The 115,343-nt window shown below is 60.6% G+C and carries 96 protein-coding genes and 2 pseudogenes (2 of these 98 running past the window's edge); 43 read left to right on the top strand and 55 right to left on the bottom strand.

Going from position 1 to position 115,343, the window contains the following annotated elements; all coding sequences use genetic code 11:
* Both chrA and GO988_RS08710 read right to left on the bottom strand, forming a co-directional pair.
* Window positions 1–1,088, bottom strand: partial view of a chromate efflux transporter gene (gene chrA / locus GO988_RS08715; RefSeq protein WP_394351220.1) — the 5' portion only. 202 nt of this gene lie to the left of the window's left edge; only the first 1,088 of its 1,290 coding nucleotides appear in the window; the start codon lies at window positions 1,086–1,088; its stop codon lies off the left edge, out of view.
* 263 nt (window positions 1,089–1,351) lie between these two features.
* A complete protein-coding gene (locus GO988_RS08710; RefSeq protein WP_157564262.1) occupies window positions 1,352–2,329 on the bottom strand; it encodes an isopenicillin N synthase family dioxygenase in 978 nt (325 codons plus the stop codon).
* 207 nt (window positions 2,330–2,536) lie between these two features.
* On the opposite strand from GO988_RS08710, the gene GO988_RS08705 reads away from it, so the two are divergent.
* Window positions 2,537–3,400 (top strand): hypothetical protein, encoded by an 864-nt coding sequence (locus GO988_RS08705; RefSeq protein WP_232341449.1) that lies wholly within the window; start codon window positions 2,537–2,539, stop codon window positions 3,398–3,400.
* Between the two features lie 124 nt (window positions 3,401–3,524).
* Here GO988_RS08705 and GO988_RS08700 read toward each other — a convergent pair whose 3' ends face one another.
* The 3 genes from GO988_RS08700 to GO988_RS24380 all read right to left on the bottom strand — a co-directional run bounded on the left by GO988_RS08700 (window position 3,525) and on the right by GO988_RS24380 (window position 6,570).
* Window positions 3,525–4,910, bottom strand: coding sequence for an FAD-dependent oxidoreductase (locus tag GO988_RS08700; protein WP_157564260.1), 1,386 nt, complete (start codon window positions 4,908–4,910; stop codon window positions 3,525–3,527).
* A gap of 46 nt (window positions 4,911–4,956) precedes the next feature.
* Window positions 4,957–5,439 (bottom strand): GAF domain-containing protein, encoded by a 483-nt coding sequence (locus GO988_RS08695; RefSeq protein WP_157564258.1) that lies wholly within the window; start codon window positions 5,437–5,439, stop codon window positions 4,957–4,959.
* 78 nt (window positions 5,440–5,517) lie between these two features.
* On the bottom strand, window positions 5,518–6,570 hold the full coding sequence (locus GO988_RS24380; protein WP_198172587.1) for a mechanosensitive ion channel family protein: 1,053 nt from the start codon (window positions 6,568–6,570) through the stop codon (window positions 5,518–5,520).
* 427 nt (window positions 6,571–6,997) lie between these two features.
* On the opposite strand from GO988_RS24380, the gene GO988_RS08685 reads away from it, so the two are divergent.
* Window positions 6,998–7,321 carry an ArsR/SmtB family transcription factor gene (locus GO988_RS08685; RefSeq protein WP_157564254.1) on the top strand — a complete coding sequence of 108 codons (324 nt, stop codon included), beginning with the start codon at window positions 6,998–7,000 and terminating at the stop codon, window positions 7,319–7,321.
* Between the two features lie 153 nt (window positions 7,322–7,474).
* On the opposite strand, the gene hemA is transcribed toward GO988_RS08685, so the two are convergent.
* Entirely contained in the window at window positions 7,475–8,758 is a 1,284-nt protein-coding gene (gene hemA / locus GO988_RS08680) for a glutamyl-tRNA reductase (RefSeq protein ID WP_157564252.1), read from the bottom strand.
* Between the two features lie 172 nt (window positions 8,759–8,930).
* Between hemA and GO988_RS08675 the strand changes: the two genes are divergently transcribed.
* Window positions 8,931–10,139, top strand: a complete 1,209-nt coding sequence (locus GO988_RS08675; RefSeq protein ID WP_157564251.1) for an ATP-binding protein — start codon at window positions 8,931–8,933, stop codon at window positions 10,137–10,139.
* An 85-nt stretch (window positions 10,140–10,224) separates the two neighbouring features.
* Here GO988_RS08675 and rfbA read toward each other — a convergent pair whose 3' ends face one another.
* The 10 genes from rfbA to GO988_RS08625 form a co-directional block, all read right to left on the bottom strand.
* On the bottom strand, window positions 10,225–11,103 hold the full coding sequence (rfbA, locus tag GO988_RS08670) for a glucose-1-phosphate thymidylyltransferase RfbA (RefSeq protein WP_157564249.1): 879 nt from the start codon (window positions 11,101–11,103) through the stop codon (window positions 10,225–10,227).
* Between the two features lie 31 nt (window positions 11,104–11,134).
* Window positions 11,135–12,142: an SDR family oxidoreductase gene (locus GO988_RS08665; protein ID WP_157564247.1), complete on the bottom strand. Its 1,008-nt coding sequence runs from the start codon at window positions 12,140–12,142 to the stop codon at window positions 11,135–11,137.
* A gap of 90 nt (window positions 12,143–12,232) precedes the next feature.
* Window positions 12,233–13,288 carry a dTDP-glucose 4,6-dehydratase gene (rfbB, locus tag GO988_RS08660; RefSeq protein WP_157564245.1) on the bottom strand — a complete coding sequence of 352 codons (1,056 nt, stop codon included), beginning with the start codon at window positions 13,286–13,288 and terminating at the stop codon, window positions 12,233–12,235.
* A gap of 113 nt (window positions 13,289–13,401) precedes the next feature.
* Complete coding sequence (galE, locus tag GO988_RS08655; RefSeq protein ID WP_157564243.1) at window positions 13,402–14,421, bottom strand: UDP-glucose 4-epimerase GalE; 1,020 nt, start codon at window positions 14,419–14,421, stop codon at window positions 13,402–13,404.
* Window positions 14,422–14,520: 99 nt separating this feature from the next.
* A complete protein-coding gene (locus GO988_RS08650; protein ID WP_317164826.1) occupies window positions 14,521–15,819 on the bottom strand; it encodes a nucleotide sugar dehydrogenase in 1,299 nt (432 codons plus the stop codon).
* Window positions 15,820–15,873: 54 nt separating this feature from the next.
* Window positions 15,874–16,473 (bottom strand): acyltransferase, encoded by a 600-nt coding sequence (locus GO988_RS08645; RefSeq protein WP_317164825.1) that lies wholly within the window; start codon window positions 16,471–16,473, stop codon window positions 15,874–15,876.
* 311 nt (window positions 16,474–16,784) lie between these two features.
* Window positions 16,785–18,326, bottom strand: a complete 1,542-nt coding sequence (locus GO988_RS08640) for a DUF2079 domain-containing protein (protein WP_157564241.1) — start codon at window positions 18,324–18,326, stop codon at window positions 16,785–16,787.
* A 62-nt stretch (window positions 18,327–18,388) separates the two neighbouring features.
* Window positions 18,389–19,762, bottom strand: coding sequence for a hypothetical protein (locus tag GO988_RS08635; RefSeq protein ID WP_157564240.1), 1,374 nt, complete (start codon window positions 19,760–19,762; stop codon window positions 18,389–18,391).
* A 406-nt stretch (window positions 19,763–20,168) separates the two neighbouring features.
* Window positions 20,169–21,128 carry a glycosyltransferase family 2 protein gene (locus GO988_RS08630; protein WP_317164824.1) on the bottom strand — a complete coding sequence of 320 codons (960 nt, stop codon included), beginning with the start codon at window positions 21,126–21,128 and terminating at the stop codon, window positions 20,169–20,171.
* Window positions 21,129–21,167: 39 nt separating this feature from the next.
* The gene (locus tag GO988_RS08625; protein ID WP_157564235.1) at window positions 21,168–21,923 is read right to left on the bottom strand and encodes a class I SAM-dependent methyltransferase; all 756 of its coding nucleotides are present in this window, start codon (window positions 21,921–21,923) and stop codon (window positions 21,168–21,170) included.
* 108 nt (window positions 21,924–22,031) lie between these two features.
* Here GO988_RS08625 and GO988_RS08620 point away from each other — a divergent pair, with 108 nt between their 5' ends.
* The 4 genes from GO988_RS08620 to GO988_RS08605 all read left to right on the top strand — a co-directional run bounded on the left by GO988_RS08620 (window position 22,032) and on the right by GO988_RS08605 (window position 26,570).
* Entirely contained in the window at window positions 22,032–23,636 is a 1,605-nt protein-coding gene (locus GO988_RS08620; RefSeq protein WP_157564233.1) for a glycosyltransferase family protein, read from the top strand.
* 15 nt (window positions 23,637–23,651) lie between these two features.
* Window positions 23,652–24,254, top strand: a complete 603-nt coding sequence (locus tag GO988_RS08615) for a hypothetical protein (protein ID WP_157564230.1) — start codon at window positions 23,652–23,654, stop codon at window positions 24,252–24,254.
* A 112-nt stretch (window positions 24,255–24,366) separates the two neighbouring features.
* Window positions 24,367–24,942, top strand: coding sequence for a hypothetical protein (locus tag GO988_RS08610; protein WP_157564229.1), 576 nt, complete (start codon window positions 24,367–24,369; stop codon window positions 24,940–24,942).
* 56 nt (window positions 24,943–24,998) lie between these two features.
* Entirely contained in the window at window positions 24,999–26,570 is a 1,572-nt protein-coding gene (locus GO988_RS08605) for a glycosyltransferase family 39 protein (protein WP_157564227.1), read from the top strand.
* A gap of 27 nt (window positions 26,571–26,597) precedes the next feature.
* On the opposite strand, the gene GO988_RS08600 is transcribed toward GO988_RS08605, so the two are convergent.
* From GO988_RS08600 to GO988_RS08590, 3 genes are all read right to left on the bottom strand, one after another.
* Window positions 26,598–27,323, bottom strand: a complete 726-nt coding sequence (locus tag GO988_RS08600; protein ID WP_157564225.1) for a glycosyltransferase family 2 protein — start codon at window positions 27,321–27,323, stop codon at window positions 26,598–26,600.
* Window positions 27,324–27,430: 107 nt separating this feature from the next.
* Window positions 27,431–28,216, bottom strand: a complete 786-nt coding sequence (locus GO988_RS08595; RefSeq protein WP_157564223.1) for an SDR family oxidoreductase — start codon at window positions 28,214–28,216, stop codon at window positions 27,431–27,433.
* A gap of 99 nt (window positions 28,217–28,315) precedes the next feature.
* On the bottom strand, window positions 28,316–30,115 hold the full coding sequence (locus GO988_RS08590) for a hypothetical protein (RefSeq protein WP_157564221.1): 1,800 nt from the start codon (window positions 30,113–30,115) through the stop codon (window positions 28,316–28,318).
* A gap of 151 nt (window positions 30,116–30,266) precedes the next feature.
* Between GO988_RS08590 and GO988_RS08585 the strand changes: the two genes are divergently transcribed.
* Window positions 30,267–30,806 (top strand): 3-hydroxyanthranilate 3,4-dioxygenase, encoded by a 540-nt coding sequence (locus GO988_RS08585; protein ID WP_157564219.1) that lies wholly within the window; start codon window positions 30,267–30,269, stop codon window positions 30,804–30,806.
* 201 nt (window positions 30,807–31,007) lie between these two features.
* Here GO988_RS08585 and GO988_RS08580 read toward each other — a convergent pair whose 3' ends face one another.
* Both GO988_RS08580 and GO988_RS08575 read right to left on the bottom strand, forming a co-directional pair.
* Complete coding sequence (locus GO988_RS08580; RefSeq protein WP_157564217.1) at window positions 31,008–32,840, bottom strand: FG-GAP-like repeat-containing protein; 1,833 nt, start codon at window positions 32,838–32,840, stop codon at window positions 31,008–31,010.
* Window positions 32,841–33,142: 302 nt separating this feature from the next.
* On the bottom strand, window positions 33,143–33,862 hold the full coding sequence (locus GO988_RS08575) for an HAD family hydrolase (RefSeq protein ID WP_157564215.1): 720 nt from the start codon (window positions 33,860–33,862) through the stop codon (window positions 33,143–33,145).
* 78 nt (window positions 33,863–33,940) lie between these two features.
* Between GO988_RS08575 and pafA the strand changes: the two genes are divergently transcribed.
* The 3 genes from pafA (at window position 33,941) to GO988_RS08560 (ending at window position 37,383) form a co-directional block, all read left to right on the top strand.
* Window positions 33,941–35,641: an alkaline phosphatase PafA gene (gene pafA / locus GO988_RS08570; protein ID WP_157564213.1), complete on the top strand. Its 1,701-nt coding sequence runs from the start codon at window positions 33,941–33,943 to the stop codon at window positions 35,639–35,641.
* 85 nt (window positions 35,642–35,726) lie between these two features.
* Window positions 35,727–36,275, top strand: coding sequence for an inorganic diphosphatase (locus tag GO988_RS08565; RefSeq protein ID WP_317164823.1), 549 nt, complete (start codon window positions 35,727–35,729; stop codon window positions 36,273–36,275).
* A 208-nt stretch (window positions 36,276–36,483) separates the two neighbouring features.
* The gene (locus GO988_RS08560) at window positions 36,484–37,383 is read left to right on the top strand and encodes a UbiA prenyltransferase family protein (protein ID WP_157564211.1); all 900 of its coding nucleotides are present in this window, start codon (window positions 36,484–36,486) and stop codon (window positions 37,381–37,383) included.
* A 38-nt stretch (window positions 37,384–37,421) separates the two neighbouring features.
* Here the strand turns inward: GO988_RS08560 and GO988_RS08555 are convergent, their stop codons facing one another.
* From GO988_RS08555 to GO988_RS08545, 3 genes are all read right to left on the bottom strand, one after another.
* A complete protein-coding gene (locus tag GO988_RS08555) occupies window positions 37,422–38,123 on the bottom strand; it encodes a hypothetical protein (RefSeq protein WP_157564209.1) in 702 nt (233 codons plus the stop codon).
* Entirely contained in the window at window positions 38,123–39,412 is a 1,290-nt protein-coding gene (locus GO988_RS08550; protein WP_198172585.1) for an LVIVD repeat-containing protein, read from the bottom strand. The genes GO988_RS08555 and GO988_RS08550 overlap by 1 nt, the downstream gene beginning before the upstream one ends.
* 125 nt (window positions 39,413–39,537) lie before the next feature.
* Window positions 39,538–41,055, bottom strand: a complete 1,518-nt coding sequence (locus GO988_RS08545; RefSeq protein WP_157564205.1) for an NAD(P)H-hydrate dehydratase — start codon at window positions 41,053–41,055, stop codon at window positions 39,538–39,540.
* A 159-nt stretch (window positions 41,056–41,214) separates the two neighbouring features.
* On the opposite strand from GO988_RS08545, the gene msrB reads away from it, so the two are divergent.
* Together msrB and sdaAA are read left to right on the top strand one after the other, a co-directional pair.
* Window positions 41,215–41,676 carry a peptide-methionine (R)-S-oxide reductase MsrB gene (gene msrB, locus GO988_RS08540; protein WP_157564203.1) on the top strand — a complete coding sequence of 154 codons (462 nt, stop codon included), beginning with the start codon at window positions 41,215–41,217 and terminating at the stop codon, window positions 41,674–41,676.
* Between the two features lie 198 nt (window positions 41,677–41,874).
* The gene (sdaAA, locus tag GO988_RS08535) at window positions 41,875–42,771 is read left to right on the top strand and encodes an L-serine ammonia-lyase, iron-sulfur-dependent, subunit alpha (RefSeq protein WP_157564201.1); all 897 of its coding nucleotides are present in this window, start codon (window positions 41,875–41,877) and stop codon (window positions 42,769–42,771) included.
* An 81-nt stretch (window positions 42,772–42,852) separates the two neighbouring features.
* On the opposite strand, the gene GO988_RS08530 is transcribed toward sdaAA, so the two are convergent.
* From GO988_RS08530 to ispF, 5 genes are all read right to left on the bottom strand, one after another.
* Window positions 42,853–47,220 (bottom strand): beta strand repeat-containing protein, encoded by a 4,368-nt coding sequence (locus GO988_RS08530; protein ID WP_232341480.1) that lies wholly within the window; start codon window positions 47,218–47,220, stop codon window positions 42,853–42,855.
* 284 nt (window positions 47,221–47,504) lie between these two features.
* The gene (locus tag GO988_RS08525; RefSeq protein ID WP_157564196.1) at window positions 47,505–48,563 is read right to left on the bottom strand and encodes a hypothetical protein; all 1,059 of its coding nucleotides are present in this window, start codon (window positions 48,561–48,563) and stop codon (window positions 47,505–47,507) included.
* A gap of 26 nt (window positions 48,564–48,589) precedes the next feature.
* Window positions 48,590–49,966: a LutB/LldF family L-lactate oxidation iron-sulfur protein gene (locus GO988_RS08520; RefSeq protein WP_157564194.1), complete on the bottom strand. Its 1,377-nt coding sequence runs from the start codon at window positions 49,964–49,966 to the stop codon at window positions 48,590–48,592.
* A gap of 104 nt (window positions 49,967–50,070) precedes the next feature.
* Window positions 50,071–51,771: a M28 family peptidase gene (locus GO988_RS08515; RefSeq protein WP_157564192.1), complete on the bottom strand. Its 1,701-nt coding sequence runs from the start codon at window positions 51,769–51,771 to the stop codon at window positions 50,071–50,073.
* 76 nt (window positions 51,772–51,847) lie between these two features.
* Window positions 51,848–52,330: a 2-C-methyl-D-erythritol 2,4-cyclodiphosphate synthase gene (gene ispF, locus GO988_RS08510; RefSeq protein WP_157564190.1), complete on the bottom strand. Its 483-nt coding sequence runs from the start codon at window positions 52,328–52,330 to the stop codon at window positions 51,848–51,850.
* Between the two features lie 313 nt (window positions 52,331–52,643).
* Here ispF and GO988_RS08505 point away from each other — a divergent pair, with 313 nt between their 5' ends.
* From GO988_RS08505 to GO988_RS08485, 5 genes are all read left to right on the top strand, one after another.
* Window positions 52,644–53,258: a TetR/AcrR family transcriptional regulator gene (locus GO988_RS08505; protein ID WP_157564188.1), complete on the top strand. Its 615-nt coding sequence runs from the start codon at window positions 52,644–52,646 to the stop codon at window positions 53,256–53,258.
* 43 nt (window positions 53,259–53,301) lie between these two features.
* Complete coding sequence (locus GO988_RS08500; protein WP_157564186.1) at window positions 53,302–54,972, top strand: TolC family protein; 1,671 nt, start codon at window positions 53,302–53,304, stop codon at window positions 54,970–54,972.
* 119 nt (window positions 54,973–55,091) lie between these two features.
* Window positions 55,092–56,222, top strand: a complete 1,131-nt coding sequence (locus tag GO988_RS08495; RefSeq protein WP_157564184.1) for an efflux RND transporter periplasmic adaptor subunit — start codon at window positions 55,092–55,094, stop codon at window positions 56,220–56,222.
* A 30-nt stretch (window positions 56,223–56,252) separates the two neighbouring features.
* Window positions 56,253–59,693: an efflux RND transporter permease subunit gene (locus GO988_RS08490; protein ID WP_157564182.1), complete on the top strand. Its 3,441-nt coding sequence runs from the start codon at window positions 56,253–56,255 to the stop codon at window positions 59,691–59,693.
* A gap of 109 nt (window positions 59,694–59,802) precedes the next feature.
* Window positions 59,803–60,069, top strand: coding sequence for an acyl carrier protein (locus tag GO988_RS08485; RefSeq protein WP_157564180.1), 267 nt, complete (start codon window positions 59,803–59,805; stop codon window positions 60,067–60,069).
* Window positions 60,070–60,571: 502 nt separating this feature from the next.
* On the opposite strand, the pseudogene GO988_RS24130 reads toward GO988_RS08485, so the two are convergent.
* A pseudogene (locus tag GO988_RS24130) lies at window positions 60,572–60,670 on the bottom strand (YkvA family protein); the annotation flags it as partial.
* A gap of 416 nt (window positions 60,671–61,086) precedes the next feature.
* Window positions 61,087–61,785: a C40 family peptidase gene (locus GO988_RS08475; RefSeq protein WP_157564175.1), complete on the bottom strand. Its 699-nt coding sequence runs from the start codon at window positions 61,783–61,785 to the stop codon at window positions 61,087–61,089.
* 318 nt (window positions 61,786–62,103) lie between these two features.
* On the opposite strand from GO988_RS08475, the gene GO988_RS08470 reads away from it, so the two are divergent.
* A complete protein-coding gene (locus GO988_RS08470; protein ID WP_157564173.1) occupies window positions 62,104–62,421 on the top strand; it encodes a DUF4157 domain-containing protein in 318 nt (105 codons plus the stop codon).
* Between the two features lie 75 nt (window positions 62,422–62,496).
* Here GO988_RS08470 and GO988_RS08465 read toward each other — a convergent pair whose 3' ends face one another.
* A complete protein-coding gene (locus tag GO988_RS08465) occupies window positions 62,497–63,228 on the bottom strand; it encodes an SDR family NAD(P)-dependent oxidoreductase (protein WP_157564172.1) in 732 nt (243 codons plus the stop codon).
* A 144-nt stretch (window positions 63,229–63,372) separates the two neighbouring features.
* Here GO988_RS08465 and GO988_RS08460 point away from each other — a divergent pair, with 144 nt between their 5' ends.
* The 3 genes from GO988_RS08460 (at window position 63,373) to GO988_RS08450 (ending at window position 66,528) form a co-directional block, all read left to right on the top strand.
* Window positions 63,373–64,110 carry a DUF421 domain-containing protein gene (locus GO988_RS08460; protein WP_157564171.1) on the top strand — a complete coding sequence of 246 codons (738 nt, stop codon included), beginning with the start codon at window positions 63,373–63,375 and terminating at the stop codon, window positions 64,108–64,110.
* 111 nt (window positions 64,111–64,221) lie between these two features.
* Window positions 64,222–64,974 (top strand): hypothetical protein, encoded by a 753-nt coding sequence (locus GO988_RS08455; RefSeq protein ID WP_157564169.1) that lies wholly within the window; start codon window positions 64,222–64,224, stop codon window positions 64,972–64,974.
* A gap of 156 nt (window positions 64,975–65,130) precedes the next feature.
* Window positions 65,131–66,528 (top strand): lysophospholipid acyltransferase family protein, encoded by a 1,398-nt coding sequence (locus GO988_RS08450; RefSeq protein WP_157564167.1) that lies wholly within the window; start codon window positions 65,131–65,133, stop codon window positions 66,526–66,528.
* Here the strand turns inward: GO988_RS08450 and GO988_RS24580 are convergent.
* Together GO988_RS24580 and GO988_RS08440 are read right to left on the bottom strand one after the other, a co-directional pair.
* Window positions 66,497–68,152 carry an FAD-dependent oxidoreductase gene (locus tag GO988_RS24580; protein WP_157564164.1) on the bottom strand — a complete coding sequence of 552 codons (1,656 nt, stop codon included), beginning with the start codon at window positions 68,150–68,152 and terminating at the stop codon, window positions 66,497–66,499. The two genes, GO988_RS08450 and GO988_RS24580, sit on opposite strands and share 32 nt — an antisense overlap.
* 6 nt (window positions 68,153–68,158) lie before the next feature.
* Window positions 68,159–69,559, bottom strand: coding sequence for a sensor histidine kinase (locus tag GO988_RS08440; RefSeq protein WP_157564162.1), 1,401 nt, complete (start codon window positions 69,557–69,559; stop codon window positions 68,159–68,161).
* Window positions 69,560–69,669: 110 nt separating this feature from the next.
* Between GO988_RS08440 and GO988_RS24575 the strand changes: the two genes are divergently transcribed.
* Both GO988_RS24575 and GO988_RS08430 read left to right on the top strand, forming a co-directional pair.
* On the top strand, window positions 69,670–70,983 hold the full coding sequence (locus GO988_RS24575) for an AAA family ATPase (RefSeq protein WP_157564160.1): 1,314 nt from the start codon (window positions 69,670–69,672) through the stop codon (window positions 70,981–70,983).
* Window positions 70,984–71,028: 45 nt separating this feature from the next.
* The gene (locus GO988_RS08430) at window positions 71,029–72,063 is read left to right on the top strand and encodes a 5-methylcytosine restriction system specificity protein McrC (RefSeq protein WP_157564158.1); all 1,035 of its coding nucleotides are present in this window, start codon (window positions 71,029–71,031) and stop codon (window positions 72,061–72,063) included.
* 269 nt (window positions 72,064–72,332) lie between these two features.
* On the opposite strand, the gene GO988_RS08425 is transcribed toward GO988_RS08430, so the two are convergent.
* Window positions 72,333–72,614 carry a hypothetical protein gene (locus GO988_RS08425; RefSeq protein WP_157564156.1) on the bottom strand — a complete coding sequence of 94 codons (282 nt, stop codon included), beginning with the start codon at window positions 72,612–72,614 and terminating at the stop codon, window positions 72,333–72,335.
* Between the two features lie 133 nt (window positions 72,615–72,747).
* Between GO988_RS08425 and GO988_RS08420 the strand changes: the two genes are divergently transcribed.
* From GO988_RS08420 to GO988_RS08395, 6 genes are all read left to right on the top strand, one after another.
* On the top strand, window positions 72,748–73,347 hold the full coding sequence (locus tag GO988_RS08420) for an RNA polymerase sigma factor (RefSeq protein ID WP_157564155.1): 600 nt from the start codon (window positions 72,748–72,750) through the stop codon (window positions 73,345–73,347).
* Between the two features lie 47 nt (window positions 73,348–73,394).
* On the top strand, window positions 73,395–74,570 hold the full coding sequence (locus GO988_RS08415; RefSeq protein ID WP_157564153.1) for a S1C family serine protease: 1,176 nt from the start codon (window positions 73,395–73,397) through the stop codon (window positions 74,568–74,570).
* 244 nt (window positions 74,571–74,814) lie between these two features.
* Entirely contained in the window at window positions 74,815–75,687 is an 873-nt protein-coding gene (locus GO988_RS08410) for a hypothetical protein (RefSeq protein ID WP_157564151.1), read from the top strand.
* A 101-nt stretch (window positions 75,688–75,788) separates the two neighbouring features.
* Entirely contained in the window at window positions 75,789–77,516 is a 1,728-nt protein-coding gene (locus GO988_RS08405; protein ID WP_157564149.1) for a DUF1800 domain-containing protein, read from the top strand.
* Window positions 77,517–77,674: 158 nt separating this feature from the next.
* Window positions 77,675–79,249 carry a DUF1501 domain-containing protein gene (locus GO988_RS08400; protein WP_157564147.1) on the top strand — a complete coding sequence of 525 codons (1,575 nt, stop codon included), beginning with the start codon at window positions 77,675–77,677 and terminating at the stop codon, window positions 79,247–79,249.
* Between the two features lie 144 nt (window positions 79,250–79,393).
* A complete protein-coding gene (locus GO988_RS08395) occupies window positions 79,394–79,630 on the top strand; it encodes a hypothetical protein (protein WP_157564145.1) in 237 nt (78 codons plus the stop codon).
* Window positions 79,631–79,753: 123 nt separating this feature from the next.
* Here GO988_RS08395 and GO988_RS23750 read toward each other — a convergent pair whose 3' ends face one another.
* On the bottom strand, window positions 79,754–80,764 hold the full coding sequence (locus GO988_RS23750) for a septal ring lytic transglycosylase RlpA family protein (RefSeq protein ID WP_198172581.1): 1,011 nt from the start codon (window positions 80,762–80,764) through the stop codon (window positions 79,754–79,756).
* A gap of 348 nt (window positions 80,765–81,112) precedes the next feature.
* Here GO988_RS23750 and GO988_RS08385 point away from each other — a divergent pair, with 348 nt between their 5' ends.
* On the top strand, window positions 81,113–82,027 hold the full coding sequence (locus GO988_RS08385; RefSeq protein WP_157564143.1) for a DUF72 domain-containing protein: 915 nt from the start codon (window positions 81,113–81,115) through the stop codon (window positions 82,025–82,027).
* A 31-nt stretch (window positions 82,028–82,058) separates the two neighbouring features.
* On the opposite strand, the gene GO988_RS08380 is transcribed toward GO988_RS08385, so the two are convergent.
* The gene (locus tag GO988_RS08380) at window positions 82,059–82,745 is read right to left on the bottom strand and encodes a DUF1345 domain-containing protein (protein WP_157564141.1); all 687 of its coding nucleotides are present in this window, start codon (window positions 82,743–82,745) and stop codon (window positions 82,059–82,061) included.
* Between the two features lie 129 nt (window positions 82,746–82,874).
* Here GO988_RS08380 and GO988_RS08375 point away from each other — a divergent pair, with 129 nt between their 5' ends.
* Complete coding sequence (locus tag GO988_RS08375; protein ID WP_157564139.1) at window positions 82,875–84,371, top strand: nicotinate phosphoribosyltransferase; 1,497 nt, start codon at window positions 82,875–82,877, stop codon at window positions 84,369–84,371.
* A gap of 7 nt (window positions 84,372–84,378) precedes the next feature.
* On the opposite strand, the pseudogene GO988_RS08370 reads toward GO988_RS08375, so the two are convergent.
* The 14 genes and pseudogenes from GO988_RS08370 to GO988_RS08305 form a co-directional block, all read right to left on the bottom strand.
* Window positions 84,379–84,849 (bottom strand): annotated as a pseudogene (locus tag GO988_RS08370) (DUF4240 domain-containing protein); the annotation flags it as partial.
* A 210-nt stretch (window positions 84,850–85,059) separates the two neighbouring features.
* Complete coding sequence (locus GO988_RS08365; RefSeq protein WP_157564135.1) at window positions 85,060–86,157, bottom strand: AIR synthase-related protein; 1,098 nt, start codon at window positions 86,155–86,157, stop codon at window positions 85,060–85,062.
* A gap of 143 nt (window positions 86,158–86,300) precedes the next feature.
* Window positions 86,301–87,800, bottom strand: coding sequence for an amidophosphoribosyltransferase (gene purF / locus GO988_RS08360; RefSeq protein WP_157564133.1), 1,500 nt, complete (start codon window positions 87,798–87,800; stop codon window positions 86,301–86,303).
* Between the two features lie 21 nt (window positions 87,801–87,821).
* Window positions 87,822–88,496, bottom strand: coding sequence for a phosphoribosylglycinamide formyltransferase (gene purN / locus GO988_RS08355; protein WP_157564131.1), 675 nt, complete (start codon window positions 88,494–88,496; stop codon window positions 87,822–87,824).
* Window positions 88,497–88,500: 4 nt separating this feature from the next.
* Entirely contained in the window at window positions 88,501–89,793 is a 1,293-nt protein-coding gene (gene purD, locus GO988_RS08350; RefSeq protein ID WP_157564129.1) for a phosphoribosylamine--glycine ligase, read from the bottom strand.
* Window positions 89,794–89,810: 17 nt separating this feature from the next.
* Window positions 89,811–90,194, bottom strand: coding sequence for a nuclear transport factor 2 family protein (locus GO988_RS08345; protein ID WP_157564127.1), 384 nt, complete (start codon window positions 90,192–90,194; stop codon window positions 89,811–89,813).
* A 29-nt stretch (window positions 90,195–90,223) separates the two neighbouring features.
* Window positions 90,224–91,570 carry a phosphoribosylaminoimidazolesuccinocarboxamide synthase gene (gene purC, locus GO988_RS08340; protein ID WP_157564125.1) on the bottom strand — a complete coding sequence of 449 codons (1,347 nt, stop codon included), beginning with the start codon at window positions 91,568–91,570 and terminating at the stop codon, window positions 90,224–90,226.
* A gap of 98 nt (window positions 91,571–91,668) precedes the next feature.
* On the bottom strand, window positions 91,669–92,994 hold the full coding sequence (locus GO988_RS24110) for a phosphoribosylformylglycinamidine synthase subunit PurQ (RefSeq protein ID WP_157564123.1): 1,326 nt from the start codon (window positions 92,992–92,994) through the stop codon (window positions 91,669–91,671).
* 45 nt (window positions 92,995–93,039) lie between these two features.
* Window positions 93,040–96,093 carry a phosphoribosylformylglycinamidine synthase subunit PurL gene (locus GO988_RS08330; RefSeq protein WP_157564121.1) on the bottom strand — a complete coding sequence of 1,018 codons (3,054 nt, stop codon included), beginning with the start codon at window positions 96,091–96,093 and terminating at the stop codon, window positions 93,040–93,042.
* Window positions 96,094–96,164: 71 nt separating this feature from the next.
* Window positions 96,165–96,785, bottom strand: a complete 621-nt coding sequence (pyrE, locus tag GO988_RS08325; RefSeq protein WP_157564119.1) for an orotate phosphoribosyltransferase — start codon at window positions 96,783–96,785, stop codon at window positions 96,165–96,167.
* Window positions 96,786–96,910: 125 nt separating this feature from the next.
* The gene (gene pyrF, locus GO988_RS08320) at window positions 96,911–97,666 is read right to left on the bottom strand and encodes an orotidine-5'-phosphate decarboxylase (RefSeq protein ID WP_157564117.1); all 756 of its coding nucleotides are present in this window, start codon (window positions 97,664–97,666) and stop codon (window positions 96,911–96,913) included.
* A 774-nt stretch (window positions 97,667–98,440) separates the two neighbouring features.
* On the bottom strand, window positions 98,441–99,229 hold the full coding sequence (locus GO988_RS08315; RefSeq protein ID WP_157564115.1) for a S1/P1 nuclease: 789 nt from the start codon (window positions 99,227–99,229) through the stop codon (window positions 98,441–98,443).
* 88 nt (window positions 99,230–99,317) lie between these two features.
* Window positions 99,318–100,724 carry a carbohydrate porin gene (locus GO988_RS08310; RefSeq protein WP_157564113.1) on the bottom strand — a complete coding sequence of 469 codons (1,407 nt, stop codon included), beginning with the start codon at window positions 100,722–100,724 and terminating at the stop codon, window positions 99,318–99,320.
* A 118-nt stretch (window positions 100,725–100,842) separates the two neighbouring features.
* Window positions 100,843–102,894 (bottom strand): M13 family metallopeptidase, encoded by a 2,052-nt coding sequence (locus tag GO988_RS08305; protein WP_157564111.1) that lies wholly within the window; start codon window positions 102,892–102,894, stop codon window positions 100,843–100,845.
* Between the two features lie 127 nt (window positions 102,895–103,021).
* Between GO988_RS08305 and GO988_RS08300 the strand changes: the two genes are divergently transcribed.
* The 3 genes from GO988_RS08300 to GO988_RS08290 all read left to right on the top strand — a co-directional run bounded on the left by GO988_RS08300 (window position 103,022) and on the right by GO988_RS08290 (window position 104,390).
* Window positions 103,022–103,486: a hypothetical protein gene (locus tag GO988_RS08300; protein ID WP_198172579.1), complete on the top strand. Its 465-nt coding sequence runs from the start codon at window positions 103,022–103,024 to the stop codon at window positions 103,484–103,486.
* A 27-nt stretch (window positions 103,487–103,513) separates the two neighbouring features.
* Window positions 103,514–103,774: a hypothetical protein gene (locus GO988_RS08295; protein WP_157564109.1), complete on the top strand. Its 261-nt coding sequence runs from the start codon at window positions 103,514–103,516 to the stop codon at window positions 103,772–103,774.
* 115 nt (window positions 103,775–103,889) lie between these two features.
* Complete coding sequence (locus GO988_RS08290; RefSeq protein ID WP_157564107.1) at window positions 103,890–104,390, top strand: GNAT family N-acetyltransferase; 501 nt, start codon at window positions 103,890–103,892, stop codon at window positions 104,388–104,390.
* A gap of 20 nt (window positions 104,391–104,410) precedes the next feature.
* Here GO988_RS08290 and GO988_RS08285 read toward each other — a convergent pair whose 3' ends face one another.
* Window positions 104,411–106,549, bottom strand: coding sequence for a T9SS type A sorting domain-containing protein (locus tag GO988_RS08285; protein WP_157564105.1), 2,139 nt, complete (start codon window positions 106,547–106,549; stop codon window positions 104,411–104,413).
* A gap of 188 nt (window positions 106,550–106,737) precedes the next feature.
* On the opposite strand from GO988_RS08285, the gene GO988_RS08280 reads away from it, so the two are divergent.
* The 3 genes from GO988_RS08280 (at window position 106,738) to GO988_RS08270 (ending at window position 108,446) form a co-directional block, all read left to right on the top strand.
* The gene (locus GO988_RS08280) at window positions 106,738–107,136 is read left to right on the top strand and encodes a carboxypeptidase-like regulatory domain-containing protein (RefSeq protein ID WP_157564103.1); all 399 of its coding nucleotides are present in this window, start codon (window positions 106,738–106,740) and stop codon (window positions 107,134–107,136) included.
* Between the two features lie 10 nt (window positions 107,137–107,146).
* Window positions 107,147–107,455, top strand: a complete 309-nt coding sequence (locus GO988_RS08275; RefSeq protein ID WP_157564101.1) for a hypothetical protein — start codon at window positions 107,147–107,149, stop codon at window positions 107,453–107,455.
* A 355-nt stretch (window positions 107,456–107,810) separates the two neighbouring features.
* Window positions 107,811–108,446, top strand: coding sequence for a response regulator transcription factor (locus tag GO988_RS08270; RefSeq protein WP_157564099.1), 636 nt, complete (start codon window positions 107,811–107,813; stop codon window positions 108,444–108,446).
* Between the two features lie 108 nt (window positions 108,447–108,554).
* On the opposite strand, the gene GO988_RS08265 is transcribed toward GO988_RS08270, so the two are convergent.
* A complete protein-coding gene (locus tag GO988_RS08265) occupies window positions 108,555–109,475 on the bottom strand; it encodes a DUF6929 family protein (protein WP_157564097.1) in 921 nt (306 codons plus the stop codon).
* A gap of 165 nt (window positions 109,476–109,640) precedes the next feature.
* On the opposite strand from GO988_RS08265, the gene GO988_RS08260 reads away from it, so the two are divergent.
* On the top strand, window positions 109,641–110,189 hold the full coding sequence (locus tag GO988_RS08260) for an inorganic diphosphatase (protein ID WP_157564095.1): 549 nt from the start codon (window positions 109,641–109,643) through the stop codon (window positions 110,187–110,189).
* Entirely contained in the window at window positions 110,189–110,839 is a 651-nt protein-coding gene (locus GO988_RS08255) for a DUF421 domain-containing protein (RefSeq protein WP_157564093.1), read from the top strand. The genes GO988_RS08260 and GO988_RS08255 overlap by 1 nt, the downstream gene beginning before the upstream one ends.
* Here the strand turns inward: GO988_RS08255 and ettA are convergent.
* Window positions 110,762–112,429 (bottom strand): energy-dependent translational throttle protein EttA, encoded by a 1,668-nt coding sequence (gene ettA, locus GO988_RS08250; RefSeq protein WP_157564091.1) that lies wholly within the window; start codon window positions 112,427–112,429, stop codon window positions 110,762–110,764. The genes GO988_RS08255 and ettA overlap by 78 nt on opposite strands.
* Window positions 112,430–112,685: 256 nt before the next feature.
* Between ettA and GO988_RS08245 the strand changes: the two genes are divergently transcribed.
* The 3 genes from GO988_RS08245 (at window position 112,686) to GO988_RS08235 (ending at window position 115,100) form a co-directional block, all read left to right on the top strand.
* On the top strand, window positions 112,686–114,005 hold the full coding sequence (locus GO988_RS08245; protein ID WP_157564088.1) for a DUF349 domain-containing protein: 1,320 nt from the start codon (window positions 112,686–112,688) through the stop codon (window positions 114,003–114,005).
* 78 nt (window positions 114,006–114,083) lie between these two features.
* A complete protein-coding gene (locus GO988_RS08240) occupies window positions 114,084–114,305 on the top strand; it encodes a DUF2795 domain-containing protein (RefSeq protein ID WP_068339058.1) in 222 nt (73 codons plus the stop codon).
* 57 nt (window positions 114,306–114,362) lie between these two features.
* Window positions 114,363–115,100 (top strand): ABC transporter ATP-binding protein, encoded by a 738-nt coding sequence (locus GO988_RS08235; protein ID WP_232341448.1) that lies wholly within the window; start codon window positions 114,363–114,365, stop codon window positions 115,098–115,100.
* On the opposite strand, the gene GO988_RS08230 is transcribed toward GO988_RS08235, so the two are convergent.
* A protein-coding gene (locus GO988_RS08230) for a lycopene cyclase family protein (protein ID WP_157564084.1) crosses the window boundary here: on the bottom strand, window positions 115,097–115,343 show its end. 956 nt of this gene lie beyond the right edge of the window; 247 of the gene's 1,203 nt are visible here — the last part of the coding sequence; the start codon falls outside the window, past its right edge; the stop codon is at window positions 115,097–115,099. The genes GO988_RS08235 and GO988_RS08230 overlap by 4 nt on opposite strands.

Below are 115,343 nucleotides of genomic sequence, written 5' to 3'. Positions count from 1 at the left end.
GCACTCACGGCATTCACGCCTTCGAGCGAGGCCTTCACCACGCGGTACTGGCGCAGGCCGTCCCAGAAGCGGATGATGAAAAATATCAGGAACGTGCCCGGCAGAAAAATGCCAATTGCCCCCACTGCCGCGCCCAGCAGCTGCGGCCCTACCCCCCCCAGCGGCCGCATAGCCAGCGCCCCGATGTAGGAAGCAAACGAAAAGTTGGGCCCCGGCAGCGCCTGCACCAGCCCCAACCCCGACAAAAACTCGGGCCCCGTGAGGTAGTGCTTGTACTCGACAAACTCGGCAAAGAGCAGCGGCGCCAGCACCTGCCCGCCCCCAAATACCAGCGAGCCGTTGCGGTAAAAGTTCTCGAACAGCCGCACCGGCCGCAGCTGGGTATAGTGCCCCAGCACCGCCGCCAGCAGAAAAATCCCCAACCAGAGCGCCCCATTGGCCCACTCCACCCGAATGGGTTTTTTATCGGGCACAATGGCGTGCTTGCGGTAGCGCAGCGTGGTTACGGCCCCGCCCGCCAGCAGCAGTAGGGGTAGCACCCCTGGCAGCTGGAAGAAATACGCCACCATAGCGGAAGCCACCATCAGGGCCACCGACGTTTTAGTTTGAATAACTTTTTCGGCAATGCGGTAGGCCGAAAATGCCACGAAGCCCACGGCCACCGGCTGCACAAACTGCACCAGCCGCCCCGTAAGTGCCGCGTCAAAATGCGTGAGCAGCAGCCCCGCCAGCGTCATGATGAGCACCGCCGGCAGGCACCAGACAAAGAGCGTGAGATAGGCCAAATTGGGCCCGCCTAGCCGGAAACCGATGGCCGTCATGGTTTGGGTAGAAGTGGGGCCCGGCAGCAGCGCGCACAGCGCTTGCAGTTCTAGCAATTCGGCCGCGGTGAGGTAACGGCGCTTGTGCACCAGCAGCCGAAACATCATGGCTAGGTGCGCCTGCGGCCCGCCAAAAGCCGTGCAAGCCAGGCCCGCTACATCTTTCAAAAAAATGAGGTTCCGCGTCCGGCGCATGCGCCGGCCCGCGCGGCGCAACGGCGCCGGCAGGTTAGGCAAAACGGGAGGGGTAGGCTTTTGGTCGGGCACAGAGCAGGCGGGTAGCAGTGCCGAAGATAAAACCGGCCGGCAAGTTGCGGGCCTCCAACCCAGCAAGAAGAATCGGGAGAGGAATATCGAGCTGCTGAAAACCGGCCAAAAAAGAATGCCCTGCTGAGTTTGTCGAAGCAGCTCGCTTGGGCCGCTGGGTTGCTATCCCAACGATTCGAGCGAAGTGCTTCGGCAAATTCAGCAGGACGTTCTTTTTGTCAGCCTGCTAGTGCTGGCTTCCGTCAGCCGTAGCCGCTTCCAACCTATTTTTTCTTCAAGCCCAGCTCAATCAGGCGCTCGTTTAGGAACTCGCCGGCCGTGATGTCGGCTTCCTTCTTGGGGTTGTCGGCCGTTACGAGGTGAGGCAGGGCCGCCAAACTCATCTCGGAGCGCGGGTGCATAAAGAACGGGATGCTGTAGCGCGGGGTGTTCATTTTCTCGCGGGGCGGGTTCACCACGCGGTGAATGGTGCTCTTGAGCACGCCGTTGGTGAGGCGCTGAAGCATGTCGCCCACGTTCACCACAATCTGGTCGGGTAGGGCCGTGATGGAAATCCACTGGCCGTCGCGGCGCTTCACTTGCAGGCCGTCGGCGCTGGCGCCCATCAGCAAGGTAATGAGGTTGATGTCGCCGTGCTCGGCGGCGCGCACGGCATCGGCGGGCACTTCCTCGGGGTTTTCGATGGGGAAGTAGTGAATGGGCCGCAAGATGCTGTTGCCGTTTTTCACCTTGTCATCGAAGTAATTTTCGGGCAGCTCCAGGTACAGCGCAATGGCGCGCAGCACGTCTTTGCCAGCCGCTTCGAGGGTGCGGTAGGCCTTCATAGTACTCTGCGCGAAGCGGGGCACTTCGGCGGGCCAAATGTTGGCGGGGTAGTCGTTCTTAACCGGGTCGTTTTCGTCGAGCACTTCCTGGCCCACGTGGTAAAACTCCTTCAGGTCGCCGGTGTTGCGGCCCTTGGCATGCTCCTTACCCTTGCTGATGTAGCCGCGCTGGCCAGCCAGCGCCGGGTTTTCGTATGCTTGCTTCGTGGGGTCGGGCAGTTGAAAAAACTCCTGCACGTCGTGGTAAAGCTCCTTGGTTTGCTCGTCGTTGAGGCCGTGGTTTTTGAGGGCCACAAAGCCAATGCTTTGGTACGCGTCGCCGAGCTCTTGCACAAACTTGGCTTTGCGGGTGGGGTCGCCCGAACGGAAATCAGCCAGGTCGAGCGAAGGGATGTGGTCAGGCAGGTTATCAGCCATAATTAAGTAGGGGTTAGGTTACTTGCTGATTAGTGACTGTTAACTACTGGTAGCAGGCTGCGCCGGCGGCTGGTTGAGCGCACAACCAACCACTGGGGTAGCCCGCCAGCAGCAACCAGTAGTTACCTACCGCGAAGTTAGCACAAAACCTTATGCTGGCCAGTTCGCGTACAGTACAGATTACCTACCCCATTCTGCCTCTTTCACATGAAACTATTCCTCGCGCCGCTTAGCGGCTTGCTGGCCCTTGGGCTTCTCGGCAGCTGTAGCACGACGCAGCAAGCCGAAACTGCGGCTACTACCAGCCCGGCCGACCGCGATGCGGCCCTGGGTGCGCAAACTACTACCTCCACCGTATCGGGCCAGGCCCAAACCAGGAACGGCATCACGCTCACGCCCTTCGACGATTCGCCCAAGTTTCCAACGGCTCAAATGCGCCTCAACTCGCCGGTAGCTGGCTCGACGGTACCCAGCGGCGAAGTAGCTTTTTCCTATGAGCTGACCAACTTCCAGCTTACTAAAATGACGGCCAGCGACCACGCCATGCAAATGGCTAACTCCATGAAGGGCCAACACATCCACAACATCGTGGATAACCAGCCCTACACGGCGCATTACGATACGAAGTTTACCAAGCCTATCGCCGACGGCCAGCACGTGGTACTGTCATTCTTGTCGCGCTCTTACCACGAGAGCCTTAAACACCTGGGTGCTTACGACTTGCGCGTCATCACGGTGGGCACGCCGGCCGCCGATGCTACCCCCTCTACTTTCGATGTGAAAGCCCCGGCCCTCTTTTACAGCCGCCCCAAGGACACGTATGCAGGCAAGGATGCGCAAAAAATCATGCTTGACTTTTACCTCGTGAACACGACCCTAGGTGATAGTGGCAACAAGGTGCGCGCCACTATCAACGGTACGGAGTTCATGCTCAACCAGTGGCTGCCTTACATGATGGAAGGCCTACCCGCTGGCCAAGCTACCATCAAGCTAGAACTGCTTGATAGCAGCGGCACGCTCATTCCCGGCCCCTATAACTCGGTAACGCGCACAATTACGGTCGCACCGTAAGGAGGGGTAGGCGAATCAGTTTCTTGCTAAACAGCACGTCCTGCTGAGCTTGTCGAAGCATCTCTACCGCACTATTGAGTGATGCGATAAAGATGCTTCGACAAGCTCAGCAGGACGTGCTGTTTTAGTAGGCGCTAGCCAGCGCCTGTGCTACTAGCGACTGCACTTCTGGCTTATCAAAGTCTAGCTCGTTCTGGATGAGTGGCATAACCCGCGCCATAATGGCCTCTTGGCGCTGGCCGGCGGCCCAGGCTTCGGCATAGGAGGTGTCGGGCGAGAACGTGACGCGCGAGTACAGCGGCACCCACTGGCCGGGGTACTGCGCGGCGATTTTGCTCTCGATTTTCTTTTGCAACAGAAAGCGTGGGTCGGCCACGCGGTCGCGCATCTCCACGAAGTTGTAGAGCGCGAGGTCGGCCATGGCATCGGTGTTGGGTTTGCGCTGGGTTTCGAACGCTTTCATCACCGTGGGCCAATTATCCTCGCCTAATTGGTCGAGCAACTGGTTGAGCACTGTGCAATCCTCAAAGCCCGCGTTCATGCCCTGCCCGTAGAAAGGCACAATGGCGTGGGCCGCATCGCCGAGCAGCAGCACACTGTCGCGGTACGCCCACGGGAAACACCGAATCGTAACCAGCGAGCCCGTAGGATGGTCGAAGAATTCTTCCGTCAGTTGCGGCATCAGCGGCACAGCATCGGGAAAGACGGTGGTAAAGAACGTCGTGACGTCGGCTGGCGTTTGCAGCGCGGCAAACGACTTATCGCCCTCATAAGGAAAGAAGAGGGTAGCGTTGAACGAGCCGTCGAGGTTAGGCAGGGCAATCATCAAAAAATTGCCGCGCGGCCAGATGTGCAGCGCGTTTTTTTCGAGCTGCCAGCTCCCCCCCTCGCCGGCGGCAATGGTCAGTTCTTTGTAGCCGTACTCTAGGTATTGCTGCGAGTAGTCGGTGCGGTCGGTGCGCTGCAAGGCCCCGCGGACCGCCGAGAAAGCACCATCGGCGCCAAATAGCCGCTGGTACGCCACATCGTGCGCGTGGCCGGTAGCCACGTCTTGCAGGTGCAGGCGGCGGCCGGGCAAGTCAAGTTGCAGCAGCTTCTGGCCGAAAGTTATTTGCACGCCGGGCTCCTGCTCGGCCAAGTCGAGTAAGGTACAGTTGAGGTTGCCCCGGTTGATAGAGTAGATGGCCTGGTTTTCCTGCCCGTAGGGCTGAAAGGTGAGCTGCCCCTGCCCGTCGTGCATCACGCGCCGGTACATGGGGATGCCCACCTGCCGGATATCATCGGCCACCCCTACCCCCGCCAGCGCTCGCCAGCCGCGGTCAGAGAGCGCCAAGTTGATGGAGCGGCCGCCTAGTAGACCCTGCTGCCGCGGGTCGGGTAGGCGCTCGAACACCTGCACCGGGTGGCCGCGCCGCGCCAAGTACAGCGCCAGCAGCGAACCCACTAGGCCCGCCCCCATAATGGCCAGCGGCTCATCGGCCGAAGCCGGGGCAGAAGGAATAATAGCCATAGCGAAAATAACGAAGGGAAGCGACTACCAGCCGCCAATAACGAAGCTAAAACCAACTGGCAGCCAATTCCATCAAACGCTCCAGGCCGTGCTGGTCGGCGGCGTCGAAATCGTTTAGCTGGTCGCTGTCCACATCGAGCACGGCCACCACTTGGCCATTTCTGAGCACCGGCACCACAATTTCTGATTTTGAGTCGGAGCTGCACGCAATGTGGCCCGGAAAGGCTTCTACATCGGGCACCAGTACGGTGCGGGCCTCAGCCCAGCTAGTACCGCACACCCCCCTACCCCTCCGGATACGGGTGCAGGCAATGGGCCCTTGAAACGGCCCCAGCACCAGTTCATCACCCTTTACTACGTAAAAACCCACCCAAAAAAACCCGAACGCCTGCCGCAACGCAGCGGCTGTGTTGGCCAGGTTGGCCGTTAGGTCAGCTTCCGGCGCGGTAAGGGCCTCTATTTGGGGGTGCAACTCAGTATAGCGGCCCTCTTTGGGCAGGCTACTGGTCAGGAACAGATTTTCAGACATGCGAAACGAGCTAACAAAATGCGCTGGGTAGCGGCGCGCAAAAGTACCCGCCACCTGCTCCCCGGCACGCGGGCCGCCTTATTCTGTTGGCACCGCAACGGGCGTGCTCACGCTAGCAAAGGTGCCACCCTGGTGCTCAACTACCTGTACAATACGGTAGTTAAGGTCTTCCTTGGTGTCCAAGTATTCGTCATAACTGGTAGTTTCCACAAAGTATTGCACCGTTACTTCCTTACCGCTGGGCGTGATATTGTTGAACTTCATCTGCACATCCTGCGTAACAAGTGGGTGGTCTTTAATCGCTTCAACTGCCTCCAGAATAATGGCTTGCAGTTGTTGGCTGTTCGTTTTGTGGTCGAAGATGAGCGTGAAGCCTACCCGCCGCGACGTGCGCAGGCTTAGGTTATCGAGGGGCTTATCAATCATGTTCTTATTGGGCACCGTGAGGTAGCTTTTTTCGGCCGTGCGCAGACGGGTGCTGCGGAAGCCAATTTTTTCGACGGTACCGCTCACGTTGCCAGCCGTCACGAGGTCGCCTACGGCAAATGGCTCATCCAGAAAGATGGTGAAGGAAGCCAGCAGATTTTCGAGGCTCTCTTTGGCCGCAAAAGCCACCGCCAGCCCGCCAATACCCAGGCCCCCAATCAGGGCCGTCACATCCACCGAAAACACCTTGCCCATCATCACCAGCACGCCGATGAGCACAATAAACACCTTCAACAAATCCTTGGCAAAAGGCAAAAACTGATTATCAAGGCGGCGGGCGCTTGGAGTGGCCGTTAACTCGGCCCGGCGCTGCACAACCAGCAAAGCGAAATCAACTAGCCGCGTGATAACCCACACTACTGTACCAATTACACCCAAGTGAAATACCCCCAAAAGCACCACCTTATGCCACGGCTCCACGCCCTTCACGGCCAGGGGGGGTAGGGGGTAGCGCAACACGCTAAAAGCCAAATACAGCGTGGCCAGAAACAAGAGTGTTCCTAGGGGATGGATGAGCAAATCGTGTAGTTCCTGCTCCGTCACTCCTGCTGCGTAGCGCTTGGTAAGCCGATAGAGAATCTTGCTTACTAAGCGCGATAATAACCGGTTTAGAACAGCACCGAGCAGCAGTATAAACGCTGCCACAACATAGTCTAACAATTCATTACCCAATACTATATGGTGCAAGAAGCTTGGTATTTCCATCAGGAGTAGCCGAGGGTAGTTAGGCTGTCGGCAAGTGGTAGTACGCGGCGCTTTGCTTTGCTGTTTAGCTGAACACGGACTTTCAATCGACAAACCACCCTTATCTATCGATAGACAACATAATATTATGTCATTTTAGCATAATAGGTTCTTGTATGGTAAAGATGCAAAAAGCGGCTTCACGCGCTGCAAACTAAGAAATTGCACTTACCCATGAATAAAAAATACTCCCCCGTTTTTATCTTGTAAAGTTTGATTAAGTAATAATAGCCTTTTTATCACTACTTTTCGGGACCCAAACCTGATTTACAGGTTTACTAATACTCACTCTTCTCTTCCCTCTTCTACCATTTTTTCGTTCACTCTAATGAAACCTTTGCACACTCGCGTCGATGCGCAGCAACTAGACCGCGCAGCGGCTATGCTCAAAGTTCTCTCACACCCCAAACGGCTCGCTATTGTCGACTTGCTTGGCAAGACTAAAGGTGGCAAAGAGCAGCAGATGTCGGTTACGGAAATATATCAAGCCCTTGATATTCCGCAGGCTATCGCTTCGCAGCACCTCATTACCCTCAAAGACCGCGGCGTGCTCAAGTCGAGCAAAGTAGGCACCAAGATTTACTACTCGCTAGCCGTGCCCCAACTGATGAAAATTATTGATACGCTGGAAGACTATTCTGGCCGTATCTAACTAGATTTCACGTTCTTGCTCAGCAATTATGGACCACCCCGCTGGGTAAGAACTTTCTGATATATTAAAAAAGGCTGCCATTGAATTGGCAGCCTTTTTTAATGAAATATATACTATATATGCTGATTTACGCTAAATAAGCCAACGCTAAAACTAAGCGTTGGCTACTGGCTGGCGCTCCAAGTCGAAAATATCGGTGAGCAGGGGGAGCAGCTGCTCGGCTTCGTCGCGGCGGCAAGCAGCTTTGAGGTGAAGCACGTGCTGTTTCAGCACCTTTTGCATAAAGGCTCGGGTGGCATCGTCGAGCAGCTTCACTTCGGAGGGGGTAGCCTTTTTCTGAAAGCGCTCCAACTCTTGTTGGCGCAGTTGCTCTAGGCCAGCTTTCATGCGCTGGATAAGCGGCGAAACGAGCATTTCGCGGCTCCAGTCGGCAAAGTCGAGTAAGCTGCTTTCGATGAGCGCGCGCACTTGCGGCACTGCCGCCAAGCGCTGCTCGAGTGCCGCCGAGGCCTTGCTCTCGATGGCATCGACGTTGTACACCAGCACGCCGGGCACCTGCTCTACATCAGCCGCCACCGACCGCGGCACGGATAAGTCGATGAAGAACTTATAGCTTAGCACATCTAGGTGATCCACTAGCTCACGGGTAAAGAACGGCGTGTCACGGTTGATGGATGAGATAATGACATCGGCCTCGCGTAGGGCACCGGTTACATTCTCAAAGTTCACAATCTGCAGCTGGCCGGGCGCAAACTCGGCGGCTAGCTCTTCGGCCCGCGAGCGCGTGCGGTTGCACAGCGTGACGCTAGCGAAGTACTTGCTTTCGGCCAGGTGGCGGCACACATCGGCGCCAATTTCGCCCAGGCCCACTACCAGCACACGGGGGCTGGCCACATCGGTCGTTAGCTCCTCTACCAGCTCCAAGGCGGCGTAGCTCATGGAAGCAGCCCCTTCGCGGAAGCTCGTTTCCTGCTGCACCCGTTTGTTGGTGAAGAAGATAGTGTGCATCAGGCGGTGCAGGAAAGGCCCGGCAGCATCGGCATCGGCGGCCCATTGGTAGGCCATTTTCACCTGATTGATAATCTGGAGGTCGCCTACTACCTGGGCATCAAGGCCGATGGCTACTTCGAAGAGGTGCTCGGCAGCCGCTTCCGGCTCCAGGTACAGGTCGAAGTAAGGGGCAAAGCTGCTTGCATCGGGGCGCTGCTTTAGCTGGCCCAGTGCCCGAATGATGGCGGCACTACAGTCGTCGTCGTGGGCATAGTAAACCTCCGTGCGGTTGCAGGTACTCAAGACCAACAAATCGTTCAGGTGCAGCTCGTTGCGCAGTTGTTGTAGAAAGCGGCGGCACGCAGCCTCGTCCAGGGCCAACAGCTCGCGAATGGCAAGCGGGGCTTTACGAAACGAGAGGCTGACCGCCTTAAACGGATGAGACATAGCACGGGTCGACCCAAGGCCGGCCTGCAAAATTACGGTACAAATACTAGCAGAAGAAACAGGAAGTATACGCGTTGGGTTCGCCGGACCTATTAACCGTCTGAAGTAGTTCTTTTCCGCGCCCAACGCTTGGCTGGGCGCTGCGAGTGCCGCACCCGACCTTTGCCTACCTATGCTACCCCCCCTCTACGACCAGAAGTCGCGCATTAAGCTGCTGGTACTGCTGTTTGCCTTGCTTATTGCCGCCGCTACCGTGGTGTATACCAACGCTTTAGTGAAGCGCCTTTCGGAGCGCGAACAGCACCAGATTGACTTGTATGCCAAGACGCTGCGCTACATCATCAGCACCGAGGAAAGCACCAATCTTCCCTTCTTACAGGAGCAGATTATCAATGCGAACACCACCATTCCGGTTATTCTGACGGATGGAGAAAATATTATCGATAATAAAAATTTGGGGTTGCCCGCGCACTTATCGGAGGCCGATTCTGTGCGTCAGGTGAAGTTGTTGCTGCTTACTATGCAGCAGAAGCACCCGCCCATCGTAATTGAGCTGCCGCTGGGGGCGCGCAACTACGTTTTTTACCAAGATTCGCAGCTGTTGCGCGAGTTGCGCACCTACCCCCTGGTGCAGCTCGCAGTGATTGCCTCGCTGGGCATGCTGGCCTATTTGAGCTTCAGCTACTCGCGCCGGGCCGAGCAAAACCGCGTGTGGGTGGGCCTCGCTAAGGAAACCGCGCACCAGCTTGGCACGCCGCTGAGCAGCTTAGTAGGCTGGCAAAGCTACCTGCGCGAGTCGGAGCGCTTTCGCGGCGAGCCCATTGTGGAAGAGCTGGGCAAGGACATCAAACGGCTGGAAATCATCACGGAGCGTTTCAGCAATATTGGGTCGGTGCCGGTGCTCAAGGCCGAGAATTTGTACCAGACCACCCGCAACGCCATTGCCTACCTCGAAGCGCGAGTGTCGCGTAAGGTCAAGTTCAGCATCGAAACCGATTTGCCACTCGACACGCCGGCCCTGATTAATGTGCCGCTCTTCGACTGGGTGGTTGAGAACATCTGCAAGAACGCTGTAGATGCCATGGATGGCCGCGGCAGCATCACGTTGCGCCTCCGGCCCGTGCGCCCGTCGCGCCGCTGGTGGACGCGCCGCGTGCCACGCCCCCAAGTAGCCATCGACATTACTGATACGGGCAAGGGTATTCCTAAAAACAAGCTGGAGAGCGTGTTTCTACCCGGCTATACTACCAAGAAGCGCGGCTGGGGCCTGGGCTTGGCCCTAGCCCGCCGCATCATCGAAAACTACCACGAAGGCCGCCTCTTTATCAAGTCCAGTGAAGTGGGCAAAGGAACCACGTTCCGCTTGATACTCAACCAATAAGCTCAACGCAGTAGGAGGGGGCAGGGCCACCGGCTGTTAAAACAGCTGATGGCCCTACCCCCTCCTTTTTAACTAGCCTAACTACCTAGCCACCCAGCACCAACTGCTCGGGCAGATTTAATAGATAGTTGCCGTAGCCGCTTTTGCGGAGCGGCTCGGCGATTTTGCGGAGCTGCTCGGCATCAATAAAGCCTTGGCGGTAAGCAGCTTCCTCAATCGAACCTACTTTAAGGCCCTGGCGCTGCTCTAGCACGCGCACAAACTCGCCGGCTTGCATGAGGCTTTCGAAGGTACCGGTGTCGAGCCAAGCGGTGCCGCGGCCCAGAATCCCTACCTTAAGCTTGCCGCGGCGGAGGTACTCGCGGTTTACATCCGTGATTTCGTATTCACCGCGGGGGCTGGGCTCCAGGTTTTTCGCGATTTCTACCACGTCGTTGTCGTAGAAATACAGGCCCGGCACGGCGTAGTTGCTCTTGGGCTTAGCCGGCTTTTCCTCAATGCTGAGGGCCACCTTGTCCTCATCGAACTCGACCACGCCGTAGCGCTCGGGGTCGTGCACGTGGTAGGCATATACCACGCCGCCCTCGGGGTCGCTATTGGCTTTGAGCAACGGCTCCAAGCCCTCGCCGTGGAAAATATTATCGCCCAGCACCAGCGCTACCGAGTCCGTACCGATAAAATCGGCGCCCAGCACAAATGCCTGCGCCAGCCCGTTGGGCACGGCCTGCACCACATATTGGAAGTTGCAGCCCAGGTTTTGGCCGTCGCCGAGCAGCTTCTGGAACTGCGCCTGGTCGTGGGGGGTAGTGATGATGAGGATGTCCCGGATGCCGGCCATCATCAGCAGCGACAACGGATAATACACCATCGGCTTGTCGTAGACGGGCATGAGCTGCTTGCTGACAGCTAGCGTGAGCGGGTGCAACCGGGTGCCGGAGCCGCCGGCCAGGATGATTCCTTTCATGTGTGAGGCAGAAATAAGGGGGTAGGAAAGCTTAATTACGCTCTGCAATAAAGGCTTGGTTGGCCTTAAACCAGCTCAGCGTTTGCTGCAAGCCTTCGCGAATGCGTACCTGCGGCGCGTAGCCCAGCCGGGTTTCGGCCTTGGTGATATCGGCCAGCGAATCCCGAATATCGCCGGCGCGGTTGGGCCCAAACTTGGGTTCTAGTGTTGAGCCGGCTTCTTCGCGTAGGATGTCGTACATCTGCACCAGCGAGGTACGGTCGCCTACAGCAATGTTATACACTTGGTTAGGCGCCTCGGGGTTGTCGGTGAGGGCCGCGCGGATGTTGGCTTGCACGCAGTTTTCTACAAACGTGAAGTCGCGGGTTTGGCCGCCGTCGCCGTTGAGGGTCGGCGCCTGATTTTCCAAGATGGCGTCGATAAACAGCGGAATCACGGCCGCGTAGGCCCCACCGGGGTCCTGGCGCGGGCCGAAGATGTTAAAGTAGCGCAGGCCAATGATTTCCATGTCGTAGGTACGGGCAAAAACGTCGGCGTACAGCTCGTTGGCGTACTTGGTGACGGCGTAGGGCGAGAGCGGCTTGCCAATGCGGTCCTCTACCTTGGGTAGGCCGGGGTGGTCGCCGTAGGTCGAAGACGAAGCCGCATACACAAAGCGCTTAATACCTGCTTCTTTGGCGGCAAACAGCATTTTGACGAAGCCGCCCACGTTCACTTCATCCGTCGTAACGGGGTCGTTGATGGAGCGTGGCACCGAGCCGAGCGCCGCCTGGTGCAGCACTACATCAATGCCCTGGCAGGCGCGGGCGCAGGCCTCGCGGTCGCGAATGTCGCCTTCTTGTACTTCAAGCGCGGGGTTGCCTTCAAATAAGCGCAGGTTTTTGCGGAAGCCGTTGGAAAAATTGTCCAGCACCCGCACTTTTTTGGCGCCGTATTTTAATAGATATTCTACTAAGTTCGAGCCAATAAAGCCCGCCCCGCCCGTTACGAGGAAGGATACGTCACTGAGGGATTCGTTGTGGAAAGGGAGGTCGTACATTCTATAAATTAGAGATAGCAAGCAAGGTATTGTAGGCAAATTAAAGGGGGTAGGCCACTAAGCCTACCCCCTTCGCAGGGCTAAGGGTGCTTAACGGTTGGCGTACTGCTTCTGGTTATAGTCCTGGTAAGCGCCGCTGGTAACGTTGGTAAGCCATTCTTCGTTAGCCAAATACCAATCTACGGTTTGGGCCAAGCCCTGCTCGAAGGTTACGCTGGGCTTCCAACCTAGCTCGTTCATAATCTTGGCCGAGTCGATGGCGTAGCGCATGTCGTGGCCGGCGCGGTCAGTTACAAACTTGATGAGTTTGCGCGAGGTGCCCTGGGCCTGGCCGGTTTTCTCGTCCACTACATCGCACAGCAGCTCAATAAGTTTGAGGTTCTGCCACTCGTTTACGCCGCCGATGTTGTAGGTGTCACCCAGCTTGCCTTTGTGAAAAACGGCGTCGATGGCAGTGGCATGGTCTTTCACAAATAGCCAGTCGCGCACGTTTTCGCCTTTGCCGTATACGGGCACCGGCTGGCCGGTGCGCAAGCGGTGAATAGCCAGCGGAATCAGCTTTTCGGGGAAGTGGTTGGGGCCGTAGTTGTTCGAGCAGTTCGAGAGTTTGATAGGCAGGCCGTAGGTGTGGTGCCAAGCGCGCACAAAGTGGTCGGAGCTGGCTTTAGACGCCGAGTAGGGCGAGCGCGGGTCGTAGGCCGTTTCTTCGGTAAAGAGCTCAGGGCCAAAATCTAGCGAACCGTATACTTCATCGGTCGATACGTGGTAGAACGTGTGGCCGTCGTAGCCACCTGGTTGCCAAATATTTTTGGCGGCGTTCAGCAAGTACACGGTGCCCAGCACGTTGGTGCGCACAAAGGCTAGCGGGTCGGTGATGCTACGGTCGACATGGCTTTCGGCCGCCAAGTGAATAACCGCATCGGGCTCTTCCTTGGCAAACAGCTCATTCACGAAGGCCTGGTCGGCAATATCGCCCTTGATAAAGCGATAATTGGGCGCGTTTTCGATGTCGCGCAGGTTTTCTAGGTTGCCAGCGTAGGTGAGTGCATCCAGGTTCAGAATCTGGTACTCAGGATACTTGGTAACGAACAAGCGCACTACGTGCGAACCGATGAAGCCGGCCCCGCCGGTAATGAGAATTTTCATGTTTTTAGGAGTTATCGTGCGGAGATTTCGAAGCCTACTTAAACAGGCCAGGCAGTGCAGTAAAGCAGCGAACCGAGTGAGGTGCTTTACCAGCCCAGCATAGTGCGCTTAGATTACTTACCGAGGGTTTGCTGCCACTTCCAGGAACTGGCCAGCGAATCGTACAAGGAGGTTTCCGTTTTGAAGCCCAGCACCTCGGCGGCCTTGGTAGCGTCGGCATAGATGGCGGGCACGTCGCCGGGGCGGGCGGGTCCTATTATGTAGTTGAGTTTCTGGCCGCTGGCTTGTTCAAACGTTTTCACCACTTCCAGCACCGAGTTGCCGTGGCCAGTCCCGATGTTGAAGGTTTCGACAGTGTCGGTGGCTTTGCGGTCGAGCAGGCGCTGCACAGCTACAATGTGCGCCTTGGCCAAGTCTACGACGTGGATATAGTCGCGGATGTTGGTGCCATCGGGCGTGTCGTAGGTATCGCCGAAGATGGTTAGCTTTTCGCGAATGCCGGCCGCCGTTTGGGTAATGAACGGCACCAGGTTGTTGGGCACACCCAGGGGCAGCTCGCCAATTTTGGCTGAAGCATGCGCCCCAATGGGATTAAAGTAACGCAACAGAATGGTATGCAGCTTATTGCCAGGCGCAGCCGATACATCGTGCACCATGTCTTCGCACATTTGCTTGGTGCGGCCGTAGGGCGAGCTGGCTGGTTTGGTGGGGGTAGCCTCCGTTACGGGCAGCGCATCGGGTATGCCATACACAGTGCACGACGACGAAAACACCAGGTTTTCGATGCCAAATTCGGCCATTACTTGCAGCAGAGTAATGAGCGAACCCACGTTGTTGTGGAAGTAAGCCAGCGGTTTCTGCACCGACTCGCCCACGGCCTTGAACGCCGCAAAGTGAATAACCCCCTTGATATCTGGCTCTTGCTTCAGCACTTGGCGCAGAGATTCGGCATCGCCGCAGTCGCTGTGGTAGCACGGCACATCGCGCCCCAAAATGGCGCGCAAACCATCCAGCACCGATTCTTTCGAATTGCTGAAATCATCAATGATAACCGGCTCGTAGCCCGCTTGGGCAAGCTCTACCACGGTGTGGGAGCCAATGTAGCCGGCACCGCCAGTAACAAGAATTTTCATAATCAAGGGGTGAATGGGTGAATGAGCAGATGGGTGAAAGAGTAGAAGAGCGAAATTATCATCCACTGCTCTACTCCTTCACCCATTCCTTCATTGAAATTATAGGCTCCAGTATTGCAGCTCTTGCATGGGCTTGGTACGGTAGAGGCCTTTGATGTCGACCAGTACGGCATTGTCGGCCGTGATGGATTGAAAGTACGCTTCGTCTTTCTCCAAGTAAGGCTTGTGGCTCACGGCCACGATGATAGCGTCGTAGTCGGCGCGAATCTTGTCGGCGGGCGTGAGACGGAAACCATACTCGTGGTGCAGCTCGTCGGAGTCGGCGTGGGGGTCCACGATGTCGACGTTCACCGAGAAGTTCTTCAGCTCCTGAATGACATCGGCCACCTTGGAATTGCGAATGTCCTCCACGTTTTCCTTGAAGGTGGCGCCCATCACAAGCACGCGGCTACGAGCCACGTCCTTGCCCTTCTTAATCATCATCTGCACCGTTTTGCGGGCGATGTAGGCACCCATGTTATCGTTGGTGGTGCGGCCACTCAGGATAACTTTGGCGTCGTAGCCCAGCTCTTTGGCTTTATAGGTCAGGTAGTACGGGTCGACACCGATGCAGTGGCCGCCCACTAGGCCGGGCGAAAATTTAAGGAAATTCCACTTGGTGCCGGCCGCTTCGAGCACCTCGTAGGTGTTGATGCTCATGCGGTCGAAAATCATCGACAGCTCGTTCATCAACGCGATGTTGACATCACGCTGGGTGTTTTCGATAATTTTGGCGGCCTCAGCCACCCGAATGCTGCTGGCGCGGTGCACGCCGGCTTTCACCACTAGTTCGTACACTCTGGCCACCACGTCGAGGCTCTCCTCGTCGCAGCCGCTTACCACTTTTATAATGCGCGTGAGGGTATGCTCCTTGTCGCCGGGGTTGATGCGCTCGGGCGAGTAGCCCACCTTAAAATCGCCGGGAAAGCTCAGGCCCGACAGCTTTTCCATCACCGGAATGCAGTCTTCTTCGGTACAGCCGGGGTACACCGTGCTTTCGAACACCACGTAATCACCTTTTTTCAACACTTTGCCCACCGAGCCCGAAGCGCCGAGCAGCGGGCGCAGGTCGGGTTGGGCGTGCTCGTCGATGGGGGTAGGCACGGCCACAATAAAGAATTGTGCCTCGCGCAGCACTTCCAGCGAGTCGGTGAAGGTGATGTCGCAGCCTTCAAAGGCGTCGCTGTCGAGCTCGCCGCTGGGGTCTTGGTGGTTGCGCATCATTTCGACGCGGCCAGCATTGATATCGAAGCCGATAACGGATAATTGCTTGGCAAATTCGAGGGCGATAGGCAGGCCCACGTAGCCGAGGCCAATTACGGCCAGCTTGGCTTCTTTGCGGAGGAGTTCGTCGTACACTTCGTAGGTAATTATGAATTAGAAAGTATGGATTAGGAATTGATGCTGATTAGCTTAGCTCATAGTAGTTACGGTATTTTTAATACTATCGAGTTGATATGCTTCGCCGGTTTCGGGGCAAACAGCACGGCCGGCCTCGTCAAACGCTAGCCGGTGGCCGTGGGCGCTCATCCAGCCATGCTGCCGGGCGGGGGTGCCGTACACGAGCGCAAAAGCCGGCACATCGTGCGTGACTACGCTGCCCGCGCCCACAAAGGCGTAGCGCGCCAGCCGAACGCCGCACACCAGCGTCGCATTGGCCCCAATGCTGACGCCCCGTTCTAAGTAAGTGGTTTGGTAGTGGGCCTCGCCCCGGCGCGGCACGGCGCTGCGCGGATTGCGGACGTTGGTAAATACTACCGACGGGCCCAGGAACACGTCGTCTTCGCACACGACTCCGCTGTAGAGGCTCACGTTGTTCTGCACCTTCACGTTGCGGCCTAGCGTCACCCCGTCGGCCACAAATACGTTCTGGCCCAAGGAGCAGTTTTCGCCCAGCACGGCGCCCGCCGCGAGGTGGCAAAAGTGCCAAATACGACTGCCGGCCCCCACGCGGCAGCCCGCATCGAGAACGGCCGTAGGATGCGCATAAAAGTCAAGGTCGGATTCGGCCACGGAGCAAAGCGAGAGGGGGCGGCTACAAAGGTAGTAGGAGGAGCGGGGTTGGGCGCAGGGCTACACTTTTGAATTTCGAAGTACCTCCCTCTCAACCAACTGCCTTTTATGAAGCTGCCTGCTTTCAAAGCCGATGTGCCGGACTACGTTTCGCCCAAAGATTGTAGCGGACAAGCCCGAATAGTTTACCAGTCGGATTTGGCGAAACGCGCGCCCTGGCGGCCAAGCTCGGCCTCAAGAGTGCGGGCCCTAACTGCTGCTGGCCTGCCTCTAGCAAGGCGGGCAGCGAAAAAGCTAGCCCTACCCCCACCTTAGGGTTGCGGCTGCCACGTAGCGGTGGTGTCGGCGGCAGGGGGTAGGGAGCGGCTCAGCAGTAGTAGTTGGGCATCTTCATAGAGCACGCGGTAGCCGGGGGTGGCCCGCAGTTGGGCTACTGCCTGGCGGGCCTGGGCCGGCGACAGTGGCCAGGCGCTCTGGTCGTCGGGTTCGCGCAGCAGGGCCACCAGCCGCGCCGTGCGCAGCACCGGGAACAGGAACAAGTCGCGCCGGTCGAGCAGGTGCGGTACCAAGCTCGATGTGGTGCTGAGTGGCACCCCGGCTGGCACCCGCGCTAGGGCAGCGTACAGGCCCGCCCGACTGGGGTAGGGCGAACGGTAATGGCGGCCCGTCAAGAAATTAGCGCTGGCCTTATTATACCACTCGCTGCGCCGCGTGTAGAGCGTGACGATGGTAAAGACCGCCACCCCGGCTAGCGCGCCCGCCCAGGCTCGCCGCCGAAAAGCCTCGCCCACTGGGCGGGTGGCCCGCAGCGCATCGGCCACGGCCAGCGCCAGCACCGGCGCAAACTCAATGGAATACTGCCCGTTGATGCCCCACAGCGCATAGTCATTGGCCAGCAGCTTCTGGCCCAAAATGGGCAGCAACATCCATGCGTACCAGGGGCGACGTAGCAGCGCCCAGCCGCCCGATACTAGCAGGGCACCCCACAGCTCCAGCTTGATGTAGTCAAAATTGGCATCGGGCAACGTGTTTTGAAACAGCGTGGCCCACAGCAACGCTGGGTGACTCAGCACATTGGCCACGGCAGCCGGCAGGCTAGCGCCCAGGTGCGCATAGCGCACTATTTGGGTGAAGGGCCGGTGCGTAGTGTCGAGGGCCGGCATCACGTAGTGCGTAATAACCAGAAAGTACCCCACCGCCGCTACCGCACCCAGCACCAGCCAGCTGGCTACCGCCCGGCGCGGCCACTGCTGCCAAGCCAGGCCCAGCAGCACAAAAGCCAGCCACAGCGCCATATTTTCCTTGCTTACCAGCAAGAAAATGGCGGCCGTCAAGGCCCTACCCCCTCGCCGCTGGTGCACCCACAGCGCTAGCCAGGGCAGGGCCATGGCGCCCACCACATTATCGTGATAGTCAAAGCTTAGCGCCGAAAAAATACCCCATTGCCCCGCAAAGAAGGCCAGCGCCCAGTTGGCTTCGCGCGGGCTGGCACCCTGGGCTTGGGCGTAGCGCCACACGCCCAGGGCGCCTAGCAGCAGGGCGCCTATTTGCACCAACAGCAAGGCCCAGGCTCCACCCAGCAGGTAGGAGAGCGGCACCCCAAGCACGGGCGTGAGGCTGAAATGAATGGCCAGGAAATTAGTCGGTGGGGCGTCGAGCAACAGTGTTTCGCGCGGGGCGCGCAGGTGGGCAAATTCTCCTACAGCCTGGGCTGCGATGCCCAAATCGAAGGCCGCCGTGCGAAAGTTGAGTTGATTGACCAGCGAAACCAGCGCGTACAACAGCCCAAAAAACAGCAGCAACGCCGTGCGCCAGCGCCGGGCGGGCACGGCCGAAAAAACACCAGCAGGCATAGCAAAACGTAAAAGTATTGGACGCGCAGCTGCCTACTTCATGCAAACAACCCCGCCCAAAACTACGGCGCGGGCGGGCCCACCAGCAGCAATGCGGCGGCTTCGGCGGCAGTTTGGCCAGCCCAAATGGCCCGAATTGTTTCGCCCTGGCCCGCTTCGGGAGCCCAATATAATTCGTGGGGGTAGGCGGCGAGCATCACGCCGCGCACGCCCGGCAGCTGGAAATACGCATTGGGGTCGAGCTCGTGGATGCGGCCTTGGGCATACACTAGCCACTGGTTGCGGTACGCCGCGGGCTGGTTGGCAAACCACGATATTTCGTCGCGGCCCCAAACCAGCGGCCACTGGCCCGGCTTATCGGGTATGCCGGTGGGGCCATTGTCGAACTCAGCTTGGGCCGGCAAATGGCGGACCAGCCACCCGCCCGGCGCCCGGCCGCCGCGGCTACGCTGAAAAATAGCACCCGCCGGGTTGGCAGTAGCATCTACGTTCAGATACGCGCTGTGCGTGCCGGCGCGCAGGGTATCGGCCTCGAAGGGGCGCAGCGGAAAGGAGTGATAATCGAATAGTAGCTGGCGTAGCGAATCGGGCAGGGGCGCGTTGGGGCGTGGGTCGTAGTATTCGCCGTGCGTGTGGGCATCGCAGAGCACAAAGCCCCGGTTGCGCGTGCGGGCATAGGCCCGGATGCGCTGCAATAAGCCCCAAAAAGCACGGTGGCCCGTGTCGCGGTCGTCCATCAGCTGGATTTGGCCAAAGTGCAGCGCTTCGCAACCCGCATCGATTTGGCGCACTGCGCAATAATAAAACCACAGCTGCGCTTCGGGCTGCGTTAGGTCGGGGGTGCCGGGGGCCTGGCCGGGGGGGCGCTCGTCCCAGCGGTAGCGCTGGGTATTGTCCTCGCCGAAGTAGTCGGGGTACATCATGTCGGCGAAGCGGAAGTTGCGCTTGGGCACCTGCAGCGTGTCTTCGCCAAACGTGGCGCGCAGGCGGTTGGGCACCGCCAGCCGGCTTACGTGCGGCCACACAATCTCAAAAATGCAGCCTTGGGCCGCAATATCCGGGCTTTGGGCGTGCAGCACCTCAATGCTCTGCCGCAAAGTATCGATGATAACCTGGGCGTCTTCCTCCGACTCGGGGGTATAAAACCAGCCCCCCAGCCGGCCAGCCAGCCGGGTGCCCACGCCGCCCGCCCACAGCAGCAATTCGCGGCGCTGGGCAGCCGGCACACTGGGAGCCACCAAGCCAGGCACCGACAGCGAGCGCGCCAAAAAGTGCTGCACCAGCGCGGGCGAAACCGGGGCCATTGTGTCGGCTGGCACGGCGGGGGGTAGGGGCTGTGCCGTGGCCGGGCCACCAGCTAGGCTCACCAGCGCCAGTAGCAGGCCACGCAGCAGCCACTGCACCAAGCGCCCCGGCCGCATAGCGCTACCTATCAACCTAGTATGCAACGTAACTGTCAATTGATTTACCACTCTTTACTTACTTTCTGTAGCAAGCTTTGGTACTGAAAAAAGCAATTATCAAGCGTCCCAAAGCCTCGCTAACCCGAGCACTAAATGCGGCGCCAAGTGGGGCAGCAAAACGCCGCATAACCACTAGTTGCTTTTGGCCCAAAAGGTTAAAAACTCTTAATAAGCTGCTTACTAATATCTACTTACGCCCTTGGCATTTGGGGGCTACCTCCTACTAAACGCAGAGAGTTAAGTAGAGTTGACCCTAAATGTAGATGGCTTACCTGCTAGAGGTATACCTAAACCACTCGATAGGGGCTAGCACACAGCTATCCCTACCCCTTATAATGGGCAGAAGCTCAGCAGCAAAGCTCAACCCGCCTAGGGGTAGCTACGCGCCAGTTGTGCCGGGCGCGGGGGCCGGCAAATTGCCTTCTGACACGATGTAGAGCGGGCGCTGGCGCACATTGGCGCCCAGCCGGGCGAGGTATTCGCCAATCACGCCCACGGCGATAAGCTGCACCCCCCCCAGAAATAAGATACTGACCATCAGCGACGGCCAGCCCGGCTCGTACTGGTGCGTGAAGAAGCGCGAGTAGAGCGTGTAGAGCATCACCAAAAAGGCGACGCCCGACACGGCGAAGCCGCCTACGGTGGCCACTTTCAGCGGCACGTCGGAGAAGGCCGTGATGCCGTCGAGGGCAAAGCGCAGCATCTTTGAATAGGTATAACCCGTAACGCCGCCGGCGCGCTCGGCACGGTCGTACTCTAGGAAGGTTTGGCGGTAGCCAATCCAGGAAATCTGGCCCCGCAAAAATTTATTTTGCTCGGGCATTTGGCGCAGCGCCAGCACCACTTTGCGCGAAATGATGCGAAAGTCGCCCGTATCGACCGGAATCTCGACGTGGGTCATGGCTCGCAGAATACGATAGAAAGCCTTCGCCGTGAAGCGCTTAGCGGCGCTTTCGCCCTGGCGTGAGCGCCGCCGGGCGTACACCACCTCGTAGCCTTCGTGCAACTTAGCATAAAGGGCCGGAATCAGCTCGGGCGGGTCTTGCAAGTCGGCGTCGATGATGACGACGGCCGCACCCTCGGCCCGGTCGAGGCCGGCCGTGACGGCAATCTGGTGCCCAAAATTGCGGCTAAAGCTGAGGTAGCGCACGTGCGCCGGGTCGCGCTCGCTCAGCTCCAGCAGCAGGGGTAGGGAGCGGTCGCGCGAACCATCGTTGACAAAAATCAGCTCGTAGCCACCCGGCAGGGCCATGGGCGCCAGCAGGGCCGTGAGGCGCCGGTGCAGTTCGCCAATGTTGGCTTCCTCGTTATAAATCGGGATGACGACGGATAGCTCCACGTAGGCCGAAGGTGCGTAAGTAGTCAGAATAATAGGTCGCTAGGCGGGTTTTTCGGCCAGGGCAAACACGCTCACGCCCATGGGCAGGTTGGCGTGGCGCAACACGAAGTTTTCGGCCCGCACCCAGCCCAGCAGCAAGCGGTTGAGCGGCCCGGCAAACTGGTGCAAATCGCCGGTCGAGCCATTGGCTGCCGTGGCGGGCCCGCCGGCCAGCAGGCGCTTGGTGAGGCGCATAGCGGCGGTGGGCAAAAACAGCGCGGCGTTCCAAAACGAACTGCGCTTGGGGCGCAGGCCCGCCCGGCGCAGTGCCTCCACCAAACCCGTGCGCGAGTAGCGGCGGAAGTGGTGGTTTACTACGTCGTGCTCGCTCCAGAGGTAGGCGTGGGCGGGCACAAACACCATTACCTGGCCACCGGGGCGCAGCACGCGCGTCCATTCGCGCAGCGCTTTTGCCTCATCCTCAATGTGTTCGAGCACGTCGGAGGCAATGACGAGGTCGAAGCGCGCATCGGCAAACTCTAGAGCAGCGCCGTCCATCACCGAGGCGTGGGGCACGCCGCGGGCGTGGGCCAACTCAATGGCCGAGGCACTTACGTCAATGCCCGTAACGTCGGTGTAGCCCTGCTCGCGCAGGCGCAGCATCAGCGGCCCGCCCGAGCAGCCGATTTCGAGGATGGCCGCCGTGGGCGGCAGCTTCAAAGACTGGATGAGGTCGTACACGGCATCGCGGCGGCTGGCAAACCACCAGTGCTGTTCTTCCAGTTGATGATATTTGGCTTCGTAAGTCAGGTCCATGCCAAGCAAAGGTAAGGAGTGGGCTGCTGCTAAAATAGATACGGGCCGATAGCCGCAGGCACTGTACTTTTGCCCGTACTGTGCTTCCCAAAAGTTAATTCTGCGCTGGTGCCCTCCCCTCCTACCCTACCCCCGTGGCTGCTGCCGAGGCGCCCCTACCACGCGGCGGCGTTCGGGCTGTTTGCCGTGGTAGCGGCGGTGCTCTACGGCCCCTACCTGCATACGCTGCCCGAAGGCATCCACGTGTGGCCACAGGCCGACCGCTTAGCCTTGGCCATCAACTTCTTCGACGGAGGTTTCCACTTTTGGTACCCGCGCACGTCGGGGTTTTCGCCGGGGCCGTTTTCATCAATTGGAGGTGTTACGGGGGTAGAATTCCCCATTCAGGCCTACCTAGCCGGGTTGAGCGGCCTGCTTTTTGGGCGCGAAAATATCCTACCGGTTTTCCGCACGCTCGATGCGGTGATGGCGGTGGTAGGCTTCTGGTACCTGTTTCGCATCGTATTTGAGCGCACCGGCAACTTTGCGGCGGGCCTGCTGCCGGGCGCATTTCTGCTGGCATCACCCACGTTTATTGCCTACGCCGGCAGCACCCTACCCGACCCTTTTAGCCTGAGCCTCACCTTTGTGGGCTACTACTACTGGCTGCGCTACTTCGAGCCCAACGGCCGCTTTGCCGACCTGCCGGTGGCGCTGGTCGTGCTGAGTTTGGCGGCGCTCATCAAAACCACCTGCGGACTGCACTTGCTGGCGGTATTCGGCATCACAGTGCTGTATAATTTCTTCGAGCCCACCCGCTTTACTACCCGCCAACGCCTGGTGCTGCTGGGTGTACTGGGCGCGGGTCTAGGCGCCGTGCTGGTATTTTACCTGCACAATCAGTGGCTGAACGAAACGTACCGCGCCGAGCAGTTTTTGGCCACGGCCATGCCGGTGGTGCCCGTCGTGACGTGGCACACCTTCATCATGCGCTTTTTCGATACCTGGCGCTTCGAATACTTCAGCCGCACCGACTACCGCCTACTGATAGCCAGCGCGTTGCTGTGCTTGGTGCTGGCCCGGCGCAGCTGGCAGCGGTTTCGGCCGCTGGTGCTGCTAGTTTTGGCTACGCTGGCCATCGGCTACGTGTTTTATGGCCTGATGGGGCCGCAGATAAATATTCACGATTACTATATCATCTGTTCGTTTATGCCGCCGGTGCTGCTGGTGCTGGTGCTCGCGCTGCTGTTGCTAAGCACCATGAGCTGGCGAGCGGCCTGGCCGCGCCACGTGCTTACGCTCAGCTTGTTGCTCACGAGTGGCTACCTGGCTTATTCGAGCATCGAGAAGCTAGCGGGCCGCATGAGCGACGACCACCCGCCCGCCAGCCGTGGCTATACCCACCGCTGGATGCGCGGCGGCGCGGCCACCCTCAAGCAGGCGGGCGTGCCGCAGCAGGCCCGCCTACTGGTGCTCGGCGACTGGGCCCCCAACACGGCCCTGGTGTATTTCGACCGCCGCGGCATTACGTGGCTCGCGTATTTGCCCGAGCTCACGGTGGCCGAACTAGAGCGGCACATGTCGGCCGATAGCCTCCAATACGTCGTCATGCCCGGCGAATCTTACGCCCAGCTGGCACCGCAAAAAGACGCCCTGCTCGAAGCCTTTACGCCCGTGCTGGTGCAGTCGGTGGCGGTGCTGCGCCGCCGCCACCCCGAACGCCTGGCTTGGTAGCCCCCGCCTTTTCTCATGGTTGATTTACGCAAAAAGCGCTTGTTTAAGTACCCTACCCCCCCCGCCGGCGCGGGGTGGCGGCGCGGGGCCGGGGGGGTAGGGCTGGCCCTGCTGCTGGCCGGCTGCCACTACCACCAGGCCTACCCCGATGTGCGCGAGCACCGGGTGTTCTTCAACGACTTCGAACAGATGGCGGGCTGGCTGCCCGAGCCGGCGCCGACCCTCACTACCGAGCGCGCCCACTCGGGCCGCTACTCGGTGAAGGTCGATTCGGCGCACCCGTTTTCGATTACGTATCACTTCAAGCTGGGCGATAAGTTTTCGATGCGCCCGCGGCGGATGCGGCTCAGCGCCTGGGCCTGGGTCGAGGAGTCGGGCGACGATGCCCAGCTTACCTTCAGCATGAGCGCCCCCAACGACCCGCAGAACAAGTCGAAGCTCTACACCCAGGTTTTTTTGGTCGATAACTGGCCCTACAAGCGCTGGACGCACGTGAGCCGCGACATCGACCTGCCACCCGAGGTTTCGTCGCAGGCCGAAGTAGCTGTCTATCTGTGGGTTAACTCGGCCTACCGGCCCGTGTATACCGACGATTGGGAGCTAACCGAGCTGCACTAATTCTTACCTATTGCGCAGCGCATCAGGCGATAATAACCTGCTTATTCTGCTTGTCTACTCTGTAAATCTATACCCCCTGGTTTCATTCCTACCCCCTTTTCTTTTGTTAACTATGACTTCTCTTTTCTCTTGGCGCGGACGGCTGTTGGCAGCTTTGGTAGGCAGCCTCGGACTATTGGCAGCCGGCTGCGGCGGCAAATCGGACGGCGCCGATGCCGATGGCAAAGTATTGCTGCGCAATGACTTCGACAACCTAGCAGGCTGGTTAGGCACCGCCCCGCAGCCATCGCTTACCCGCGAGCGGGCACACTCGGGCCAATACTCCATTAAGGTGGATGCCAATACCGAATTTAGCCTGGGCTACGCCAGCACACTGGGCCAAATGAGTGAAGAGCGCATCACCAAAATAAAGGTAGATGCTTGGGTGCTAGCTCCCAACGCCGAAGCGGGCGGCTTGCTCGTGACGCACGTAGGCGACGCCCCACCCGCTACCAAACCCATGCTCTGGGATGGCTTTGATGTGGTGCAGGCGGCCAACCAGAAATACGGTGACTGGGCGCACGTGAGCAAGGTGATTGACATTCCGGCCGAGGCCAACGCCAACACCAATTTCGGCATCTACCTGTGGCGCAATAAGGGCAACGCCACTACGTACATCGACGACTTGGTTATTACCGTGGCTCCTTAAGGAGCCCGGCCCTCGTAAGCTTTCGCGTTCAAGCCCGGCGTTGGCCGGCAGCGTCTATGGTTCGTTCTCGTTTTGTTGCCGCCCTGCGCGCGCGCCCGGCTCACTGGGGCGCGCTGCTGCTGTTTGGGGTGCTGGGCCTGGTTTTTTACGGCCCTTTTTTGGGGCGGCTCCCCGAGGGCCTGCACGCCTGGGCGCAGGCCGACCGCTTATCGCTGGCCTTCAATTTCTACGATTTCGGGTTCGACTTTTGGCGCCCGCGCACGTCGTCGCTCACTTCCATTGGCGGCATCACGGGCGTGGAGTTTCCGTTGCAGCCCTACCTGGCGGCGCTGGGCGGCCTGGTATTTGGGCGCGGCGCCATTAGCCCGCTGTTTCGGCTCTTTGATGTAGCCGTGACAGTGCTCGGATTTTGGTACTTGTTTCGCATTGTGTTTGAGCGCACCGGCAACTTTGTGCTGGCGCTGCTGCCGGGCGCTTTCCTACTGGCGTCGCCCACCTACGCCTTCTACGCGGGCACCTACCTACCCGACCCTACCAGCCTGAGCTTGACCTTTATTGGCTACTATTACTGGCTGCGTTTTTTCGATGTTCGCCAGTTTCGGCACTTGCTGGTGGCGCTGGCGGTGCTCACGCTGGCCAGCCTGCTCAAAACGACGAGCGGCCTGCACTTGGCGGCTGTAGTGGGCATTACCATCCTGTGGGCCTGCCAAGAGCCCGAGTTGCTGAGTAGCCGCCAGCGCCGCCAACTCTTAATAGCCGTGGCCGCGGCGTTTGGGGTGCTAGTGGTGTTCACGCTGCACAACCAGCAGTTGAACACCACCTACGCCTCGCTTCAATTTCTGGCCGAGCTGCGGCCCATCACCGACGCCGACACCTCGCACACGGTGCTGATGCGCCTGCACCGCGACTGGCTGCCCGAGTACGCCACCATTGCCATGTACTGGCTGCTGGTGGGCTGCGCGCTGCTGGCCGTGGTGTTTGGGCGAGCCAACCTGCGCCGGGCCCACTTGCCGCTAACGCTTTTGCTGGTGGCCTCGGTGGCCATCGGCTACGTGTTTTTTAAGCTAATGGGCGCGCAGTTTTCGGTGCACGACTACTACATGATTTGTTCGTTTGGGCCGCCTGCCGTGCTGGCCTTGGTGCTGGCGCTGCTCAACCTGGGCCGCTACCGGGGGGTAGCGCGCGTGGGTATCAGCCTGGGGCTGGGGGTGTTGCTAGTGGTGTTTGTGGGCAGCGGCTTTAAGCGGCTGCACCGGCGCTACAGCGACGATTACCTGCCCTTCAGCCTCTACTATACCCACGGCTGGATGCGCGGCGGCGCGGCTCAACTGCGGCAGCTAGCAGTGCCGGCTACGGCCCGCGTGCTGGTGCTCGACGACCCGGCGCCCAATCTGGGCCTGGTGTACTTCGACCGGCGCGGCCTTACTTGGAAGCCTGAGCTCAATGGACTGCACAGCAGCAATTTACTCGATAAGATGGCTGGCGACAGCCTCAACTACCTCATTATGTCGCCGGCGGCCTACGCCAAGCTGGCTCCCGAGCACGCCGCCCTGGCCACCGATTTTGCGCTGCTGGGCGAGCAGCCTGCCGTGGTGCTGCGCCGCCGCAACCTGGCCTACCCCTGGTAGCCGCGGCGGGGGGTAGGGCTGCGAAGGTTAGCGGCCGAGCAGCCCGTACTTCAGGATGCAGTAAATGGCCCGGAAGCCATCGCGCCAGCCAATTTTTTTGCCCTCGGCATAGGTGCGGCCGTAGTAGCTAATGCCAACTTCGTAGATGCGCACGCCCGGCACGCGGGCCATTTTGGCGGTTACTTCAGGCTCGAAACCGAAGCGTTTTTCTTCCAGGTGCAGGCCCTGAATAATGTCGCGCCGAAACAGCTTGTAGCACGTTTCCATATCGGTCAGGTTCAGGTCGGTCACCATATTCGAGAGGAAGGTGAGCAACGTGTTGCCGATGCTGTGCCAAAAAAACAGGATACGGTGCGGGTTGCCGCCCATAAAACGCGAGCCGTAGACCACATCGGCAAAGCCTTTTAAGATAGGCTTTAGCAGCAAGTTATACTCTTCGGGGTCGTACTCCAGGTCAGCGTCCTGTACGATGACGTAGTCGCCGGTGGCTTCGCGAATACCGGTGTGTAAAGCAGCACCTTTGCCTTGGTTGCTAGGGTGTTGCAGCAGGCGCAGGTTCAGCTCGGGGTGCCGGTCAGCGTAGGCCTGAATAGCGGCCGCTGAGTTGTCGGTCGAGCAGTCATCGACGAGAATTACTTCCTTGCGAATGCCCCCGACCAGCTCCAGCTCGCGCAGCAAATCCAGAATCTGGTGAATCGTCCGCGCCTCGTTGTACACGGGCACGATGATGGAGAGCGTGTCGAATTTTACCAAAACAAGCGCTTCTGAATAGCGAACTGCGGAGCGGTGAAGGCCCGCCAACAAGTGGGGCGAACCCTCAAAACTAGCCCCTGGCTGCCACAAACCCGGCGCCCTACCCCCTACAAACTGCCCGTGCGCCCCCCGTCGATGGGTAGGCTGGTGCCGTTGATGTAGCCAGCCGCCGGCGATGCCAAGAAGGCCACGGCCGCGGCCAGTTCCGACGCCTGGCCGAAGCGATGCGCCGGAATCTGCTGGAGCATGGCGGCTTCTACCTGCTGCTGGCTTTGGCCGGTGGCAGCCATTTTGCTCTCGATAAGCGCCTGGTGCCGCTGCGTGACGGTAGCGCCGGGCAAGATGTTATTGACGGTGACGCCCTGGCCGGCCACTTCATTGGCCAGGGTTTTGGCCCAGCTAGCCACGGCACCGCGAATGGTGTTGCTAACGCCCAACCCCGCCAGCGGCACCTTCACCGAAGTACTGATAATGTTGATGATACGGCCGTAGCCGGCCGCTACCATGCCCGGCACCAGCGCCTGAGCCAGTAATTGGTTGCACACCACGTGCTGCCGAAACGCCGCTTCGAACATGGTGGGCGTTGCCTCCAGCAGCGGCCCGCCGGCAGGCCCGCCCGTGTTGTTTATCAAAATTTGAAAGCCCGCCGGGTGCGCTGCTAGGTAGCTGGCTGCAGCTGCCGCTACTTGGGCAGGCTCGGCAAAATCGGCCACCAGAAAATCGTGGGTCTGGCCCGCGGGGGTGGGTAGGGCAGCGGCCACTTCGCGCAGGCTCGCCTCGTTGCGCGAGATGAGCGTGACGGTGGCGCCCTCGGCGGCCAGGGCTTCGGCTACCGCCCGGCCAATGCCTTGGGTGCTACCACCTACTAGGGCATGGTATGGTGTCAGATTCATAGGTATGAGCGCTTTATTAGGCTTGCAAAGAACAGCTATCAGCACGTCGTGCTTCCCTACGTTCAGCATGACGTGCTTATAATTTTTGAATAGTTGTTTTTAGCGCGCAGCCGGTTTCAATAGCACGTAGTTGCCTTCTACGCTAGGCACCAATTGCTCGGTGTAGCCGGCGGGCAGCAGCCAGCTGCGCAACAGTTCGTGCACCGGCTGCGCCCGGAAAGTAGGTTGCACCACAAAAACGGCCTGCGGGTAGCGCCGCTCAAAAGCGACTAGTTGGCTAGCCGTGGGCATCGGCACCAGCGCCAACGAATCGGGGTGCTGCTGCACCGTGAGCAAAGCGCGCAGCACCGGCTCGTGGGCAAAGGCCGCGAAGGTGGCGGCCGGCACCCGCGAAATGTAGGCGCCCGGCAGCGCCTTGTGATGTTGGGTTTGGTAAAACAACTCGGCCGCATCCATGTGCCCCAGTTGGTGGTAGCCATCGAGCAGGCCGAAGGGAATGGGAAACAGTACCGGCCCCGGCAAGGCCGCTGCCACGCGGTAAGCCATAGGTACATCGGCCGCCCGAATGAAGGGGTAGCTATATACTTGGTATTCAATAAATACACCTAAGTATAATGCTCCCGCCACGGCCCAGCTCCCCCGCCCAGACCAACGCCGCAGCCAGCTGTCGAGCCTGAGGCAGACGGCCAGCGGTAGCAGCAACGAGAGCAGCAGCACGTGACGGGTAGGGCAGCGAATGTTGTTCAAAAATGGCACAAAATGCACCACGCTCGTGGGCAGGCGCAGCAGGTCGTGGCCTAGCCAGCGCAGCTCGGGCATGGTAAGCGCCGCAAATAGCAGCACCAGCGCCCAGAATGGCCGGGTTTCCGCGGAGGTGGGGGGTAGGGCTATTCCGCTTCGGCGTTGCCGCCAGGCCCCTACCCCCAGCGCCACGGCTAACAGTGGCAGCAGATAGCCCAGAAACGTCACGTTCTCGACCGAGCCGGGGGCGTGGAAGTGCGTGCTGCGCCACAGCGCATCGGTGCCAGGCGTGGCCAGCCAGCGGTTGCCGAGCGGCGGCACGAGGTAGCCGGCCAAGTCGCCGCCCCACCAAACGCCCGCGTTATCGTCGAGACCCAGCAAGGCCAGGCCCCGCGACACAAAATGGCCCAGGGCCAACACCACAACTACCCCCGCCCAGGGCCGCCAGTGCCGCCAGTCGATGGCGCCCAGCCGCAGGCCCCACCACGCTGCGTAGCCAGCCGAAAAATACACCAAGCCCGCCAGCGTGTAATAGTCGCTGAATAAAGTTATTAGCAATAAAAATACCCCCCACCCTACTAATGGCCAACTACGTACCTGCGGCAGCCAGCGCCCCGGCTCAAACGCCAGCGCATCGAGGTAAGCCAGTAGATAAAATGGCACGGTGGCCGTGAGCAGCAAGTGGTAATGCTCGGGCCAGTGCGCCAGTTTGTAGGGCGAAAAAGCGAACACGAAGCCCACCAGCCCGCACAGCAGCGGCTGCCGCACCCAGCGCCCAGCCAGCCGCGCGGCCCCTACCCCACTCAGCACAAAGCTCAGCAACAAGCCGCCATTCACAGCCCAAAACTCCTGGCGCAGCCCCACGTTGAGCACGCCTAGCACTGGTGTGTAGGTGTGCAGCCACAGCCCCGTGCCCTGCGGATAGAGCAGCGCCGGCGTGTAGAACGGATTGTGCCCCGCCGCTACCTGGCGCTGAAAATTCCACACGTTCCAGATGTATTGGTTGGCATCGCCGTGCGGCGTGCCTACAAAGGCCGTGCTCCACTCGCGGCCCAGCGGCCACGAATACCAGAAAAACAGCGCAGTATACGCCAGCCCAGCCAGCAGCAAGCCGCGCCCAGCAAGGGTATTGGAGGGAAGGGAAGGGGCAGCCGGCATTCGATAGCTAAACTAGGGGGTAGGCCCGCGGGCCACCGCAAAAGTAGGTTTGAGGCCGGGGCCACCGGGATGGGGCCGCTTCAGGCTTTCGCTACCCCTAATTTCGGCGGCGGTGTATCTTGCTGCTCGTCCCCTCTTTTTTGCTTTTCTTATGCCCGTTGCTCGCCCGTTTAATTTTCAGCAGTGGATTGCTGAGCACCGCCACCTCCTGAAGCCGCCCGTCGGCAACCAGCAGGTTTTCAAGGACAACAAAGATTTTATTGTGATGGTAGTAGGCGGCCCCAACGCCCGCAAAGACTACCACGTGGATGAAGGCGAGGAGCTATTTTGGCAACTCGAAGGCGAGATGACCGTCAAAATCATCGAGGATGGCCAGCCGGTGGACATCGTGATTGGGCCCGGCGACATGTTCCTTTTGCCGCCCGGCGTGCCGCACTCGCCGCGTCGCCCGGCCGGCACGGTGGGCTTAGTGCTGGAGCGCTACCGCACGGCCGGCGAGCTCGACGGCTTCCAGTGGTACTGCGAAAACTGCGGCCACAAGCTCTACGAGGAGTACGCCGAGATTACCGACATCGTGGCCCAGCTGCCGCCCATCATGAATGCCTTTTGGGCTAACGACGACTTGCGCACCTGCAAGGTCTGCGGCACCTACATGGAAGCGCCGGCCAAGCCAGCGCCTGCGGCTGAGTAAGCAGCCTTCAGCTTAGGATTACTATAGCTCTTATTCTCACTGCTTCAAACGCTTACAGGACTCGAATAGTTAGCCCGCGCAGGCTTCTATGCGGCCGCATTAGGTCAACTGCACTGCGGCCGGCTTCTTCTTCCGCCCGGCTGCCGGCTCCTACCCCCCTCGCTAGCCCTTGAGCTACGCGCCGGGGGTAGGGGCTGTTGGCTACGGTAGCAGGCTTACTTTCTGGCTCAGGCGCTGCCCGTTGGCCAAGTGCAGCGTAAGTTGGTAGAGGCCAGGCGCTACGCCAGGCACAGACACCGGTACTTGGTTGGCACCGGCCTGCACGGCCAAGGTTTGCTGCTGCACCCGGCGCCCGAGGGCGTCGGTGAGCGTGAGCAGCGCCGCCTGCGGCTGGCTGGCCACGTAGCTAAGGGCAAAAGCACCGGCGCTGGGATTGGGATAGATACTCAGTTCGGCTAGCACTTGTGGCGTAGTGGTGGCCAATATCTTATCCTTATTTAGGCGCACGCTCACGGTGTTGCTTTTGCCGTTGCTAGTTAGCAGGTCTAGCTTGCCATCGCCGTCTACGTCGCCCAGGGCTAGGCCGTAGGGGCCGGTTCCTACCGCCACCTCCTGGGTGGCGCTGAAGTTGCCGCGGCCGTCGTTGCGGCGCACACTCGCGGCATTGCTGAGTTCGCTGGTGGCCAGCAGGTCGAGGTCACCGTCGCCGTCTACGTCGCCGAGCGCTAGGCTGCGCGCCCCTTGGCCCAGGGCCACTTCCTGGGTACCACTGAAGTTGCCGCGGCCATCGTTGCGGCGCACGCTGGCCGTACTGCTGGTGTAGTTGCCGAGCGGGTTTCTGAAATCGAAATAGTTGGCCGTCAGTATATCCAGGTCGCCGTCGCCATCTACATCGCCGAGCGTTATGGTTTGGGGGTTCACGCCTACGCGCACCTCCTGCGTGCCCGAAAACCGGCCTGCCCCGTCGTTAAGCCGCACGCTGGCCGTAGAATCTTTCGAGCTAGCCGACACAAAATCGAGGTCGCCATCGCCGTCTACATCGCCCAGGGCCACGTTGAGCGGGCGGGCGCTTACCGCTACGTCCTGGCTGGCGGTGAAGAGGGGCGCGGTGCCCGTCCCGTTGTTTAGCAGCACGCTCACGCTGCTGCTGGTAGCAGCTTGGTTATCCGTGTAAAAAGCCACGAGCACGTCCAGCCGGCCGTCGCCATTCACGTCGCCCACGGCCAGGCCGTGCGGATTTTGGCCGAGGCCCGTCAGGTTGTAGCTCGTGCCGAAGCCGCCCGCGCCGTTGTTGAGGCGCACGCTTACTTGGTTGGTGAGGTCGGCGCTGTTGGCCGTGAGCATATCCAAGTCGCCGTCGTTGTCGAGGTCGGCCAGCACCACCTGGAAGGGCCCGCGGCCCACCGGCACCTCTTGGCCACCGGCAAAGCTGCCGCGGCCATCATTGATGCGCACGCTTGCGGTGGCCATGGCGTTGGGGATGCTGCTGGCCTCATTGGCCGTCAGCAGGTCGAGGTCACCATCGCCGTCCACATCGCCCACGGCCACGCTGGTGGGGTTCAGTCCTACGGCCAAATCCGAGCCACCATCGAAAGTACCCAGGCTTGGAGTTGTGGCTGTGGTAAACTGGTACACCTGCGGCCGCGCCAAGGCCTGGCCGCCAGTACTTTGCGCTGCAGTAGTGAGGGTTACGTAAATAGTTTCGCCGGGTAGGAAAGCTACACTAGGCGTTTTGGTAAGGACGTTGCCGCTCACCGTGGCCGGGCCGGCTTTTTGGCCGCCCGCCTGCTGGCTAAATACCTGCAACGCCTGCTGAGTGGCTGCCGCAGTGCTCAGAGGCTGGTCGAAAGTGATGGCCACGGGCGCGGTGCGCGGCACGGCCAGCGCGTTGCGCAGGGGCACCAGGCTCGTAGAAATCGGCGCTTGGGCGTGCGCCGCGTTGGCACTCAGCACGATGCCACTCAAAAGCAGCGCTCGGCCAATACCCTTTGCAAAGCCCAGGGAAGAATAAAAAGTAAAATTTACCTGCTTCATAGAAAGGTGGGTGGGAAAAGAGGGAGAATCGGAAAGTGCAAGCCACGGCTCGTAGCAAAATCTGTTGGCAGCTAGGAGGTGGCGAGCAACCCAAAGTTGGCAAATAAATTAAACTTTCTCCGGGTATCCTTATATCGTGTATCGTAGGCGGGCCGTTGCCTACCGCCGGGCTCGGCAGTAAGCAACGGCGGTTACCGCTTGCTACACATCTTCTTCAGAAGCCTGGAAACGGCTTTTCTTTCCGAAATCCCCCGAAAAATTTCCGGGTTAGCTCCGGCTTTTTTTAAGGGGTAGGGGCCGCGCTACTGCTGCGCGTACTGGCGCTGGGCCAGCTCTTTACGGGGCTTGGGCACCCGCGCCTGTTCGGCAAAAAGCGCTTGTAAGCGGGCGGGCGTCAGCTCCGTAAAGTCTTTGATGGTGGCCAGCGGCGCCTGGAAGTCTTTGGCCGCCAAGCTGGTGGTAAGGGCCACGCACTGCATACTAGCCCGGTAGGCGGCTTGCTCGCCCAAAATGGCATCTTCAAACACCACGCAGCTTTCGGGCCCTACCCTCAGTTTTTTGGCCACCACGGCGTAGGTATCGGCGTGGGGTTTGCCTTTGTTCACGTCGTCCTTGCCCACTATCACATCGAAGTGGCGGCGCAGGTCGAGGTGGTCGAGGATGTAGGTGAGCGTGCTACCCCCCGAGCCAGTGCCGAGGCCGGTTTGGAGGCCTGCCGCGCGGGCTGTTTTCAAGAAAGCCACCAGGCCGGGCAAGGCGCGGCGCTGGTTCCAGTACAGGGTGCGGTACAGAAATTCGCGCTGTTCGGCGTATAGTTCTAGCTGCTTTTTAGGCACCTCATGGCGCAACACGCTCTGGATGATGTCGGTAGCTGGCATACCGTTGAGGCGGCGCAGCAGGCGGCGGGCGTTGGTGGTGAGGCCCAAATCGCGAAAGAGTGCCTGGAAGGCGCGCGCTTGCACCAAGGTATTGTCAATGAGTACTCCATCCATATCGAAGATGAGGGCTTTTAAATCGGACATAAAAGGGCAATGCCAGGGAGGATGCAGCCAGGATAGACCACAGGGTATCTTTGCACGCTTCTCTTTACCCGCTTTTGGATGAAAAAGATATTATTGCTCTCGCTACTGGCCTTGCCCGCCGTGGCGCAGAAAAAGAGCCCTGCCCTCGACCGGCCCAAGCTGGTAGTAGGCATTGTGGTTGACCAGATGCGCTACGACTACCTCTACCGCTACTGGAGTAAGTTTGGCAACGACGGCTTTAAGCGCCTGCTAGGCGAGGGTTTTAGTTACGAAAGCTGCCACTACAATTACGTGCCCACCTACACCGGCCCCGGCCATACCAGCGTGTACACGGGCACTACCCCCGCCAACCACGGCATCGTGGGCAACAACTGGTACGAGCGCGAAACTGGCCGCACCACCTACGTAACTGAAGATAAAACTGTGCAGGCCGTGGGCGGCACGGCGGCGGCGGGCCAAATGTCGCCGCGCCACAACCTGGCCACCACCATCACCGACGAGCTGCGGCTGGCCACCAATTTTCAGAGCAAGGTGATTGGCGTGTGCATCAAGGACCGGGGTAGCATTTTGCCGGCCGGGCACGCCGCCAACGCCGCGTATTGGTACGACGGCAGCAACGGCGCCTTCATCAGTAGCACCTTTTACACCAAGGCCCTGCCCGAGTGGGTAGTTAAATTCAACGCCGCCGGCCACGCCGCGCAGTACCTCAACCAGCCCTGGAACCCGCTGCTGCCCCTGGCCGACTACACCGAAAGCACCCCCGACGATGTGCCCTGGGAATCGGCTTTTAAGGGCGAGGCCAAGCCGGTTTTTCCGCACGATTTGCCCGCGCTGAGTGCTACCCCCCCTGCCGCCGTGCAGGCCACCGAGCGCGCCTCGGGCGAGAAGCCGCCCTTGGCCCCGACGCGCAACCTCGACCTCATTCGCTCGACGCCCTTCGGCAACTCGCTCACCGCCGACTTTGCCCTCGAAACGCTGCGCCAGGAGCAAATGGGCCAGCGCGGCCAAACCGACTTTTTGGCCCTCAGCTTTAGCAGCACCGACTACGTGGGCCACCAGTTTGGCACCACCGCCATCGAAACGGAGGATACCTACCTGCGCCTCGACCGCGACCTGGCCCGCCTGCTCGATGCCATTGATAAACAAGTGGGTAAGGGCCAGGCGCTGGTGTTCCTCACCGCCGACCACGCCGCCGACCAGGCCGCCGGCTTCCTGGAGGCGCACCAGCTGCCGGGCGGCGGCCTGGGCACGGCCCTGGTGCGCGACTCGGTGCAGCGCGCCCTCACGCGCCGCTACGGCGAAGGCAAGTGGCTGGTCGATTTTGAAAACCAGCAGGTGTACCTCAACCGGCCGCTGCTGCTCCAAAAAAAGCTGGAGCTAGCCAAGGTGCAAAACGAAGTGGCCGAAATTTTGCGCCAGCAGCCGCACATTGCGCAGGCCATTTCGGCCACCGACTTGCAACGCAACTCCTGGCCGGTGGGCCTGAGCATGTACCAGGCCAACGGCTTTTATGCCCCGCGCTCGGGCGATGTGCTGTTTGTGATGTCGCCGGGCTGGCTCGAAGCCTACAGCTACCCCGTGGTGAAGGGCACCACCCACGGCGCCTCGTGGGCATACGACACGCACGTGCCGCTACTATTTTGGGGCTGGCACGTAAAGCACGGCGAGTCGGCAGCGGCGGTCAAGATTGTGGACATTGCGCCCACCGTGGCGCGCTACCTCCACATTCAGGAGCCCAGCGGCTGCACTGGCGAGCCCCTGCTGGAAGTACTGAAATAGTAGCCTCGCGGGGCCGGCTATAGTTATTTCAAGTTTTAAGTAAGTTCTTTACTCCATCATTTTAAAATCCCTCACTCAATCCCAAGTGGCTCACTTCAACCCCTGGCACGATGTATCGCGCGGCGATAGCCTCCCCGAAGTCGTAACCGGCATCATCGAAATTCCCAAAGGCAGCAAAGGCAAGTATGAGCTGGACAAAGACAGCGGCCTGCTAAAGCTCGACCGCGTGCTGTTTTCGGCCGTGCACTACCCCGCCGCCTACGGCTTCATTCCGCAAACGTATTGCGACGACAAAGACCCGCTCGATATTCTGGTGCTGTGCTCGGTGGACATTCCGCACATGTGCGTAGTAGAAGCCAAAGTTATCGGCGTGATGCAGATGCTCGACCAGGACGAGGAGGATGACAAAATCATTGCCGTGGCCGCCCACGATGTGTCGGTTAACCACTACAACGAGCTGGCCGACCTCCCCCCCTACCTGATGCTGGAGATGCAGCGCTTTTTTGAAGACTACAAAGCCCTCGAAAAGAAGCACGTCGAAGTAAAGCAGTTCTTGGGCCGCGAAGATGCCTACCGCATCATCAACGCCAGCATCAAGCTCTACGAAGAAACTTTCGGCAACGGCGCCCAGTAGTATTCAGCCTGCTCACCAAGTAGTTGAATAAAAAGAACGTCATGCTGAGCTTGCCGAAGCCTCTCGCTCGCGCCGCTGGAAGTAATAACCCAACGATGCGAGCGAGGGGCTTCGGCAAGCTCAGCATGACGTTCTTTTGGGTAAGCCCTTTTTACAGTCTGACGTTTTTTAAAGTCTGGCGTTCTTTTGAGCAAACCACTTCCTTAGGATGACGGCCTCTTTCCGTCGCGCCGCCGTATCCCTACCCCCGTCCGTGCCCAGTACCCGTGCCCTGCCCCTGCGCCTGCTCGATGCATTGCTTTACAGCAGCGCGTGGCTGGCGGCAGCCGCGGCCGCGCAAACGGCGGCGGCCTTGCGCCTGTGGCCGGGGGTAGGCGGCTCGGCCGGGGCGCACGTAGTGGTGCTGGTGTTTGCGGTTACGCTGCTCACGTATAACCTCGACGCGGCGCTGCCCTTCAAGCATGGCCAACCGGCCGGCACTTCGGGCCGCAAGGCTTGGCAGCAGCGCCACCGCCCGGCTATGCTAGCCCTGGCGGGGGCGGCGGCCCTCACGGGCGCCTACCTGCTGCTCATCGATGGCTGGGTGCACTTCCTACCCCTGCTGCTGCCGCTGGCGGCGCTGGCCATTGGCTACTCGTGGCCGGTGCTGCCGTGGCGGGGCCGCTGGCGCGCCATCCGCGAGGTGCCGTTACTAAAAGTATTCCTCATTGCGGGGGTGTGGACGGTGGTGACGGTGGGCCTGCCCGCGCTAGCCCTGCACCAGCCGTTGGCCTCGGCGCGGGGGCTACTAGTGCAGCGGTTTTGCCTGGTGGTGGCGCTGGCCATTGTGTTCGACATCCGCGACTACAGCCGCGACCGGGCGGTGGGCCTGCGCACCTTCCCGGTTTTGCTGGGGGTAGGCGGTGCCAAGGCAGTGTCGCTTAGTTTTTTGGCCGGTGCCGTGGCCGCCGGCTTGGCCCGCGAGGCAGCGCCGCTGGCCGTACTGCTGCCCGCAGTAGCAGCAGCTAGCGTCATCATCGCCGCCCATGAAGGACGGGGCGATTACTTCTTCGCCTTGCTCACCGATGGCGTGCTGCTGGTGGCGGCCGCCGCCTATTTTGTGCTGTAGCAGGCTACGCCGCTGCGCAAATCTGCCTTCGTGCTGGCTCAGCGCAGGGCTACCCCTAGCTTGAAACCCGCGGGAAAATATATTCCTTGGTGCGCGTAGTCGGAGGGCCCGCTGCGGTACTGGCTAGCTTCGAACACCGACCAGTAGGTGCTGTGGCGCACGCCCACGCCGGCATATAGGTCTAGCAGCACGCGGCGCGCCAGGGGTAGCTGGTAGCCTACCTGCCCGGCTACCCCCAGGCGCAGCACGGTTTCGTGGTGGCGCACTGGGGTATAAACCAAGTAGGGCAAGCCACCGGGGCCGGCTTCCTCGCGCCACTCCCAGCCACGCGAAAAATTCAGCCTGAAGAATTGAATCTGCGGCCCGTAGCCTAGGTATAGCCCCGTGGGGTAGGCCCGTTGCCCGCCAGCGGCAGCCAAATAAAACCGGTGCTGCGCTTGCAGGCCGGCCCCGCGCACCGTTTCGTCAAAAGCCAGGCGGCTGGGGTCGTAGCCCACATCGGGCCGGCCGGTAGGGCCCGCGTACAGCTGTGGGCCGAGCGTAAACGTCTGGTTGGGGTGGCTGCTCCGGGTGCGCTCAACTTCAAGCCAATACCCACTCAGCACCACGTGTTGGGGCGTAAACTTGAGCGACCAGCTACGCGGGGCCTGGGCTGGGGCGCGCCAGCTCAGCAGCACCAGCGCCAGGCAGCCCGCCCAGCGGCCCCAAGCCAGCCAGGCTCCCCTTGTGCAAACTTGCATCAGTTGGTAGGCGTAATGGGCAATAAGCTCACTTGCTGCAAGTCGCTGCCAGTGGTGCGGTACTGGTAGAGGCCGCCGGGCCCGATGGCCAGCAAGTAGTCGCCGTTGGGGATAACGTCGGTGACGGGGGTGGAGAAGTGCTGGAGCGCCCTCAGAGACGGGGCTAGGCTGGTATCGAAGGTTTTCAGGCCGTCGTCGCACACGTAGAGGCGGTTGTTTTCGGCCCCTAGGCCCTGCGGGGCGCTCATGGGGTAGGAACGCGCAAACAGGGGCTGGCTAAGGTTGGTGAGGTCGATGACTTCGAGCACGTTGGCGCCACCGCCGCAGGTGCGGCCCGAGCGCAGGGTCACGTAGGCGTAGTGGCCATCTACCACCACGGGGTCGCAGCTCACTACGTGCTGGTAGTAGCTTACTTGCCGCGGGGCCGCGGGCGTGGCCACATCAAAAATGTACAGCCCGCGCTGGGTGCCCAAAAAGAGGTAGTGGTCTTGCGGAAAAATGGTTTCGACCCCAAACTGCAACGGCAGTCGCGGGCCCGCCACCGGCGTAGCCGGGTTTTGCAAGTCAAACAGGCGCAGGCTTTGCTCATCCACGGTGTACAGGGCTTGGTTGAGGATAGCAAAGCGCGCCAGCGAGCCACCCTTGCCCGTGCTGCTGGCCGGCGTGGCAGCGGTAGTTGTCGCCCCGTTACTGGCAAAGAACACAGGGCTATTGCGCGGGTACGTTATCCGAATGGGTACTGCTTCGGTTGGCGCGAGCTTGCGCCAACCGACCACCACGGCGCCGGCCGGCCGCTGGTTGGGCTCGTAGGCTGCTTCCAGTGGGCCAGCCTCGGGCATGGGCAGCTCGCGGAAGGCATCCCGCACCCGGCTGCTGAGCTTGGCGCTGGCGGGGTCGCTTATGTCCACCGTTACCAGGTCGGGGCCATTGTCGGCATACAGCAGGTTGCCGCGCACAGCCATGTCCACATTGCCCGGAATTCGCAGAAAGCTTATTGCGCGCGGGTTGCTGGGGTCGTGGTTGTCGATGACGTGAATGCCCTCGAATTTCTCATTGATAAAAACGTAGGGACCACGAATAAAAATCTTACCCGTGTTGTGCAGCGCCTGGGGGGGTAGGGTGGCTACCGAGCTCTCCAGCGTCGTGCGCGTCATGAGCAGCGGCCGGTAGCTGGCGTACTGCAAGTACGACACCATATCGGGCGCGGGCTCCTGGCGGGAGCAGGCGAGGAGGGCAAACAGCCCCAGTAGCAGGGCACGTACCGGCAGGTAGCTTAGCAGTCGGTTCATAGAGCAACGTATTGAGCAGAAGCGTGAAACAACAAACTGAGTTTGATGAGCCCAGTATGAAGCAGAGCCCAGCCGCATCCAATAGGTTGCAGCCTTCTACTATATTTAATCATAACCTGAACCAGCTACTCCAACTGCCGCAGCGCCGGCCCAATGTGTTGCACCAAATCGCCGGCTACCAGCCCGGCTTCGCCGGTGTCGGCGGCGGCAAGGTCGCCGGCGTGGCCGTGGGCCAGCACCGCCAGGCGCACGGCCAGCAAGGGGGCAAGGCGCTGGTCGGCGCGTAGGGCCAGCAAGAGGCCGGTGAGCACGTCGCCGCTCCCGCCGGTGCCCATGCCGGGGTTGCCGGTAGTGTTGAAATACACGTGGCCGTCGGGCGCGGCTACGGCGGTGTAGGCGCCCTTCAGCACCACCAGGCAGCGGTGCTGCTGGGCAAAGGCGCGCAGCAAATCGAGGCGATGGTAGTCATCTTTCGTCTTTTCGGTGAGGCGCGCAAACTCGCCGATGTGCGGCGTGAGGACCGTGTTTTCGGGCAGCAAGTCGAGTAGGTCGCGGTGCTCGCCCAGCATATTGAGCGCGTCGGCATCGATGACGAGCGGCACCTGGGTTTCACGCAGTAGCTTTTCGAGTACGGCCCGGCTGGCCACGTCTTGCCCCAGGCCCGGCCCAATGCCGATGGCTTGGTAAGGTTTGGTAGCTGGTAGTGCACTGATGAAGTCGGCCTGCGCATCGGCCAGGCACATGGCTTCGGGCCGGGTCGTCTGGATGATGTCGTAGCCGCAGCCGGGCACGGCCACCGTTAGCAGCCCTACCCCTCCCCGCAGGCAGGCACCGGCTGCCAGCACGGCGGCGCCCACTTTGCCGCGGCTACCAGCCAGCAGTAAGGCGTGGCCAAACGTGTTTTTATAAGCAAACTTGGTGCGGCGCGGCAGGGCCACGTCGGGGCGCGGCGTGGCGGCGGGCAGCTGCGTGAGGTGCCAGGGCGTATCGGCCTGGGCAATAAAATTGGCGCTCAGCCCAATATCCTCCACGTGCCACTCGCCCACGAACTCCGCATTTTGCGGCAGCAAAAACGCCAGCTTGGGCAGGCCAAAGCTCACGGTGTGGGTGGCCCGCACCACGGGCGCGGCCGGGTCGGGCTGGGGCGCATCGGCGAGCAGGCCGCTGGGCATGTCCACGGCCACTACGCGGGCGCCGCTCTCGTTGAGGTGCGCTACCACGGCGGCCGCCTGCCCCGTGAGCGGCCGCGTGAGGCCGGTGCCAAACAGGGCATCGACCACCAAGGTGCCAGGCTGAATGGAGGGTAGGGCCCCGGCCGATAACTCGCTGACCGGAATAGTTTTGGGCAGCACGTGGTGGTTGTACTGGTAGTCGTCCGAATACTTGTCGGCGGGCAGCAGGGCCAGGCGCACGGCGTAGTCGGCGCCGAAGAGCAGGCGGGCCAGGGCCAGGCCGTCGCCGCCGTTGTTGCCGGGGCCGCACAGCAGCAGCACTTCGCCGGCCACCTGCGGCGGGTAGTGGCGCAGCAGCCAGCTGGCCAGCGCCGTGGCGGCGCGCTCCATGAGGGCAGTGGAGGTGGTGTGCTGCTCCTTGATGGTGGCTTGGTCGAGCTGGCGAGTTTGGGCGGCGGTGAGGATATTCATGGGGGGTAGGGCAGCGTGGCTAGTGGCTAAGCCGGCGTAGCAATTGGGCAGGCCGCGCGCGGTTGTAGGAAACCGTTTGGCGGCTCCTGGCGTTTTAAAACGGCAAGCTAAACCGCTAAGCCGGCCTAGCCAAGCTTACCTCACCACCTCTCGATAGATATGCAAACCTGGAACGACGTTATCCGCCTGGCCAACCACGGTGCCCCTACCCCCCCCCGCCGCGTCGAGAAAACCGATGCCGAGTGGAAAGCCCAGCTCACGGCTGAGCAGTACCACGTAACGCGCCAGCACGGCACCGAACGCGCTTTCACCGGCGAGTACTGCGAGGCCCACGAGGCGGGCCTCTACGCTTGCGTGTGTTGCGGCACGCCGCTCTACGACTCGCGCACCAAATTCGAGTCGGGCACGGGCTGGCCGAGCTTCACCCAGCCGGTCGAAGAAAACGTGATTAAGTATAAGAAGGACACGAGCTACGGCATGGTGCGCGTAGAAGCGCTCTGCAACGTGTGCGACGCCCACCAAGGCCACGTTTTCCCCGATGGCCCAGCGCCCAGCGGCCTGCGCCTGTGCATCAACTCGGCGGCCATTAAGCTCGTGACGACCAAGGAGCCAGCCGCGTAGCAAGGCGGCCTTTTGTTTCTACAAAAAGTCTTTTGATAGCACGTCAGGCTGAGTTGGCCGAAGCAGCTCGCTCGTGCCGCTGGGTTAGTAATCCAACGATGCGAGTGAGCTGCTTCGACCAGCTTAGCCTGACGTTCTGTTTTATCTTCTTTTATCTTTCGTCTCTTTCTATTTTTTCTACCCCCTCCCCTACCCGCCATGTCGCTGCTATTCACTGATTTTGCCTCCTGGCGGGCCCACTGCGCGGCCACTGGCGAGCCACTCTACCAGCCCGTACTGGCCTACGAGATTGAGCAAAAAGGGGCGACGGAAGCGGCCATTTGGCCCACCCTGCAACGCGCCTACGACGTGATGCGCGACGCGGTGCACGAGGGCCAAACCGGCAACATGACCTCACGCTCGGGCATGATAAATAACGGGGCCAAGAAAATTGCCGCCTCGCCTATCACCGTACTTTCGCCAGAATTTAAGGAGCTGGTGATAAGCGCCTTGGGTGCCAAAGAAGTAAACTCGTGCATGGGCCGCGTGGTGGCCGCGCCTACGGCTGGCGCCTCGGGCATTTTGCCGGGGGTGCTCACCACCATTCAGCGCATCCATAAGCTGGAGGACCGTAAGATTTTGGAAGGGTTGCTGGTGGCGGCGGGCATTGCGCTCATTATTGAGCAAAACGCCTCGCTGGCCGGGGCGGTGGGCGGCTGCCAGGCCGAAACCGGCTCGGCGGCGGCCATGGGCGCGGGCGCCATTGTGTACTGCCTGGGCGGCAGCGTCGACGAGGTTTTTGCCGCCGTGGCCATCACCATTCAGTGCATGCTTGGGCTGGTGTGCGACCCCGTGGCGGGCCTTGTGGAAGTGCCCTGCGTGGTGCGCAATGCCTCGGCGGCGGCCATCGCGTTTTCCTCGGCCCAGATTGCCATTGCGGGCGTCGACCCAGTTATTCCGGTTGACCAGTGCGTGGCGGCCCTCGGCGAAGTGGGCCAAAGCATGGAAACCCGCTACAAGGAAACCGCCCTGGGTGGCCTAGCCAACACCACCCGCGGCCGCGAAATCGAGCGCCTAGTGCTGGTGCAAGACGTTAATATTTTGCCTGATGAGTAGGCTTTTGCATGGAGTAGCATAGCAAAAAGGCGGCCCCTGCAATTTGCAGGGGCCGCCTTTTTTGGCTGTACTTAACTTGATTTATTCCTTTATCACCTTGGCCACCTGCGTGCTACCCGGCAAAACCAAGCGCAGCACGTACACGCCGGCGGGTAGCCGGGATAGGGCTTCGGGGGCTACCGTAGGCTGGCTGGTGCCGGCGGGCAGGGTACCCAAATCTTGGCGCAGTACCTCGCGGCCTAGGGCATCGGTAAGAGTGATAGTGGCCGTAGCCGCCGCCTGCGGCAGCGCTACGGTGAGGTGCAGCGCGGCGCCAAACGGATTGGGCCACGCCTGCAGCTGGGCGGTAGCTGGCGCCTCAAACTGCACGCTGCGCACCGGCGAGAAGGTAGCCGTGCCATCGAGGTCGAGTTGGCGCAGGCGGTAGTAGCGCAGGCCGGCCTTACCCCCTTCCTGGTCGCGGAAGGTGTAGTTGCGGGCTACCTGGCTTTCGGGCGTAGGGGCCGCCACGAAGGCAAGCTTCCGGAAACTAGTAGCTTCGCCGCTGGGGCTTACCTGCACTTCGTAGCCGGCATTGGCGTGCTCGCTGGCGGTCGTCCAGCTCAGCAGGGTTTCGCTACCCTGGCGCTGGGCGGTAAAAGTCGTGAGCGACACCGGCAGCGGCACCGAGCCATCGGCCACGGCCAGCAGGCTGGCACCCACTTGTAACTCGCTGGTAGCTAGGCTGCGCATGTTAGTCTCCACGGTAGTTGCCAGGTTGGTATAGCCAGTGGCGCCGCGGGCTTGCAGCGTTTGTACACTTTCGCTGGTGATGGTACCCAGCAGGGCGGGGTCGTAGTAGAGAGTGGGCGCGTAGCTGTAGCCACTGCCCGCGCTGGCACCGCCCGGCGTGAAGGTGAAGTACGCCTGGTAGTAGCGCCCCCCAGCAGCGGTAGGCGCCGGCGGCAGCGTGCCCGAGTAGTAGCGCCCCACCAGGGCGGTAGGCAAAGTGCCCGCCGCCGCATACGTGAGCTGGGCGATGGGCCGGTTGTTGAGCAAGAATGTCTGCGTGCTGCCGGGCGCGTAGGTACCACTTACGTCGAGCGGATTGGGCAGTACGCCCGCGTTGGGAGTCACCTCGTAAGCGCCCAAGTCGGGCGCGCCGGTGGCCACGGTGGTGCTGCGGGCCGCGCCCGTGAGGTCGGTAGCCACGGCTGGCAGCTGCGTGCCCGTGCCGTTGAGTACGTAGCTGCTGGCATCGGCGGGGTTGATGGTTAGGTTGGTAGCCGAAGTAAAGGCCGCCGTGTTGGCGCCCGACGTTAGCATCGAGCTGCGGTCTTGCCCCGTCGTCGCTTGCCAGGTGGCCAGCGTGGTGATATCGCCATTCAGGTAAGCTAAGCTTTGCGGCGCGGCGGCGCCTGGGCGCAGGTCATACAGGTTGTAGTCGATGGTGGCGAAGGGGCTACCCCCTCCGGCCACGTACACGGCGTAGTTGGTGCCGGGCTCGTTGGGGTCGGAGGTGGTTTGCACGTTGCTCAGCACGTTGTTGCGCACGTCGAGGCCATAGGCGTTGGAGCCTATGTAGAGCGCGGCAGCTATTTTGCCGCTCAGGCCGTTGGCGGCCCGGTTGCCCGCCAGTTGCACCGAATTGTTATAAAGGCTGAAGCCGTAGCCGTTTAGCACCCCTATCCCAATCAATTGATTGGTGGGCGAGGCCGACCCGTTGCCATCGGCCGTGAGGTCGCCGATGACGTTGTTGTAAGCTAACAGGTTAGTTGTAGCGTTCGCTCCGCTATTCAGCACTAGGCCCCGTACGCCGGTGCCCAAGCTGCTGGTGCCCTTCAGGGTATATACTTGGTTGCGGGTAACGGTAGCGCCCGCAATGCTCACTTCGAGGCCCGTGATAGCGCCGCGGCTTACGGCCACGTTGCGAACCGAATTGCTGGTTATCAGCGCGGTACCGGTGGCGCCGCCCAGCTGGTAGGCCATCACGGCGCCGAGGCTGGTGGCATTCTCAAATTGATTACCGCTTACTATCAGGTTTCCAGTTACTTGGCCGCTAGTAGCGGGCATCGTACGCAGAAAGCGGAAGTTGCCCGCGCTAGCCGTGGCGCTTCCCAGCAGCGTGTTGTTGGCTAGGGTGAGGGTTCCTCCCACGGGCGCCGACGCAGCCAAGCCATCGTAGTCGACTGCCAAGGTGCCGGCGCTGTTGGTATTGGTGGCGTTGTATAGGAGCACATTGGTGCTAATCGTGGCCGCACCGGCCACGGCGCCATCCACCTGAATAGCGCTCAGCGGCGAGGCAATGCTGCCCGGGCCCGTATTGCGCAGCAGGTACGATGCCCGGTTGCCATCGAAAGCCGCCGTCGTCTGCACCGTGCCGCCATTATAAAGCAAGTAACCCAGGGGGCTGACTGAAGCTGAACCGCTGTTGGTTTCGGTGAGGGCCAAAATGTTGTTATTGAAAGCCAAGCTGTTAGACTTGCCGTTATTGCTCAGCGCTACCACCTGCCCGTCAACGGTAGCCGTGCCCGAGATTGTGAGGGTAGTGCCAATAGTGTTGGTTCCAAACGTGGCGCCTCCCCCAATTGGGGCTTCCGTGTACATCGCGCTGAGCAGGGGCAGTATGGTACCCGCACTGGCCGTAATGTCGAAGTTCAACGTGTTGTTGGTTAGCGCCGCAGAAGTGCCAATTGGGTTGTTGCTCGTGAGGGCCATGCCGTAGCACTGTATAAACAAAGTGCTTTCGCCTGCGCCGCTAATGGCAAAGTTGCCGCGGTTGCCGGTAGCCGTGACGCTGCCAGTTACGGCACCCGCGTTGTTGATGCCGTAGAAGTTGCCCGTGATGTCGCTGCCATTGGCTAGGCTGCGCAGGTTAGCAGCCAGCACGTTATTATTGACGACCAAGTTGCCGACTCTGTTGCGGTTGAAAAGCAAGTAGCGACTTACGGCGTCAGCGGCCCCAGTGACCGAGGTGTTCATAGTCAAGGTGTTATCGCTCAGTTCGAGCGTGCCGTCAATGGCGCCGTTGCCGTTGCTGATACCTAGCAGCTGGCCGTCGAGCTTGCCACCAGTGGCAGTAGTCGTGAGGATGACGGTGTTGCCGGTGCAGGCCACATTGCCCACTACCTGGCCATCGTTGAAGAGGCCCCGGCCGGCGAGGTTTATCTGGCTGGGGCCGGTGTTAGCCAGCGCCAGTTGCACGCGGTTGCCGGTCAAGAGCAGGTTGCCGGCAATAGCTTCGCTATTGTACACGCCGGCCGCCGTGCCGGTGAGGTCGCTACCCCCCGCCAGGCTGCTTAGGCTGAGCGCCAAGGTGTTATCGCTGATGGTGAGCGTGCCCAGGCTGGTGCTAGTGCGGCCGCCCACATAAATGAGGCGCCGGTCGCTGCTGCTGGCTGCGCCACTAGCTACGGTAGTTAAGCTCAGGTCATTTGCCTGAATGGTAACACTGCCCGAACCTGAGTTGGCTACTTGCAGCCCGTAGAGTTGGCCCGTCGAAGCCGCTGCGACTAGCGTAGCCGTATTGTGGGCAAAAGTGAAACTGCCGCTCAGCCCGCCGTAGCTCAGAATGGCGCTGAGGTCGCCGCTGGCGGGCGTGCCGGTAGTAGCATCGGCGTTGGTGAGCGTGTTGTAGCTGGCGCGGCTATCGTCTTGGCCCGCCAGGATAATGCCGGCGGCGGCCGCCGCCAAGCCGCCGTAGTTGCTAACGGTGTTGCCGGTGGCGGCACTGCTGCCGCCCACATCGTTGCGCTGGTCGGGGTAGTAGTCGAGGCCATCGGTGAGCGCGTTCAGCACGAGGCCGTTTTGCACATTCACGAGGGTGTTGCCGTAAAACTTGTTATCCGAGTTGGTACCGGCCGCCGTAGCGCCCGCCATCGGCAACGAAGTGGCACTGCCCGCCAGCGTATTAGCTGCATAAATGCCGCTGGGGTAGCTGCTACTGGTACCGGGGGGTAGGAGCGAGCGGTTAAGCGTTACCCGGCAGTTTTGGATGGTAATGTGCTGGCAACCATCCGTGTTAGAATTGCGAAACAGCGCGTAGCCGGCCTCCATGGCGGTAGTGGCTGTGGTGTTGGCCGCCGCATCGGCCAAATCAATGCCGTCGAACGTCACGTAGTCCGAGCCTTGCAACTGCACCAGAGCATCGAAGTCGCCCGTGCCCGCCGAGGCCGTAATCCGAGGGTTGGTCCCACTGCCCGCCTTCTGAAAAATGATGGGACTGGTGGCCGTGCCGGTGGCCGTTAGGGCCACGCCGCTTTCGAGGTAGGTAGTGCCAGCGGCCACGTTGAACGTGGTGGCGCAGCTTACGCCATTGGCATTAAGCGCCGCCACCGCCGCGCCAAAGCTGGTAAAGTTGGTGCCCGAGGCCGCTGCCCCACTATTGATGGTATAAGTACCACAAAGTGGGCTGGCGAGTGGGTGGCGGGTGGCACCGTAGCTCCCTCGGCTAGCCCCCACGTGGGGCATTGCCAAACCACACAAAAGAAGAAATAAGCCGACTTGGCTGCGGCTTTTAAAAGAAGGTATCTTATTGGCTAGTAGGTTTCTTTTCATAGGTATTACCTACTCAGTATAGGCAACAAGGCGGAAGCGGTGAATGGTACTATTTTGTCGTAGACTAGCTACCCGCAGGCTGCGTAGTATATGTAAAACTACGCGGCAAGCTGGAATATTTCCCGAAAAAATAATAACTTTACCCTATATCCTCTTCTTGCGCTTCTGTGCACAGAGGGGCAGGTGCCCGTGGCTGGCTACTCGATAGTGGGCGGCGTCATAAGCAAGGCTCCCAAGAACTTGAGCGCGGGCTCGTAGCGCTGGCGGCGCTCGTGGTAGTGCTGCCAGGCGGCTTCTTCGTCGGGGCGCAGGGGTAGACCGGCTTTGCGTAGGGCCTGCCAGGCATCGGCAAACTCCTGGCGGCCGGGGATGGAAGCCGCTAGCTCCTCGTGCGTGCGTAGCTCGGTGGGCTTGGTCTCAGAATTGAGGTCGAAGAAGCGGTATACGCGGTTCAGGGCCAGCACCCCGGCCGTGAAGGTGAGCTCTACCTGGCGCGAGCGTGCCACCTCAAGGGCCGAAAACAGCAGGTTGGCGGCGTCCAAGATGAGGCCAGCGGCCAGTACCCAGGAGCGCCCGCCCTGCGGCGAGCGAAAGAAAGCCAGCACGGGCAACGAAGTATGGCTTTCGTCAATCTCGACCAGCCATTTTTCCCATTCTAGCCACTGGTCGTCGTCGTTGAGCAGGTCTTTGTCGTGCCCCAGCCAGCATAGCAGCCCCGCCGCCGTGGCGGGCACGCCGGCCCGCAGCTCTAGCTGTGCCACCACCACTTCGCGCCGCGAAAAAGCTTGATAAATAGTTGGCAAATAGGATATTAATAACGTAAGCAGCAGTAAGCCAATAGTGGCTTCGGAATAGCTGAATAAGTTGATAGCGAAGCCACCCTCCGACGTGGTACCCAGCGTGAGCAGCGAGCTGCCACTCAGCTCGTAGCTCTTGGTGAAGTCCTTGACGCCCAGCGCCCAGTAGATACCGCTATACCCTACCCCCACTAGCGCCAGCCAGCCAATGGGCAGCGCTACCAGGGCCACCGGCGCGTAATGCGCCAAGATGCGGTCGCGCCGGGCATAGTTGTTGGCGTGCCGCGCCGCAAAATTAAACAGCGCCCTTACCCCCCCAAACACGAATACATTGAGCCGCACCGACTCGTTGCGCGGCAGCACAAACGAGCGAATGGCCCCCGATACCGTGACGATAACCAACCAGCCGCCGGCCAGCCCCACCAGCAAACGCAATCCATACTCAACAGTAGATGACATAAGCCCGTTGTACGGGCAAGCGGCGGCTAATGACTAGCCTGCCACAGCTGCCGGAACGACTTATCGGCCACGCGCAAGCTCTCGCGGCGCTTGCGCCAGCCGCTTTGGTCGAGCAGGTAGCCGAGGCTGAAGTCTTTGAGGCGGCCGGGCAGGATGTCGAGCGCCCAGCGGTGCTGCATGCTCCAGCGCCAGAGGCCAATAGCCACTTTTTCGACGGCCGCGTTATGGCCTTCGCTTACGCTTTCTTGGCGGTTGAGCAGCAGCAGGTTGTGCAGGTTGATGCGCACCGGGCACACGCTGGTGCAGGCGCCGCACAAGCTGCTGGCAAAACTCAGGTGCTGGTGCTCTTTCAAGCCCGATAAATGAGGACTGATGACCGAGCCGATGGGGCCTGAATAAGTGGTTTCGTAGGTGTGGCCACCTATGTTTTTATACACCGGGCACACGTTGAGGCAGGCGCCGCAGCGAATGCAGCGCAACGCTTCGCGGCGGTCGGGGCGGGCGAGCAGGTTGGTGCGGCCATTGTCGAGCAGGATGACGACCATCTCCTCGGGGCCATCGACTTCGCCGGGCTGGCGCGGGCCAAAATACACGGTGTTATAAACCGTTACCTGCTGGCCAGTGCCACTGGTGCTAAGCAAAGGCCAAAACAAATCGAGGTCGGTGAGCTGCGGAATAAGCTTCTCGATGCCCACCACCGCAATGTGCAAGCCCGGAAAAGTAGCCGACAGCCGGGCATTGCCCTCGTTTTCCGTCACGGCTACCCCCCCTTCTTGGGCAATGAGGAAGTTGCCGCCCGTAATGCCCACTTCGGCCGCCGTGTACTTGTCGCGCAGCAAGTGGCGGGCCGTAAGCACAAGCTGTTGCGCATCGTCGGTGTGCTCGATGCCGAGGTGCTTGACAAAAATATTCGCAATGTCGGCCTTGCTCAGGTGCATGGCCGGCGTCACGATGTGGTAGGGCCGCTCGCCATTCAGCTGCACGATGTACTCGCCCAGGTCCGTCTCGACCGACTCGATGCCCCTACCCTGCAAATACTTGTTGACGTGAATTTCCTCGGTGGTCATGCTCTTGGCTTTCACCACGGTGCGGGCGCCGCGCGCCGCCGTGAGGCGCCCGATTTCGTCCAGCGCCTCCTGGGCATCGCTGGCCCACACCACCCTACCTCCCCTTGCGGTGAAGGCCGCCTCAAATTGCAGCAGGTACTCGTCGAGCTTTTCCAGCACCTGCGCCTTGAGGTAGGCGGCGCGGGCGCGGGCCAGCTCGTGGTCGAGGTAGAAGCCCATGCCCGTCGTCACGGCCGCGTTGTACTTGCCGATGTTGAAACGGATTTTGCGGCGGTGCTCGAGGTCGAAGGCTTTGGCTTCGGCGTCGGTTTGGAAGGCGGTGGCTTTGGTTAGCATGAGTTCGCGCAGGGTTAAAACAGCAAAGCGCAGGGCTCCGAAGTGCAAGTTAAACACGCCAAAACCCTGCGCTTTCCAATGGCCTGTTTCTAGGCCAACACGGCCTACGGCTTGTTGGAATCCACTACCGGCCGCTCGTCGCGGTTGGCCAGCTCCCAGGCCGTGAAAAACACGAGCTTGGCCCGCGCCTCCATCTTGTCAAACTGAATCTTATCAATCTCGTCGCTGGCCTCGTGGTAGTCGGCGTGCACGCCGTTGAAGAAGAACGCCACCGGGATTTTGTGCACCGCAAAGTTGTAGTGGTCCGAGCGGTAGTAGAAGCGGTTCGGGTCGTTGGGGTCGTTGAAGCGGTAGTCGAGGTCGATGTTGGTGTATTTGCGGTTGGCTGCCTCCATCACCGCGTGCAGCTGCGACGAAAGCTTGTCGCTGCCAATCACATACACGTAGTCGGGCTTGCCCTCGTGGGCCACGTCGGTGCGGCCAATCATGTCGATGTTGAGGTCGGCCACGGTCGAAGCCAGCGGAAACACCGGATGGTCGGTGTAGTATTGCGAGCCCAGCAAGCCCTTTTCCTCGCCCGTATTGGCCAAGAACAAGATGCTGCGGCGCGGCCCGTGCCCGGCGTGCGCCGCCTTGGTAAAGGCCTCGGCAACGCTGAGCATGCCCGTGGTGCCCGAGCCGTCGTCGTCGGCCCCGTTGTACACCTGCCCGCCAATGATGCCGAGGTGGTCGTAGTGCGCCGACACCACCAGTATCTCGTCTTTTTTATCGGTGCCGGGCAAGAAGCCCAGCACGTTTTCGGTGCTCACGGTGCTGCGTTCCTGCGGCGCGCTGATGGTGAATTTCGTGGGTTTAAACTTGCTGGCTACCGGCTTCTTAGCCGCAGCCGTGGCAGCTTCGTAGCTGCTAATAGCCGCCTCGTTGACCCCCAAAATTTTCAGGCCCACAGCCGGCGACACGAAGAACGACGGCGCCCTACCCCCCGCCTGGTCGGCGGCGGCAATAATAGGCTGCATCACCCGCGGTGCCAGCCGGGCCACCAGCTTGGCGAAGTCCGCTTTGGGCGAGAAGTCCACAAAAATTACGCTGCGGGCACCTTTTTGGGCGGCCAGGGCAGCCTTAGCCCGGTAGTCGACGGCCCACTTGGTGGCGCTGCCATCGTCGCTGAGCACCGACTTGCCGTCGGCCCCGTGCGGCTCGCCGAGCAAGACGAGCAAATCCTTGCCCTGCACGTCGCGGCCCGCGTAGTCGGAGTACGCGCCCTGCTCGATGCCGTAACCCACAAACACCGGCTGCACCGCCGTAGCCTGCTGAAACGGCGAGCGTCCAAAGGCATAAAAATCCTTCAGCCACTCGTAGGCTTTGCCGCCCACCGTGAGCGTGCCGCCCGGCTGCCAAGCACTGCGCTCCAAATTGAAGGTCTGCAGGTAAGGATTGGGGCTATTGGTAGTTACGGGCGCCGTTAAGCTGTCGGCGGCAAACTGCTTGCTGATGTAGGCGGCGGCCATCTTCTGGCCCTTGGTGCCGGTTTCGCGGCCCTCGTACGCATCCGAGGCCAACACGCCGAGGTCGCGCCGCAGCTTCTCCTGCGTGATGTAGCGGGTGGCGTACTGCGCGGCGTAGTCGGTGGCCATGGGCGGCATGGGCACCGGGCCGTGGGGCGCAATGCCGCCGCTGGGCAGGGTGCGCGCGCCGGTGGGAGGTAGGGTTTTGCCCTTGATTTTGGTTTTGACCTTCATTGGCGTTTGGGCCAGGGCCGCGCCGGGCAGGGCAAGCCCCGCCAGCAGCAAAAATGCGTATTTCATATTATGTAGGATAAGACAAGCTTCGGCCTGCCCAAAATGGAGGGGGTAGGAAAGGCGCGGGGCGGCGGGCACCAGCCTACGCTACCTGATAGATAAGCACCGTGGCGTAGGCTGCTACGCCCTCTTGCCGGCCCACAAAGCCCAGCTTTTCGGTAGTGGTGGCCTTGATGGAAATATCGTCTTCGCCTACCCCCATCACCTCGGCCAGGGTGCGCTGCATGGCCGGAATATGCGGGTTCACCTTGGGCTTTTCGAGGCAGATGGTGGAGTCGATATTGCTGACTTCGTAGCCTTTGGCGCGCAGAATGCGCATGGTTTCGGCCAGCAGCTTTTTGCTGTCGATGCCTTTGTATTGCGGGTCGGTGTCGGGGAAGTGGAAGCCAATGTCGCGCAGGTTGGCCGCGCCCAGCAGCGCATCGCAAATGACGTGGATGAGCACGTCGGCATCGGAGTGGCCGAGCGCGCCGTGGGTGTGCGGCACCTCAATGCCGCCCAGCCAGAAGGGGAGGTCGGGCTGCAGTTGGTGAACGTCGTAGCCGAAGCCAACGCGGATTTTCATGGGCACTAAAAGGAATGAATTGGCTGCAAAGGTATTTGCCGACTCCCTGGCCAACTGAGCCGCCTTGAACAAACCAAAATAATTAGCAAAAAATAATTTGTTTTTATTCCCAATATTATTAGTTTTACGCACGCAAACCAACTCATATACAGCTTCTGGCGAGCTGGCAAAAAAACCTGCATTCTGTTAAAGTAAACCGCGGCTTAGTACGTCAGCGCAAGTAGCACTACGTCCCCATGGGGGACATGACCAAAGAAACTTTGGAAACTTTGAACCCACCCAAAGTTTCCGTTGTATCTTTGCCGTGTCAATCATGGAAAACAAAGACCGGATTCTTACCCACGCTGCGGCGCTCTTCCTCCGCAATGGTATCAAGAGCGTAAGCATGGACGACATTGCCACCGCCCTGGGCATGTCGAAGAAAACCCTTTACAAAACCTTCACCAACAAGGATGAAATAGTATTGGGCGTAATGTCAACGCACCTCTGCCAGGCGCAGGGCGAATGCGCTCGCTTCGCGAGCAGTGCAGTCGATGCGGTGCAGGAGATGCTCACTATTTCGGCCTGGGCCGACCAGCAGTTTAGCAATGTGCACCCCAGCATTTTTTACGACCTGCGCAAGTATTACCCGGCAGCCTGGGCGCTGTTTTCGGAGCACAAGAGCACCTTCATCCTCGACCAGATAACCCAAAACCTGCGCCGGGGCATTGCCGAAGGGCTTTTCCGGGCCGACCTCGACGTAGAGGTGCTGGCTCGCCTCAACCTGGCCCAGATTGAGTTGGCCTTCGACCCCAGCCTCTACCCTCCCACCCAGTTTCCGCCCGTGCGGGTCAGCAAGGTGTTCGACGAGCACTTTTTGCTGGGAGTAGCCACGCTCAAGGGCCACCGGCTTTTCAATAAATACCAACACATTACGGAGGAAGAGTAGGCCCTGCGGGCCCTACTTGGTCCGCCACCGCTTCCACACTTTTATGAAGAACATGTTCTCCAACTCGCTGCTGGCCAGCTTGGTGCTAACGCTGGGGGTAGGGCCAATGGCCCAGGCCCAGACTCCAGCGTCCCTGGCCCCCCAGCCAGGAACTAGCCCCATGAGCCTGAGCCTGACGCAAGCCGTTCGCTACGCCGTCACCAACAAATCGAGCCTGCTGGCCACGCGCCTAGCCGAGCAAACGGCCGCCGCCAAGGTGGGCGAAATCAAGGCCCAGGGCTTGCCGCAGCTCAACATCGGCGCCAACGTGGCCGACAACTTCAAGCTGCAAAAAAGCCTGGTGGACGTTGGAGCCTTTGGCGGCGGCGGCTCTACCGTGACGCCGCTTACGGCGGCCGACATAGCCGCCGCCCAGGCCGGCCAAACGGTGAACATTGCGCCCGTGAGCTTACCCGCCGTGCCCCTGCCGCCGCAAGCCATTGCCTTCGGCTTGCAGTACGCCGGCAATACCTCGGCCTCGTTCTCGCAGCAACTCTTTGATGGTTCGTATCTCATTGGCCTAAAGGCGGCTAAGGTATATCAAGAGCTATCGAAAAAGCAGACGCAGCAAGCCGAAATCGACGTAGTGGAGCAGGTAAGCAAGGCGTATTACAGCACGCTGGTAGCCCGCTCGCGCCTCGTTTTGCTGGCCCGCAACGTGCAGCGCCTCGACACGGTGCTTTACCAAACCAACCAGACGTTTAAAGCCGGCTTTGCCGAAAAGCTCGACGTAGACCGCCTGCGCGTGCAGCGCAACAACCTGGTGGTGGAGCAGCAAAAAGCCCAGCGCCTCACCGAGTTAAGTGTGGCCCTGCTGAAGTTTCAGATGGGCTTGCCGCAGAGCCAGCCAGTGCAGCTCACCGACTCGCTCGGGGCGGCCGTGGTCGATGCCGGCAACCTGCGCCGCCACCTTGGGGTGGCCAGCTTTGGCACCGGCGCCGGCCCCGACGGCCTCGGCAACGTGCCCACCGCGCCCGCCGGGCTGGGGCAGAATGCTACGGGCGGCGCCCCCGCGCCGGGCATCAACACGGGCCAGGGCCCACAGGCCCAGGCAGCCTTCAACTACAACAACCGCATCGAGTTTTCGACTTTAGAAACGCAGCAGGCGCTGGCAGGACTCGACCTGCGCAACCGCCAGTCGGGCGCCTACCCCCGCCTTTCGCTCACGGCGGCCTACGGTTTTATTGGTTCATCCAACTCTGTGAAGGACCTGTTTGCATTCCGGGGGCCGGAGTCGCGCAATGGCAATGGTTTTCCTAACCAGAACTGGTTTGGCTTTGGCAACGTGGGGCTAGCCCTCAACATCCCAGTGTTTGACGGCTTCCGCCGCCGCTACCAGGTGCAGCAAGCACGCATCGCGCAGCAAACGATAGAGAAAGGCATGGAAACTCTGCGCCAGAGCATCGACTTGCAAGACGCCCAGAGCCGCACCAACCTTGTGAATGCCCTCGACGTGCTCGACAACCAGAAGGCCAACCTCGACCTGGCCGCCGACGTGGCCCGCGTCACGCGCATCAAGTTTAATGCGGGGGTAGGGTCGAACATTGAAGTCATCACGGCCGAAACCTCGCTGCGCGAGTCGCAAACCAACTACTACGCCGCCATCTACGATGTGCTAGTGGCCAAAGTAGACCGCGACAAAGCCACCGGCGAACTGTATCAGCAAGCCAAATAATTAAGGAAAAGAACGTCATGCTGAGCTTGCCGAAGCATCTCGCGTGAACCGTTGATTAACACTGCATTGCTAACCCACGCGAGATGCTTCGGCAAGCTCAGCATGACTACCTCTTACGTATGCGCTCTTCAAATTTTATTCTCTCGGCTACCCTTGCAGCTACCCTCGCTTCTTGCGGTGGGGCTTCTAAAGACCCCCAAGCTGAGCTAGCTAAGCTCAAGGCCGAGCAGGCCGCTACCCAGGCGCGCATCGCGACGCTGGAGGCCAAGACCGGCGCGGGCGCCAAAGATTCGGCCAATGCCGCTGTGCCGGTGTCGATTATTAAAGTAGCCTCCGAAAAATTTGCGGGCTACCTCGAAGTGCAGGGCCGCGTCGATTTTGACCAGAACGCCACCGTGGGCGCCCGCGCCGCCGGCACCCTCACCAGCGTGCGCGTGCAGCGCGGCGACCGCGTGGGCAAAGGCCAAATCCTGGCCACCGTCGATGCCAGCATCCTGGATGCCAACATTGCCGAGCTGCGCACCCGCATGGACCTGGCGCGCATCGTGTACCAGAAGCAAGCCGGCCTGTGGAAGCAGCAGATTGGCACCGAAATTCAGTACCTGCAAGCCAAGAATACCTACGAGAGCTTGCAGCGCAATCTCGCTACTCAGCAGCAGCAGCGCGCCCTCTACAACGTGGTGGCGCCCTACAGCGGCGTGGTCGATAACGTGATTCCGAAGCTGGGCGAAACGGTGGCGCCCGGCGCCCCAGTGGTGCAGCTCAACAGTGGGCAGGGGGGTAAGGTATTGGCCGATGTATCGGAAGCTTACGCGGGCAGCATCAAGGCCGGCGACAAAGCCCTGGTGGCCCTGCCCGACCTCGGCAACGAGGAAGTAGCGAGCACCGTGCGCACCGTGAGCCGCACTATTTCGGCCACCAGCCGCACGTTCACCGTAGAGCTGCGCTTGCCTAGCAACCAAGCTAGCCGCCTGCGCCCCAACATGGTAGCTACGGTGCGCATCCAGAACTACGGCAGCAACAACGCCACCGTGCTCCCCGTGGACTTGGTGCAGCACGACGAGCAAAACGCTTACGTGCTAGTAGTGGCCCGCGAGGGCGGCAAGCCTGTTGCGCAGAAGCGCGTTATCAAAACCGGCCAGACCTACAACGGCAAGCAGGAAGTAACCAACGGCCTCAAGCCCGGCGACGAAGTCATTTCGGCCGGCTACCAGAACCTGAACGAAGGGCAGGTTTTGAAAATTAGCTAAATCCTACTCCTCCACTAGCAACACCCTGTTATGCAAGATATTGAAAAGGAGTTTGGGCCCACCAGTTGGTCCATCAATAACAAGACGAGCATCTACATCATCACGCTGCTGCTGACGATTGCGGGCTTGTTTGCCTACGTGAAACTGGGCAAGGAAAAGTTTCCGGACATCGTGATTCCGCGCATCATCGTGGCCACGGTGTACCCCGGCACGTCGCCGACCGACATCGAGAACCTGGTGACGCGCCAGCTCGAAAAGGAAATCAAGAGCGTGAACGGAGTGAAGAAGATTAACTCGACTTCTAACCAGGATTATTGTATTGTAGACGTGGAGTTTAACTCCGGCGTAGACGTGCAGGCCGCCAAGCAGCTCATCAAGGACGCCGTGGATAAAGCGGCTACTGAGCTGCCCAACGACTTGCCCTCGGCTCCACTCGTGAAAGAGGTGAACATCTCGGAGCAGCCGATTATGTACGTCAACCTGAGCGGCAACCTACCCGCCGCGCAGCTCAAAAAGCTCGCCGACGACTTCCAGGACAAGATTGAGGCGCTGCCCGAAATCACCCGCGTAGATATTGTGGGTGCCCTAGAGCAGCAAGTAAACGTGGATGTGGACCTCTACAAGCTGCAAGCTTCGCAGCTGAGCTTCAGCGATATTGAGAATTCTATTGCCCGCGAAAACATCACGGTATCCGGTGGTTCTATCGACGTGGGGGCGCAGAAGCGCGCCGTGCGCGTGGCCGGCCAGTACGTGAATGCCTCGGACATCGCCAACATCCAGATTAAGAACCTGCGTGGCGCGCCGGTGCGCCTCGGCGATATTGCCACGGTGCAGGACGGCTTCAAGGACCGCGAAAGCTACGCCCGCCTCGATGGCCAGTCGGCTGTGACGCTGAACGTGGTGAAGCGCCAAGGCGAGAACCTGCTCGATGCCTCCGACAAGATTCACGACCTCGTGAAGGAGTCGCAGGCTAGCATGCCGAAGGGCTTGAAAATTACGATAACCGGCGACTCGTCGAACGAAACCCGGAATACGCTGAACGACCTCATCAACACCATCATTATTGGTTTCCTGCTGGTGACCTTGATTTTGATGTTCTTCATGGGTACCACCAACGCGCTATTTGTGGGCTTGTCGGTGCCGCTGTCCATGTTCCTGGCGTTCGTGATGCTGCCTACCCTCGGTTTTTCGCTCAACATGATTGTGCTTTTCGCCTTCCTCTTGGCGCTCGGCATTGTGGTGGACGACGCCATTGTGGTAATTGAAAACACCCACCGCCTGCTACACGACCACCCGCACCTGAGCACCACCCAGGCAGCCAAACTAGCAGCTGGTGAAGTATTTGTCCCGGTATTGGCGGGTACGCTCACGACGGTAGCGCCGTTTGTGCCGCTCATGTTCTGGCCGGGCATTGTGGGTAGCTTTATGTTCTACCTGCCGGTTACGCTCATTCTCACGCTGGGCGCCTCGCTCATCGTGGCCTTCATCATGAACCCGGTGTTTGCCGTGAGCTTTATGGAGCGCGAAGAGCACCTCGATAAAGTGGAAACGCCTAAAATGTCGCGCGGCTTCCTCATTGGCATGGGTGTGCTGCTGGCCATTGCGGTGGTGGGCTACCTGGTGGGCTCGACGTTCACGGGCAACTTGTTCGTCACCATTCTGGTGTTGTGTCTGCTTGATAAGTACGTGTTCGTGTACCTGATAGCCGGCTTCCAGCGCAGCCTCCTACCCCGCCTCCAAAACGGCTACGCTCGCCTGGTCGAGCTGGCCGTAACGGGCAGCATCTGGCGGCAGGTAGCCATTATGGGCGGCTTGGTGCTGCTTTTTGTGGGCAGCATTGTGGCCGTGGGCGCTCGCAAGCCTAAGGTAGACTTCTTTCCCAAAGGAGACCCGAAGTTCATTTATACCTACTTGCGCATGCCGGTGGGCACCCGCGTAGAAGTCACCGACTCGGTGACCCGCGAGTTGGAAAAGCGCGTGTACAAAGTCATTGGCCGCACCAACCCCGACGTCGAATCGGTGATTACTAACGTGGCCATTGGCGCCGGCGACCCCACCGAGGCTACGGCCGCCGGTACGTCGCAGTCGCACCTCGGCAAAGTGGGGGTAGCGTTCAAAGAGTTGAGCGAACAGAAAGGCCAAGCAACCCACATCTACATGGACCAGATTCGGGAAGCCGTGAAAGGTATTCCGGGCGCTGAAGTATCGGTAGACCAGGAGGCCAGTGGCCCGCCGCAGGGCAAGGCCGTGGCCATTGAGGTAGCCGGCGACGACTACCCCAAGCTGGCGGCGCTGTCGAAGAAAGTAGAACGCTACATCGATTCGCTCAAGATTGGCGGCATCGAAGACCTGCGCTCCGACTTGCAGGACCGCAACCCCGAAATCGGCGTCAACATCAACCGGACCCGCGCCAACCGCGAGGGCATTAGCACCGCCCAAATTGGTTCGGAAGTGCGCACTGCCATCTACGGCTTCGAGGCCAGCAAATTCAAGACCCCGGATGATGAATACCCCATTCAGGTGCGCTACGCCAAGCCTTATCGCGATAACGTGAACGCCATCGTGAATGCCCCGCTCACCTTCCGCGATGCGACGGGTGCCGTGCGCCAAGTGCCGATTTCGTCAGTAGCCGATGTAAACTACGGCACCACCTACGGCGGCATCAAGCGCAAAGACACCCACCGCCTCATCACCATCTCGTCGAACGTGCTCAACGGCTTCACCGGCCCCGATGTAGTGGCCAAGGTCCAGCAGTCGCTAAAGTCCTTCCCTACCCCCCCCGGCTACGTGGTGCGGATGGGCGGCGCCCAGGAAGACCAGAAGGAAACCAGCGACTTCCTCGGCGTAGCCGCCGTGGGGGCCATCGCCCTCATCTTCTTGGTACTCGTAACGCAGTTTAACTCGGTGAGCAAGCCGCTCATCATCCTTACCGAGGTTATTTTCTCCATCATCGGCGTGATGCTCGGCCTGGCCATTACAGGCATGAACATCTCCATCGTGATGACGGGGGTAGGCATCATTGCCCTGGCCGGTATCGTGGTGAAAAACGGTATTCTGCTGGTTGAATTCACCGACATGCTGCGCTCGCAGGGCATGAACCTGCACGACGCCCTCGTGCTGGCCGGCCGCACTCGCCTCAACCCGGTTATTCTCACGGCCACGGCCGCCATTCTGGGCTTGATTCCGCTGGCCATTGGCCTGAATATCAACTTCTACGAGCTCTTCAACTCAGGCCACGGCCACTTCTACTTGGGTGGCGAGTCGGTCGTGTTCTGGGGCCCGCTAGCCTGGACAATAATTTTTGGGTTGTCGTTTGCAACCCTTGTGACCCTTTTGGTAGTCCCCGTCATGTACCTGCTCAATGAGAAGATACAAGCTGCCTTCACCGGCCGCGACGTGAACAGCCCGCCCCCCGCCGTCCCCGTGGATGAAGAGGAGTTGGAAGCTGCTACCCCCCCGGTGTTGGCCTAGTGCAGTAGCTCATTCGTCGGTTTCTAGTGGCTATTCAGCCAGTAGCCGCAAGAAACCGACGAAGCGCTGCGTTACCTCGCCACCTATTAACCTTTCGTTTTTTGCAAAAATGTTTACTACCGTTTCTACTACCGCCCCTACTAAAGCTATCGAGCGTCAGGTGTTGCATATTATTAGCAAGCGCAAGGCTATCAAGACGGTGCGCCTGCGCCGCACCGCCAGCCTGAGCCGCGACCTGCGCTTTGACACCGTCGATTTGGTCGATATCATCTTGGAACTGGAACGCAACTTCCACATCACCGTGCCCGATGAAGTACCCTTCTATACGGTGGGCGACTTCGTGCGCTACGTAACGGCCCATGCCGCTGCCGCCTAGTAAACAAGCAACAAGCCCTCAAAAAAGCCCTGACTTCGTGTTGAAGTCAGGGCTTTTTTGAGGGCTTGTTGCTTGTTCGCGATTAGCGCACGTTGCCACCCGCATCGTTGTGCTGGCCGACGTTGCCATCGCGGGAGCCATCGCTCACGTTGGCTACGTCGTCGGTGCTTTTTTGGGGGGTAGGCAGCGGGCCATCGGGGCCCACATCGTGGATGGGCGCGGTAGTGCTGGACGTGGGTGAGCCCAGGCCCGCATCGGTAGCCGACTGGTGGGTACCGGCCGGAGCCTCAGGGTAGGCGGTAGTACCGGCGTTTTTGGCCGATTGGTTGGTTGAGCTGGCCGAGCGAGTTTCCCAAGGCTCGTAGCCCACAGGCTTCGGCTTGGTAACCTCTGAGGCGCCAGTTTTAGTCAGTTCCTCGTCCGAAACCAGGGTAGCAGCTTTAGCTTCCTCCCACTCGTGAAACTTGTCTAGCTCGTGCTTGATGGACGTGGAGAACCAAGCCACCAGCGCCATATCATCCAGCAAGCCAATTACTGGGATAAAGTCGGGAATCAAGTCAATTGGCGACAAGAAGTAGATGAGCACGGCTACGGCAGCAGCCACCGTAGTGCCCGGCACGCCCGTGTACTCACCCGAAGCACTCATCTTGATGAGGCGGAACAGGCTTTGCAGCGTTTCCCAGGCTTCGTGGGCCAGGGCACCGAGTTCTTTTTTCTCGCGCGCTTTATTAAAAGCATCAACCAGCAGCTTTTTGAGGCGGGTAGGCTGTTTGATGTACCCTTCGGCGGCGGCCAGAAATTTCTTGAAAATAGCCGAACCGGCGATGTCATTGCCGGAAGGCGGAGGAGAATTGTACGTAGCCATGCGAAGAAAGGGAGAAAGAAACAGGCAGCGGGGCCGTTAGGCCTTAGTACTGCATTCGCCGCCTTAGAGTTTATCCAGCCACAAAAAAAGCGGCCCCTGGCGATATTACCAGGGGCCGCTCCTAAAAAAGCTGGGGTAGTACTACCCGTATATTATTCGGGGCGGGCGCTGGCAGCGGCCGACAGCAGCTCGGCGGTTTCGGCGGGGGTAGCGTCTTCGGCTAGTTTTTCGGCGCCGGCCACGCGGCCCGCGGCGTAGAAATTGTGGTGGTAATAGGGCTGGTTGAGCGAGCTTACCATGACGCCACCATTGCAGGCGGCGTGGGCAAACTTGCCGTCCTTCAAATAAATGCCTACGTGGTAGATGGCGCCTTTACCATGGCGAAAGAACACCAAGTCGCCAGCCTTCATGTCGGTTTTGGCTACGCGCTGCACCGAGCTGAACATCGAGCGTGAGCTGCGCTGCAACGTGATGCCGTACACCTTGTGGAACACCTGCGACACGAAGCCCGAGCAATCGGTGCCGCGGCGCGAGTTGGAGCCGTAGCTATAAGGAGTACCTATCCAGTCAGTTATGGTCTGGAGCAGGCTCTTGTTCTCGGTATGGGCCAGCTGGAGGCCCAGCGTCTGGTTGTAGTAGCCATAAGCCAGCGAGTCGCGCGAGGCCGTTACCGCTGGGGCTTCGGTGAGGGTAGGCGTATCGCCGGCGCCCGTGAGGCCCGCAAGCAAAGATGCCTCGGCAACTGCCGGGGCCGAAGCACCAGCCGGAGCCGAAGCAGCGGGCATTTTTTCAAAGCAGAAGGAGAGCGCCAGGGAGGCAGCGGCGAGGCAACACAGCAGGGTATTCTTCATTGTCCGTCGTTGGGGGTGGGCACCGGCCAGCGCCCTAAAGCTGGCTAACCGGGTAAAAAAATGGCGTAAAGTGTTGCGCTAGGCAGGGCTGCAAAAGCAGCTAGGATTAGGGTTGAATGAATAGCTGTACACAACCTTTTTGCCAATTGCATGCGAGTAGTGGACGACCAAAGCTAAGCATTAAAAAATCATACCGCCTAGCTTTTTATAGAAAAAGCTCAATAATTAGCAATAAAATACCATAAAACAGCAAAATAAACTTTGTTAGTCTGCAACCATCCCCTATTTCCTCTCGTAGCTACGCCCGAATTTTATACAATGACCCCACCTCGCACTTTCGTCAATTCGCCCCTGGCCCGCATTGCCCGGCTAGTTCTCAACAAGGCACCCCGCGTGGCAATGGTATTGGGCCAAACTGTGCACCTAAGCGGTGCCACCCGCGAGGAATTTTTGGCCGACCCCGAGTGGGTAGCGCACGAAGAGGTGCACCTACGCCAGGTGCGCGACCTAGGGCTACTTCGCTTCCTGTGGGAATACCTGCTCGAATCGAAGCGGGTCGGTTACTACCAGAATAAATTTGAGGTAGAGGCGCGCGAAGGAGCCCGGCTCTTTATGCAGCGCCGCCGCGGGCCATAAACCAAGTAAAAGAACAAGGCCTAGCTGCTCAGCAACTAGGCCTTGTTCTTGCTTGTAGGCAACTACTTAACTTATCTACAACTGCGCCAGGCGCCCACCGTCTACGGCCAGGGTAGAGCCGTTGATGAAGCTGGCCTCCTCGGAAGCCAGGAAGCAGATGGCCGCTGCCAACTCGTCGGGGGTACCAATTTGACCGGTGATTTTCTCGGTGCCATTCACCACATTGGGGTTGCTGCGCAGCATGGGCGTTTCGACGGCGCCTGGCGCCACGGCATTAATGCGCGCTTGGGTGTAGGGCACTTCGAGGCTGAGGCCGCGCACGAAAGCTTCGAGGCCGCCTTTACTAGTAGCGTAGGGCGCCACGTTGGGAGTGCTTTGGAAGGCGTGCACCGAGCTAACGGCCACCACGGCGCCACCCTGCATATGCGGCACGCAAAGTTGACAGAGGCGAAACAGCGCCCGCAAGTTCACATTCATCACCAAGTCCCAGTCGGTGGGGTCGAGCTCCAGAATGGGGGTAAACGTCATCATGGCCGCATCGTTGATGAGCACGTCGATGCGCTGGAAGCGAGCCAGCGTTTGTTCCACCGCGTGTACTAAGTCGGCATCGCGGCCCACATCGGTTTTGATAAACAGCGCTTCGCTACCCCCCGCTTTTATCTCAGCCTCCACGGCGTGCCCCGCTTTTACTTCGCGGCCCAGGCAAACGACGGTGCCCCCTTCGCGGCCCAGCCGCACTGCTGTGGCCCGGCCAATACCGGAGGTTGCCCCCGTCACGAGGCATATTTTGTTTTGAAAGCGAAACATACAATTAGCCAATAAAGACGAGGTTTAGCCGAGAGAACGAGATAAAGGGGCCGTTGTTTATGATAAATTGCTAATAAGCCGCTTTTTGGCTGATAATTGCCCAGCGAGTAGCCCTTGGCGATAACTGGACCGTATGAAGCAGCTATGACTCTCGCCTACCTGGCCCTGCTGGCCGCCGATATTATGCCCTTCGACTGGCAACGCCTGTGGCTATCGACCGAGATGCCCGCCAGTTTCATGTTCGAAATCGCCTTCCGGTGTATCGTCATGTTTCTGCTCACCATTGCGGCGCTGCGCATTTCGGGCAAGCGCGGGGTGCGGCAGCTTTCACTCTTCGAATTTGCGCTGATACTGGTGCTGGGGTCGGCGGCCGGCGATGCGACCATCTACCACGACACGCCGCTGCTACACGCCGTGGTAGTATTTGTGGTGATTATTGCGCTCTACGTCTTATTTAACTACTTGACTGACAAATACCCGCGCATCGAGCGGATGCTGGAAGGAGAATCTGAGCTCATCATCATAGAAGGCGAAATAGACTTGCCGGCCTTCACCAAATCGAGCCTCACGGGGCAGGAGCTTTGTGGGCAGCTACGGCAGCTGCAAGTAGAGCATTTGGGGCAGGTACGACGCCTCTACATAGAAGCTACCGGGGAGATTAGCGTTTTCTTTTTCGAGCCGAAACACGAGCGGCCCGGCCTTCCCATCTGGCCCGAACTGTACCTAGCCCCGCTCTACCAGCTGCCCGCGGCTGGTGCCTATGCCTGCCACGCCTGCGCCACTGTGCGCGAGTTGCCCGCGGGCCCTACCCCCGCCCATTGCCCGCGCTGCCACCAAGCCAATGGCTGGCTGCCCGTATGTGCCACGCCCCGTGTGGCCTAGCGTCGAGCTGGCACTAAGCAGGCGCAACCTACTGGCTTCAAATTACGAATACCTCCTACCACAGCCATTTTAGTGGCTGCTTCTCGTTCTTTCCTCCTATCCTCTTAGCTCATGGAACCTACCTCCTCGCAACCGTTTGGCGGCACAACTGGCTCAGCCAGCAACCCCTACTCGGCTTCTCATTCGGATACTCCTTCGTCAGGCGAAAGCCAGTTCTCGACCACGGCGGCCCACGCCACTGGCAGCAGCCCCTACCCCACCGATAGCGCGGCACCAACCGCCAGCGGCGTACAAGGCACCCTAAACGATGCCCTGGCCAGCGGCAAAAAATGGCTCAACGATTCAGGCATTGCCGATAAGGCCCAGCAACTCCCCAAGTCGGCCAAAGAGCTAGGTAACAAAGCTTTGACCAGCGTTAGTGGCCTGACAACTACCCAGAAAGCGGTGGGCGTAGGCCTGCTGGCCGCCGGGGTAGCCTTCCTGCTTACGCGGGGTGGCAAAGACAAGTCGGATGATGGCGACTACCGCCGTCGCCCGCGTCGCTCGCCCTTCGACCACCAGCACAGCACCAAAGATGGCGATGGCTACTACGACCGCAAGGGCCAGCGCCCCTGGGGTGCGTCGCGCTACGGCGCCGGCCCTGGCCCCAGCGGCAAAGCCCGCGTAAACTCGGGCAGCGGCTACACATCGACTCCGTCGACCTCGCACAGCGCTGATTTTGGTCGCCCCTCGTCGGAGCGAAGTGATTCGCACGGCGGTGGGCATCGGCGCGACCAAGGCCCTGCAACTGGCAGCAAGTACGATTCGCATAAGTCGGGGGGCCAAAACCCGAACAACCTCGACGACTTGAACAGCGCATTTTAGCTTCTTAACAAACGAGCTATTGTAACTTTAAGCTCCTGACTATATTGCTTTTATAGCTTAGTCTCTCAGCTTATAAATTTCAATTTCTCTTTTCTGATTCCTTTAAAGGGCCGGCCGCACTAGCAGCCGGCCCTTTTTGCGTAAACTTGCCGGCCTATGCTCTTCTACACCGTCATGAAGCCCGTGGTACGCTTGGGGCTGCGCGTGTTTTTTCGGCGCCTCGAAGTGCGCCACCCCGAGCGCCTACGCCTACCCGGCCCGCTCATGCTATGTAGCAACCACCCCAATACCCTCATGGACCCGCTCGTGACGGCGGTGCAGCGCCACCAGCCCATCGCGTTTTTGGCGAAGAGCACTTTTTTTAAAAATCCACTACTAGGCGCCATCATGCGCTCGGGCAACTGCATCCCTATCTACCGGCGGCAAGATGCGGGCAGCGGCGATGGCGCCCTAAGTGCCCAGCAGCTGGCGGCCAGCAACGAGGCTAGTTTCGGCCGCTGCTACGACTACCTAGGGCACGGCGGCACCGTCATGATTTTTCCGGAAGGCACCAGCGTGAGCGAGCGCCGCTTGCGGCCCCTCAAAACCGGGGCCGCTCGCATTGCGCTGGGCGCCGAGGCGCGCCACGACTTTAAGCTGGGCCTGAAGCTGGTGTGCGTGGGCACTAACTATTTCGACCCGACCCGCTTCCGCTCCGATGTGTTGCTGAACGTGGCTCCGCCCATCCGCATTGCTGACTACGCCGACCGCTACCACCAAGACCCTGAAGCCGCCGCCGACGAGCTGACCGAAGAAATCCACCAGCGCCTGAGCCGCCGCCTCGTCATCAGCCGCGATGCGGAGGACGACCAGCTGGCGCAGCAAGTAGAGCGCACGTTTGGCGACCACCTCAACCCCGACGACGACCCCAATACGCTTTACGACAACTTTCAGCTCAGCCGTACTTTGCTCGATGCCGTGGCGTGGTTTGAGCAAAACGGCCCCAGCCGCTTGGCTGCCCTGCGCGCCGCGCTGGCCACGTACCTAACCAGCCTAGAGCACCATCGCCTCGACGACGATGCCCTCGACCAGAGCCGACGCCCCGGCACCCGCTTGGCCGACTACCTGAACTTGCTGCTTGGGTTTCCGGTGTGGCTTTATGGCTTGGTTACCAACTATGTGCCTTATAAAATTCCGGCTGAAGTAGCCTACCGAGCCACCAAGGAAACCGAGTTTATTGCGGCCATTATGCTCGGCGTAGGCATGGCAACCTTCCCCTTAGCCTATGCCCTGGAAGCCGCCGCCGTACAGCACTGGGCCCACGATTGGCGGCTCACGACGCTGTTCGTTGTGAGCCTGCCGCTGGCCGGCTTCTACGCCCTCGGCTACTGGCAAAGCCTGAGTGCCCGCCTGCTGCGGCTGCGCGCCCGGCGCCTACCCCCCGCCGCAGCGGCCACCCTGCACGCGCAGCGCACCACCGTGCTGCAGCTGCTAGACGAGGCCCGCGCCGCCTACCTAAGCAAGCAGGGGGTAGGGCCCGCCCCTATTCATCCAGGTACTGGTGCACAAATTTGATGGCCATGCTGCCCTCGCCTACCGCCGAGGCTACGCGGGCCATGGCGCCCGCCCGGCCATCGCCGGCGGCAAATAGGCCGGGTACGCAGGTTTCGAGCAGGTAGGGCTCGCGCTCTTTTTTCCAAGATTCTTTGTAGCGCGGGTCGGCCACGAGGTCGCGGCCGGTGAGCAGGTAGCCCTTGGGGTCGCAGATGGCGAGGTTGCAAATCCACTCGGTGCTGGGTTTGGCCCCAATGAAAATGAACAGCGCCCGCGCCGGCTGCTTTTCGGGCGCGCGGCCTTCTTGCTGAATCACCACGGCTTCGAGCGAGTGCTTGCCACAAGCTTCGCGCACTTGGGTGCGGGGCAGAATCTGGATGTTGGGCGTTTGGCTAATTTGCTCAATCAGGTAGGCCGACATGCTGGCGGCCAGGTTATCGCCGCGAATAATGATGAATACCTGCGAGGCATACGTAGACAGATACATAGCCGCTTGCCCGGCCGAATTGCCACCGCCCACGATGTACACCGGCTGGTTGCTACAGCTGCGAGCCTCGGTGCGGGCCGCGCCGTAGTACACGCCCGCCCCGCTCAGGCGGTCGAGGCCCGGCGCGTCGAGCGTACGGTAGCTTACACCGGTAGTCAGCACCACGGCGCGGGCACGTATCTCTGATTTATCACTCAAGGTCAGCACCTTATACCCGTCTTGCACGCAGAGGTCGATAACTTCTTCGGGGGCCATAAACTCGGCGCCGAGGCGGGTGGCCTGGCTCCAGGCGCGGTGCGCCAGTTCGGCCCCGCTCAGGCCAGTCGGGAAGCCAAGGTAGTTCTCGATGCGCGACGACGAGCCCGCCTGGCCGCCGGGCGTCTGCTTCTCAATAATGAGTGTTTTCAACCCTTCCGACGCGCCGTACACGGCTGCCGCGAGGCCGGCCGGCCCCGCGCCAATCACCACCACGTCGTACAACTCTTGCTTGGCTTCTACCAGCAAACCCAGGTGGCGGCCCAGCACCTGCTTATCAGGTTTGGCCAGGGCCTGGCCATCGGCGCATACCACCACGGGCAGGTCGGCGGCCGTAAAGCCGTTGGCCGCTACCAAGGGAGCTGCATCGGCATCTTTTTCAAAGTCAAGCCATTGGTAGCCCACCATGTAGCCGCTCAAAAAATCTTTGAGCTCGTGCGACAGCGGCGACCACTGAAATCCTACCAGCCGAATGCCATCAAACTGCGGCCGGTACACCTCCTGCCAGCGGTCGAGCAAATCGTGCAGGGTAGGGTACAGCAACTGCTCGGGCGGGTCCCAGGGCTTGAGCAAATAGTAGTCGAGCTGCGCCGAATTGATGGCCCGAATGGCGGCCGACGTATCGGCGTAAGCCGTGAGCAACACGCGCTTAGCCTGCGGAAAGAGGGCGCGCGCGTGCGTCAGCACCTCTACCCCCTCCACGTCGGGCATGCGCTGGTCGGCCAGCACCAGGGCCAGGGGCTCGGTGCGGGCCTGCAATTCGTCGAGGGTCGTCAGGGCTTCCGGCCCGGAGCCCACGCTCAGGATGCGGTAGTCTTTGCGAAACTCCTGGCGCAGGTCGCGGGTGATGGCGGCCAGCACCTGGGCATCGTCGTCAACGCAGAGGATAATGGGTTTTTTCATAGCTAGTTAGGTAGTAGCAGGCAGCCAAACCGAAAATACGGTGTGGCCGGGTTCAGACTGGGCTTCGAGGCGGCCGCCGTGCTCCTGCACAATGCGCCGGGCAATGTCGAGGCCCAGGCCGCTGCCCTCGCCAGCCGGTTTAGTCGTGTAAAAGGGTTCGAACATGTGGGCCAATACATCGGGCAAGATGCCGGCGCCGTTGTCGATAATGCTGACGCAGACGCCGTCGAGTTGTTTTTCGGTGTGCACTGTTAGCGCGCCATCGGCGGGGGGCAGGGCATCCAAGGCATTGTCAATCAAGTTAGTCCAAACTTGATTTAAACTACTCACTTTGCCCAGCACGGCCGGCAGGTCGGGGGCATACTCGCGCACCAGGCGCACATTTTTTTCGCGCAGGGCGTGGGCGAAAATATTGAGTGTGCTATCGAGGCCATCGGCTACGGACAGGCGCTCGCGGCCGCTGTCGCGGTCCATGTGCGAGTACGTTTTCACGTTGCCCACCAGCGTGCTAATGCGTTGGCCTGCTTCGTACACGTCGTTGGTAAGGCGCAGAGCTGCCGAGTAGCTTTCGAGCCAAGCCAGCGCCGGCGGGCGGGAGACGGGGGGTAGGGCAGCAATGAGCGGCGTCAGCTTTTCAATAGACAAGCCTGCTTCGAGCAGGCCGGCGGCCAAGTCGTAGCCATCGGGCACATCCTGGGTTTCTAGCCAATCGGCCAGCGCCTCCTCTTGGTCGGCGCGGGCCAGGGCCGAGCGGGGGGGTAGGGCTTCGGGCGGGGCAGCCGCCAGGGCTTTCATAATACCTATTGCCTCAGAAGGAGGCTTAGTAAATATCAAGTTTTTAAGCAGTTGCGGGCTATTCAATAAATGGTTTCTCAGGGCCGAGGCGGCGCGCACAATGGCGGCGGCCGGGTTGTTGAGCTCGTGCGAGAGGCCGGCCGACAGCTTGCCCAGGGCCCGCAGTTTGTCGTCGCGCTCTTGGGTGCGCACCTCCTCGCGCACGCGGTCGCTCATCACGCCTACCAGCCGCTGCACCAGTTCGGGGCTGGTTTGCTCTAGGGCCGAAAACTGGCTGCGCGGCAAGAAAAATAGCGTGGTGTCGCCCACGGCCACGCTCTCGCCCCGAAAAGTTTGGAGCCGCGAATACGGCAGCACGCCGGTCACACTGCCTGCTTCGACGCGAAAAATGGCCTCGCGCTGGCCGTTGGCTTTGTTGAAATATTGCACGCCGCCCGCCACCACCGCCAGCATTCTATCGGCGGGCGAGCCGGCGGTCACGATGGTTTCGCCCGGGTCGTAGCGGCACAGCTCGCCGTGCGCGGCCAGCCAGGCGAGCACTTCGGCCGGTAGGTTTTGAAAGGCCGTGATGGTGGTGAGCGCGGCGGGGTCGGAGGGAAGTTGCTGAGCCATAGTAATAAGATACCGAATAAGCAGCCAAGCTAGCGGGGGCAAAGAAAGAAACCAAGCCAAAATTACCCGCAACCCGCACCAGGGCCCGCCAGTACGTGTTCTTTTGCACCGTGACCGCCCCCACTCCTGCCCCTCCTACCCCCGCTTCGCCGCCCGTGCTCACCCGCGAGCAAGTGCTGCGGGCCCTGCGCCTCGTGGAGCGCGAAGGCCGCCGCCTGCCCCCGAGCACCGTGTACGAACTGCTGTACCGGGGCCGGCGCTACCCGCCTCGCCCGGTGGCCGAGCTGGCCTACCGCCTCGCCACTGCCGATGCCCAGGCGCGCTGGCCCTACGCAGCGGGCCACCCCACCAATGCCCTGCTCGAAGCCCTGGATTTTACCATTGTGGCCAAGCGCCCTATTCTGGCGGCCGGCTCGGCCCACGACCAAAGCCAGGCCGCCGAGCAGCAAGCCGAAGACCTGTACACTGGCCGCCCTACCCCCACCCGCTCCGCCGAGGGCGGCGCCTCAACCGTGGCCGAACCCGCCGCCCCCTACGCCGGCCCGCCGCCCAACTACAATCTGCCAGATGCGCTGCAAGAAGTATTTAGCAGCGCCGACGAGCTAGAAGCCGCTTTGGCGGGCTTGCGCCGCCGCCGCGCGCTGCTGCTGCAAGGCCCGCCCGGCACCGGCAAAACCTACTTGGCCCGCCGCTTGGCTTGGCTGCTACTCGGCGCCCAAGACGATGGCCGCATCGAGCTGGTGCAGTTTCACCCCAGCTACGGCTACGAGGATTTTGTGCTGGGTTTCCGGCCGGGGCCCAAGGGGCAGTTTCAGCTGGTGCCGGGGGTGCTGCCGCTGCTGTGCCAGCGAGCCGCCCAAGACCCCGAACGGTTTTATTTTCTGCTTATTGACGAGCTGAACCGCGGCAACGTGGCCCGCATTTTTGGCGAATTATTGGTGCTGCTTGAGCCCGACAAACGCGGGCCCGCCCACGCCCTGCGCCTGCCCTACGCCCCGCCCGAAGCGCCGCGGTTTTATGTGCCCGCCAACGTGTATGTCATCGGCACGCTCAACTTGGCCGACCGCTCGCTGGCGCCGCTCGATTATGCGCTGCGCCGCCGCTTTGCCTTCGTGGCCCTGCGGCCGCAGTTTGGCCCGCCGCTGCAAGCTTTGTTAGCAGCCGCCGAAGTGCCCGCCTCCCTTATCGAAGTGGTGGCCGAACGCATGGCGGCGCTCAACCAAGTTATCGCCGCCGACCCCGAGTTGGGGCCCGACTTTGAGGTGGGCCATAGTTATTTCTGCGCGCCCCCTACCCCCCCGGCCGACGCCAAGGAGTGGCTGCGGCTGATTTTTGAGCAGGAAATCGGCCCGCTGCTGGCCGATTATTGGCGCGAGCAGCCCGACAAAGCCGCCGCCCAGCTGCGTAAGCTGTTGAATTTCTAGCGCAAATTTTGGGATTCCTAGTTCGCTATTTCCATTTTTTATAGCTTGATTCCGCTCGCTACCCTCTACTATTTGCTGTGCTATGCCTGGCAGCGCTTGCCCGAGCCCGCCGTGCTGCAAGCCACCGAGGCCGCGCCATTTCACCGCCCGCTCGAGCTGCTGGCCCAGATGCTGCTGCACGCGGCCCGCCAGCTGTTGCGCACCGGCCTCCCCCTCGCCTTTATTACTACCCAGCAGGAAAGCAACGAGTTGCGCGGCCGCATCGAGCTGGCGCCTACCCTCGGCCGGGGGCTGCTGCCCCAGGGCCGCGCCGTGTGCAGTTTCGACGAGCTAAGCCCCGACCGGCCGCTGCACCAACTGCTAGCGGGCACGCTGGCGGCGCTGGCGCCCCACCGCGGCCTACCCGCTGCCCTGCGCCGCGAGGTGAGCCAGCTGCGCCGGCGGCTACCGGCGGCAGTGCAGCCATTGGAACCCACGGCCGGCATTTTTGCCACGTTGCGGCGCCAACGACTGGCAACAGCCGAAGTTTTTTTGCTGCACATCTGCGAGCTGATTTACCAGACTTCCCTACCCGCCCCGGCCGCGGGTAGCCGTGGGCGCTTCACCGATTTTCGGCGCGATGAGGCGCTCATGGCGCGCATTTTTGAGCAGGCTGTGCGCAATTTCTATCGCCGCGAGCAGCGTCAGTACCGCGTGTTTACCGAAACCATTACCTGGCAAGCCGAAGCAACGCCCGCCGACCTGGCGCTGCTCCCCACCATGCTCACCGACACTACGCTCGACAGCCCCGCGCGCAAAATTATTCTCGACACCAAGTACTACGCTGCTGCACTGCGCTCGCGCTACGACCAGCCGCGCCTCATTGCGCCGCACCTCTACCAGCTTTATGCCTACTTGCAAAACGTGCGCCCTACCCCCGGCCAAGCGCTCGAAGGCATCTTGCTGTACCCCGCCACTACGGCCGCCGTCGATGTGCGCTACACGCTGGGCGGCCACCCCGTGCGCATCGTCACGCTCGATTTACACCAACCTTGGCCCGGCATTGCGGCCGACTTGCTGACGTTAATTAACGAAGTATAAATGCGTTGCTCATCCCCTTCATTTATCCTTGCGAGCTGTGAAGTACTTTTTTTCTACTCGGTTGGCAGCCGCTTGCAGCCGACCAGGAAAGGGTTATTTCGCAGGCTCGCTAGGAAAATAGCTTTTTAAAACGCGCTTGGATTCTAGCCAAACACGCTCATTGAATAAGGGAACGAGGAACGAGCTTTTAGACGCAAAAAAGGCCCGCACATTGCTGCGCGGGCCTTTTTAAAAGGTAAGAATCACTGCCGGGCTAGGCCCAGCCGTAATTACTTCTTCTCTTCGGTCGTGGTGGTCGAAGTGCCGGTCGTGGTGGTCGAGCCAGCAGCAGGAGCCATAGCGCCGTCGGTGGTGGTAGCGCCAGCAGCAGGAGCAGCAGTAGCGTCAGCAGCAGGAGCCGTGGTGGTAGCCGACGAATCGGTGCTCATGGTCGAAGACGACTCAGTGGTAGCAGGAGTCGTGGTGGTGGTTTCGCTAGTAGCGGTTTTCGACTCGCACGAAGTCAGGGCAACAGCAAGGAAAAGGGCCGATACTTTCAGGAGGTTGTTCATTTGACGTAAATTTGAAAGGGGTAAGAAGAAAATCTGCCCTTAATGCGGCAATCGCTACCAGGTAACCCAAGAAAAGAAAAAAAATTTAAGTGGGTTACAAAAGCCCGGTTTGAGCATTAACCACCAGAAGCAAATGAACACGGACAGCACCACGGCGGCGCTGGCGGCCGACGCCCAGCTTATCCAGGCCATCCGGGCCGGCGACGAGCGGGCCCTCAGCCAGCTCTACCGCCTGCACTGGCCCATGGTGTCGCACTTCGTGCTGCAAAACAGCGGTTCCGAAGACGACGCCCGGGATGTATACCAGGAAGGCGTAATGGTTTTTTATGAGAAGGTGCGCGAAGGCTCTTTGGAGCTGAGCTGCCAAATCAAAACCTACCTCTACGCCGTATGCCGCCGCCTGTGGCTCAAGCGCCTCACCACCAAGAGCCGGCTGCACGGTGTGCGCCTGCTCGACGAGGAAGAGTACGGCCCCTACCTCAACACCGGAGCCGAGGAAGACTTGCAGGAAGCCGAAGAGCGCGACCGACGCTTTGCCACCATGAGCGAGGCGCTTACCCACCTGGGCGAGCCCTGCCGCTCGCTGCTCGAAGGCTTTTACCTGCTCGAAAAATCGATGCTTGACCTTACGGCGGAACACGGCTACACCAACGCCGACACCGCTAAAACCCAGAAATACAAGTGCCTAACGCGCCTGAAAAAGTTGTTTTTTGCTAGTTATAAAGAAGCTTAACGTATTCTGCTCGGCTGCCTTACCGCCGCCGGGAGAATAAACATGAAATGCAAACCGAAGCCGACTACTACGCTCTTTTCGAAGCCTACCAGCGTGGCGAGCTGGCAGCGGGCGCGCGGGCTAACCTAGAGGCTCGCCTGGGTGCCGAGCCGCGCCTACAACAGCTCTACGCCGAGTTTGGCGAACTCACCGGCACGCTGGCCGCCTATGGCGAACGCCGCCGCACTCGCCAAACGATTGCCGACCTGCATACCGCTATGCTGGCCGCGGAGGCTACCCCCGTGTTTGAAGAGAAGCAGGCAGGCGGCCTTTCGTACAGTGTAAACCCGCGCCTCAGCCTCTCGCGCACCGAGCAGAAGCTGCGCGAGTTTTGGAGCGGGCACCGCGCCACGGTGGGCGTGGCCGCTTCGGTGGCTATTCTGGCCGTGTTCAGCACGCTGCTGGGCCTAGAGTGGTGGCGCGCCGCCAAAACCCAGCCTTCGCTATATGGCTACACGGTGCTGCGCCGCGAGGTAGAGCGCATCAAGCAAAACCAGCAGGCGCTGCGGCGCTCCATCAACAGCTCGGCGTCGATTAGTGCTGCTGGGCCCGTTAACAACGGCAAGTTCAGCGGCACTGGCTTTGCCCTTACTGCTGAGGGTTACATCGTTACGAGCTCGCACGTTATTCAAGGTGCTGACTCGCTGCTGATTGAAGGCCGCGACCACCAGCGCTACCACGCCGAAACGGTGTATTCCGACGTGAAGCACGACTTAGCCATTCTGCGCATCAAGGACCGCAAGTTTAGCGGTTTTGGCCGCCTACCCTACACTTTTAAGGGTGGCCAGGCTGACCTCGGCGAGCGCGTTTACACGCTAGGCTACCCCCGCGAAGACGTGGTGTACGGCGAGGGCGCCCTGAGCTCGCGCTCGGGTTTCAACGGCGACACGGCCTTCTATCAAGTAAGTATTCCGGTGAACCCTGGCAACTCGGGTGGCCCGCTGCTCGATGGCCAGGGCAACCTGATTGGGGTGGTGAGTGGCCGCCAAGACGATGCGCAGAGCGCGGCCTTTGCCACCAAATCCTCGTACCTCATGCGCCTGGTCGATTCGCTCAAGAACCGGCAGCCCGCCCAGCCTTACCACTTGCCCCGCGCCAACCAGCTAGCTGGCGCCGCCCGCTCGCAGCAAGTAAAGCGCCTGCAAGACTTCGTATTTGTAGTGAAAGTGTACGAGCAAGACTAATCTTGTTTTCTGCCGAAGGAGAAAGCCTCGCCAACTGGCGAGGCTTTTTTGTGCGCTACCCGGGGCTTGTGAAGTGCACTCAACAGCATGTCATGCTGACGAAGGAAGCCTCTCTACTGCTTCCTCTGCTCCGCTCATTGAAGTGGCTAACATGCTTCCTTCGTTAGCATGACGTTCTTTGTGGCGAGCTTCCTAAACCAGTCTTTCTGACTAAAACCTGGCGCGCTATTTCGTTTTCACCCTGATGATGCAACTGGTTTACCTGGTTTTTGGGCCAAACGCGGCCAACCACACGCAGGCGTATTTCTCCATCCTCACGTTTTTGCGGCAGTCGGCGGCGCTGTCGGGCATCACAGTTGTCACGGACCGGCCCGATTTTTACGCCCGGCTAGCGGGCCAAGTACGGTTGCTGCCCGTCGATGCTGCCTTGCTACGCGAGTGGGAAGGGCAGCACCAGTTTTTTTGGCGCGTCAAAATTAAGGCCCTTGAGGCGGTGGCGGCGGCTTGCCCCGGCCAGGCGTTGCTGTACCTCGACTCCGACACGTTTTTGGGGGGTAGGGCCGAACTGCTGACCCAGGCGCTGGCCGCCAACACCGCCCTTATGCACGAGCCCGAAGGCCCCCTAGCCGCTCTCCCCAGCAAGACCGAGCGCCTGATGTGGCAGCAGTTGCAGCGCCAGCCGTGGGAAGGCATTACGCTCACCGGCAAGCACTTGATGTGGAACGCCGGGGTAGTGGGCGTGCCGGCCCAGCGCACGGCGGCCGCTATCGGCCTGGCCCTGGCGCTGTGCGATGCCTGGTGCGCGGCCGGCGTTACGCGGCGGCTCATCGAGCAGCTGGCGCTGTCGGTGGCCCTGGCCGAAACCGGGCCCCTGGCGGCCGCCGGCGCCAGCATTGGCCACTACTGGAGCGCCAAGCCCGAGTGGAACCAGCCGATAACGGCCTTTTTGCTCGATTCCTTTCTGCATAACCGTTCGGTAGAAGCGGAAGTGGCCGCGCTGGCGGGCTTCAACTTTGGGGCGCAGCCGGTGAAGCAGCGCGTGAAAAACACTCGCGGCCGCCTCGAAAGCCTGGCCCAAAAGCTCTTCCCGAATCAGCAGCAAGTGTTTTGGCAATAGTCCACTTAAAAAACACTTAAATTTTTGCTAGTCAGGCATTAAACTTTCACCTTGGCTTTGCATCTTTCGGGTAGATAAACGCTTATTAGCTGTTGCTGCCTATGGAACGCCGAGCTTTCCTCTCCCAAAATGCCGCTGTGTTGGCGGCTCCGCTTGGTGCTAAAGCAGCGGCCGGGGCAGGCGGCCCAGGCCCCGCGGGGCCCACCGCAGCCAGCCCTTTTGCTAATAAAACCCTACCCCCCCGCCTTAACTCGACCGCTTCGACGCTGGCGCCCTACACCGGCGCGTGGGGCCTCGACCAGGCGGCGCACCTGCTGCGGCGTTGCCTATTCGGGCCCACGCGGGGCGAGATGCAGGCGGCGGCTGCGTCTTCGCTCACGGCCGTGCTCGATGGGCTGCTAGCCGCCCCTGCCCCACCGGCCAAGCCGCTGAATGTGAGCACCGCCGACACAACCGTGGCGATTGGGCAGACTTGGGTGGGCCAGCCCTTCGACCAAACGCTGGAGGGCGCGCGGCGCACGTCGCTGCGCGACTGGTGGCTGGGGCAGCAGTTGGGCCAGGCCACGTCGCTGAGCGAGAAGATGACCTTGTTTTGGCACAACCACTTTGTGGTGGAGTTTGGCGATATTAACAGCGCGCAGTACGGCTACGAATACGTGCGGCTGCTGCGCCAATACGCGCTGGGCAACATTCGGCAACTCGCGAAGGCCGTTACTATTACGCCGGCCATGCTGCGCTATCTCAATGGCAACGCCAGCACGGCCAGCGCCCCAAACGAAAACTACGGCCGCGAACTGCTGGAGCTGTTTACGCTGGGGAAGGGGCCACTCATCGGGGCGGGCAACTATACTACGTATACCGAGGCCGATGTGCAGGCTGCGGCCAAGGTGCTCACCGGCTGGCGCGACGATGCCACCACCGTGGCCGGCTACTTCACGGCCAGCCGCCACGATACCAGCACCAAGCAGTTCAGCAGTGCCTTTGGCAATGCCAAGATTGCGCCCAACGGCGCCAGCGAGTACCAAGACTTGGTTGACTTGGTTTTTCGGCAGCCGGCTACGGCGGCCTTCCTGGTGCGCAAGCTTTACCGCTGGTTTGTGTATTATGTAATTGATGCCCAAATAGAAAGCGATATTATTCAGCCCCTGGCTACGTTGCTAGTGCAGAGCAACTACGAGGTGGCGCCGGTGCTGCGGGCATTGCTAGGTTCGCAGCATTTTTTCGACGCGGCCACTGTGGGCTGCTTTATCAAGAGCCCGCTCGACTTTACCCTCGGCGTGTGCCGGCAGTTTGAGTTGGTGTTTCCACCGGCCAGCAGCGTGGTGGCGCAGTACGGCATGTGGGAATACCTCTACTCGCTGGGTACGGTGCAGCAGCAGCCCCTCGGCGACCCGCCCAATGTGGCGGGCTGGGCGGCCTACTACCAAACGCCGCAGTACCACGAACTGTGGATAAACGCCGTGACCCTACCCCGCCGCAACCAAGCCACCGACTTGCTGCTGGGCACCAGTGGCTACACCCGCAACGGCTTCACAATCAAGGCTGACCTCGTGGCCTGGGTGCAGGCCCTACCCCCCGCTACCGCCCAAGACCCCAATTTGGTTATTGCCGAATTTGCCCGCTTGATGGTGCCCATTGCCTTAACGGCCAACCAGCTGGCTTTTCTCAAAAACGCGCTCATTCCGGGTCTGCCCGACTTTGAGTGGACGGCCGAATGGAACCAATTTTTGGCTACCCCCACGGTGGCAGCCAAGCGCAACGCTGTGGCCAGCAAGCTCTCGGCGATGGCCCGGGCACTGGCGGGCCTGGCCGAATACCAGCTGAGCTAACGCCAACCTGTCATCGTGAGGAGGCTCGACGAAGCAATCTTTCCTTGCTGAGCGCGCCGGTTGTTTATCATCCCCTTTCCAGACATTGCTTCGGGTAGTACCAACGACAAGGAAGAATTGCTTCGTCGGGCCTCCTCGCAATGACAACCCGTCGTACTATGAAACGCCGCGACTTTCTTCAGACTACTACCGCGGCCACGGCCGGCGTGGCTTTACTCAGCGGCTTTCCCATTGGGGCCTATGGCTACTCGCCCGAGCTGGCGGCGCTCACCAATGCCGCCACCGTGACGAATAAAGTGTTGGTTATTGTGCAGCTACAAGGCGGCAACGACGGGCTAAACATGATAATTCCGGTGGACCAGTACGCGGCCCTTATGGCGGCCCGGCCCGCCATTGCGCTGCCCCAGAGCCAGGTATTGCCCCTCACGGCGGCCACCGGCATCCACCCGGCTATGGCGGCGGCGCAGCAGCTGTACAAAAACGGCAAGCTGGGGGTGGTGCAAAGCGTGGGCTACCCCACCCCCAACTTTTCGCACTTCCGGGCTACCGATATCTGGACGTCGGGCTCCAGCTCCGACGTGGTGCTGACCACCGGCTGGGGCGGTCGCTACCTCGACGGCGAGTTTCCGGGCTATCCCACCGGCTACCCCAGCGCCCAAAACCCCGACCCGCTGGCCGTAAGCATCGGCTCGGTGGTGAGCAACTGCGTGCAGGGCCCGGTAGTGAATATGGGCATGGCCATTGCCAGCACGTCTAGCTTTTACCAGCTGCTAAGTGGCGGCGTCGATGCCGCGCCGGCGACGCAGGCGGGGCACGAACTCACCTTTATTCGGCAGGTGGTGAGCCAGACGCAGGTGTACACCACGGCCATTCAAACGGCGGCCAGCAAGGCCAAAAACCTTTCGCCCCTCTACCCCACCGCGGGCCAGAATGCCCTGGCCGACCAGCTTAAGATAGTGGCGCAGCTGGTGGCGGGCGGCCTCAGCACCCGCATCTACGTGTGCCAGCTCGGCGGCTTCGACCTGCACTCCAACCAAGTGCCCACCACGGGCAGCACCACTACCGGCGCGCACGCCACGCTGCTGGGCAAAATCGCCGATGGCATCAATGCTTTCCAGGACGACTTGCAGCGGCTGGGCGTGCAAGACCGGGTAATTGGCATGACATTTTCGGAATTTGGCCGGCGCATCAAAGCCAATTCGGGCTTGGGTACCGACCACGGCGCGGCAGCGCCGCTGCTGGTCTTTGGGTCGCAGGCCAACCCCATTGTGCACGGCCCCAACCCGCAATTGCCGGCCAATGCTGGGGTAAATGACAACGTGGCCATGCAGTTCGACTACCGCAGCGTGTACACCAGCATTCTCAAAGACTGGTTTCAGGTGCCCCAAAGCACGCTCGTTCAGCTCTTTGGGCAGAGCTTTCCGTACGTGCCGGTCATCAAGCAAGAAACCCTGGCTACTACCCCCGGTGCGCCAGTCGAGGGATTTAGTGTGTACCCCAACCCCGCGGTAGACCATGCTACGGCTATTTTTGAGAGCCAGGGCGACACGGTGCTGCTCGTACTGCTCGATGGGCTGGGCCGCGAGGTGCGCCGTTTCGTCGATGGCCGCCGCCTGGGGGTAGGCCCGCAACACGTGCCGCTGGATGTGCGCGGCCTGGCCGCCGCCACCTATCACTGCGTGGTGCGCGAGGGCAGCCGCAGCAGTTCACTTTTAGTGGCCGTGGGCACCTAATGCCCGCCAGCGGGGGGTAGGGCCAGACCCAAAACCGAACAGGAAGTAAGCTGGAGAGGAACGCGCCGACCGGTTTTTCGTAGAAGGCAAACCAACCGCCACCTAAGGCGGCTTTACTCGCCAATCATCTCTACCCCCTCTCTCATGGCTGACCAGCTCCAACAAGTCGAAAAAATACTACCCGAAGACATTGCCCGCACATTTGAGGCGGCAGTAAATGTATTCCAAGGTAAATCTGAGCACATGGACGACCTGCTCAAAAACGGCGGCACGTTGCTGCGCAAGGCTTCTAAAAACTTCACCTCGACGCAGCTTATCCTGAGCGTGGCTGCCTTAGCCGTAGTAGCTATTGTGGTTATCAACCGCGCCACGGAAGACTAAGCATCCGGGGTATTTCAGTAAAAAAGGCCTTTCCTATGGCAGGAAAGGCCTTTTTTAATAATAGATAAGCTTAACAGATAGAACTTAGTGGATAGGATAGGGCAAGAACTTGCAGCAGCTGGCTTAGCGCCGGAGTGCCGTAGTTTCGGTGGGCGTAGCCGCCAGCGCACTGGCAATAGTGCTGGTAGCAGCAGGGTCGGTGGCGGGGGTAGGCAGCTGGCTTATGATGCCCGTGATGCCCCACAGCTGCAAATTGCGCCGCACCGTTTCGGCGGCCAGCCAGCTATCTAGTTGGCCCACTACCACGCGGTTACGCAATTGGCCATCGACGGTAGCCGTGACCACCGTTGCGGGGAGCGCCTGGTCGAGCGCCAGAATATGCGCCTGCATGGCGCGGGCACTAGCCGCATCGGTGAAGGTGCCGGCTTGCACCACAAACTGCGTGGGCGTCGCCGTTGTGGCCAAGGGGCCAGCCGAAGCCACGGCAGCGGGCGGGGTGGCAGTGGCGAAGGGCAGCTGCTCGGTGGTTTCGGGCAGCAAATAGGCCGTGAAAGGCGCTTGGGGGTTGGGGTCGCCTGCTTTAAGCACGGCGAGGTTGTCGGGCGTCTCGGCCAAGCCGAGGGGGGTAGTGGCGGGTACTACTTCGGCTACTACAGTGGCCGCGCCGGTGTTTACGAGGCCCAGCGGGCGGGCCGCTACTTCGGCCAAATCGATGATGCGCTGGTGGCGGAAAGGCCCGCGGTCGGTGACGCGCACTACTACCGTGGCGCCGTTGCTGACGTTCGTAACCCGCAGCCGGGTGCCGAAGGGCAGCGTTTTGTGTGCGCAGGTATATTTAAAACGATTGAAGCGCTCGCCGCTGGTCGTTTTCATACCTTGAAAAAATTTACCATACCAGGAGGCGCGGCCCCGCAGAATGGTTGCGTAGCCTTCGCGGGCCGCCGGAATGATAGTGGGTAGCATGCGCGGCAGGTAAGCGTGCCGGCGCAAGTGCTTGTGGCGCAGCGAGTGCGTCCGGTTGGTGCGGGTTGTACGGGCGGCGGCCGGTAGTACCAAGCCTGTTGCCAGCACCAGCCAGCAAAGGCAGTGAAGCAGGAAAGCGGTAGAGAGAAATGTTGGTCGCGTAAGCGGCATGCGCTTGGGTGGATGGTGAACCTACCGAATGTAAGGGCACCCCCCACTAAAACCTACCCTTGGTGCTTGCTAACCACGTTGACAATCTTTTTTAATTGTATTTTTTCCATAAATCTTGCATTTAGCTTATTAGCGTCTGGGTAACCGAATCGCCAATTGTGTTTAGTGAAGGCAGGTTATGGTCTGATTTAGTATTTTTTTAAGAACGCTTCAGAAATTAGATTATCCGACGGGTATAAAATTTTGGCCTTTGCCAGCGAAAGCTGAAGAGAGCCTGCTTGTGCAGTTGCTAAATCTGTTGTATATCCCGCGGGCGCAGAGCGTGCAATTCAGTCTTACCTTTGTGCTATGGATTTTGGCCGCCTGCCCGACCTGCGCTACGTTGATTTTCGCCTACCCCTCGACCACCCAGACACGGCCTCGGTGCTGGCGCGAGCCCAGGCCACGGCCCCTACCCCCCCTAGCTTGTACGTAGGGTGCCCCATCTGGACGAATAAGGACTGGCTGGGCTCGTACTTCCCGCTGGGCGCCAAAGAGCCCGACTACCTCAAGTATTATGCCCAGCAGTTCAACTCTATCGAGCTGAATACTACGCACTACCGCATTCCCGACGCCCCCACCGTACGGCGCTGGCGTGAGGCGGTGGGGCCGGGATTTAAGTTCTGCCCCAAGCTGCCGCGCAGCATCAGCCACGAGCGCGAGCTGTATAACACCGATGCGCTCACGCTGAGCTTCACCCGCGCCGTGCAGGAGCTGGGTGACAACCTGGGCACTTGCTTTTTGCAGCTACCCCCCCATTTTGGGCCCGACTTGCTGCCGCGGCTTGAACGCTTTTTGCTCGATTGGCCCGCCGCTATTCCGCTGGCCGTGGAGCTGCGCCACCCGCGCTGGTTTTCGGATAAGGTGCTGGCCGATGCCGTTTTTGCTACGCTCGAGGCTTTAAATAAGACTTTGGTTATCACCGATGTGGCGGGCCGGCGCGACGTGCTGGCACAGCGCCTTACTACCCCCGTTGTGTTGCTGCGCCTCAACGGCCACGGCCTGCCTGCCAGCGACTACGAGCGCGCCGATGCCTGGGCCGCTCGCCTGGCCGAGTGGTATGCCCAGGGCCTGCGCACGGCTTATGTTTTTATTCACCAGAAGGATGTGCGCCACGCCCCCATTTGGGCTCAGCACTTTCTGGCCCGCATGCAAGAACTAACGGGCATCTCAGTGCCGCCGCCCCGGCTTATTCCGCAGCAGGTGCAAGGCAGCCTGTTTTAGCAGTGCGCAAAAAACTGCGCGCTTTCCTTTCCTACAGAATACTCGCTACGCCGTTGATTACCAGCGCGACCAGCGCCGTATTGAAGACGAACGAAATTAACCCGTGCAGCAGCGCTAGTTGCCGCTGCGGCCGGCCGCTGATGCTGACGTCGGCCGTTTGAGCCGTCATGCCCACCACAAAGGCAAAGTAGGCGATATCGAGGTAGTTAGGCTCTTTTTCACCGCCCGGAAACTCCAGGCCGCCCTTGTCGGACCCGTCGGAGTTGGCATTATAGTACATGTGGGCGTAGCGCAGCGTGAACACCGTGTGCACCAGCAGCCACGACGAAGCCACGGCCACCCCGCTCAGCACAATGTGCCGGGCTAAGGTGGCGGTGGGCAGGCCGTGGCTGGTACCCAGCAGCAGCACCACGGCCAGTAGGCTGGCGCCAGCAGCTATCAATACAAATACAAAGCTGACCAGCCGGCTTAAATCCTCGGATGACGCGACGGCGCGGATACGGTCGGCATCGGCCGTGTAAATGGAAACCCAGATGAGGGCCAGCGTGGTAATGGCGAAGGCATCCCAGCCAATAATTAGCCGAATTAAGGTGTGGTAGTGCGCGGGGCTCAACGCCCAGGCCACCACGCCCAGCCCCACGCCCACCACCAAGCGCCAACTGGCCGGCATGTGGCCCAGGCGATGCAGCAGGGGTGGCGAAGCAACAGTAGATTTCACGTCGCCAAGGTACCACCTAGGCTATGGGCGGCGCATGAGCGCAGCTGTTGGGGCAGCGTGCTTCGTCTGCGGCCACCACTTAACCAGCTACTTGCTGCAGTTCAGGTTTTTTCCCCTTGCTTTGCCCCCATGAACAACGCGCCCCTCTCTGGCCTCTACCAGCCCTCGCTGGCTTTGCTTACCGACCTCTACCAGCTCACGATGGCATACGGCTACTGGAAGCAGGGCCTGCACGAGCGTGAGGCAGTTTTTCATCTCTACTTCCGCAAGGCGCCGTTCAATGGCGGCTACGCGGTAGCGGCGGGCTTGGCGCTGGCCGTCGATTACCTCGAAACGCTGCACTTTTCGGAAGACGATATCAGCTACCTAGCCAGCCTCACGGGCAGCAAGGGGGGTAGGCTTTTCCCCGATGATTTCCTGGACTACCTGCGCGACTTGAAGTTTACCTGCGATGTAGATGCAGTGGCCGAGGGCACGGTAGTCTTTGGCAATGAGCCCTTAGTGCGGGTGCAAGGCCCGCTGTTGCAAGCCCAACTGGTTGAAACGGCGCTGCTCACGCTCGTCAATTTTCAAACGCTCATTGCGACGAAAGCCGCCCGCGTGCGCGACGCCGCCGGCCCCGACGATGCCGTGCTGGAATTTGGCCTGCGCCGCGCCCAGGGGCCCGATGGCGGCCTCGGGGCCAGCCGCGCCGCCTACCTTGGGGGGGCCGATGCTACCAGCAACGTGCTGGCTGGCCAGCGCTTCGGCATTCCGGTGCGCGGTACGCATGCCCACAGCTGGGTCATGACGTTTGAACATGAACTGGACGCTTTCCGCGCCTACGCCGACGCCTTCCCCGACGATTCAGTGTTTCTGGTCGATACTTACGACACGCTCGATGGTGTGCGCCACGCCATTGCGGTGGCCCTCGAAATGCGGAAGACCGGCCACGAGCTGGGCGGCATTCGCCTCGATTCGGGCGACCTAGCCTACCTCTCCAAAGAAGCGCGCAAGCTGCTCGATGCGGCTGGGCTACCCGCCGTGCGCATCGTGGCCAGCAACGATTTAGAGGAAAACCTCATCACTAGCCTCAAGCAGCAGGGCGCCCGCATCGATACCTGGGGAGTAGGCACGCAGCTGGTAACGGCCTACAACCAAGCGGCCCTCGGCGGCGTGTACAAGCTGGCGGCCCTGCGCACCGCAGATGGCCAGGGCTGGGACTTCACCATCAAGCTTTCCGAACAGCAGGCCAAAACCAGCATCCCCGGCATCTTGCAGGTGCGCCGCTACCTGGGCGAAGCCAGCCAGCCCCGCGCCGATATGATTTACAACGTGGCCGCCGCTAGCCCCCTACCCCCTGCCCCCGTCCTCATCGACCCGAGCGATAGCACGCGCCGCCGGCCCGTGCACCCCGGCGCGCCGTACCGCGACCTGCTAGCCCCGGTGTTGCGTCAGGGCCGCCTTGTGCAGCCGCTGCCTACCCTAGCCGAAAGCCGCGCCTTCGCCCGCCAAGAAGTGGCTGGTCTCGACCCCAGCATCCGCCGCTACCTCAACCCGCACGTGTACCCAGTGGGCCTAGAGCAAGCGCTCTATGAGTTCCGCACGCAGCTCATGCTGGAGAAACGGCCGGTGCGGCCAGCGTGAGATAACATCAGTTATGCTTAGCCCAGAGTTTGGGAAGAAGAGTAGGTAACTGCTCTTCTTCCCAATCCTCGCCTTTTGTTTCCGTTGCTCCGTCGTAGTCTAGTCCGCGCTCAATTGCTATAGCCCTGGGAAAGGTCTCATCTTCCTCTTTCTTACCAGTTTTGTGGTGGTAAGCTTGAGTAGCAACGTAAAGTAGAGATTCAAAATCAGGGTACACTTCTTCCGTGTCAATATCGGCTAACGAATCAGGATTATAAACCGCCTTGGTAAAGGTTTCTTCTCCCTGCCCGATAAGCCAGCAGCGGAAATAGAGATAGGAATCATCTGAAACTGAACCTCGGATGATTTTTTGGGCAGCAATTATTTTGAAATCATCAGCAGCAAGAATTTGCTGCCGGAGTAGGCACTCAAATTCTATGATTTGGGCAGGTTCATACCGCTCCAAGCTCTTAATCAAGAGTGCTTCCTGCTGCTGCTCATCTCCTTGCGCCTGTTAACGGGTAAACTCAATAAGCCGCCAAAACTCTTGCTTATCCATGGTGGCTTCCACTATAAATTGCGAATAGCTAGTGGCGGAGTGAAGAGCATGATTATCAATTCTATTTGTTGGCTCACAACTGCAAATAACCAAGCCTAGCGCAGCAATTAAACTTATTGAACGGCTGGTATTCATTAGCCGCTGTAGTACCTACGCGTACTTCAACTCCCCAGCCGCCACACGCAGCGTCACGCCTGCCTCGGCGGTGAGGTAACCCGCTACCTGGGCCTGGTAACCGCTTTGGGCGAGTTGCTGCACCAGCGCCTCGGCAGCTTCGGGGGGGGTAAGGAGCAGCATACCGGTGCCCATGTTCCAGTAGAGGTAGGCAGTTTCGGGGGCAATGCCGCCAATTTCGCAGAGGCGCTGCATGGCGGGTAGGGGCGCGAACAGGTTGTCGAGCACCGCACCGAGGCCGTTTTTGAGCACGCGCTTGAAGTTGTCGGCCACGCCGCCGCCCGTAATGTGGGCCGCGCCGTGCAGGGGCAGGCCCGCGTCGAGCACAGCCGTAAGCGCGGGCGCGTAGATGAGCGAGGGCGCCAGCAGGGCGTCGCCCCAGGTGGGATACTGGTTGGCATCGGGGCCGTCGTAGGCCTGGGCGTGCCAGTTGTCGCCGAAGAGGCGCTGCAAGGTCTTGCGGGCCAGCGAGTAGCCATTGGAGCGGAACGAGGGCGAGCGCAGGGCTACTACCGCGTCGCCGGCTTGGGCGTGGGCGCCGCTCAAGGGTTGCTGCAAGCTGGGGTGCAGCACGCCAATAGCCGTAGAGCACCAGTTGAAGTTCATGCGGGCACCAGGGTAGCCGCCAATGCGGTTGCCCAGCTCAGCAATTTCGCCGCCCGTGATGGCGATTTTCGAGAACATGCAGGCATCGTGCAGGCCCCGCATCATCTCATCCACCACATCATAGTCAAGGGTATTGACGTCGATGATATTCGACAAGTTGGTGGGCACAAAGCCAGCCGCGATGAGGTCGTCGGCCGTCATGGCTACCAAGTCGTAGCCCAGCGTATCGTACTTGTCGAGGCGCTCGGCCAGCTCGATTTTGGTGCCGATACCGTCGGAGCTGATGCCCAAGCGCTCCTGGCCGAAACGGATTTCGTTGCTAAAACCACCATCGAGGCCACGGGCGGGCTCGCCAGGCAAGCCGGTGCGGGTAGCAAAGGTTTTTTTCGACCAGTTGTAAGCGTTGCGCGAAGCGGCATTGCCGAGGTCGATGGAATAGCCGGCGTCGGGGGTTTGGGCGTTGTTCATGTAGATAGCCGCTCTGTTAAGCGATAAGAAAACGTCAGTCGGTACGAGCGCAGCGCAGCAATCGCATCAGTACATCATCATTCGGGTATCAGTCGGGTGCGATTGCTGCGCTGCGCTCGCACTGACTGACGTTGTTTGCTTCTTTAATGCTCGGTCGGTGCGGGCGCCTTGGCACTCACCGAAGCCACTACTTTCTCGGGCACGCGGTGGCTCTGGCGCTCTTCCTGGATGTGGCGCAAGTACTTGGTTACGTCGCCCGTTGGGTATTTGCCCGTGAAGCAGGCAAAGCACGAGCCGCCGTAGCCACGCTCCTCGGCAAATAAGTCCTGCAAATCGCTCAGGTCTTGATAAATGACTTTATCGGCCTCGATGTAGCGGCAAATTTCGTCTTCCGTATAATTGGCCGCAATCAGCTCGGTGCTCATGGCCATGTCGATGCCATAGATGCAGGGCGAAACCAGCGGCGGTGCGCTCGAAATGAAGTACACCTCGCTGGCTCCCGCCTCGCGCAACAGCCGCACAATGCGGCGCGACGTAGTGCCGCGCACGATGCTATCGTCTACGACCGCCACTTTTTTGCCTTGCACAAAGGCCCGAATGGGGTTTAGCTTCTTCTTGACTACGTCCTCGCGGCCGGCCTGGGTAGGCACGATGAAGGAGCGGCCCATGTGGTTATTTTTAACCAAGGCCCGGCGGTAGGGCACGCCAATGGCTTCGGCCAGCCCCGAAGCGGCAAAGTAGCCACTGCTCGGCACATCAATCACCATATCGGGCTTCAAACCGGCATCTACTACCTTGCGAGCCAATATCTTACCGAGGCGCACGCGCTCGCGGGCCACCAGCCGGCCATGAATAGTCGAGTCTTCGCGGGCGAAGTAAATCTGCTCGAATACGCAGAAAGCTTTGGGTAGAGCCTGCTGGTTTTTGTAGTGGACTTTGTAGTCATTGTCGATAAACACGGCCTGGCCCGGCCCTACGTTCTCCACAAACTCAAAGTCTAGGTAATCGAAGCACGTGCTTTCCGAGGCAAAGGCGTAGACCGGGCCCTCGGGCGTGTCGCGCCTACCCATCACCAGGGGGCGGATGCCGAGTGGGTCGGTAAACGCCAGCAGGCCGTGCCCAGCAATGATGGTGACGGTGGCGTAGGCGCCCTTCACCAGTTCCTGGGTCGTCTCGACGGCATCGAAAATATCAACCACCGAAATCCGGTCCAAGTCTTTCACGCGCAGCTCCGAGGCGAAGGTGTACATGATGAGCTCCAAGTCGTTGGTCGTCTTGGGTAGCACGTGGTACTTCTCGTGCAGCAACTTGGCCACATCGCGGAAGTTGATGACGTTGCCATTGTGCACCATCGCCAGCCCGAAGGGGTAGCTTGTAGTGAAGGGCTGTGCTAGGTCCGAATCGTTGGCCCCTTGCGTGGTGTAGCGCACGTGGCCAATGCCGGTATTGCCCCGCAACTTCTTGATGTGCTTGGGCTTAAATACGTCGTTTACCAAGCCCTGCCCCTTGTGCAGGTGAAAGGTATCGCCGTCGAACGTAGCAATGCCGGCGGCATCCTGCCCCCGATGTTGAAGGGCGGTGAGGCCAATAATCATATCGCCCACCACGCGCTCGGGGCCGTGAAAACCTACAATGCCACACATAATTTAATTAGGAGTTAAGGCTTATGAATTATGAGTTGGGATGGGTGGGGCAGGCAGGATGGGAGTGGTAATCAGCGAAGCCAGCGTTTCGGCATACAGCACATGTTCGACGGCCAAGCCGCGGCGCTGAACCTCGGCCAGCGTAGCGGCTCCTTCCAAATTTACAACGCGTTGCGCCAGAATTGGGCCCGTGTCGAGGCCTTCATCCACGAGGTGCACCGTTATTTTGGTCGCTGGCAAGTGGTTATCGAACGCCCATTCATAGGCGTGCAAACCCTGGTGCTGGTGCGTATCGGCGGGGTGGATGTTGACAATGCGGCCCGCAAAGGCCCGCACAAACGTGGGCGACAGCACCCGCATATAGCCCGCCAGCACTACGTAGTCGGGCCGGTAGCTTTGCAAAATGCCCACCACTTCGCGGTCAAACTCTTCCCGCTTGCGGCCCCGCGAGGCAAGGCTGGCGGTAGATAAGCCCAGCGCCGCGGCCGCTTCGAGGCCATAGGCGCCTGGGTCGTTGCTGAAGACTACAGCCACCTCGGCCAGCCCGCGGAGCACGCCGGTGCGCACAGCTTCGGCCAGCGCCAGCATGTTGGAGCCCCGGCCCGAAAGCAAAATAGCCAGGCGCGCGGCCCTACCCCCTCCTGGCTGCGAGAGGGGGTAGGGCGCTGGCGACTGGGCTTCCGGCTCGCTTTGCATAGGGCTAGTAGGCACTGGTTGCTAGCTGCGGGCTAGGGCGCTGGCCAATGTCGGGGCGCACGTATTTATCCTGAAAATACACGAGTTCAACTTCGGCATACGCGAGCTGCACGGCGGTGGGCAAGTCGGGGCCGTGCGAGACGAGCACCGCCACCCGGCCGCCATTGGTCAGCAGTTCGCCGGGGTGCGCGCCAGCTTTCACGCCCCCCACAAATACTTGCGTACTAGCACCCTGAGAGCTTAGACCGTGAATGGGGAACCCAGTCGGAAACTCCGCCGCCGGGTAGCCACCCGAGGCCAGCACCAGGCCCACAAACGCGCCGGGGCGTTGGCGCACGAGCGTCTGAGCCAGGTTGCCATCAAGGGTGGCAGTTATCAATTCCAGTAAGCTGGTTTCGAGCGCGGGCAGGATAACTTCGGCTTCAGGGTCGCCGAGGCGCACATTGTATTCGAGCAGTTTGGGGCCATCAGGCGTCAGCATCACCCCAAAATAAAGGAAGCCCACGAAGTCAAACGGCTCGGTTTGGAGACCGCGCAGCGTAGGGTCGATGATGTCGCGGCGGATAGCGGCCAGCCAGTTATCATCCAGAAAAGGGACCGGGCAGTACGCGCCCATTCCGCCAGTATTGGGGCCCTCATCGTTGGCTAGCAACTGCTTGTGGTCCTGGGCTGGGGCCAGCAACCGAATTTCAACACCATCCGTGAGGCCAATCAAGCTGACCTCGGGGCCCGTCAGTTTCTCTTCAAGCAGCACTGAAAACCAGCCTTCGTGCAGGCTGCGTAGCTCGGTGAGGGCAGCCGTGGCCTCGGCCACCGAGTTGCACACGTACACACCTTTGCCGGCCGCCAAGCCGTCGTACTTTACCACTACCTGCCCGGCTAGCTCCTCCACTTTGGCTTGGGCTTCGGCCAGGCGGTCGCTGCGGTAGCTCCAGGCGCGGGCCGTGGCAATGCCGTGGCGGCGCATAAAGTCCTTGCTCCACACCTTCGAGCTTTCGAGCGTGGCTGCCTGGCGGCGCGGGCCAAACACGCGGATGTCCGTATCGAGGAAGTAGTCGGCTACCCCGGCTGCCAACGGCGCCTCGGGGCCCACCACGATTAATTTCACTTGCTGCGCTTCGCAGAATGCTTTAATAGCCGCAAAATCAGTAGCACTGATGGCCGGCACGCTGCCAGGAATACCGGCGTTGCCGGGCAGCACGTGCACAGTAGCACCGTCCTGACGGAGCTTGGTAGCTAGGGCGTGCTCGCGGGCACCGGCGCCGAGGAGAACGAGTTGTTTCGTGTTGCCGCTCACGTTATGAGAGAGTATTTTTAACTAAAATCTTGAATGAAGGCGATTAGCTCGTCGCGAAAAGTGAAAACTGAGCGACCAGAAAATTGCAGTATGGTACCTGGTTTTATTCCGTTGGGCAAGTCAGTAGCTGTGATGGCGAAGTAATCAATGTCTACTTCTGCTTGCTCATCTTGCCAGCGAAACGCCGTTATATACTGGTTGCGCTCCATAAACCACGCAGCTGCCCGAGTGGCCTGAGCTTCAAAAGCCGCTTTGCCATCTAGGCGCACCGTTACGTCACCATTGGTCGAGTGCTCGAACTTTACATCAGTATGCAAGCAAGCCAACATGCCGGGCACATTAAGGAAGTTGTACGCTTCGATGTACTTGACTACCAGCATCTCGGCTTGCGTTGCATCCATTGTATTAGCGAGATTTACAGTGCTTTCAACTACACATCAGCAGCCTGCCGTTTAGTCTTGGCAGCCGCGATTTCGTGGCGCAGACGCTCGCGCAGGCGCAGCGTATTGAGCGCGCGCAGGGCGGCCTGGACCGCGTTGTCGGGATGAGCTACCAGCAGGGTAGGTGCGCTGCCGGGCGTGAAAGCCGATGAGTTCGTAGTCTGCTCGGCGTCGGCCTGCCACGAGATAACGGGCACGTTCACGCGGGCGGCTAGGGCATCGCCAAGTCCGGCTACGGCGATAATCACGCCGGGCTCGATGGAGCGGTTCCACACTTCGGTCATCACATCGTCTTCGTCTGCTGAGTTCACGTGGAGCTGCGTGAACACTTCGTAGCCGTCGAATGATGAACGGATTTTCTGGCCTTGTTTTTCGTCAGCGGGCGAATCCGCCACGATGCTCACCCAGGCGTCCTTCATCAAACCGGCCTTTACTAGGTTGCTAACTAAGCGGTTGGCTACGTTGCCACCGGTGGCGGTTTCGTCGGCCGTGGCCAGGGGCTGGCCCACAATGCGCTGGTAGATGTCGAGGTAGCGGTGGGTGGCCTCGGCGGTTACTTCGGGGGTAAGGGCCCGGGGGTACTGGCCCTCTACTTTGTTGGCAATCAGCCATTGGCGTATGTACTCCTTGTCCATCTGCTCGGCCCCCTCGGGGTTGCGGGCGTAGTCCTCGGCGCTCCAGAAGCGCGATGAGTCGGGCGTGTGGATTTCGTCAATCAGAATCAGCTCACCGTTTAGCAAGCCAAACTCATACTTGGTATCAACCAGGATGATGCCCTGCGACGCCAGCAAATCGGAACCTACCTTGAAGAGCTCCAGCGCCTTCTCGGCCATCTTATCGTACAGTTCTTGGCTCACCCAACCCTCGCTCACGAGGTTTTCGGGGGTAATTTCGCGGTCCGACTCCTCCTTGGTGGTCGGCGTCACGATGGGGGTAGGGAATTGCTGGTGCTTGGTAAGCCCGTCGGGCACCGTCACGCCCGAAAAGGTGCGTTGGCCTTTCTGGTAACCGCGCAACATCGAACCGGTAATGTAGTTGCGCACAACCATCTCTACCTTAATAGGTTGTGCTTCCTTTACCAGCATGACATTGGCATCAATCAGCGCCTTCACGTGGTTGGGGATGATGTGCGCCGTTTTTTCAAACCAGAAATTAGCCAGCCCATTAAGCACCGCACCTTTGTGAGGAATAGCGGTTTCGAGCACACTATCGAAGGCCGAGAGACGGTCCGACACTATAATGAGGCGCGTGCTGTCGTCGATGCGGTAGCTGTCGCGGACTTTGCCGCGGTGCAGGAGCGTGAGTTGGGGGGTAGCGAAGTGCGGGAGCGTATTCATATGGTGCGGCCCCGCCCCCCAGCCCCCTCCCCTGCGGGGGACGGGGCTGGAGGCCTACGATGGGGTGGTTACGGGTGAATTAAGTAACTAGCTAGTGGTTATTTACTTAAATGAGAAGCGATGCTTTGCAGCACACTAGGTAGCTGCGTTAGGATTTGTTCGTTGGTAAAACGAACTACTTGGTAGCCTAGCTCTGCAAGCGCTTCCGTGCGACCTTGGTCATACTCGGCCTGGGCGGGCTCGGTGTGGACACCGCCATCCAACTCGATAATTAGCTTAGCGGGAAGCGATACAAAATCAGCGATATAACCAGCAATAGCATGCTGCCTGCGGAAAGCGACGCCCAGTTTCTGCCCACGTACGGCTTGCCACAACTCATTCTCGGCCGGCGTAGGCTCTTTGCGCATTTGGCGGCCATGCTGTTTCAGTGCGTCCCACTTACCTCCAGCAGCCGTGAAAACATTGTCCGCGGTAGCAGTAGCTGAGCCCTCTTCCCGCTGCTGCCGTCGCTCATAATGCGCCCGCCCCTCCTCCGCAGCAAAAAGAACGTCAGGCCCTCCCGCTCCCGCAGGGTAGGGGGCCGGGAGGTGGAGCTGCAAGTGCCGCACAATATTCCGAAATATCGCCAGGCCCTCTCCCTCATCACTAACCTTGCCGCGCCGTTTCCACTGCCCCCAATCGGGATGGTTGCACCCGGCTAAGTACGCCTCGGGGTGCGGCATCAGGCCAAAAATATGGCCCGTTGTATCGGTCAGGCCGGCGCAGTTCAAGTCAGCTCCGTTGGGGTTAAAGGGGTAGGTGCCGGTTTCTAAATCATCGTGGCCGGCGTAAGTCAAGCAATTCAGGCCCAGAGCCCTGATACGCTCGCGGGTAGCCGCATCGGGCACCACTAGGCGGCCTTCGCCGTGGCGCACTGGCACCTCGAATGTAGTCAGGCCCTTGAGGAAGGGCGTTTTGGCCTGCGGGTTCACTTTCAGGCGCACCCAGCGGTTTTCGTAGCGCCCACTGGCATTATGCGTCAGCGTTACCTCGGGCTGGAAGTCGCCGCCCAGGTTGGGTAGCAAGCCCAGCTTTACTAGCACTTGGAAGCCGTTGCAAATGCCCAGCACGAACTTGCCCGCCGCCACAAACTCGCGGATGTCGCTGAGCAGCGTGCGGCCGTCGGCGCCGGTCTGGCGGTAGCGCAGCTTGTTAGCCAGCACCACACCCGAGCCCAGGTCGTCGCCAAATGAAAAGCCACCCGGAAAATTTAGAATATCGAAGTCATGAATGCTCACCCGCCCATGCAGCACCTCGTTGAGGTGCACGATGGTGGGCGTGGCGCCGGCTAGCCGGTAGGCCGCTGCCATTTCCTCTTCGCAGTTGATGCCGAAGCCAGTTAATATCAACGCTTTCGGCGTTGCTAAATGCTCATGTTCTGCCATTACCGCTTGCCCCACTGAAATAATAACTCGTTAACTTTTATATTGTTACTGTAAGCTCGCAGCTGGCTCCAACCCAATAGTTTGGTTAACCGGGCCGTTGGTCCAAGCCTGCCGCAGGTGCATCGTGTCGAGGTGCAGCAATTCCTTACCCTGGTAGCGCACGCGCAGCAGCCCATCGGCCGTAACGCGCCCCAGGCAGGTAGCCCGCTCCTCCAAAATACTCTCGAAGGCCCACACATCTTCCGGTGCCACGGTTACCACAAAGCGCGAGTGCGACTCGCTGAACAGCATCGCTTCCAGCGACAGCTCGCCGTCGAGGTAGCCGCCCAGGTCGAGGTCGGCTCCCAGGCCATCGCGGCCGAAGGTGCACTCGGCCACGGCCACGGCCAGGCCGCCGTCGCTCAGGTCGTGGCTGCTCTGAATGAGGCCCTGCTCGTTGGCCTCGCCCACCAGGGTGTACAGTTCCTTCGCTTTGTCGAAGCGTACTTGCGGCACGTTGGCGCCCAGCTGGTTGTAGAGTTGGTAGAACTCGGAGCCACCTAGTTCGTCGTAGGTTTCGCCGAGCAGATAAATTACGTCGTCGGCTTGTTTAAAATCGGACGTTACTACCTGGCGCACGTCTTCCACCTTGGCCGTCATCGAATAAAGGACCGTCGGTGGCACCGAGATTTTCACCCCATCGGCCTTGAAGTCGTTCTTCATCGAATCCTTGCCGCTGGTAAGCGGAATGCAGTAGGCTGCGCAGGCATCGCGCAGGGCCTGGCACATTTGCACCAATTTAGCCAGCTTCTGCTTGCCATCGGGGTTAATGACGGGGTCGTACACCGAATCCGGCACGCAGAAATTGTCGTTTACCGACCAGAAAATATTGTCGCCCGGCGTCAGGTTGGGCAACTTGCCGCCCACCGAAATAATCTGCCGCACAGCCTCGTCAAACGAGCCGGCCGACATGTGGTAGGCGTCGAGGTCGCCGAAACGGGGTAGGATGCCGTTGCTCACGGCTACCCCCTCCCAGCTCTCGAAGTTGAAGCGCACCACGGCGGCATCCTGCGGCGCTTGGCCGGTGGCGCCCATCAGGGGTTTTACCACCGTGCGGCCCTTCACTTCGTGGTCGTACTGCCGAATAACCGACTCGCGCGAGCAGATATTGAGTGTGCCCAACAACTTCACTAGCACGTCGTTGTAGTCTAGCGCGGCGGGCAGCTCGGGTTCCTGGGCGGCAGGCTTGGCGTACTCGGCTAGCAGCGTTTTGCGCGGCACGCCGTCGTGCAAGAATTCTAGCGAGAGACCGGCAATGGGTTGGTTATCAAACTTTACGTCGAGGAAGCCTTCGGCATTGAAGAAGCCAATATCAGTCAGCTCGACCTCCATTTCGCGGCCCAGAGCCAGCAGTTCGTCTAGCTTAGTAGGCTCCACGGCGAGGGTGAAACGCTCTTGCGACTCGCTCAGAAAAATCTCCCAGGGCTTGAGGCCGGGATATTTCAGCGGCACCTTTTCTAGCTCGACTACCGCGCCGCCGGGGATGAGCGCCAGCTCACCGATGCTCGACGAGAGGCCGCCCGCGCCATTGTCGGTGCTGCACCGGATGAGGCCGCGCCGCGTGGCGATGATAAGAAAGTCCATCGCCAGCTTCTGGGTGATGGGCGAGCCGATTTGTACGGCCGTGGCGGGCGCGGCTTCGTCGAGCTCGATGCTCGAAAAAGTGGCCCCGTGGATGCCGTCCTTCCCTACCCTACCCCCCGCCATGATGATGCGGTCGCCGGGCAGAATCACCTTTTCCCAGCTGTCCTTACCGGCCAGCTGCATGGGCATTACGGCTCCGGTGCCGCAGTACACCAGCGGCTTGCCGGCGTAGCGGTCGTCGAAAACGATGGCCCCGTTCACGGTAGGCACGCCCGACTTGTTGCCGCCGTCTTCAATTCCCTTACGCACGCCCTCAAAAATGCGGCGCGGGTGCAATTGGCCCGTTAGCAGCGGCCCGTCGTAATCGGGGTTGCCAAAGCACAACACGTTGGTATTGAACAATAAGCGCGCGCCGCCGATGCCGGTAGCCAACGGGTCGCGGTTATTACCCAAAATGCCCGTAATAGCCCCGCCGTAAGGGTCGATGGCCGAGGGCGAGTTGTGCGTCTCGACCTTCCACACGAACAGCGACTCGGGGTTGATGCGCACCGCGCCAGCATTGTCCGAAAATACCTTGATGAGCCAGTCGTTGCCGTTGGCACGCAGCTGGCGGTCTACCTCGCTGGTCGCACCTTTAATGAAGGTTTTGAACAGGCCATCAATTTCTTCCTCGGCGCCCGTCTCCAGGTTTTTATACTTGATAAGGGCGCTAAATTCCTTGTGCTTGCAGTGCTCCGACCAGGTTTGGGCCAGAATCTCCATCTCGCAATCGGTGGGGTCGGCGGGCAGGCCCAAGCCCAAGCGCTGCTCGCGCACACTGCCCTGGTCGAAGTACGCGCGGATGGCCTGCATTTCGGGCAGGTTGAGCGCGTACACGTTGTCCTTGCTCAGTTGCAGCAATTGCTCGTCGCTGAGGCCAGTGAGTTGAATGGTTTCGGTGCGGGCATCGGCGCCGCCGCCGGGGCGCGGGGTGTAGTCGCGCACGCCATCGGCCGTGGCACCCACCTCAAACCGGTTAATCAGCTTGTTGCCCAGCAGCTCTTCGGCCAGCCTCCGCAGGTCGGCGGGGGGTAGGGCGTTTTCTACCCAGTACAGCCGCTTCGAGAAAATATGCTGCGTGCGGGTATCGATAGGCTCGTTGAGGAAGTCGCTCAGCGCATTCTGGGCCGAGGTGCCTTCGTCGTCCGTCACGCCGGGGCCCTTGGCCACTAGGATGTAGCTCTTGAAGCCGGCCGGCGCACCTAGTTGGTCGATGGCAACCGAGTGCAGCACCGGGTCTTGCAAGCAGGCAGCGGCGAAGCTAGCTACCTGCGCCTCGCTGAGGCCGGGGTAGCGCACGGCGTAGAGGGCCGCGCTGCGTACCTGGCCGGTGCGCAAGCCGAGGTGGCGGGCCGCGTCGGCGGCCACGCGCCGGCCGTCGCCGTCGTGCCGGCCGGGTTGGAGGGTAAGGAGGATGGAATGCTGGTTGGTTTCCAAATGGGAGGGGCAGCCCGCAGCCGCCCGTTAAGTGGAGCAATCGAGCGGCCGCTTGCCGCCCTTACCTCGGGTTAGGCGTCCGGCCGACTGCCGGGCTTCACCGCCGGAATGCCGGCTAGGTGAGCCGGCACGGCATCGGCCGCAAACACAGCCGCCTGCACCGGCAACAAGGCAAAGTTCGGGAACGGAAGCTGCGCGGCACCATTGGTGCGGTCAATTAAAGAGGCCACTGCCAGCACTTCGACCCCCATTTCACCCAAAACCCGGGCTACTTCGAGGGTGCTTTTGCCGGTCGTAACTACGTCTTCGGCAATGACTACCCTTTCGCCAGGGGCCAATGTGAAGCCGCGGCGCAAAATCATTTGGCCGTTGGCATCGCGCTCCGTAAAAAGGGAGGGCACGCCGAGCTGGCGCGCCAATTCGTAGCTTACCACCACGCCCCCCATGGCGGGGCCAACCACCACATCGGGCACCAAGCCGGCTTCGCGCAAGCGGCTGGCCAGTACGGCCATAGCCGGCGCAGCCAGCTCAGGCTTGCGCAAAAAGCGGGCGCACTGCACGTACGTATCTGAGTGCAGCCCCGACGAGAGCTTGAAGTGCCCGCTCAGCAGCGCACCCTCCTGGCGCAGTTGCGCTTCGAGGATGCTGGCGACTTCGGCGGGGGGTAGGCCGGGGGTGAGGGTGTTGGTCATAATCTTTGAAAATTCAATCAGAACGTCAGGCAAAGCGAAGGCAAGCAGCCCAGCATCGTTGAACAAATGAGCTTACTGCTGCACGCAAGATGCTTCGGCCGGCTCAGCAGGACGTTTTTTAAAACTTAAGCTGTTATTGCCCGGTGCTCGTTTATTTCATTCATCAATTCCCGCGCGGCCGCGCTGGCATCCTCGGCCTGCCAAATGCTGCGCGAGGCATTAATCAGCAGCCCGCCGCCATCGGCTAGCAAGCCGGCGGCTAGCACGGCCGCCAAGTCACCGCCCTGCGCGCCAATGCCGGGCACTAAGAACCATTGCGTAGGGCAGAGCTGGCGCAGGCGACCCAGCGCCGCCGCATCGGTAGCGCCGGCCACGAGGCCGATGTTGCCGTGCGTCGTGTTAAGGTCGGCTAAGAGTTGGGCGGTGAAATCGCTAACGGGCTGGCCGGTTTGCAACAGCGCCTCCTGGATGGGCGAGTGGTTCGAAGTTTTGGCCAGGGCAAATACAAACTTGCCGGGTCGGGCGAAGGGCACCACCGCATCGGCGCCCATGTAGGGGTTCACCGTCACGGCATCGGCGCCCAGCTCGTCGTAGGCAAACTGCGCGTAGTGCATGGCCGTGTTGGCGATGTCGCCAAACTTGCCGTCCAGAATCACCGGAATGCCGTCGGGTACGCTAGCGATGGCTTGGCGCAAGAGCTGCACCCCGTTGGGGCGGCTCAGGAAAAACGCTAGATTAGGCTTAAAGGCGGCGGCGTAGGGCGCGGTTTGGGTAATTACCTGGGGTAGGCGGCGCGTCACGTCTTCGTCGGAGCCGGTGGGGTCGAGGCCCACGCAAAGCAGCGTGTTGGCCTGGGCAACGCGGGCGAGGAGCTTTTGCATAAACCGGGGAAAGCGAGGTAAAAACGGAGTAAAAATAAAAGCGCCCGGCCTAGCCGGGCGCTTCGTAGTCAAGAGCTTAGATTACATTCTCACAGTTAATCAGAAAGGGCACGCACTCACGGATGTCAGTCTGGCCTATGATAACCTGCGCCACGCTGCTTAGATTGCGGTTTCCGGCGTGTACCGGAGTAGCAGAAAGGGTAACAGCCACAGTCGGGGAAAGCGTGTTGGTATCCATCAGTGGAGTTGAGGGGGAATTTGTTAGTGAGAGAAACTAAAAAAACCTGGGACCTTACGCGCCAGCCGGGCACAAAAAAACCGCCTCAAAGACTTGGGGCGGCGAATCGAAAAAACGAACAACGAAACGAAAGACAAACGGCGGCAACGGCCTTCCGGTCTTCTCGCAGGGCGACCAGTTGGGTCGTTCCGCGCTCCATCAACTGGTGGTTGAGTGCGTTCACGGTGCAAAATTACCAGCCTTTTTTGGGGACCGCTAGTGTCAAGGTAAAAAAGACTTTTCGCCGATTTTTTTACAGATTTTTTTCAGCCTAAAAGCGGTCAGCAACACGCTTTTCGCTGGCTTTAGGCAATCAAAAAAAATTGCCAAATTTTTAACTCTTTGCACGTCAGCTAGTAGCTGCCGTAACTTTGGCTGTTTATTCCGCTAATGTGCCGGTAATCTGTGGCCGGGCCACTACCGCTTTAGCCCAATGAAAAGGCCGCTGTACCAGATTGGTACAGCGGCCTTTTCATTGAAAAACCAGTTCGACCGGCCTACTTAAAGGCCTCGTTCAGCACGGCGGCCAGCCGCACGCCGGCCTGCTGAATGCGCTGCTTGATGAGGGGCGCGTGGGCCGGAAAGTAGCGAAAATCTAGGTTGGGCTGCTGCGCTACCTCGGCGTAGAGCTGGCTCGACAGCGTGTAGGACTCGAACAGCCACTCGGCGGGGTCGGCGGCCGCCTGCCAGGTTTTGAGCAAGGTGGGGGGTAGGGCAGCATCGTACTGCTGGCTCATCTCAGTATAGTCGAGGCCTTGGTAGTCGATGAGGCCGCTGTCCCAGAGGCTGTGCAGGTTGGTGTCTTTGCCGCGGTAAGTGAGCTTGATGTCGTTGCCGCCCCGGTCTTCGGCGCGGCCCGAGTGCATCGGCTGGTGAATGTCGCCAATGATGTGCACGACAAAGACGAGCGCCTCGGCCCGCTGCTCGCGGGTTTTGGAAGGGTCTTTCAGCTCCTTGATTTTCAGCTGCAAGATATTGTACGCGTTCGGCTTATCCTGCGCCTTAATGGCCTGCACGTACTGGTCGTGGGGTAGGTTGAGCGCCGTATTGATGTAGTGCCAGGGCGCGGTATCCTTGTACTCGGGCAGCGCGAGCATCTCGTCGGGCTGGGTGCTGACGAGCGTGAGGGTTTGGGTGCCCAGCAGGGCGGCTACCTGGCGGCGTGCCTTCTCGGTGAGGTGATGCTCGGCGATGTTGCCCACGGCCCGGTGGCCTTCAACGCCCCACGCCCAGAGGCGCAGCGGCAAAACGGCCAGCAACGCCAGCGAAAAAAAGAGTTTGCGCATTCGTAAAAAAGGAAAGACCGGCAAGGACACCTTGCCGGCCCAAGAGTTGCAATAACCTGAACAAATTGCGCCACGGGCGCCTACCCCCCTAAAACTCGACGTGCACTCGCAAGGCCACCACGTGCACCGGCCCGGGCAGGCGGCTGGTATTGTAGCCGGGGTTGAAAATAATTTGATAATCAGGACTTAGCGCGGCGTGGTAGCGCGGAAAGTCGATGCTGTAATAAATTTCGCCAATGTATTCGAGGCCGTAGTCGAGGCGGCCGTCGCCGAGGATGAAGCCCGAGCCGCCCGCCGCCAGGTAGGCGCGGTGGTCTTGCGAGAGGCCGTTTGCCACGAAGGCGGCCCCGAGGCGGTCGGTGGGGCGCTTCCAGCGCGCGCCGGTGCTGGTAGCGCCCAAGCTCAGGCTATGGTCAATTTCGGTGAAGGCCCAGGTTTCGTTGTGGCCGTCGTTGTAGCTAAAGCGGCCGAAAACGCCTACGCTGGGCGAAACTTCCTGCTCGGCATTCACCACGAAGCCGTATTTGGTGCGGCGCTCGGCGCGGGCGGCCGTCACGTCGGGCGCGGCGGCGGTGCCGAGGGCCTGGCGCACGGCCAGGTTGTAGCTGCCCATGGCGGCCTGGTTGCGAAAGCCCAGCAGCCGCACCGCGCCAGGGTGGTTATTAATATTATACGACTTCGTGATTTCGGCCGTCAGGGCCTGGGCCTTGTCGTAGTGAAAATCGAGGGTAGGGCCGTTGGCATCGGTGGGCATGGAGGTGGCGCTGGCCCGCAGCGCCAGGCCGGGCTGCACGTATTCGAGCACCGCGCCCACGGTGTAGCCGCGCACATTGGCGGGGTAGTCCCAGCCGCCGGCGCTCATCAGGCTCCAGTTGAAAAACTGCGTGCGCGGGTCGTGCGAGTAGCTGTTCTGGTCGAAATAGTCGGCGATGCTGAACTTGCCCACGTTCAGGGCCAGGTAGCGCGCGGGGCGCGTGCCCTTCAGCTGGTTGAGGTCGTCGGCATCGTCTTCTTCGGCCGGGCCCAGCGCCCAGAGTTGGCGCAGGTAGAGGCGCGCCAGGTACACTTGCGGCGAGGGGTCGCCGATGCGAAACGTTTCGCCGTTGGGCGCGCCGCCGATGCCGGTGGCGCCGCTTAGGCCGCTACCGCCCGCCACCTCGGGGTTGAAGTACACGGCCGCGCCCTTCCAGAGCCGCCGGCCAATAAAGAGGGTAGTCGTGAGCGAGAGCTTAGCGTTTTCACGGGCTTGCAGGCTGTGGTCGCCCGTGTAGCGGGGGCTCAAGTCATTGTGCCACTGCTGAATGATGGTCTGCTGGAAGTGCAGGCTCCAGTTCTCGTCGTGCGTGTGGTGGGTAGGCTCCTGGGCCGAGGCGGCGGCCGGCTGCTGGCTAGGCGTGACGGAGGCGGGCGGCGTCACTTGGCCCTGCGCCAGCGCGCGGCCCGCCAGCAGGGTGCCCAAAGCCACGCCCAGCGCCCGCAAAAAGTATAATTTCATCAACCAGAAAAAGTAAAGGCGTAAGCAATACGCCCAGCAAAAGTAAGCCCGGCGCGGGGGCCGGGCTTACATTCATCTGGTATTCATACTACTTAGGCAGCATGCTTTCTACCCCCTGCTACCAGATTTTCACGCGCGCCGAGTCGGGGATGTAGAGCTTTTGGCCGGGCTTCACCCCAAAGGCTTCGTAGAAGGCCGGCACGTCGGCCATCGGGCCATTCACACGGTATTGGGCCGGCGAGTGCACGTCGGTGAGCAGCTGCGAGGCCAGGCTTTCGTCGCGAAAGTGCATTTGCCAGCCCAGGGCGTAGCCCAAGAAGTAGCGTTGCACGGGCGTGAGGCCGTTAATTTTCTGGCCCTCCTTGTACTGCTTGGTTTTCTTGAAGGCGTCGAGGCCGATGACAATGCCGCCAAGGTCGGCGATGTTTTCGCCGGCCGTGGCCTTGCCGTTGATGTGCAGCGAATCGAGCAGCGTGTAGCCATTGAACTGCCTGACAATGACGGCCACGCGCTGGTTGAAGCGCTTGCGGTCGTCCTTGCTCCACCACTCGTGCAGGTTGCCTTTGGCGTCGAACTGGCTACCCTCGTCGTCGAAGCCGTGGGTGAGCTCGTGGCCGATGGTGCTGGCGCCGGCGTAGCCGTACACCAGCGCATCGTCGGCATCGGCATCGAGCAGGGTAGGCACGGCGAAGGCGGCGGCAGGCAGCACAATCTCGTTGTTGCTGGGGTTATAGTAGGCGTTGTAGGTCTGGGGCGTCATGTTCCACTCGGTGCGGTCCACGGGCTTGCCGAGCTTGTCAATCTCGTAGTACTTATAGCGCCACTGGTGAGCGCGCATCACGTTGGCCGTGAGTGAACTGCGGTCGATTGTGAGCGACGCGTAATTCTTCCACTTGGTGGGGTAGCCTACTTTAGGCGTGATTTTATGGAGCTTATCCAGGGCCACAACTTTGGTGGGCGCGCTCATCCAGTCCACGTTTTTGATGTGGTCGGCGAAGGACGACACCACGTTTTTCACCAGGGTATCGTAGCGGGCTTTGGCCTCCGGCTTGAAGTATTCTTTCACAAAAAGCTGGCCCAGGGCGTCGCCCAGCGCGCGCTCCTGCATATCGAGCACGCGCTTCCAGCGGGGGCGCTGGCTGGTGGCGCCGTGCAGCACCGTGCCATAGAACCGGAAGTTCTCCTGGTCGAAATCGCGGCTCAGCGTGGGCGCATATTCGTGGGTTAGCTGCCAGCTCAGGTAAGCCTGCCAATCGGCGAGTGGGGTAGTTTTCAGCAGCGTGCCAACGGTCTGATAAAATTCGGGCTGCCCCACAATCACCGAATCGAGCCGCTGCTGGCCCAACTGGCCAAACCAGGTTTTCCAGTCGAGGCCCGGCGTGAGCTTATCGAGCTGCGCCAGGCTCATTTTGTGGTAGTTGGCGTAGGGGTCGCGCAGGGCTTCGAGCTTGCGCGACGACTTGGCCAGCGTGGTTTCGAGGGCCATTACCCGCGCCGCGTGGGCGTTGGCCGTGGCCGAGTCCTGGCCCAGCAGCTTAAAGGTGTTGGCGACGTGGCGCAAGTAGGCGCGCCGAATGTTTTTGGTGCGCGTATCGGTGTTGAAGTAGTAGTCGCGGTTGGGCAGGCCTAGGCCCGACTGCCACAGGTAGAGCGCCATTTTATCGCTGTTTTTGGCGTCTTGCTGCACATTGGGGCCGATGAGCGCATCGACGCCTAGCGGAATGAGCCGCGCGATTTCGGCCTGCACATCGGCCGCCGTTTTCAGGGCCGCAATGCGGTCGAGCTCGGGTTTGAGGGGGGTAGCCCCCAGTTTATCAGCCTTCACCGAATCAATTCCCACGGCCCAGAAATCGCCGATTTTCTGCTGGTTGCTGCCGGCTGCCGCGTTGGCCTTGGCCGCTTCCACGCTGATCTCACGCAAGCGGGCATACACTTCCTTCTGCACCTCAATGCCGATGCCCGAGCTGTTTTCCGAAGCCGGGATGGGATGGTTTTTAATCCAGGTGCCGTTCGCGTAGCTGAAAAAATCGTTGCCGGGCGCCACGGTGGTGTCAAGGGCGGCGTGCAGCAAATCGGGCTTGCCATCGGCGCCAGCCGTGGAGGTAGTGGAAGAATGGCAGGCCGTGGCCAGGGCTGCCAGCAGCGGCAGCGCCAGTAGGTTTTTATTCATGTAGAAGACAAAGAGCTAAGAAGCATTGCCGAGCCTACCGCTCAGCTCCACAATAGTAGCGCGGGCGGGCGCACATTAGCTAAGGGGCGGCGCTTTACGTAGGACGGTTGCACTACTTTCCGCCTTGATGTCGCTGCCGCACTTGCTCCTGCTCAATTTTGCCCTGGCGGCCTACCTCACGGGCGTTATCTGGGTGGTGCAGCTGGTGGTGTATCCGGCGCTGGCGCTGGTGGGCAAGCCCGAATTTGGCCGCTACCACCGGGCCCACACGCGCGGCATGGGCTGGGTGGTGGGCGCCCCCATGGTGCTCGAGCTGGCGCTGGCCGGCTGGCTGGCCTGGTCCGCCTACCCGCGCTGGGGGGCGGGGCCGGCGCTCGGGCAGCTGGCGCTGGTCGTGGGCATTTGGGCGGCCACGTTTTTGGTGGCGGTGCCTTTTCACAACCGGCTAGAGGCGCAGGGGTACAACTATATTGCCATCGATGGCCTCACGCGCACCAACTGGCTGCGCACGCTGGCCTGGACGGCCCGCGCCGCGCTGCTGGGCTATTTTCTCTGGCTCTACTCCTACCCTATCTCTCCCATCGCTGCGTAACTTGCGGCCTTAAATCTGGCTTACCTCATGATGATGAAACGCTTCCTGCCCGCGCTGCTGGCTTCGGCTGCCCTGACGCTGGCCCTGTCGGCATGCAGCTCGCCCGACGGCAACCCCACTTCGACCGAAGACGACGTAGCTACCGCGCCCCTGCCGGCCCTACCCCCGCCGCCGCCCGATACCACCGGCGGCAAAAAAGCCCCCGCCCCGGCGCCCAACAGCGTAATGCGCGAGCTGACCGCTCCCAACGCCACGGAGGACATCAAGAAGATGCAGCCGCAGATGTAAATCGCAGATTCCACTAATTCTTTTTTACTTGCGAAAGCCTGCGTTTCTGAGTTGCCTGGCAGCTTAGGAACGCAGGCTTTCGTTTGGTCTAGTACGCTACCCTCTTCCTTTTCTTATGGCTACTTCACTTGTTTTGCGCCGGGGCCGGGAGGCCGATTTGCCCCAGGTGCTGGCCCTCATTCAGGAGCTAGCTGCGTATGAACGTGCGCCCGAGGCCGTTACGAACACCCTGGAAATGATGCGGCACGATGGCTTCGGCCCGGCGCCGATTTTTGGTTTTTTTGTGCTCGAAAACGAGGCCGCGCTGGTGGGCCTGGCCCTTTTCTACACCGCGTATTCGACCTGGAAAGGCCGCATGTTGTACCTCGAAGACCTGGTGGTAACCGAGGCCGCCCGGCGAGGGGGCTACGGCCGGCTGCTCTTCGATGCCGTAGTGGCCGAGGCGCGCCGCACCGGTGCCCAGCGCCTTAAGTGGCAGGTGCTCGACTGGAACGAGCCGGCCATCGGCTTCTACAAAAAGCTCGGCGCCAACATCGAAAGCGAGTGGCTCAATGGCAACCTGGGCGCCGACGAGTTGGCGGCCTACGAGGTGGCGCCGGCCGCGGCGGGCCTGTAAGCCCTACCCCCTGCTCCAGCTTATAGCCGCACCAGGCGCACGCTGCGGCTGCTTTGGTCGGCGGCAGTAAAGCGCAGGATGTAGAAGCCAGGTGCCATCCCGGCCATGCTCAGCGTCAGCACGTTGAGGCCGGCTTGCACCGCCACGCGCTGGCCCCGGTGGTAGCGGCCCAGCTCGTCGTAGAAACGCAGCACCAGGTTGCCGGCCACGGCGGCCGAGTACGTAAGCTGCACGGCATCGCCCACCACGGGGTTTGGGAAAACCTGGGCACCCGCCGCTACTGCCTCGGCACTCATGGCCAGTGGTGCGGCGTAGTCGGTGCTGCCATCGGGCCGGCGCACGCCCAAGCGGTAGTAGCGCAAGCCACCGGGCGGCTGCGGGTCGGTGAGGGTGTACTGGCCAGTGGCCTGGCCGGCGGCTATGGTGGCCACGGCCTGCCAGCCCGCGGCCGCCGCAGTGGTATCAATGCCCGCGCTACGCTCTAGCACAAAGCTGCTTACAAAGCACTCGTCGCGCGTGCTGAAGGTGAGGAGGGGGGTAGGCCCTACCCCCGCCGCCAGCCCCGAGAGGGGCGCTGGCAGCAAGCCTGGCCCGCCGCAGCCCCGGTTGCGAAAGCTACGGGTGCGCAGCACCAGTCGCCCGCCCGCCACATCAGAAGCCGGGTCGAGCACCCGCAGGTTGGTGCCTGCCGCAATGCCGTAGTGCATAATGGCCCGCGGCCGAATCAGGTGGGTGAGCTGCTGGGCATGGCCGAGCTCGTGCACGGCTACCGACTCAAAATCGTACTGCCCACCCAGCGCCAGCGCGGGCCCAAACTGAAACGGCAGGGCAGAGGTGAATAGCTGGTCGATTTCGGCCACGTAGAATACCACGTTGCCGGTGGGGTCGTAGCAGCCCTGGTAGTACGACGTGGTGCGACCCAGCACGCGGGCGGGCAGCGTGTTGCCATCGTCAAAGGCAATAACGTTGCTATTGTCCGACGCGATGGTGTTGGCCGCGGCATCGCTTCCCAGCTCCCAGTTGATGCCCGTGCTACAGCGCCACTGCGCCAAGCCGCGCTGCCAGGCCGCAGTGGCGGCGGCATTACTCCGAAAATTGGGGCTAATATGAAACGTGAGGCCGCCCGTGGCATTGGTGGCAATGTGGCTGGGGCGGTCGGCCAGCGTACCGGCCGCATTATCTATGTTGCTGAGCGCATAGAGGATAGTGACCGAAGTGGCCGTAGTAGCCGTGGTGCCATCGCTGGTTACCACGCTTACTGGACCGGTGCCGGCGGGGTGGCCGCCGCTGGCCAGCGACGGAATGTGCACCTGCACCTGCGTGTCGCTCCAGCTCAGGTAGTCGCGGTCGAGGGCGCGGGTAGTGGTGGCGCCCCCGTCGTCGGCATTGCGAAAATCGACGCCCCCGCTGCCCCGGCTGCTGCCAAAACCGCTCCCCCGAATGGTGAGCACTACGCCTGTACCGGCCGTGGCCAGGGCCGGGCTAAAAGAAACAATGGCCGGCGCCAGCGTTTGCAGCGTCGAATTAGGACTGCTGGCCTTGGCTCCTAAGGCGCGCGGAGCAGCCGCTAGCAGCCGCCAATTGGGCCGTAGCTGCTGGGCAGGCTGGCCACTAAGCTGCTCGGTTTGCTGGCGGGCGGCGGCCCAACTGGCGTAGGTACGGGCCGGCTCGGCCGCCGTGCCCCGCGCCACATCATACAAAATAACGCCCTGGCTAGATGCGTAAGCCGCAAAGGCGGGCCCGCCGCCCACAGCAACCCAAGGCGCGGGCATCAAAAAGAACAGGCCTTGCTGGCCCACTGGCAGCGGGTGCAGCGTATTGGTGAGCTCCTGCCGGGCCAGGCCCACCTGGCCGCCTTCCACCAGCAGGGGTAGGGCAGCGGTATCGGGCAGCGCCCCTTTCAGCACCCGAAATACGCGCAGCCGCTGCCGCGTAAAAATGTGCTGGTGAGCAGCATCCCACTCGCCCACGGCATCGAGCACTTCGGCCTCTACTACGAGGCTGGCCGCCTGCACACGCTCGGCGGGGCTTAGGGGCAGTAGCAGGCAGGGCAGCGGTGCCGACTGCGCCCGGAGCGCGCTGGGCCCCGGCCCTACCCCCACCCACAGGCCCCACACCAGCGCCACTAGCCACCAACGAGAAGTAGTACAAATGCTCATGCTCAACAGTAAAAAGTAGGTGCAATGGCTCGACTTACGCAGCCCGGGCCGTAAAAGGTACTACAGCCCGGCACGCTTGTTGAAAAGAAGCGTCGTGTTCAGCTTTTGCTCATTTTTACCGTATCTAGTGCTTCTCTCCCACCCTCTAGTGCGCGGCGTGGCCGTGCGCGGGTAGCCGCTGCTTTTCTATGAAAAATTCAGTTCTCTTCTTTAGCCTGTTTTTGGCCAGTGCCGGGCCGGTTTTGGCCCAAACGGCGCCTACCCCCCACCCGGCGGCCGGGGCTCCTGCCCAGCCGTGCGCGGTGTTTAGCGGCCGGGTCAGCGCCAGCGAAAAGCCCCTGGCGGGCGTCACGGTGGCCGTTAAAGGCACCAGCATCATTCTCATCACCAATGAAGAGGGCTTCTTCACGTTGCCGGCGCAGGTCACGCAGTTTCCTACCCTAGCGGTGAGCGCCGCCGGCTACGCCCCCATCGAGCTAACCCTTAACAGCTGCACCCCTGTTATGGTCGAGATGCAGTTGCTGCCGGGCACGCGCATCAAGCAGCGCGGCAAGCGCAAAGGCTTTATTATGAAAACGGGCCAGTAGGCCAGCTGACGTGGCCACTGCCCCTGCTTCCGAAATATTTAGTATCCGCAGCAGTTTCCGGGTGCCGGGGCTGGGGCTGTTGGTGCTGCCCGCGGCGCCCGCGGCCGCTTGGCTAGCCGCCCAGCCGCTGCATACGGTGCTGGGCTTGGCGCTGCATCGCCCTGGCCAGCCGCCTCTACCCCTGCCTGGCACCATCGAGGAGCTGGCCCATGCCGACGAGCCACCGACCCGCGCCTTGCTCCTCGACGCCGACCCCGGCGAGCTCCCCGCGGGCGCCTACTTAGAAGTAGGTATTTTAGAATTTCCGCATTTGTTTTAGCGGTAGCAGGCACGTACTTTACGCCACATCTATTCTTACAGTCAGTTGGTTATGTCCAGCTTATTTGAGGATGGATGGGCTTTGTACCTCACTCCTCCTACCAGCTATGACTTCACTCTTTGCGGCGGCTCCCAGGGCCGTTTTTCCAGGCCCGGTGGGCTCGGATTTCTGGGACGCGGTTTTTTCGACTGCGCCCTCTGACCGGCGGCGCGTAGTGGCAGGCGCACGGCTCGCCCCTACGCGCCGGCCCTACCCCTCTCGCTTGGCGGGTGCTCCCGGACGGTTGCTTACTGCGGCGCGCCCCTTGTTAACTGCCTGTTTACGCTAGCTGCCACCCGATGTCAGTTTTTGGTAAATGGCAACGCTCCTTCCGGATACGGGCCTGCTGGTGGCAGCCCCGCCCACCCTACTGCGCCATGGCCTACTGGTAACGCTGCGCGAAACCTGGCCGGACTGCCCCATTCATTTCACCACCGACCCCGCGCAGCTGCCAGCCTTATTGCGGCAGCAGCCGTGCGCCCTGCTCATTGTGGATGGCCCGGCCCTCCCGGCCACCGTGCTGCCCACTATGCTGCAACAGATTCAGCGCCAACACCCGCAATTACCCCTGTTGGTACTGACGGGCCGCCGCCCGCCTTCCCTACCCCAAGCCCGGCCCGACGCGGCTACGCTGCGCCTGCTCTCGCGCCAGGCCACGCCCAGTGAGGTGGCGGGCGCCGTGGTAGACCTGCTGGCCGAAGGGCACGTTTCTACCCTGCCAGCGCCGGCCCGCCCGCGCGCCCTACCCCCACGCGCAGGCTTCAGCCCCCGCGAGCTCGAAGTACTGAGCTTGGTAGTAGACGATTTGTGCAACGAGCAAATTGCGGAGCGCCTCTGCCTCAGTGTGCGCACTGTAGAAAGCCACCGCCGGGCCCTGTTGCAAAAGGCGGGCGTGCGTACCCTCGTAGGCCTCGTGGTGCGGGCCATCCGCGAGGGTTGGGTCAGCGCCTGAGCTTCAGTGTTAAAATACCTGCACTTAGAACCACCTAGCGCACTTTGCTTTCGGCTTAGCCGGCGCTAGCCCTTCAGTACCGTTAGACTGCTGGTTGCTAGTTAGTTCCTATAGGCGCACTTCGGCCACGAGCGCCGTGCTGCCGCCCAAGTCATCGTCGGTTACGAGCAACAGCTCTAGCCGGCCGGGGCTGTGGGTGCGGCGCACGGCCAAGCCCTCTACTTTGCCGAGGTAGGCGCGGCCATCGGCCCAGGCTAGGCGAGCAAAAGCCGCCGTTTGGTCTACCAGGTTTACCACCCCCACGAATGAGCCTAGCATGGCTCCGTCGGCTACGGCGTCGGCCGTGGCCTCGACGGAGGCCGTCACGAGTAGCTGCCCATCCACGAAGGTGGCGCCCGAAAAACCAGCAGCGTAGCCCTCTAGCACCGGCAATTGAAACGAGAGCACGCGCGCCACGGCGGGTACCACGCAGCGCGGGTCAAACAATTGCGCGAGCGTGGCGGCGAGGGGTAGGGCAAACAGCAATGCCGGCCCGCCACCCACCGAGCGCTGCAACAGCAGCAGCTCGGTGGCAGTAGTGGCCGCAGCCTCTATGTTGAGCACCACTCCGGCCGCCAAGTGTGCCCGCAGCTGCATATAAAGCGGGTGCAGGTCGAGGCGCTGCGTGGCCGTGTGCGGCGGGGCACTGCCGAGCGGCGCTTCAGCATTGGGCAGGGCCACATAGTAGCCCACATCGCGGTTGGGCCGCGAGCCCGAGCCGCATAGCAGCAGCCCGGCCACACCCGCTGGGCCCACTGCGGCGGCCATGCTTTCGAGGTCAGGCTTTGTGGCTTTGGGAATACGGCCCGTGCCAAAATCGGTGGTTTCAAATAACTGGACCTGGCCTGCGGGGGCGAGGGTAGCTGCGTCGAGCAGGTAGAGGTAGGGCGCGTCGTCGCTGACGACGTACGCCGTGGTGCCCACTATTTCTACCCCCGAGGCCGATGGCAGGTGGGGGAGCACAGTTTCGGATAGGATAGTAGCAGTCACGGGCAGGTAAAAGTTAGGGCACGCCAAAAGTAAGTACGTGCCTCAGGCAAGCCCAGCTAGCGGCCATACCGCCCAGTTTTGTAACCTGAACACTAGTAACCTAGCCATAACATTACCCTAGCCAGGCGCCGTAGAAGCAACTGGTTTCTCTTTTGCTTTTGCCCTATGCCTCCTTCCCTGCACCAGCTGCCGGCCCACGTTGCTCATTCTAAAAACCGCATTTACGTGGTGGTAGAAACGCCCAAAGGCGGCCGTAACAAACTAGCTTTTAACCCCGAGCTAGGCGCCTTTCAACTCATGGGCGTGTTGCCCGAAGGCCACAGTTTTCCCTACGATTTTGGTTTTGTGCCTTCTACCCTAGCCGCCGATGGCGACCCCCTCGATGTGCTGCTGCTGCTCGATGCGCCCGCCTACCCCGGCGTGGTGGTAGAAGCGCGCCTGCTGGGCGCCCTCGAAATAGAGCAGCACGAAACCGATGGCACCGTGCAGCGCAACGACCGCCTGCTGGCCGTGGCGGCCAACTCGCGCGAGCACAAAAGCCTGCGCAGTATCAGCGACTTATCGGCCGAGATGCTGCACGAAATCGAGCACTTTTTTCACTCCTACAACGAAGTCAAGGGCGGCGAAATCAAAGTATTACGGCGCGTTGGCCCCGAGCGGACGCATGCGTTGCTGGCCCAGGCCCAGGTGCACGTTCCTACCCCCGCTGCGTGATGAAAGACCTGCTGGATTTCCTCTTTGGCCTGCACGCCGACTCACGTACCATCACGGCCGTGCAACTGATGTGCCGGGCAATGGTGGTTTTCTTTGCGGCGCTGGCGCTGCTGCGCCTATCGGGGCCACGCACATTTGGCGGCAACACGGCTTTCGATATGGTGGTCAAAATCATGCTCGGTGCCATCATGAGCCGGGCAGTGGTGGCGGCTTCGCCCTTCGGGGGCACGCTACTGGCCAGCTTGGTCTTTGTGCTGCTGCACCGCTTGCTAGCTTGGGCCTCCTTCCGCAGTGCGTGGGTAGGCAAGCTGGTAAAGGGCCAGACCTACGTGCTGGCCGAGCAGGGCCAACCCAAACCCGAACAGCTCAGCCGGCTCAACCTCACCGAGAATGACTTGCTGGAAAGCCTGCACGAAAACGGCAACCTCGCCAGCCTCGACCAAGCCGAAAGAGTATACCTGGAGCGCGATGGCAGCATTAGCGTGGTGAAAAAAGCAAAACACCCTGACAAAAAAAGCCGCTGGAAAAACTTCCAGCAGCTTTTTTCTGACGCTTTAGCATCGGCGGGGGCCCTAGCCCAGCTTGCGGTAGCGCACGCGCTTGGGCTCCACGTCGCCGAGGCGCTTCCGCTTGGCTTCCTCGTAATCTGAGAAGTTGCCCTCAAACCATACCACTTCCGAATCGCCCTCGAAGGCCAGAATGTGGGTCGCCAGCCGGTCCAGGAACCAGCGGTCGTGGCTGATGATAACGGCGCAGCCAGCAAAGTTTTCTAGCGCATCCTCCAAGGCCCGGATGGCGTTCACGTCCAAGTCGTTGGTTGGTTCGTCGAGTAGCAGCAAGTTGGCGCCTTGCTTGAGCGTCATGGCCAGGTGCACGCGGTTTTTTTCACCGCCCGAAAGCGTACCGACCTTCTTCTCTTGGTCCCCGCCGCCAAAGTTGAACTTGCTGACGTAGGCCCGCGAATTCACTGGCCGGCCGGCAAGCAGCATGGTTTCGGTGCCGCCCGTGATGGTATCAAACACCGACTTGGCGGGGTCCAGCGAGTCATGCTGCTGGTCGATGTAGGCGGTTTGCACCGTGGGGCCTACTTCGAAGGTGCCGGCGTCGGGCTGCATCTGGTCGGTTATCATGCGGAAGAGCGTGGTTTTGCCCGCGCCATTGGGCCCGATGATGCCCACAATGCCGCCCTGGGGTAGGGAGAACGAGAGGTTTTCAAACAGCAGCTTGTCGCCAAATGCCTTGCTCAAGCCTTCGGCCTCAATCACTTGCGCCCCCAGGCGTGGGCCGTCGGGGATGAACAACTCAAGCTTTTGCTCCTTGTCCTTGGCTTCCTCACCGGCCAGCTTCTCGTAGTTGGCCAAGCGAGCCTTACCCTTGCTCTGGCGGGCTTTGGGAGACATGCGCACCCATTCGAGCTCGCGTTGGAGCGTCTTGGCGCGCTTGCTCTCCGTGTTTTCCTCCTTGGCCAGGCGGTCGGTTTTCTGCTCCAGCCAGCTGCTGTAGTTGCCTTTCCACGGAATGCCGGTGCCCCGGTCGAGCTCCAGAATCCAGCCCGCCACGTTGTCGAGGAAGTAACGGTCGTGGGTAACGGCAATAACCGTGCCCTTGTACTGCTGCAAGTGCTGCTCTAGCCACAGCACACTTTCGGCGTCGAGGTGGTTGGTAGGCTCGTCAAGCAGCAGCACGTCAGGCTCTTGCAGCAGCAGGCGGCACAGCGCCACGCGGCGCTTTTCGCCCCCCGAGAGGGTACCAATAACGGCTTCCTGCGGCGGGGTGCGCAGGGCATCCATGGCGCGCTCCAGTTTGTTGTCGAGCTCCCAAGCGTCGAGCTGGTCGAGGCGCTCCTGCACGGTGCCCTGGCGCTCAAGCAGTTTGTCGAAGTCGGCATCTTCGGCGCCAAAAGCCTCGTTTATTTCGTCGAATTCTTTGAGTAGGGCCACCGTTTCGGCCACGCCTTCCTCTACTACTTCGCGCACTGTTTTGGCGGGGTCGAGCTGGGGCTCTTGCTCCAAGTAGCCAACCGAATAGCCGGGTGAAAACACCACTTCGCCCTGAAACTGCTTATCGACGCCGGCAATGATTTTGAGCAAGCTCGACTTGCCCGAGCCGTTGAGGCCGAGCACGCCGATTTTGGCGCCGTAAAAGAACGAGAGGTAAATATTTTTGAGAACTTGCTTCTGAGGCGGGTAAATCTTGCTTACCCCGGCCATGCTAAAAATGATGGTGGGTTGGTCGGACATGGGATAGAGATTGGGTGGTTTAGGCGATTTTAGTAGGCAAAGCTACTGCGGTTTGGGTAGGGTAGGCACTACCCGTAGCAGCCATTCATAATCTGCCGAGATGCTTAAAAATTTGAAAATCAAGGGAAAAACCAGAAAACGGAAACTCTGCATCAGAAACAACCATTTTACCCCGTAAACTTGTAGTTCATTCTCTTTCTAGGTGCGCCGTCGCAAGCAGGCTACGCACTACCTTGCCCCACTCTATCTTTTCCCAATGGAACACCCCGACCACCCGCTCACGGAAGCCCGCCGCTATGGGTACGTGGAAGACGGGGGCGTGTGGCTGCGCCCGACGCTCGGCCAGCCGGCCCGTCGCATTGGCCAAGTCAAAGACACCGACGATGATGCGCTGCGCTATTTTGGGCAACGCTACGAAGCCTTTCGGGCTAAAATCGACGAGTTGTTAAGCCGCCTACAATCTGCTGATAACCAAGGCTCCTTCCTGATGAAACTCCTGCATTTGCAGGAGCAAACCAAGCAGCACGATGGCCTGGGCGACTACGAAACGCTGCACCGCCGCCTAAAAGAGGCCGAGGAACAGCTGAACGTGTCGGTAGCTCGCAACCGCGAAAAAAACCTGGCCACCAAAATCAGCCTCATTCAGCAGGCCGAGGAAGTGCGCGAAAGCGTAGAGTGGATTACGGCCAGCGAGCAGGTGAAGGACCTGCGCCAGGCTTGGCTCAAGACCGGGCCCGTAGACAAAGCCCTGACCGATGAGTTAGAAAGCCGCTTTCACGGCGCAATCCAGACGTTTTTCGACCGGCGCAAGGCCTTCCAAGTTGACCGGAAGAACTTGGCGCGCCGCACCTTAGACCGCTACCGCGACCTGGTGAACCAAGCCGAAGCGCTCAAAAACTCCGACCAGTTTGAGGCTACTTCGCGGCAGCTTAAGCAGCTGCAAACTGCCTGGCGCGACATCAACGGCAACCTGCCCAAAAAGCAGGCTGGCGAGCTATGGACGAAGTTTCGGGCGGCGAACAACCACTTTTTTGAGCGCCTCAAAAAGCACATCGAAACCCAGCGCCCCGCCGACAACCGCCCCGGCGGCGTGCCGTCGTCGGCCGAGGAGAGCCTCGCCCGCAAGCGCGAGTTGGCCAAGCGGGCCGAAGCCCTCATTGCCCTACCCCCCAACCAGGGCGTAAACCAAGCCAAAGCTCTGCAAACCGAGTGGAAGCAAAGTGGCGCGGTGCGCGGCCCCGAGTCGGACCAGTTGTGGCAGCGCTTTATGCTGGCCTGCGACAAGGTGTTTGAGATGAGCGCCCTCGACTACTACCTGCGCAAGCGCCAGGCCGAAGGTGGCCCCGCGCTCTCGCCGACCGAGCGCGCCCAGGCGGCCACTACCGCCCTGCGCAAATTTATTGAGAGTGACCGCCAGGAGCTGGCCGTGCTGCAAGACAACCTGGGTAAGCTCAACAGCTCGGCCGCCAACGACCAGTTTCGGCAGCTGCTACAAGGGAAAATACGTACTTTCGAACGTAAGATTCAAACGAAAACGGAGCTAATTGCGCTCTTTCAACTGCCAGTAGGGCGCTAACCTTACGGCCCCCACCTACGTTGTGCCCCCGGGGCTTACTTTTACTAACCTTTTTTCACGCCTTCTTTCTTTTTGACTATGTACTGGACCCTCGAACTAGCCTCCTACCTGGAAGATGCTCCCTGGCCCGCCACCAAGGACGAACTAATCGATTTTTCCATCCGCTCGGGCGCCCCGATGGAAGTGGTGGAAAACCTGCAAGGCTTGGAGGACGATGGCCAGCCCTACGAAAACATTGAAGAAGTGTGGCCAGACTATCCTACCAAGGAAGACTTCATGTTTAACGAAGACGAGTACTAAATCAATGAATAAGTAATAATGCGCAAGGAACCGGTACCAGTTGTGCACCAATCACAATTGCTTACTGCTCCCCAGTCACTATTCGTTGAAAATTTAATCGCGGGGTACGCCGACAAGGTGTTGCTCCGCGATTTTTCGTTGGCATTGCCTCCTACCCCCTCTTTTGTGGCGGTGCTGGGGCACAACGGCGCGGGCAAGACCACGCTGTTTCGGGTGCTGACGGGGCAGCTGCCCTACCAGGGCTCGGTGCAGCTGGGTGGTCCCGAAGAGCTCCGTACCCTCAGCGGCCCCAGGTTGGCGCGGCGGCTTGGCTACTTGCCCCAGCGCGGCAGCCTCGATTTTAGCCTGAGTGTGCGCGAACTAGTGGTAATGGGTCGCTACCGCCACCACGGCTTGTTTAGCACCTATAAGCTTGCCGACTATGCCCGCGCCGATGCCGCCCTGGCGCAGGTTGGCGCTACGCACTTGGCTAAGCAAGATTTTCGGCAGCTTTCGGGTGGCGAGCAGCAACTGGTATGGCTGGCCCAGCTCAGCCTGCAAGATGCGCCGCTTTACCTGCTCGATGAGCCTACCCAGCAACTCGACGTGTATCATCGGCGGCGGATTTTTGAGCTGCTAAATACCTGGGTAGCTACTGAAAACAAAACTATTTTGTGCAGTACCCACGACCTCGATAGCCTACCCCCCCTAGCGGGCTACCTGCTGAATATCTCGCGGCCTCGGCCACAGCTAGTGCCCATCAGCCTAGAAAGTGTGCGGGCCGAACGGGAGTTTTTGGAGCGCGGCCCAGCCTAACGGCGCTGCCCCGGCCGGCCGCGTAACACCTGCCCAATGGAGCGCATAAACGGACCGGGCGACACCGAGTTCATAATGCGCAGGTTATCGGCCCAGTTAGTTTTTTCATCCAAAAAGCGAAAAATGCGCGCTACTGGGTTGCGCTCGAATAACTGCCGGAATAAGTCGCGCGTGGTTTCGCCCTGGCGCTGCATAATATCGAGCAGAAGCGTATCGAATAGGCGAAACTGCCAGCGGTCGCCC

The sequence above is a fragment of the Hymenobacter ginkgonis genome (assembly GCF_009755225.1).
Lineage (GTDB): Bacteria > Bacteroidota > Bacteroidia > Cytophagales > Hymenobacteraceae > Hymenobacter > Hymenobacter ginkgonis.
This window is presented reverse-complemented; position numbering and strand designations above follow the sequence as displayed.

Coding starts and splice junctions, on each gene's coding strand:
- GO988_RS08500 (WP_157564186.1), top strand. CDS start 53,302: ATGAAGAACATGTTCTCCAACTCGCTGCTGGCCAGCTTGGTGCTAACG.
- ettA (WP_157564091.1), bottom strand. CDS start 112,429: ATGTCCGACCAACCCACCATCATTTTTAGCATGGCCGGGGTAAGCAAG.
- GO988_RS08365 (WP_157564135.1), bottom strand. CDS start 86,157: ATGAACAACGCCCAAACCCCCGACGCCGGCTATTCCATCGACCTCGGC.
- GO988_RS08575 (WP_157564215.1), bottom strand. CDS start 33,862: ATGTCCGATTTAAAAGCCCTCATCTTCGATATGGATGGAGTACTCATT.
- GO988_RS08280 (WP_157564103.1), top strand. CDS start 106,738: ATGAAAAATTCAGTTCTCTTCTTTAGCCTGTTTTTGGCCAGTGCCGGG.
- GO988_RS08585 (WP_157564219.1), top strand. CDS start 30,267: ATGCCCGTTGCTCGCCCGTTTAATTTTCAGCAGTGGATTGCTGAGCAC.
- GO988_RS08440 (WP_157564162.1), bottom strand. CDS start 69,559: ATGGCTCAGCAACTTCCCTCCGACCCCGCCGCGCTCACCACCATCACG.
- rfbA (WP_157564249.1), bottom strand. CDS start 11,103: ATGAAAGGAATCATCCTGGCCGGCGGCTCCGGCACCCGGTTGCACCCG.
- GO988_RS08470 (WP_157564173.1), top strand. CDS start 62,104: ATGACCCCACCTCGCACTTTCGTCAATTCGCCCCTGGCCCGCATTGCC.
- GO988_RS08505 (WP_157564188.1), top strand. CDS start 52,644: ATGGAAAACAAAGACCGGATTCTTACCCACGCTGCGGCGCTCTTCCTC.
- GO988_RS08285 (WP_157564105.1), bottom strand. CDS start 106,549: ATGAGCATTTGTACTACTTCTCGTTGGTGGCTAGTGGCGCTGGTGTGG.
- GO988_RS08385 (WP_157564143.1), top strand. CDS start 81,113: ATGGATTTTGGCCGCCTGCCCGACCTGCGCTACGTTGATTTTCGCCTA.
- GO988_RS08450 (WP_157564167.1), top strand. CDS start 65,131: ATGCTCTTCTACACCGTCATGAAGCCCGTGGTACGCTTGGGGCTGCGC.
- GO988_RS08560 (WP_157564211.1), top strand. CDS start 36,484: ATGACGGCCTCTTTCCGTCGCGCCGCCGTATCCCTACCCCCGTCCGTG.
- purF (WP_157564133.1), bottom strand. CDS start 87,800: ATGTGTGGCATTGTAGGTTTTCACGGCCCCGAGCGCGTGGTGGGCGAT.
- GO988_RS08530 (WP_232341480.1), bottom strand. CDS start 47,220: ATGCCCCACGTGGGGGCTAGCCGAGGGAGCTACGGTGCCACCCGCCAC.
- GO988_RS08245 (WP_157564088.1), top strand. CDS start 112,686: ATGGAACACCCCGACCACCCGCTCACGGAAGCCCGCCGCTATGGGTAC.
- GO988_RS08685 (WP_157564254.1), top strand. CDS start 6,998: ATGAAACCTTTGCACACTCGCGTCGATGCGCAGCAACTAGACCGCGCA.
- GO988_RS08375 (WP_157564139.1), top strand. CDS start 82,875: ATGAACAACGCGCCCCTCTCTGGCCTCTACCAGCCCTCGCTGGCTTTG.
- GO988_RS08520 (WP_157564194.1), bottom strand. CDS start 49,966: ATGCTAACCAAAGCCACCGCCTTCCAAACCGACGCCGAAGCCAAAGCC.
- GO988_RS08605 (WP_157564227.1), top strand. CDS start 24,999: ATGGTTCGTTCTCGTTTTGTTGCCGCCCTGCGCGCGCGCCCGGCTCAC.
- GO988_RS08255 (WP_157564093.1), top strand. CDS start 110,189: ATGAAAGACCTGCTGGATTTCCTCTTTGGCCTGCACGCCGACTCACGT.
- GO988_RS08525 (WP_157564196.1), bottom strand. CDS start 48,563: ATGTCATCTACTGTTGAGTATGGATTGCGTTTGCTGGTGGGGCTGGCC.
- GO988_RS08615 (WP_157564230.1), top strand. CDS start 23,652: ATGGTTGATTTACGCAAAAAGCGCTTGTTTAAGTACCCTACCCCCCCC.
- GO988_RS08310 (WP_157564113.1), bottom strand. CDS start 100,724: ATGAAATTATACTTTTTGCGGGCGCTGGGCGTGGCTTTGGGCACCCTG.
- GO988_RS08300 (WP_198172579.1), top strand. CDS start 103,022: ATGTCGCTGCCGCACTTGCTCCTGCTCAATTTTGCCCTGGCGGCCTAC.
- GO988_RS08545 (WP_157564205.1), bottom strand. CDS start 41,055: ATGAATATCCTCACCGCCGCCCAAACTCGCCAGCTCGACCAAGCCACC.
- GO988_RS08415 (WP_157564153.1), top strand. CDS start 73,395: ATGCAAACCGAAGCCGACTACTACGCTCTTTTCGAAGCCTACCAGCGT.
- GO988_RS08705 (WP_232341449.1), top strand. CDS start 2,537: ATGAAACTATTCCTCGCGCCGCTTAGCGGCTTGCTGGCCCTTGGGCTT.
- GO988_RS08580 (WP_157564217.1), bottom strand. CDS start 32,840: ATGAAGCAGGTAAATTTTACTTTTTATTCTTCCCTGGGCTTTGCAAAG.
- GO988_RS08315 (WP_157564115.1), bottom strand. CDS start 99,229: ATGCGCAAACTCTTTTTTTCGCTGGCGTTGCTGGCCGTTTTGCCGCTG.
- GO988_RS08555 (WP_157564209.1), bottom strand. CDS start 38,123: ATGCAAGTTTGCACAAGGGGAGCCTGGCTGGCTTGGGGCCGCTGGGCG.
- GO988_RS08465 (WP_157564172.1), bottom strand. CDS start 63,228: ATGTTTCGCTTTCAAAACAAAATATGCCTCGTGACGGGGGCAACCTCC.
- GO988_RS08290 (WP_157564107.1), top strand. CDS start 103,890: ATGGCTACTTCACTTGTTTTGCGCCGGGGCCGGGAGGCCGATTTGCCC.
- sdaAA (WP_157564201.1), top strand. CDS start 41,875: ATGTCGCTGCTATTCACTGATTTTGCCTCCTGGCGGGCCCACTGCGCG.
- GO988_RS08590 (WP_157564221.1), bottom strand. CDS start 30,115: ATGCCGGCTGCCCCTTCCCTTCCCTCCAATACCCTTGCTGGGCGCGGC.
- GO988_RS08550 (WP_198172585.1), bottom strand. CDS start 39,412: ATGAACCGACTGCTAAGCTACCTGCCGGTACGTGCCCTGCTACTGGGG.
- GO988_RS08305 (WP_157564111.1), bottom strand. CDS start 102,894: ATGAATAAAAACCTACTGGCGCTGCCGCTGCTGGCAGCCCTGGCCACG.
- pafA (WP_157564213.1), top strand. CDS start 33,941: ATGAAAAAGATATTATTGCTCTCGCTACTGGCCTTGCCCGCCGTGGCG.
- GO988_RS08460 (WP_157564171.1), top strand. CDS start 63,373: ATGACTCTCGCCTACCTGGCCCTGCTGGCCGCCGATATTATGCCCTTC.
- GO988_RS08700 (WP_157564260.1), bottom strand. CDS start 4,910: ATGGCTATTATTCCTTCTGCCCCGGCTTCGGCCGATGAGCCGCTGGCC.
- purN (WP_157564131.1), bottom strand. CDS start 88,496: ATGCAAAGCGAGCCGGAAGCCCAGTCGCCAGCGCCCTACCCCCTCTCG.
- GO988_RS08640 (WP_157564241.1), bottom strand. CDS start 18,326: ATGCCTGCTGGTGTTTTTTCGGCCGTGCCCGCCCGGCGCTGGCGCACG.
- purC (WP_157564125.1), bottom strand. CDS start 91,570: ATGAATACGCTCCCGCACTTCGCTACCCCCCAACTCACGCTCCTGCAC.
- msrB (WP_157564203.1), top strand. CDS start 41,215: ATGCAAACCTGGAACGACGTTATCCGCCTGGCCAACCACGGTGCCCCT.
- GO988_RS08425 (WP_157564156.1), bottom strand. CDS start 72,614: ATGAACAACCTCCTGAAAGTATCGGCCCTTTTCCTTGCTGTTGCCCTG.
- GO988_RS08405 (WP_157564149.1), top strand. CDS start 75,789: ATGGAACGCCGAGCTTTCCTCTCCCAAAATGCCGCTGTGTTGGCGGCT.
- ispF (WP_157564190.1), bottom strand. CDS start 52,330: ATGAAAATCCGCGTTGGCTTCGGCTACGACGTTCACCAACTGCAGCCC.
- GO988_RS08595 (WP_157564223.1), bottom strand. CDS start 28,216: ATGAATCTGACACCATACCATGCCCTAGTAGGTGGTAGCACCCAAGGC.
- GO988_RS08395 (WP_157564145.1), top strand. CDS start 79,394: ATGGCTGACCAGCTCCAACAAGTCGAAAAAATACTACCCGAAGACATT.
- GO988_RS23750 (WP_198172581.1), bottom strand. CDS start 80,764: ATGCCGCTTACGCGACCAACATTTCTCTCTACCGCTTTCCTGCTTCAC.
- GO988_RS08610 (WP_157564229.1), top strand. CDS start 24,367: ATGACTTCTCTTTTCTCTTGGCGCGGACGGCTGTTGGCAGCTTTGGTA.
- GO988_RS08710 (WP_157564262.1), bottom strand. CDS start 2,329: ATGGCTGATAACCTGCCTGACCACATCCCTTCGCTCGACCTGGCTGAT.
- GO988_RS08485 (WP_157564180.1), top strand. CDS start 59,803: ATGTTTACTACCGTTTCTACTACCGCCCCTACTAAAGCTATCGAGCGT.
- GO988_RS08495 (WP_157564184.1), top strand. CDS start 55,092: ATGCGCTCTTCAAATTTTATTCTCTCGGCTACCCTTGCAGCTACCCTC.
- GO988_RS08270 (WP_157564099.1), top strand. CDS start 107,811: ATGGCAACGCTCCTTCCGGATACGGGCCTGCTGGTGGCAGCCCCGCCC.
- GO988_RS08260 (WP_157564095.1), top strand. CDS start 109,641: ATGCCTCCTTCCCTGCACCAGCTGCCGGCCCACGTTGCTCATTCTAAA.
- GO988_RS24110 (WP_157564123.1), bottom strand. CDS start 92,994: ATGGCAGAACATGAGCATTTAGCAACGCCGAAAGCGTTGATATTAACT.
- GO988_RS08240 (WP_068339058.1), top strand. CDS start 114,084: ATGTACTGGACCCTCGAACTAGCCTCCTACCTGGAAGATGCTCCCTGG.
- rfbB (WP_157564245.1), bottom strand. CDS start 13,288: ATGAAAATTCTCATTACCGGCGGGGCCGGCTTCATCGGTTCGCACGTA.
- GO988_RS08675 (WP_157564251.1), top strand. CDS start 8,931: ATGCTACCCCCCCTCTACGACCAGAAGTCGCGCATTAAGCTGCTGGTA.
- pyrF (WP_157564117.1), bottom strand. CDS start 97,666: ATGCAAAAGCTCCTCGCCCGCGTTGCCCAGGCCAACACGCTGCTTTGC.
- GO988_RS08490 (WP_157564182.1), top strand. CDS start 56,253: ATGCAAGATATTGAAAAGGAGTTTGGGCCCACCAGTTGGTCCATCAAT.
- GO988_RS08665 (WP_157564247.1), bottom strand. CDS start 12,142: ATGTACGACCTCCCTTTCCACAACGAATCCCTCAGTGACGTATCCTTC.
- pyrE (WP_157564119.1), bottom strand. CDS start 96,785: ATGACCAACACCCTCACCCCCGGCCTACCCCCCGCCGAAGTCGCCAGC.
- GO988_RS08695 (WP_157564258.1), bottom strand. CDS start 5,439: ATGTCTGAAAATCTGTTCCTGACCAGTAGCCTGCCCAAAGAGGGCCGC.
- galE (WP_157564243.1), bottom strand. CDS start 14,421: ATGAAAATTCTTGTTACTGGCGGTGCCGGCTACATTGGCTCCCACACC.
- GO988_RS08515 (WP_157564192.1), bottom strand. CDS start 51,771: ATGAAATACGCATTTTTGCTGCTGGCGGGGCTTGCCCTGCCCGGCGCG.
- GO988_RS08345 (WP_157564127.1), bottom strand. CDS start 90,194: ATGGATGCAACGCAAGCCGAGATGCTGGTAGTCAAGTACATCGAAGCG.
- GO988_RS08400 (WP_157564147.1), top strand. CDS start 77,675: ATGAAACGCCGCGACTTTCTTCAGACTACTACCGCGGCCACGGCCGGC.
- GO988_RS08455 (WP_157564169.1), top strand. CDS start 64,222: ATGGAACCTACCTCCTCGCAACCGTTTGGCGGCACAACTGGCTCAGCC.
- GO988_RS08410 (WP_157564151.1), top strand. CDS start 74,815: ATGATGCAACTGGTTTACCTGGTTTTTGGGCCAAACGCGGCCAACCAC.
- GO988_RS08420 (WP_157564155.1), top strand. CDS start 72,748: ATGAACACGGACAGCACCACGGCGGCGCTGGCGGCCGACGCCCAGCTT.
- GO988_RS08295 (WP_157564109.1), top strand. CDS start 103,514: ATGATGATGAAACGCTTCCTGCCCGCGCTGCTGGCTTCGGCTGCCCTG.
- GO988_RS24580 (WP_157564164.1), bottom strand. CDS start 68,152: ATGAAAAAACCCATTATCCTCTGCGTTGACGACGATGCCCAGGTGCTG.
- GO988_RS08475 (WP_157564175.1), bottom strand. CDS start 61,785: ATGAAGAATACCCTGCTGTGTTGCCTCGCCGCTGCCTCCCTGGCGCTC.
- hemA (WP_157564252.1), bottom strand. CDS start 8,758: ATGTCTCATCCGTTTAAGGCGGTCAGCCTCTCGTTTCGTAAAGCCCCG.
- GO988_RS08625 (WP_157564235.1), bottom strand. CDS start 21,923: ATGGACCTGACTTACGAAGCCAAATATCATCAACTGGAAGAACAGCAC.